Below are 115,343 nucleotides of genomic sequence, written 5' to 3'. Positions count from 1 at the left end.
GCTCGTTCTTCCCCGCGGAGACGCATCGCACGACGGCGTGGTTCGAGGGCGAGGCGACGGCGCAGAAGTCCACGGAGGAGCGGCGGACCTGGCGCTTCGACCACGGCGGCCTCGATACGCTCTTCCTGAGCGCCGACGAGGGCGCCGCGGACGACCTGTTCTATGAGGTCGAGTACGACACGCGGGGCTTCGGCTATTCGAGCTCCGGCGAGCTGTACCTCGCGCAGCCGAGCAGGGTGGTGGCGCGCAGCGGGAGCGCGTCGGGTACCGTGCTGCGCGACCGGCGGGCCACCTATCATCCGACGACGGGCGCGCTCGAGACGTTCAGCCATCACATCACCGGAGGTGGCATTCCGGGCTCCACCGCGACGTACAACGACGCCGCGAGCACGGTCACGATCGAGCGGGACGACTTCGGCAACATCGCGAAGGTGACCGACCCGAACTCGTACGAGCTCACCTACGGCTACGACGGGACGGGGATCTACAGGACGAGCATCACCGACTCGTTCGGCTACGAGTCGGAGAGCCGCCCGAACTACCTGTTCGGTGCCGTCGCCACCACGACCGACCTGAACGGCCACGACACGAGGTACAAGTACGATGCGTTCGGCCGGCTTGTCGCGGTGTGGGGGCCGAGCGACTTCGTGGCGGATCCCGTCGCGCAGGAGGGCGTGGTCCCCACGCTGCGCGCCGTGTACGGGCTGCAGCCGGGGGCTTCTGCCGCGCCGTTCTGGGCGATCATGGGTCACAAGGACGTGTCCCGCAACGCGCCCACGGTCCCGCCTCATCAACACGACTACGTCGAGACGGTCATCTTCATCGACGGCTTCGAACGCGTCATTCAGACGAAGAAGGATCTGGAGAAGGACTTCGGCGATCACACCGAGGTCGGGATGACCGTCAGCGGCCGCCTCGTGTTCGACGAGCGCGGGCGCCGGAAGGCGCAGGGGCATCCCGTCTTCAGCACGGAGGCCGCCACCGTCCTGGTGGATACCCCGGCGATGAGCCCCGAGTGCGACGACGATCTCTTCACGAGGTGGGAATACGACGTCCTCGGGCGCGTGACCAGGCTGACGACGCCCGCCGATCCGGAGGACGTCGAGAGGAGCTGCGTCGAGGTCAACACGAGCTACGGCTTCGGGCCGGATCAGGACGGAGTCCTGCGCTTCCGTACGACGGTCACGGCGCCCGACGACGCGATGACCGTCCAGCACCGGGACGTCATGGACCGCGTCGTCGAGATGATCGAGCGCGCGAATCCAGCGGACGGGACGCCGATCCTCACCCAGTATCGCTACAACGCCGTGAGCGATCTGGTGGAGGTGGAGGACGCCGGGGGCAACGTCACGACCGCGACGTACGACACGCTCGGACGCATGGTGAGCCTGGACAGCCCAGACGCCGGGCTGATCGAGTGGGCGTACGATCGGGTCGGCAACCTGCGGGAGAAGCAGACCGCGAAGCTGCGGGAGCTCTCGCAGCGCATCACCTACGAGTACGACTTCAATCGGCTGCGGCAGGTGACGTATCCGACGAGCACGTCGCGGGTCTACACCTACGGGGGTCCTGAGCTCGCGGGCGACGAGAACGGGAACGTCGCCGGGCGCGTGATGGCGGAGACCAGCGAGGCCGGCGAGCGCACGTTCCTTTACGACCGGCACGGCAACCGGGTGCAGATCGAGGCGACGTTCCACCGGCTGCGTGAGCCGCACCGCGGTCCGTACCGCTACCAGGTGCAGCATCAGTTCGACGCGTTCGGACGGGTGCTGCGCATCCGGTTCCCCGACCTGCGGGTCGGGCCGAATCCCGATCAGGAGCCGCTCGGCGACCCGAGCCGCGAGGTGATCAGTTACAGCTATGACGCTGGAGGCAACCTCAAGAGCATCGTCGGGCTGAACACGCAGATCAACGAGCAGCACCCCGACGAGTCGCCGAACACCATCTACCTGGCGCACCTCGGGTACGACGAGCTCGGGCAGAAGGTCCGGCTCATCGCGGGCAACTTCATCGAGACGACGTACGAGTACAAGCCGCGCTCGCGCAGGCTCGCCCACGTCAACGCGGACCACCGCGATCCGTTCCTGCGCCAGCAGAACAAGCCGGCGAGGCCGTTCCAGCGGCTCAGCTATACGTACGACGAAGATGGGAACGTGACCGAGCTGCGGAACGACGCGCCGTTCGACAACCAGATGAACGGGAGCGTGCTCGTCGGGAATCTGCTTCACAGCTACCAGTACGATGCGCTGGACCGCCTGACGCAGGCGTCCGGCGTGGTGCAGACCCGGAACGACTGGAGGTACCGCTACACGCAGGCGTTCGCGTACGACGACATCCACAACATCCGCCGAAAGACGAACGCGAGCTGGCGGCAGGTGCCGGACTTCTCTCCGGGCGCAGACGACGACTTCCGGGACGATCACGTCATCCCCGAGCAGACGTACGACGCGATCTACACCTATGATGGACCTCGGCCGCACGCGGTGACGCGCACCTCCGAGCAGCCCGCGAACGAGTCGCAGCGCTACGATCGCGATTACCTGTACGACGAGAGCGGCCATCAGAAGAAGTGGACCTTCCGTGGCGCCACCCGCGAGATCACGTGGAACGAAGAGGGGCTCGCGAGCGAGATCAAGCTCAACAACCAGACCCGTTCGAGGAATCTCTACGACGGCGAGGGGCAGCGCGCGATCTCGAAGCATGACGTCGTGGGTCAGGAGGAGACGGCATACATCAGCCAGGACCTCACGATCCGGGACGGCCGCTACCTCACCAAGCACGTGTACGCGGGGGAGACGCAGCTCGCGTCCAAGATGGACAGCGCCTGGCTGAACTACCCTCCGACGCTGTACTTCCACACCGACCACCTCGGCAGCACGCAGTACGCCAGCAACGAAGAGCAGACGCTCATCCAGCACGACGAGTACTTCCCGAGCGGCGAGCTCTGGCAGGATGAGACCGACTCTCGTTACGAGCTGGCGCGCCGGCACACGTTCAGCGGCAAGGAGCTCGATCTCGGAACGGGCCTCTACTACTTCGGAGCGCGGTACTACGACGGGCGGCAGAGCCAGTGGCTGAGCCCGGATCCGATCCTTGATATATATATAAGCAACGCCAATGCGATAGCACGGCGACGCAACCCGAACATCGACCATTCTCAAGCGAGCGACGCCATCGTTAGCAGCCCATGGCTCCAGAGCATGTCGCCTGCGACAGGGCGGCGAGAGTGTAAACCTCGAACGACAGGCTGCGAGCGTTCTGGAACTCAAATGACGGGCGGCCACGGTAAGACATCCCACTCCGTGCTCCACTCGATGAACATTGCCCTGTACACATATACGTGGAACAATCCGCTGCGGTTCGTCGACCCCACCGGGCTACTAGTGGATGCGGTGTATGACACGACGGCAGGAACGCTTACTGTAACAGATAGAGACACAAAGAAGACGATCACTGTTGAGGTTGAGTCAGGCGGGAAGCCATTCGGCGATCCTATTCCAAAGGGGAAGTGGGAGATCCTTGAGCGCGGTGGTAAGAGGCCGGATTGGTTTCGTCTCGACGCTGTGGATACGAAGCCTCGTGATGATGTTCATGAACCAACGGGACGTGGCGAGTTCAGATTGCATGGACCTGGGAACACGCTCGGGTGCATCGCATGCAAGGACCGGAATAAATACAACGATCTCGTCAGGCTTGTGCATGACACAAAAATGGAGGTGGTGACTGATCAGGGGGTTCCTTGGTACAATTTTTGGTCGAATGACAAGATCAAGAAGTTCGGCGATTTGACCGTGAAATAGGATGGGCCATGCTTGCCAGTGATATGGGAGTCGTGCGTCACAGGTGGAACGTGTTGGTGGTTGGTCTGCTCGCTGGCGCGGTGGCTCAACACTGGATAGTCGGTGCCCGCATCGCCCACGCTGCTACGATCTGCTGGAAGACAGGAGTGGAGGCGGGTCTGATAACCGTGCACGGCGTTCCCCAGATTATGTTTGTTGTGTTTAGCGGGATTGGTGTCGCTTTAAGCGTCCTGGCGGCGCAGCGGCTGCTGCTCAAACGGAGCCTCGGTGGATATATGGCGCTGCTCTCGACGGCCGCGTATATCGCGGGAGTTACGGTGTGGGGTGCGCTCCTCGCGACGCCGTTTGTACAAATTGTATATTGAGCTGGCTCGCGACTTCAGCATGTGGGCGCACCTGATGCATCCCCTCATATAGTCCCAAGAATTTCACGGGTCACGGCGTGCTCACGGAGCACCTCGCCATACGCTGTCATGAGTTGAACAAGCCGCTCTTCCCGCATCTTGGGAATGGTGTTACCGAGCACGCTCTTTGATGGGCGTGCGAGCCGGCTCCGTGATGGCGTGCTGAGATTTGGAGAGGCGGCGCTCGGGGTGTATGCGCCGATCGTAAGCGTTCACCGACCGGACTACGTGTGAGCGGGGGATCGTCAGGCGGTGAGCAAGGAGGGCGCCGGCCGACCGTGGAGATTCGCTTCGCAAGCATCGGTCAGGTAGTCGAGGACATTGCGCTTCTGTATCCGCAGCGTCGTCACGACCGTCAGGATGCGCTCGACAAATCGGCTGCCGTTGGGGCTATCGGTTCCAAAGCTGGTCTTTCTCCACATCACCGCGTGGCGAATGCGCTGTTCTCCCTCGTTATTCGTCGGCTCAACACCTTCAACATCGACTGAGCATAACCACGAGAATTGAGGGGCTCTTGCGCACGGAGCTTGAGGGACGCGGAGCGTCAAGCGGGTAGCTTGCGCGTCAGAAGGGGATGCCGTCATCGTCGGGTTGTTCGAGGACGCGGTGGACGGCCGAGCGGTAGGAGCGGATGGCGCCGCGGAGCGAGCGGATCTGGACGAGCAGATGGCGTGCCGCGCACAGCGTAGGCGGCTCCGTCGGCTCGGCGAGCGTGTCGAGGGTCGGGTGCTCGAGCCGGAGCGCGGTGGAGACGGCATCGAGCGCAGCGGAGAGCAGCCGCAGCTCCAGGAGCTCGCGCGCGGCGTAGAGCCTGCGGCGGACCGAGGGGCTCATCGCTTCTTCGTCGATGCTTTCGGCCGCTGGGGCGGAGAGAAGACCTCGAGGTAGAGCTTCTCGTCGAGCCGTGGCAGGCCGCGGTCGGCGCCGGCGGCGAGCAGCTCGTCGCAGAGGTTCATCAGGATGCGGTAGTTGCCAGCGGCGTGATCGACGAGGGTGGCCTTCAGCTCCGGGGTCATCAAGGCGAGGTTGCCGGCGGCCTCGAGGAGATGGTCGAGACAGGCGGTGAGATCGTCGCGGGAGGCGTAATCGAGGTGGAGGCGGCGGCGGATGCGGCTGCCGAGGGGCAAGAGCTCGGGGGTACGCAGCCGCTCGGGCAGGCGGCCGTCGCCGGCGAAGATGACGCAGAGCAGCTGGCGAGCGTCGAAGTCCTTGCTGGCGAGGATGCGCAGCTCGCAGAGCACCTGAGTGAGCGCCTCCTGCGCCTCATCGAGGATGAGCACGGGGCGGCTGCGCGTCGTGCTGATGTGCTCGCTCCAGCGCGTCCGCAGCGCCTTGAAGCCGCCCCAGCGGTTATGGGCGCTCAGGGGCACGCCGAAGAGCTCGCCGAGCTCACGATAGAAGTCGGGCACGCGGCTCTGCGGGTGCTCGATGGTCCCGACCGTCACGTCAGGCAAGGTGCCGAGGTGCTCACGCACGAGCCTGAGCGCGACGCTCTTGCCGGTGCCGGGGTCGCCGGTGACGAGCGCGAAGCCGCCGTCGGTGACGCCGCTCTCGACGCGCCGCAGGAAGGTGTGGACCTGTGGCGTGACGTGGAGCGCCTCGACGGGGAGGTCGGGTCGGAAGGGGTTGAAGATGAGACTGTAGAGGGACAGGATCTTCGAGGTCATGAGAGGGCCTCCTCCGTCGATTCAAGACAAGGATCTTGGTTCGCTGGGTCGAGCGCGGCGCCATCCTCGGGAGCGCCGTCCTGCCCGCCGTCGTCGAGCGCCAGGTACGCAGGCGGCAACCCGGTGGCGGCGTACTCGGCCATCAGCGCCTTGAGGTGCGGCGCGATCCCGGAGCGCCGCGGCGCCGGCGCGGGCTCGGAGAGCGCGCGGCGCGCGCGATCGGCGTTCTTGACCTTGTCGAGCGGCCGGAGCGTGGTGAGGTGAGCGCCGGTGCGCGGGTCGACCAGATCGACATGGCTGAGGTCCCAGCGCGCCACGCGAAGGCGGAGCCGGTTCAGGGTGCGATAGGCAGAGGGGACCTCGTAGCGCACGCCGCACGCCGTCACGGTCCCATCGCTTTTGCGCTGGGTACGCGTGATCTCCATGCGAAAGGCGCGGCGCAGCTCCTCGGAGCCAGGGCTGGGCCGGCCGACGTCGGGACCGCGAAGGTAGCGTTCCAGCGGCGTCTCCTTGAGCTCGCTATGGACAGCGCGGTGGTACTCCTGCTCGATCCATGCCTGGGTGGCCTGGTTGAGCAGGCTGAGGGTCAACCCCTCGACGCCCTCGAGCATGGCGAGCAGGCGCTTTTCGATCGGGCCCCAGAAGGACTCTTGTTTGCCGTTCTGGGCGGGCGTGCGGGGCATCGTGTTGAAGTTGACGATGCCGAGGCGCAAGAGCCCCTCCGTGGTCTCGGCGGCGACCATCTGCGAGCCGTTGTCGTCGAGCAGGGCGCGCGGCAGTCCTCGCTTCTGGATCCCCTGCGAGAGCGCATGCACCAGGGCTTGCGTGTTCTCCTTGTAGTACCACTGCCCGTGGCAGCAGACCCGCGAGGCATCGTCGAGTACGCCGAGCATGACCGGCTTCACCCACGCGCCGGACGGGTGGAGCACCTTGAGCGAGCCCTTGTGGAAGTCGAGGTGCCACAGCCCGTTGACATGCTCGACCTCGAAGGACCTGACCTCGCGGGGCACGTAGCCCTCGCCCCGGGCGATACGGGTCTGCCGCTTCTTCTTCGTCAGGCCCTGGTCCTTCATGAAGCGGCAGATCGTCGCGTAACCGGGGAGCTTCCCGAGCGATGGATCCTGCTTCGCGCTCGCACAGAGGTTGTCATAGTGGAGCTGGTAACTCCAGGTCTCGTGCTCGGCGTGCTGCTTGCCGAGCGCGGCGGCGAGAGCCGGCGTGACGCTCGGATGGGTGCCGGCGTGCTTGGGCACCTTGCGTGCGAGCGCCCGAAACGGGTCGAGCTCGCTGCGCGCGGCGTAGTACCACCGCTCGATCGTCTTGGCGGAGAAACAGACCGTCTCGCCGGTCGTCGGGTGATGCCAGGGGCGGCCGGAGAGCTCGGCGATGGTCTCGCCGAGCCGCCCCCGCACCGCCGGCGAGGCGAGCAGCGGTCCGATGATCGAAAGGCGCAGACGTGCCCATCGCACGCGCGCTGGCGTGTCTTCGTGGCTCATGGGTCCTCTCCGCGGGCAGGGTCATCTGTCCGTGCGCCGCGAGGGAAACCCTACGCCAACCTGCGAATCCCTTCATTTTACATCTTCTGCGTGCCCCTCATCAGGCCCCAGCGCTCCTCAGAAATCGTGCGCCGTCAGCGACAGACCCCGTGCTCAGCGGCGCCAGCAGCTTGAGCAGCGCCGTGACCTGCTCGACGGCGCTGCCGGTCAGCCGCTCGAGCAGCGAGCAGGGCAGTCTCGCCGCGTCCACGGGCGAGGCGAGCAGCCCGCGCAACGCCACGAACAGGCCCGTGACCGGCAACTCCGTCTGCCACCACCTCGACCACCGCCCGAGCGTCCGCGCCGGGACCTGCGTCGCCGGGGTCCGTCTCGGCGAGGCCTGCGCCGGCGCGACCTCTGCCGGCGGCACGTCTGCCGGCGGGACCTGCGCCGGCGGACACGCCGTCGTGCGCCGCAAAAGCGCGCTCGCGCTCGCGACGATGACGACCGCGCCGAGGTAGACGCGCCGGCCCAGAAAGACGACCGACGGCGGCGTGCGCCGCCGCCGGCACCCCTCCCGGCGGCAGCAGTAGCTGATCCTTCGCACCGGCGGCTCCGCGGTCGCCGCGATGAAGCGATCGCCGCGGGGCTTGCGGTCATAGTCGCTACGATCCAGCGGGCCGCCGCACCGCGGGCACCCCGCCCGCGCCACCTGCCGCGCGATCTCCTGGTCGATCTCCTGGAGGCATGAGAAAAATTTGTCCCCGAGGACAAAGGCGAGCCAGCATGCATCCTCTCCGGTCTTCCACACCCGGAGCGGGCCCTCTCGGACGACTTATGGCAAGTTTTCTGAGGGGGCTTCGTCTTTTGTTCCTCGGCAAACCTGATCGGAATCGAGCGAACGCCCCTCCATCTTGAAGGCGCTGCTCAGACGAAGGTCCAGAGCGCCGGCTCGAGTTCCAGTATCTCGCGACATCGACCTGCAACGGCGCGCAGCGAGCAGCCCGCGCCCTCACGCAGGTGCGCAATGACATAGTTGCGCAGGGGCCCCATGCGCTTCTGAAACTCCCTGCGCGTCATCGTGCCGTCGCGCACTCGATGCCAGAGGTGGAACATCGTCTCGGTGAGCAACTCCAACGCGCGGCCAATGGCGCTCGCTTCAGCGCCATGAGTTTGGAACCCGAGGAACTGACGCAGGAGGTGCGCCCAGCAGAGCTGTCGCCGCTGGGTGTCGACCCACGCATAGGCGGTCCAGCGGTCCGAGATCAGAATCCTCGAAAACGCCGAACCGAGCAGCTCCTTGGCCACGTGCGCGCCGCGGCTATGGCGGATGGCGAACAACGCCATCCGGCCGGTCACCGCGATCCACAGCCAGGCCCGCTTACTCTGCTCGAACCACCCCGTCTCGTCCATATGGACGATCGATTCTTTGGGCAGGGCTTGGGCGATCTCTTCGACCGGTGCCGCGAGGGCCTCGCTCGTCGCCTGCTCCAGGTTGGAGACGCTGCCGAGGGCGATCGGCACACCGAACGCGTCTCCCACCAGCTCGTCGATCGCGCGCTTGAACAGGCGGTAGGCGCCGCTCAAGACCGCGACCAGGGCTTGCAGGCGCGGCCCGAACGAGCTCGTCGGGACCCCAGGCGGCAACGTCGCCCGCGTCGAGATCCCGCACCTGTCGCACTTCAGTGCATGCAGCTGAAACTCTTCGACGGTCGCCTTCGCCCTCGGAATCTCGACCACCTGATGACGGTGAGGATCGGGGTCGTTTCCCGCCAGAGCCGTGCCGCAACGCCGGCACGCTTCGGGCTTGCAGGTCTGGAGCTTGTCCACCTGCTCGGGCGGCACGAGTGTGCGACGATGTTTCTCATGCCCCGGCTGCCCACCACGCCGCCGTCCTGTGCGCTTCGGGCGAGACGGCGGCGGCGCGCCGGGAGGATCGGTCGAGGGCGGCCGGGACGAGTTACCGGAGGACTGGGCGAGCTGTGCTTCAAGCTCGGCCACCCGCCGCATCAACCTCGCGACGAGGGCCTCCAGCTCCTCGATCCGGTCGTCTCGCCAATCGCGCTCCACAGGACCCGAACCCTACGCAGCTGGCCTCCTCATGCAAGCGACCGGACATTCTCCGGAAGGTGGCTGCGGGACAAGCGGTCCGGGCAGTGAACGCTTGCCGCCGATCAACCTCAGCCTGTACCGTACACTGGGCTTAACCCGACGAATTACGTCGACCAGAACGGGATGTGGCTGGAGTCGGCATGGGACGCCTTCAGCCTGGCGACGGGCGTGGTGTCGCTGGTCGACAACGTCCAGCAGGGCAACTGGGGGAGCGCCGCGCTCGACGCCGGCGGTGTCGCGGTCGACGCGCTGGCGCTGGTCCTTCCCGTGGTGCCCGGCGGGGCGGGCACGGCGCTGAAGGCCGCCCGCGGCGTCGACAAGCTGAACGACATGCGCAAGGGCGTCGACCAGGGCGCGGACGCGGCCAAGGTCGTCGCCAGACACGGCGATGACGTCGCGGATGGCGGCCGGCTCATGGACGATGTCGCGGGTCTCGGCAAGCAGGCCGATCACTGCACCGGTGCGACGTGCGGTGCTCCGGGTGCATGTTTCGTGGCCGGGACGGAGGTGGCGACCTCGTCGGGGCTCGTGCCGATCGAGACGATCTCGGTCGGCGACCGGGTGCTGACCTCGGACGGCCGGAGCGATACGGTCGTCGACGAGAGCTGGCGGGTGGTCGAGCTCGAGATGCCGAGCCCGGCGGGGGTGCGCGAAGCCATCCAGATCCGGCTGCTCAGGCCGCCCTCGTGGCTCGCGGACAACGGGGTTGCCAGGGGGCGGACGGTCTGGCTCGCGTTCGAGGAGATCTCGCTGGCGGGCGACGCGCTCGTGACGCACATCGGACCGGCCCCGCGGATCGCGGATGTGCCTGGGCGGGTCGTGCTCAGCACGCTCAACCAGACGGCGAACGATGTCGTCCGCCTTCGGCTCGGCGGAGAGGAAGAGGTCGTCGAGGCGACGTCGTCGCACCGGTTCTATTCGGTCGATCGCAGCGACTGGGTGCGGGCGGACAACCTGGAGGCGGGCGAGTATGTCAGGACCGCCTCCGGGACGGTTGCGATCTCATGGGTGGAGGTGCTACCAGGTGCGCAGCGCGTCTTCAACCTGGAGGTCGAGTCTGAGCATGAGTACTTCGTCTCCGAGCTGCGTGTCCTCAGCCACAACACCAAGCCGTGCGGTGAGGAAGGTGTAAATGGTGATGCCGGAGCAAGGCCTGGAAAACCGTTTCGTCCGAGTGATAAACGAAAGATCCTGGAGGCGAACGCCAACAAGAATGGTGGCGTAACGAGATGTGAAAACTGTAGAGTAGAGACTGTGCCCGGGCAAAAGAGCCAGAAAGGCATTTCTCCTCCGAGGAACGAGACGCAAATTGACCATATCCAACCCAGATCAAAGGGGGGGTGGTACGCCAGACAATGGCCAAGTGCTCTGCAGAGGATGTAACCGGGAGAAGTGGGATAAATGAGCAGAGGAAGACTGGTATTCCCTTTGGAGCGAGACGAGGATGGATATCCTCCTGTTGATTATGAAAGGGTATGGGTCATCCTCATCGATGAGAATTCGGCGATTATCGACAATATCCCGTTCTTCTGTCGTGAGGTGGCACTCGGGGACACGGTGAGATATCGGACTGGAGATGGTAATGAGCTCTTTTGCGTCTCGACGCTCAAGCGCTCTGGAAACTCACTTATTCGTGTTCTTTACTACGAGGCCGATCCTTCCGATCTCCGAAGATCTCTTGAGCAGCTCGGTTGCGAGACGGAGCTTGATGTATCTCACAGTCTGATCGCTGTCAGCGTGCCGCCGGGGGACAAGCTTGAGAAGGTACAGAAGGTCTTGGCAGAGAAGGAGTCGCAGGGCGAACTTGGTTATGAGGAGGCACTCCTAATGAGTCTCCCGCCCCCATGACGTTGAGCGCCTGCTTCTTGCTACTTCCGTCTCGTTAGTGGCGATCCAGCCTGGATAAGGCTCCTGCGAAAGAAAAAGTGAGTCGACTGCTTCAAGTTTACTCGCGGAGTGAGCTTCTCGGGTGAGCCTTAGAATAATGTAACTGCTTGAAATCATAGGCGACAATGTCGGCGATACGCTCCGAGCGACGCGAAATCTAGGTTCCCTCTGTGCCAGCGGCGCGGGAATCGACGAATTGGCCGCATAAAATGAGGGGATCTGTCAGCGATTGCGTCGGTCGAATGGACGAGCCCGGGAGAAGGACGGGCGACGCGTTTCGTGCACCTCCTGACGAGGCGCATGCCGATGGAGAGCATTAGGTCGGTATTGGCTACAAGGAAATGGTGGGATTTGGGGCCGGTGTCTTCCGGAGCGCGGATGGATAAATGTCTAGTAATCATGTTTCGTTGGAGTGGTTGTGAGTGGTCTACCCTTCCCGATTGCCACATGGGGGATCGTGTCGAGTGCTGAGGACGGCTCTGTTCATTTCGATAGGATGCGCATTGACCGAGGTGTTCCAAGCGGATTCATTATAATCACAAGGGGGGGCCGCGGGAACGTTCGATGTTTGGGTTGAGACCAAAGCGGAGGTGGTGGAGTTTCTTCGGCCGATGACGATCCGCTGGGAGCAGTGAGCTAATTGTCTTGAGATTTGTGATCGCGGTCGCCGGAAGGCGCAGGGGCATCCCATCTTCAGCACGGATGCCGCCACCGTCCTGGTGGACACGCGGGCGGCGAGCCCCGAGTGCGACGAGGATCTCTTCACGAGGTGGGAGTACGACGTCCTCGGGCGCGTGACCAGGCTGACGACGCCTGCCGATCCGGAGGACGTCGGGAAAAGCTGCGTCGAGATCAACACGAGCTACGGCTTCGGGCCGGATCATGACGGAGTCCTGCGCTTCCGCACGACGGTCACGGCGCCCGACGACGCCATGACCGTCCAGCACCGCGACGTCATGGACCGCGTCGTCGAGGCGATCGAGCGCGCGAATCCAGCGGACGGGACGCCGATCCTCACCCAGTATCGCTACAACGCCGTGAGCGATCTGGTGGAGGTGGAGGACGCCGAGGGCAACGTCACGACGGCGACGTACGACACGCTCGGACGCATGGTGAGCCTGGACAGCCCAGACGCCGGGCTGATCGAGTGGGCGTACGATCGGGTCGGCAATCTGCGGGAGAAGCAGACCGCGAAGCTGCGGGAGCTCTCGCAGCGCATCACCTACGAGTACGACTTCAATCGCCTGCGGCAGGTGACCTGTCCGACGAGCACGGCGCGTGTCTACACCTACGGGGGTCCTGAGCTCGCGGGGACGAGAACGGACGAGGCGCGACGCGACGCTCGAAACGCTGCTCGACGGCATCGAGATCGCGCCCACGTCTCCGCTTCGGAGGCGGGCACCGCGCCGGTGGGCGCCGGGCCGCATGCCGACGGCCCCGGGCCGCATGCCGACGGCCCCGGGCCGCATGCCGACGGGTTCCGGGCCGCATGCCGACGGGTTCCGGGCCGCATGCCGATGGCCCCGGGCCGCATGCCGATGGCCCCGGGCCGCATGCCGATGGCTCCAGGCCGCATGCCGATGGCTCCAGGCCGCATGCCGACGTCTCCGGGCCCCAGCACGACGGCTGCCGCCCCAATGCCGGCAGCTCCGCGCGCCGCACCGTCGTCGCCCGCACACAGCCTCCCGTCGGCGCTCGCCGGCTCCACGGCCGCCCCCTCCGGGAGGCGCCGGTCCGCCTGCCAAGGCCCCCGGCGGGACGGCCCGGCGGGACGGCCCGGCCCGCCCCCTCCGCAGCGTGACCGGGCCGCCACACCAGGACAGCGCTGTCAGATCGCCTGCCGCCCGCCACGGATCCACGCAACGCAGGACCGCCTTCGCACCACGCCGGGAACCCCGAGAACGGCTCTTCTACCCCGGCCCCCGCCGGCCCCCGCCGGCCCCCGCCGGCCCCCGCCGCGCGCCGATCCGCCGGCGAGCTGGCCGTCGAAATCTCGACACGCCCCTGGAGCCGTTCTTGCTGAGCTCGCGCGCCGCAAACGGAGGAACTCATGCGTCAGTCCCAGTCTCGTTCTCCTGTCCTGGTCTCGCTCCTCTCGACGAGCGCTCTCGCAGCAGGCCTCTCAGCGGGCCTCTCGGCGTGCATAGGGAGCGATCCGATCCCGATGCCCGAGCCCGCGAGCGGCGCGGCCTCCGACCCCCGCATCACCGTGACCGCCGTGCCGCCTCCGGCCATCAGCGGCGGCACCCTCCTCATCGCCCGCGACGGACACACCGCGGTGGCGGCGGACCCCGACCGCGATCGCCTCTGGATCGTCGATCTCGACGGGGGCGAGCCGGTGGCCGTCCCGCTCGCGGCCGGGGACGAGCCCGGGCGCCTCGTCGAAGACGCGAGCGGCCGCGTGCACGTGGCGCTCCGGCGCGGCGGCGCGCTCGTCACCGTCGATCTCGCGACGCGGGCGATCGTCGCGCGCAGGGACGTCTGCCGCGCGCCGCGCGGGGTCGCCCACGACGCGGCGAGCGACGCGATCCACGTCGCCTGCGCGGGCGGCGAGCTCGTGACGCTCCCGGCGTCCGGCGGCCCCGCCGTCCGGAAGCTCCGCCCCGCCCCCGACCTGCGCGACGTCGTGGTCGACGGCGACCGGCTCCTCGTCAGCCGCTTCCGGTCCGCCGAGACGCTCGTCCTGGGCCCCGACGGCGCGGTGCTCGCGCGCCGCGCGCTCCCCACCTTCCACGAGCGCAGGGCCGGCTCGGCGACCTTCGCGCCGTCCGTCGCCTGGCGCATGGTGAAGCTCCCGGGCAGCGGCGCCGCCGTGGTGCACCAGCGCGCGATGGCGTCGCAGGTCGCCCTCAGCCCCGCCGGGTATTACACGGGCTCCGGGTGCGACGGGAACATCGTGCACGGCGCCATCAGCACGCTCGACCCGGCGGACGCGCCGGCGGACGCGCCGGCGGACGCGCCGGACGAGCAGGCCGCCTCGGCGATCCCGGCCGCCGCGATCGCCGACGCCTCGCTGCCGGTCGATCTCGCGGTCTCGCCCGACGGCGCGCGCTTCGCCGTGGTGGCCGCCGGCAGCAACGTCGTCGTGAGCACGAGCGCCGACGACCTCGCGCGCGGCGCCGCGGAGCGCAGCTGCGATCTCGAGGCCGACCGGCAGACGCTGAGCGGCCAGCCGATCGCGGCGGCGTTCGACGGCCGCGGCGACCTCGTCGTGCAGCTCCGCGAGCCGGCGGCCCTGGAGGTGGTCGGCCGCGGCGTCATCGCGCTCCCGGGCGAGAGCGTGAGGGACACCGGGCACGACATGTTCCACCTCCCGCCGAACCGCATGAGCGCCGCCGCGTGCGCGTCGTGCCACCCCGAGGGGCACGAGGACGGGCACACGTGGAGCTTCGATGCCGTCGGCCTCCGGCGGACCCAGACCGTGGGCGGCGGCGTCCTGAAGACGGCGCCCCTCCACTGGAGCGGCGACCAGCAGGATCTCGATCACCTGATGGGCGAGGTGTTCGTCTCCCGCATGGGCGGCTCGCGGCCGAGCGCGCGGCGGATCGACCTGATGGAGCGCTTCCTCGACAGCCTGCCCGCCTTCCCGACGTCGCCGCCCGACGACGAGCCCGCCGTGGCGCGCGGCGCGGCGCTCTTCCACGACCCGAAGGTGGGCTGCGCGGACTGCCACGGCGGCCCGATGCTGACCAACAACCGGAACGAGGACGTCGGCACCGGCGAGGCGCTGCAGGTGCCGTCGCTCCTCGGCGTGGCCGGGCGCGCCCCGTTCATGCACGACGGCTGCGCGGCGACGCTGCGCGACCGCTTCGATCCGGCCTGCGGGGGCGACCGGCACGGCGACGTCTCCGGCCTGACCTCCGCCCAGCTCGACGACCTCACCGCCTACCTCGAGTCGCTCTGAGGGCTCGCCCCGCGGCGGGCTCCCCGGCGGCGCTCGCGCCGGATCGGCCGGCGCGCAGCGCCCCACCATCGACCGAGGCGTTCCTCCTCACCCGGGGCGAACCCGGGGCCGATTGCCACGAGCACGCGCCGGCGCCTCGCCGTCGGCGCGGCGGCAGATCCGCAAGAGATGGGAAATCCGGGCTCGCTCGAGGCGACGGCACCGCCTTTGCCCTGCTGGGCACGGCGAGTGCCGCACGGCTGCGGATCGGCGCCGCGGGGCACGCCCTGTCGCTCCCACGACGGGGCGCGTCGTGGCCTCGATCCCGGAGCGAAGACGGACGGCGGAACAGGCTCGCGAGGAGGGCTCCATGCCGAGAGGCGACAAATCCAGCTACACATCCAAGCAGAAGCGGCAGGCCGAGCACATCGAGGAGGGGTACGAGAAGCGCGGGGTGCCGGAAGGCGAGGCGGAGCGGCGGGCCTGGGCGACCGTGAACAAGATGACCGGCGGAGGAAAGAAGTCGGGGTCGGGGCGGGGCAAGGCCGTGGACAAGGAGCCGGCGCGGGAGGGCGGCCGCAAGGGAGGCGCCGCGTCCAGGGGGCGGCCGGCCAGCGCGCGGAGCGCGGCGGCGAAGAAGGCGGCGGCGACCCGCAAGCGGAACGCCGCGGCGAGCGCCGAGCGGCGGCGGGCGGCGGCCAAGCGGGCGCCGAGCGCGTCGCCACGGCGCGCCGCGGCGAAGAAGGCGACGGCGAGCGCCGCGAGGAAGGCGCCGCCGCGGCGCGCCGCGCAGGGCCCCGGCGCCCGCAAGCGCCGCGCGACGGGCGGCCGCCCCCGCGCCAACCAGGGCGCGTCGCGCCGCGGCGGGGCGGGGGCCGCGCGCTCGAAGACCACCAGGCGCAGGGCGACGGGCGCGCGGCGCGCCGGCGGCGGGTCGTGACGCCGGCGCGGGGAGGGGAGAGGGGGACGATCATGCGGGAAACACAGCGGAACGGGGCGGGGCACGGCGACGACGGCCTGGAGAGGGACGAGAGCGCACCCCGTGGAGAGAGCCAGGCGGGACGCGCTTTTCTGGCGAGCCTCGTCCGCGAGCTGTTCCAGACCGAGCGCTCGGCGAAGACCCACCCGCTGGTCGAGGCGGAGCGCCTCGGCGATGTGCCGCCGGCGCACGCGATGCGGGCGATTTCCGCGCACGCGACCGCCGTGCTCGCGGAGCTGCCCTCGCTCATGCGGGTGCGCGGGCTGCCCGTCAGCGCGGGCGGCAGCGCGGTGGGCGAGGCCTTCTCGGCGCTGCGCGATCACCTCGCCGATCACGTGCTGAACAAGGAGAAGTCCTACCGGGGCACGCTGCTCGGGGTGCGCCACGGCGTCGATCTCGTGGAGCTGATCCAGTACGTCGCGACGGTGGAAGGCGACGCGCTGCTCGCGGCGTGGTGCGCGCGCTGGCTCTCGACGCGGAGGCCCCTCGTGGAGGCGGCCGCCGACGAGCTCGCGTGGCTCGCGGCACGGCCGGCGCTCGCCACCCAGCCGGCGGAGGAGGGGCCTCTGGCCCACCTCCTCCAGCGCCTCCTCCACGGCATGGAGCGCGCCGCGGAGGGGCTCCGCCGGCTCGCCTCGCGCGCCGAGGCGCGGACCGCGAAGGGCGACGGCGCGGCGCGTTGAGGAGCGCGCCGGCCGCCGCTCCCGCGTCAGGACCGGATCACCTCGATCGCCTCGGTGCCGAGCCGGAGCTGCCGTGTCGTCGTCCGGCGCTCGATGACCGCGCCGGCGTCGACCACGCCCGCGCGCGCGAGCTGCCGGCGCGCGCGGAACACGTTGACGTTGAGGTGGTGGAGATCGACCCGGAGCCTCGCGAGCAGCTCATCGACGAAGCGCCACCCCTGCTCGGCCGCGGGCAGCCCCAGGTCCCGGTCGCCGAGCCGCGCGCGCGCCAGGAGGAGGAGCAGCTCGTGGTGGGCCCGCTCCGTGAGCTGCGTGACCCTCGCCCCCTGCACCAGCGACAGCGCGATGTGCTCCTCGTCCTGGCTCACCTCGAAGCGCAGGACGGTCACGCCGAGGAACTTCGGGGTCGTCGCGTTCGAGGCCGTCGTCGGCAGGGCGCCGTCGGCCGTGCGCGGCGGCACGCGCAGCACCCAGACGCCGCCGGCCTCGACGCGCTCCTGATCCACCGCCGGGCGCGTGATGCCGTCGATCTCGACCTGCCAGCGCCCGTGCCGGTCCTCGAAGAGCGTCACGCGCGGATCGGCCGCGTCCGGGAGCGCGAGCAGGCCCTGCTCGGCCTCGCGCACCTCGCCGCTCTGCTCGGCGCGCGCGCTCGCGACCGGCGGGCCCGCCTCCTCCAGGACCCAGCGCTCCGCGTCGCCGCCGAACACGAGCTCGGTCCCCGCGTCCACCGGGACCCGCTCGGCGAACGCGAGCCGCCGCCCCCTGACGTGCGTGCCGTTCGTGCTGCCGAGATCGCGAACGCACCAGCGCGCCCCGTCCCAGGACAGCACGGCGTGCTCGCCCGAGGCGCAGCGATCCCGGAGGCGCACGGCGCAGTCGCTCACGCGCCCGACGCGAGCGCGCGCCGGCAAGGTCACGCGAAGGCCGTGGGCCTCATGCTTCAAGACCGCCATGGGGGGAGCGTAAGATGGTGCTCGCGACCACATCAACGGCGTCGAGGGGCCCCCCGGGATCACCGCGCCGCGCCGGGGGTATGATCGCGCATGCGCACCCTCGTGCACCTGTCGGATCTGCACTTCGGCCGCGTCAACCAGGCCATCGTCCGGCCGTTGCTCGAGAGGAGCTGGGCGATCGGGCCCCACCTGGTCGTGATTTCGGGCGACCTGACCCAGCGGGCGCGCGCCGCCGAGTTCCGCGAGGCCCGCGCCTTCCTCGACGCCTTGCCGGCGCCCAGGATCGTGGTGCCCGGTAATCACGATGTCCCGCTGTACAACGTGCTGGATCGGTTCTTCCGTCCGCTGGACCGGTACCGGGAGCACATCACGGAAGATCTCTCACCGTTCCATGTCGACGGGGAGATCGCGGTCCTCGGCATCAACACCGCGCGGTCGCTCACGATCAAGGGCGGGCGCATCAACCGGCGCCAGATCGAGGGGATCCAGGAGCGGATGTGCGGCCTCGGGCCCGAGATCACGAAGATCGTCGTGACCCATCACCCGTTCGACCTGCCCGAGGGGTCGCCGCACGCGGTCGTCGGGCGCGCGCGGCAGGCGATGGCGGCGATCGCGGCCTGCGGCGTGGACATCATCCTGTCGGGCCACCTGCACCTCAGCCACACCGGGCACTCCGCCGAGCGCTTCGAGGTCGGCGGCCGCTCCTCGCTGAGGAAGAGGGGCTGCTCCGGCGCACGCCGATCATCGGGGAGCTGATCATCGAGGCCGAGCGACGAGGAGAGCAGCGGGGGGAGCGACGAGGAGAGGAGCGGGGGAAGCAAGAGGCGATCGCGGAGCTGCTCGGTCGCCTCTTCGCGCGGCGGATCGGGCGACGACCTACGGCCGAAGAAGAGCGCTCGATCGTCGAGCGAGCCCGCGTGATGGGTCCGGGCGAGGTCGAGGATGCCTTGCTCGATCTCGAGGGCGAGGCGCTGGCTCGCTGGCTCGCGGAGCCGATTCGCTCATCGTGAGCTCCCGCAGGAGGATGGACACCGTGGCCACCACGCAGCTCGGGATCCGCGCCATGACGCCGACGCGCTTGATCCTCGGCCCGGGCCCGACGCCCCGGTAGCCCGCGACCTTCCGACGCGTCGAGCCGTCCGGATCATGTCGGGATCACGAGGACCTCGATGGAAGGCTCGGCCTGGATCCCTTCGACGTTACGCCACCTGCTGCATCGGCCGCTGCGCCGCCTGGAGATCCCGGGTCGCTGCTGCGCGGCGGAGATCGAGCAGATTCCTCCCGGACCCGCGCGACGCGTGGTCACGCGCAGCAGGAAAACGACGCGGTCGGGCGCGGTTCGCGTGAAGGGCGACCGAGGTTGCCTGCATTCACCCAGGTAACGCCCGGTCCCCCACGGGAGCCAGGCTCTCGTGGCGGTTCGTATCGCGCACGCAGGGAGAGTGAATCGATGAGACCGTCGTATCTTGCTTTGACGAAATGGTTCTGTGTCGCGGCAATGGCCCTCGCCCCCTCGGCCTGCGGCGGCGACGGCGGCCCCGGCGCCGCGCCGGAGCTCGACCTCGAGCGCTCGGACGTGACGGCGCCGCTCCTGGGAGGCGACGGGAGCGGGAGCTGCCCGCTGCTCGACGGTCCGCACTCGTACAACGAGCTCAAGGGCTCGCTCGAGGACCTGCCGGTCGACTGCGTGCCGAGCTGGACCGCGGCGCAGCTGAGCGACGGGTTCGAGGCGATCCGCGACACGCGGTTCGAGGAGCTCACCTTGCCGGCTCAACCCGACTTCCCGCGGCGGATCCCGTGGCTCGATCCCGAGAACGGCTGCGAGGAGCGCGCCCCGGCGGCCACCTACTTCCTTCACCAGTGGGGCTACCCGACGCCCTGGTACGCCAGGGTGAAGGGGGATTTGACCCTGGAGACCGAGAACGAGCCGTACGGCTCGGTGTCGTGGAGCCACCACGTCGCGCCCGTGGTCCGGGTCGACGGGCAGCTCATGATCCTCGACCCCGCCATCGAGCCGGGTGGGCCCCTCCCGATCGCGGCGTGGCTCTCCCGGTTCGTCGCCGGCGAGGTCGACATGACGGTGTGCCGCGACCACGCGCTCGGAGACGGGTGCTTCGAGGCCGCGCCCGTGGCGCCGTCGCTTCCCAGCATGGCGTCCGATTATCAAGGGATACGCATGAGGCTGGTCTCCGAGTGGCGACTCCAGGAGCTGCTCGGGCGCGATCCGTACCGCTCCCTCGGCGACTGCCCGCCCTGGGTCACCACCTGCCCCCCCGAGCCCGCGCCCGATCCGAGCCTCCCGCCGACCGTCCGGCGGTTCGCGTCGGACCGGACCGACATGCCCGTCTGGTTTCCCATCTACGTCATCGGCGACAACTTCGTCCCAGGCTTGACGACCGTGCGCATCGCCGGGAACGGCGTCGACGAGCTGGCCCCCATCTCCAAGATCGAAAAACGCGTCATCCTGATCGAGGAGTTCTATCCGCCCGGCGTCTACCAGGTGACGGTGTCGAACGGAGCGCACGCCAGCCCGCCCGTGTCCCTGACGATCGAGTGAAGCCGGAGCCGCGGCGCCGCGCGGGCCGGACCGTGGAGCGGACGGGCCAGGGCGTGGCGCCCGGATGGAGGAGGGGGCTGAGCAGGAGTCACCGAGCTCGGCGAGCGGCCGTCACGCCAGCTTGCCGAGCTCCCGGAACCGCGACCGCAGGTCGCTGTAGAGCCCCTGGTACACCGCGTGGATGTCCCGGTACCGCGCGGCGCGCGCCGGATCGGGCGCGATGCGCGAGACCACGTGGACGAACGCGTCCGCCGCCTCCTCGACCGACGAGAACAGCCCCGCGCCCGCCGCGCCGAGGAGCGCCGCGCCGTACGCCGGCCCCTCGGTCGAGGTCGTGATCGCCACCTGCGCCTCGAAGACGTCGGCCATCAGCTGCCGCCAGAACGGGCTCCGCGCCCCGCCGCCGGTCAGGCGGATCTCGTCGATCACCACCGGGGCGGCGCCGTTCGGCTGACCCACGCCGCGCATCAGCGAGAGCGAGTCCGCGAGCCCGAACGTGATGCCCTCGAGCACCGCGCGCGAGACGTCGGCCTTCGTCGTCCGGGCGCTCAGGCCCACGAACGCGCCGCGCGCGGCCGCGTCGTTGTGCGGCGTGCGCTCGCCCATGAGGTACGGCAGGAACACGACGCCGCCGGCGCCCGGCTTCGCCGTCGACGCCGTGTCCGTGATGATCTCGTAAGGATCCACCTTGCGCAGCTCCGCGCCCACGCGCTCGCCGTCACAGAGCACGTCGCGGTACCAGCGGAGCGCGCCGCCGGCCGCGAGCATCACCCCCATCAGGTAAAAGCGGCCCGGCACCGCGTGGCAGAAGCTGTGCAGCCGCATCTCCGGCTCGACGATCCAGCGGTCCGTGTGCGCGAGGATCACGCCGCTCGTGCCGACCGACGCCATCGCCCGGCCGCCCCGGACCACGCCGAGCCCCACCGCGCCCGCCGCGTTGTCCGCGGCGCCCCGCACCACGAGCGTGCCCTCGGGCAGGCCCGTCGCCGCCGCGACCTCGGCCGTGAGCCGGCCGAGCGGCGCGTTCGAGGCCGCGGACCCCGGGAAGATCGCGCGCGGGACGCCCACCGCGTCGAGCAGCTCGGCGCTGAAGGCGCGATCGCCCGGCGAGAACGCGAGCGTGCCGCTCGCGTCGCTGTCGTCGGTGCCGAGCTCGCCCGTCAGCCGCATGCCGACGAAATCCTTCGGCATCAGCACCGTCCGGACGCGCGCGAACGTCTCGGGCTCGTGCGCCCGGAGCCAGAGCAGCTTCGGGAGCGTGAACCCCTCGAGGGCGCGGTTGCCGACCAGCCGCGCGAGGCCGGCGTCGCCGACCTTCGCGTTCGCGCGGATCGCCTCGCACTCCGCCGTGGTCCGCGTGTCGCACCACAGGATCGCGGGCCGGATCACGGCGCGCGCCTCGTCCAGGAGGACCGCCGAGTGCATCTGCCCGGTCAGCCCGATCGCCTTCACGTCCCCCCGGCGCGGGCCGAGGGCGTGGGCGAGCTCGCCGAGCGCGCTCAGCGCCGCCGCGGCGAAATCCTCCGGGTCCTGCTCGGCCCACCCGGGGTGCGGGGTGGAGAGCGGGTACTCGCGGTGCGCGGACGCGACCGCCGCGCCCCGCTCCGCCTCAACTGCGATGGCCTTGAGGCCACTGGTTCCGACGTCGATTCCGATCACGATGGCCATGGCCATCGTCCATATTCCGAAACGACGGCGGCTAGAAGACCACCTGGAGCTTCATCGGCGCCGTCCCCTTCTTCATCATCTCCAGCCCGCGCGGCAGCTCCTCGACCGGTATGGCCTCGGAGAGGAGCTTCTTCACGTCGACCGCGCCGCGCTCCATCAGCCGGAAGGCGCGGTCGTACGTCCTCCGGATCGCGAAGCTGCCGATGATCTCGAGATCCCGCCGGTAGATCTCGAACGGCGAGACCTCCACCTTGTCGTGCGGCCCGCAGACGCCGAAGACGAGGTACCGGCCGCCGTTCTTCACGTACTGGATCGCGTCGCCGAAGACCCGGGCGACGCCCGTCGCGTCGATCACGACGTCGAAGCCGTAAGGCGCGATCTTCCTGAGCTTCTCGGGGAGCGCGTTGTCGGCGACCACCGTGAAGGCCGCGCCGTGCTCGCGGGCGAGATCGAGCTTCGCCTCGACCAGGTCGACCACGGTGACGGCGGCGGCGCCGTTGGCGCGGCTCGCCTGGAGGTGGAGCTGGCCGATCGGGCCGGCGCCGAGGACGAGCACCTCCGAGCCGATGTCGATGCGCGCGCGATCCTGGCCGAACACGACGCACGCGAGCGGCTCGCAGAACGCCGCCTCGCCGAACGAGACGCGCTCGAAGCGATAGCAGTTCTTCGCGGGCACGCGGACGAGCTCGCCGAAGCCGCCGTCGCGCGTCACGCCGACCGCGTTCCACTTCAAGCAGTGGTTCTGCCGGTTGATCCTGCAGAAGTGGCACTCGTCGCAGGTCAGCGTCGGGTCGACCATCACCCGGTCGCCCGGCCGGAGCCCCTCGACCTCGCGGCCCACCAGCGCCACCTCGCCGGCGAGCTCGTGCCCGGGGATGAGCGGGAACGTCGGGAAGAAGTCGCCCTCCCAGATGTGCACGTCCGTCCCGCAGATGCCGCACGCCCTCGCGCGCACGAGGACGTCGCGCGGGCCGATCGCCGGCGGGGGCACGTTGTTGCGGATGACGATCTTCTTCACGGCCTCGAGCACGGCTGCCTTCACGCGACACCTCCCCGATGAGCTCCGCATAAGCGGGCCACGCCCGGGCGTCGAGGCCCAGAGGGCGCCGCCGCGCGCGCGATCGCGCGCGATCGCGCGTGACGGACCGGCGAGGGGCGCGCGGCCCGGGGCCTGCTACGACCCGGGACGGACAGCGCAGGAGATCGCGATTTCGAGGACGTCTTGGGCGGGGAGATCGTGCGCCGGGACAGCGCAGGACGTCACGACTTCGAGGTCGTCTTGGGCGGGGAGATCGTGCGCCAGAGGAAGGTGTACACGTCCATCAGGTCGCGCGGCGCGAGGCCGCGCTCGCGCAGCCGGCGCTCGAGCTCGCGCGCGAGCGACTGCATCCGGGCGTAGCCCTCGGCGCTCGGCGCGCGGTCGTAGGCGAGGTCGAAGCCGAGCACGGCGGCCTGCTTCTCGAAGAACGACGGCTTCACGAAGACGTGCTCCTCCGGATAGACGAGCGCGCTCAGGATCGTCGCGAGCGGCCACGTGACGACCTTGGCCGCGGCGAGCGCGCCGGCCAGCCGGTCGAAGCGGGCGGCGTGGTCGCCCGCGCCGTAGAGGAGATCCACGACCGCCTCGGCGTAGGCGCGGTGGTGCTCGGCCGGCATCTTGTTGAACGGGATGAGATCGCCGAGCGGGTGCAGGAGGCCGGTCGCCGCCTTGTGGACCTTGTGGATGCGCTCCATGAAACCGGCGAGGTTGCCCGCCGCGAGCAGCCCCTCGAGCTCCTCCTTGCCGAGGAGGGCGCGCGCGGTGTCGATGGCCGCCTGCTTGTACGCCTTGCTCTTCTTCTTCGGGCTGTCCGCCGGCTCGGCCGCGGCGGCGCCGCGCTCCTCGGCGATGAACTGCAGGCCCCCGAACCCGCCCTCGAACTGCGCCTCGAAGCTCGCGAGCTGCTCGTCGAAGCTCGTGACGGGCGGCGCGGCCACGCGGGCGCGCTTCTTGGCGGCGGCGGACGGGCGATCGCGCAGGCCGCGGATCCGCGCCTCGAGCGCGGTCGCCTCGTCGTCCGCGAGGTCTACCGGCACCAGCTTCGACCAGAAGGCCTTCGCGATGGAGTGATTGAGGCCGTCCTCGAAATCGTAGAAGCGCTTCTCATCGCGCTCCTCCACGAGGTATCCGAGTCCCCACTGGGGACACCCCGGGTGCTTGACGATGACCGGGGCCGAAGGTTCCGTTGAACGAGTGGTCGCCATAGGCGGCGCAGCCTACCCGATCCTGGCGCGACCGCACCCCGGTCCGGCGCCGCCCGGCGGCGCCGCGTCTGCTCCCGCGTTCAGGTGGACCGCGCGGACAGGCCCTTCCGCGGTCGGCGGACGTCAGTTCACGTCGCGGTGCTGCGCGGACGCGAGCGAGAGCTGCTGGAGCGCGAGCGCCTCGGTCACGCGGCGCACCCGCGCGCCGACGTCGAGCGTCTCCAGCACGGCCTGCCGCTCCCGCGCGTCGAGGATCAGGTGGTGGGCGCAGAGGTCCGCGACGAGCGAGGCGGCGGCGTCGCGCGGCAGGCGGAGCTCGAAGGCGCTGTCCCGCTCGCGGACGAGCGCCGTGAACGAGGCGGCCGTGGAGACGAGCGCCGCGTGGTCCTGCGCCGAGACCTCGCCGGGCTCGTCCTCGAGCACCGTCGCCGCGGCCGTGCGGTAGGGCGGCACGAACGGGCGCTCGGCCAGGCGGACGCGGGCGCGGCCGCGCAGCAGGATGTTGTAGCGGCCCCCCGGCAGCTCGGCGTGATCGATGATCTCGCCGGCGCCGGCGACCTCGGCGATGGCCGGGTGGCCGTGCGCGTCGACCGCGCGGGGGTCCGTGATGAGGACGACCGAGAGGAGGCGGTGCGTCTCGAGGGCGTCGCGCACGAGGGCCCGGTAGCGCGGCTCGAAGACGTGGAGCGGCAGCAGGGCGCCGGGGAACAGCACCGTCTGCGGCAGCGGGAACAGCGGGAGCTCGGGCAGCGCCGCGGCGAGATCGCCCGGGCGCGGAGGCGTCGTGTCCACGGGCCGAAGGCTAGCACGCAGCGGGCGCGAAGCGCCCCGGCCGCGCCGGGCGCGCGTCGGGCTCGGCCGCGCGCCGTCAGCCGAACATCTCGAGCGCCGCGCCGGTCACGGCGTCGGGGGCGTCGAGCGCGGCGTACACGATGAGCCGCGCCACGTCGTCCGCGCTCATCTGCGGGGGGAAGCCGCTGCCGACGAGCATGTCGGTGTCGACCGAGCCGGGGAGGACGGCGATCGACTGGAGCCCGGTCCCGCGCAGCTCCTCGGCGAGGCTCTTGGAGAGGCCGACGAGGCCCCATTTCGAGGCGGCGTAGGAGGCGTTGCCGGGCGACGCGATGGTCGAGGAGATGCTGCCCACGTGGACGAGCCTGCCGCGCTTCTCGGCCAGCATGGTCGGGAGGAAGGCGCGCGAGACGAGGAACGGGCCGCGGAGGTTCACGGCGATCACCTCGTCCCAGGCCGCGGGCGAGGTCTCGTGGACCCGCGTGCCGCGGCGGACGATGCCGGCGTTGTTGACGACGACGCGGGGCGCGCCGAGCCACGCGACGACCTCGGCGGCGGCGCGCGCGACCTGCTCCTCGGAGGCGACGTCGCAGGGGACGGGCAGCGCGGACACGTCGAGGCGGCGGACCTCGTCGGCGGCCTCGTCGAGGCGCGGCCCCGGGCGGCCGAGCAGCGCGACGGACAGGCCGCGGCGCGCGAGCGCGAGCGCGGTCGCGCGGCCGATCCCGCGGCTCGGTCCGGTGACGACCGCGACGCCCGTCACGGCCTGCCCCCGGAGAGCGCCGCGAGGGCGAGGTCGCGCTCGGGGCCCGGCTCGGCGAACACCCCGGCGACCGCGACCGTCTCGATGAGCGCGCCCGCCTTGCGCTCGCCGCGCGCGATGAGGCACGTGTGGGTCAGGGCGAGCTTGCACAGCGCGCCGCGGGCGCCGAGCTCGCTCACGAGCAGCTCGACGAGCTGCCCGCCGATGCGCTCCTGCAGCGTGAGCCGCCGGGCGAGCGCGTCGAGGACGTGGGCGAGCGTGCCGATGCCGGCGACGCGCTCGCCCGGCAGGTAGGCGATGATCCCGGTGCCGTGGCCGGGCAGGAGGTGGTGGGGGCACATCGTGGTCACGGCGAGGTCGCGGGCGACGACGAGCCCGCGATCGAAGGGGCCCGCGGCCATGGCGCCCTCGCGGAGCACCGCGGCCGCGTCGATCGCCTCGCCCTCGATGAGGTCGTCGGCCCACGCGTCGGCGACCCGCTCGCCGGTCCCCGCGAGGTCCCCGTCGATGTCGCGCCCGAGGGCGCGGAGGAAGTCTTCGATGGCCTGGGCCGCTCTTCGCCGATCGATCACGGGGCCTCGTCAGTTGAGCAGCTGCCGGCGCTTGGCCGCGGTGAGGGGCTTGCGGGCCGCGTAGCCGGCCTCGAGCGCGTGGTAGTGCTCGACGGCCGGCTCGCCGTAGCGCCAGCAGAGCCAGACGAGCGCGCCGTCGACGCGGCCGTAGAAGTCGCAGAGCCCGAGCCGCTGGTCCTTCACGACCACGCCGAGCTCCTCGACGTCCCGCCACCCGGACTCGTACGCGACGATCTTCTCCGAGAGCTCGCGCTCGCACGCCCGGGCCTCCGCGCCGCCGCTGCGCGCCAGCGCGATGAGCTCATCCGGGGTCACCGCGGGGCGCCCCACGATCTTGACGAGCCGCTGCCAGCAGCGCTCGATATCGCCCGCCAGGGCGAGCTGGCGGCCGACGAGGGTGGAGAGGCTCGGCACGAGCGCGTTCGCCTCTTCGATCGTCCAGATGCGGGGAGTGCTCACGGGACCTCCCCTGAGGAGCGGCGCGACGGCCCGGTCATGCAGGGCCGGTAAGCGGAGGAGAGAGCGGTGTCAAGGGCTTCTCCGGAATGGGCGGCCGCGCGCGCGCCCGCTGGCCCGGCGGGCGCGTCGACCGCCAGCGTGCCCAGCGTGGAGGACAGCGAGCGTCGTCACCTTCACCTCCGTGATGTCCGCCTCCGGCGCCTCGCCACACAACCCCTCCATGTGTTGCAACCGCCGTTCCGCCAGCGATAAGCTCGCGCGGCGACCTCGAGGGTCGCGAGGCCGCCGCATGCGACTCCGGACGTTGTCGGGCATCAAGCTGTCGAATCTGCTCCTTGGCGGCTGGAGCGGGCTCGTGCTCCTGTACCTCTATCTGCCGATCCTGCTCCTCGTCGCCTACTCGTTCAACGACTCCAGGATGAGCGTGGTGTGGGAGGGCTTCACCTTCCAGTGGTACCGGCAGCTCTACGCCGAGCTCGCCGCGCACCTCGGCGACGAGCGCCGGTCGCCGCTCATCGAGTCGCTGAGCAACAGCGTGATCATCGCCTCGATCACCACGGCGCTCTCGGTGGCCCTCGGCACGGCGGGCGCCTGGCTGCTCCACCGCTACAGGTTCCCGGCGCTCCGGTCGCTCACGACGTTGATCTTCATTCCCATGATCATCCCCGAGATCATCATGGGGATCAGCCTGCTCATCTTCTTCAAGACCGTCGAGGTGGAGCTCGGCTTCACGACGGTCATCATCTCGCATGTCACGTTCTGCTTCCCGTTCGTGCTCATCGCCGTCCAGGCGCGCCTCGCCGGGCTCGACCCCGCGCTCGAGGAGGCCGCGATGGACCTCGGGGCGACGCCGCTCAAGGCGTTCTTCCTCGTCATGGTGCCTTATCTTCTGCCCGCCATCGTCGCCGGTGCGCTGATGTCGTTCACGCTGTCGATGGACGAGCTCATCGTCACCTATTTCACGACCGGGCCCAGATCCCAGACGCTGCCGATCAAGGTGTTCGGCATGGCGAAGCTCGGCCTGAACCCGACGCTGAACACGATCTCGACGGTGTTCATCGTCACGACCGCGATGCTCGTCGTGGTCGCCGAGTCGCTGAAGGGGACGGCGCGGCGGCTCCCCGGCGGCGGGTGAGGGCGCGCGCCGAGCGCGATCGACCGGGCCCGCGCCGCCCTCGGCGCGGGCGAGATCACGACAAGGAGAGGCCAATGAAACGCATCTCAGCGCTCCTGATCCTGCTGTGCATTCCCGTCATGGTCCTCCTCGGCTGCGGGAAGAAGGAGAGCCCGGCGCCCGCGGGGGCCGCCCGGGGCGACGGCGCCGCGGCGCCCGGCCCGAAGGCCGGCGGCGAGCTCGACCTCTTCGCGTGGTCCGAGTACGTCCCGCAGGAGGTCCTCGACGCCTTCACGAAGGAGACCGGGATCAAGGTCAATTACGAGACCTACGCCTCGAACGAGGAGATGATGTCGAAGCTCCTGGCGGGGGGCGCCCGGTACGATCTCATCCAGCCCTCGGAGTACGCGGTCGAGGCGCTCATCAAGAAGAACAAGCTCCTCCCGCTCGACCACGCGCGCCTCCCGAACCTCAAGAACATCGCGCCCGAGTTCAGGGGCCAGGCGCACGACCCGGAGCTCAAGTACACGGTCCCCTACATGGGCACGACGGTCGGCATCGTGGTCAACACCGAGCGGGTGAAGGAGCCGGTGAGGGGCTACAAGGACGTGTTTCAGCCGAAGCACAAGGGGCGCATCGTGGTCCTGAACGACGCCCGCGAGCTCGTCGCCTGGGCGCTGGCCACGCAGGGCCTGAAGCCCGACGACGTGACGCCGGAGAACCTCGCGAAGATCAAGCCGATCCTGGCGGGGTGGATCAAGCTCGTGAAGGTGTTCGACTCCGACAGCCCGAAGACGGCGCTCCTCAACGGCGACGTCGATCTCGGCATCGTCTGGAGCGGCGAGGCGGCCCTGCTCCATCAGGCGGACAAGGAGAAGTTCAAGTTCGTCCTGCCGGCCGAGGGGACGCACAGGTCGATCGACAGCCTCGCGATCCCGGCGGGGGCGGAGAACAAGGTCGGCGCGGAGATGTTCATGAACTACATTCTCCGTCCGGAGGTGAGCAAGCTGATCTCGGACAAGTTCCCGTACACGAACCCGAACGCGGAGGCGCGGAAGCTGCTCACGCCGGAGCAGCTCGCGAACCCGGCGAGCTACCCGCCGCTCGAGGGGATGACGACGTTCCACGACATCGGGAAGGCGGCGGCGGACGTGGACGAGCTGGTGACGGATCTCAAGGCGTCGCAGTGAGCGGCGCGGCGTCATGAACACGGCCACCGGGCAGATCGTCGAGCTACGGGGAGCGCGGCGGAGGCCGGGCCTGTTCGGGTGGCTGCTCCTCGCGCCGCTGCTCGTCTGGCTCCTCGCCTTCGTCGTGGCGCCCACGGGGATCATGCTCGTCTACAGCTTCTGCCAGCGGGACGAGCTCGGGCAGGTGGTCTTCGAGCCGTCGCTCGAGAGCTACGCGCGGGTCTTCGACGCGACCTACCTCCGGATCCTGCTCAACTCGATGCGGTACGCGGCCGTCACCACGGCGATCTGCCTCGTCGTGGGCTATCCGGTGGCGTACTTCATCGGGCGAGCGCGGGAGGGGGTCCGGAACAAGCTGCTCATGCTGGTGATGGTGCCGTTCTGGACCAGCTTCCTCATCCGGACTTACGCGTGGATCTCCATCCTGAAGTCGGAGGGGCTGCTCAACGCGCTGCTCCAGCTCCTCGGGGTGATCTCGGCGCCGCTCGACATCCTGTACACGCCGACGGCGGTGATCATCGGCCTGGTCTACTCCTATCTCCCCTTCATGATCCTGCCCATCTACGGCAGCGTCGAGAAGCTCGACAATGCCCTCGTCGAGGCGGCCTTCGGTCTCGGCGCGGGGCCCGTGGCGGCGTTCTCCCACGTCATCGTCCCGCTCACCTGGCCGGGGATCCTCGCGGGCGTGCTCCTCGTGTTCATCCCCGCGATCGGGATGTTCGCGATCCCGGACCTCCTCGGCGGGGCGAGCACCCCGATGGTCGGCAACGTCATCCAGAACCAGTTCCTCGGGGCGAGGAACTGGCCGTTCGGCTCGGCGCTCGGGACGACGCTCCTCTTGATGTTCGCGGCGATCTTCCTCCTGGGGATGCGCAGGGAGCCGGAGCGATGACGATGGCCCCTCCCGCCCCGGCCGCCCGCTGCCATCCCCTCTCCCGATGGACGCCATGATCGAGCTCCGCTCCGTCACCAAGCGATTCGACGACTTCCTCGCCGTGAACGAGATCGACCTCTCGATCAGGGCGGGCGAGTTCATCACCCTCCTCGGCCCCTCCGGCTGCGGCAAGACGACCCTCCTCCGGATGATCTCGGGCTTCGAGACGCCGACGAGCGGCGCCGTCCTGCTCGACGGAAAAGACGTCACGCGCTCCCCTCCCTACCGCCGGGACGTGAACCAGGTCTTCCAGAGCTACGCGCTCTTCCCCCACATGACGGTGAGGGAGAACATCAACTTCGGCCTGCGGATGAAGAAGGTGCCCAGGGCGGAGGCGGCCGAGCGGGTCCGCGCCGCGGTCGCGATGGTCTCGCTCGAGGGCCTGGAGGACCGCAAGCCGGCGCAGCTCTCCGGCGGGCAGCGGCAGCGGGTGGCGCTCGCGCGGGCGATCGTCTGCCGCCCGAAGGTGCTGCTCCTCGATGAGCCCCTCTCGGCGCTCGACGCGAAGCTCCGGCACGCCATGCAGGTCGAGCTCAAGGCGCTCCAGAAGAAGCTCGGGATCACGTTCGTGTTCGTGACCCACGACCAGGAAGAGGCGCTCACCATGAGCGACCGGATCGCGGTGATCCACGAGGGCCGGATCGAGCAGCTCGGCGACGCGACGCAGATCTATCACCGCCCGAGGACGACGTTCGTCGCGAACTTCATCGGTCAGGCCAACATCCTGCGGGCGGCCGTCGTCTCCCGGAGCGGCGAGCGCGCGCAGGTCCGGCTCGACGGGGGAATCGAGCTCCTCGTCAACGCCGAGCACCTCGCGCCCGGCGCCGAGAGCGCCCTGGTCTCCATCCGGCCCGAGAAGATCTCGCTCCGCAAGGAGCGGCAAAGCGCGTTCGAGAACTGCTTCGAGGCGCACGTCGAGGACGAGCTGTTCCGGGGCGCGACCGACCAGCTCCGGCTCCGGACCGACTCCGGGCTCGCGCTCACCGCCATCGTCGCCAACGAGAGCTCCGGCCACGCCGCGCTCCACGCCGGAGATAGGGTCTTCTGCCACCTCCACCCGGACGACATCGCGATCCTGCACGAGGATTGATCCATCGCTCCCCGGCGCCCGCTGTGGCGCCGGTGCGTCGTGAACTGCAGTTCTCATCCGGCCGCGGGAGCGTGGAAGTCGGCCGCCTGCGCGGCGTACGATGGAAGGCATGCCGCTTGCCGATTGGCCTCGCATGCCCAGACGGTCGCTTGCGCTTGCGTTTCCTGCGGTCCTCCTCGGCCTCTCCGGCGACGCCCTCGCCGCGGGGGCGCTGCTGTCCGGCGCGGGACAGGCGCCGGTCGAGCAACGCGTCGCGGTCGCGGCGGGGCCGGCGCGCACGACGCTCTGGACGAGCCTGCGAATCCAGGGGGCGAGCGGGCCCGTGGCGCTCGTCGTGCCCGTGCCGCCGCGCGCCGCGCTCGACGTGAGCTCGGACGCGTGGTTCGAGGCGCTCGAGGCGGCGACCGCCCCGCACGTGCTCCCTCCCGAGGGCGTCGGCCCGTACTGCCCCGGGGAGGAGGGGGCGCCGGGCCTGCCGATCCATGTGGTCGGGCAGCTCGAGCACGAGGCGACCCTCGAGCCGAGCGAGGTGACGGTGCTCGCGGACGCGGACGCGGTGGCGCGCTGGGCGGCGTCGGCCGGGCTGGCGCTCTCCGCCGAGGCGGCCGCGCAGCTCGGCGCGCTGGAGGGGGTGCGGTTCGCCGCGGCCCGCTTCGAGGCGCCCGGCGGGCCGTCCATCACGAGGACGCTGCGCCTCGTGATGGACGGCAGCGAGCCGGCCCTGCCGCTGTCGCTGACCCGCGCGGGCGAGGGCGACGTGCTCGTGACCGCGTGGCTCCTCGGCGACGGCCGGGGCGCGCTCGCGGGCGCGGCGCCCGTGACGCTGTCGTCGGCCTCCGTGACCTGGAATGCGCGCGCGGGCGAGAGCGATTACGAGGCGCAGCGCGCCGACGCCCTGGCCCAGGCGGGGCTCCGTGGGGCGCTGATCGAGGGCGCGAGCCGCGAGGCGCTGAGCCGCAGCATCGCCCTCGGCAGCGACCGCGTGGACAGCGTGGTCGCGGCCTATTTCGCGCGCGCGAGCGCGTACGGCGACGCCGCCGAGGCGCCGGGGGCGTGCGCCGCCGTGGCCGCGTCCGCGCTGGCGTCGAGCCTCGCGGTCGCGGCGAGCTGCCCGCGCGCCGCGCTCGGCGTGATCGACGGCGCGCCGGACTGCGCGGAGTCGCCCGGGCGGGACGAGACCGATCCCGAGCTCTTGCGCTGCGGTCCGGTCGCCGACGATCTGGCGGTCGCGCTCTCCGGGCTCACGCCGTCGTCGACCTGGCTCACCCGCGCGTCCCTCTGGATCGCGGCCGGGCACGCGGGCGCGGACTGGCCCCTGACGTTCGGGCCCGGCGCGTCCGTCGGGCCGGTCATGAGGGCCGGCAGCCTCCGCCTGGACGAGTGCTCGAGCGAGACCGGCGCCGGCGGCGTGGGCGGAGGGGTCGGCGGGGGAGGGGACGGCGCCGGCGGGCTCGATGGGAGCAGCGGGCCGGGCAGCGACTGGCCGCTCACGACCGGCGGCTCATGGGGCGGGGACATGCCGGTCCATCACGACGACGGCGGCGACGCGCCGGACGAGGACATGGGGTGCGGCTGCTCCGGCACCCCCGGCGCGGTGGTCGTGGAGGACACCGAAGAGGACGCCTACGAGGAGGAGTACGCCGAGGACGACGGCTGCAGCGGGGACACGAGCGAGCCGGAGTACGAGGACGAGTACGAAGACGACGGCTGCAGCGGGGACACGAGCGAGCCGGAGTACGAGGACGAGTACGAAGACGACGGCTGCAGCGGGGACACGAGCGAGCCGGAGTACGAGGACGAGTACGAAGACGACGGCTGCAGCGGGGACACGAGCGAGCCGGAGTACGAGGACGAGTACGAGGACGACGGCTGCAGCGGCGACAGCGACGACTCGGCCGAGGCGGAGGACTGCTCGATCGCGGGCCAGCGGCACGCGGGCGCCCGGAAGAAGCGGGGGCCGAAGCTGTCGGTCATGGCGCTCGGGGTGTTCGCGCTGATCGCGCCGATCCGGCGCGCGAGCCGGCCGCGCCGGATCGGCAGGCGGTAGCGCGAGGCGCTCCGGCGCCCGGTGCCCGGCGCCCGGCGTCCGGCGTCCGGCGGCGGGCGCGCGTTGCACCGGAGGCGCGTCAACCGTGGCATACTCCCGCAAGAGGCCATGACGTGAACGCGCCTGCCCGCAAGCTCACCTTCACCTACGCGGATTACCTCGCGCAGGAACGAGCGAGCTCGACCAAGCACGAGTTCCTCCACGGCGAGATCTTCGCCATGGCCGGCGGCACGCCGGAGCACGCGCGGCTCGCGGCGCAGGTCATCGCCGAGCTCGCGGCGCAGCTACGCCGGCGGCCGTGCGCGGTGTTCTCGTCCGACCTCCGCGTGCGCGTGCTCGCGACGGGGCTCGCGACCTATCCCGACGTGGCGGTCGTCTGCGGGCGCCTCTCGCGCGATCCCGAGGACGACGACGCGGTGGTCAACCCGGTCGTGCTGGTCGAGGTGCTGTCGGACTCCACGGAGGCGTACGATCGGGGCGAGAAGTTCGCGCATTACCGGCGTATCCCCTCGTTGAAGGAGTACGTCCTCGTCTCGCAGCAGCACCGGAGGATCGAGGTCTTCCGGCGCAACGAGGACAGCACGTGGACGCTGCACGAGGCCGGGCCGGGCGCGAGCGCGAGGCTCACCTCGGTCGGTTGCGAGCTCGCCGTGAACGACGTCTACGACGGCGCGCTCGAGACCTCGGCGGCGGGCTGAGCGCTCTCTCGGGGATCATGGTCCTGGAGCCCTGATGCACGACGTCCGGATGCGGGGATTTCGCGAGCGCACCGCGGTCGCGCGGGCGCTCGAGCTCCTGGAGCGGCGGATCCAGCGGCTCGGCGACGAGCCGGCGCCGATCGCGCGCGCGGCCGGGCGCGTCGCGGCCGAGCACGTGGCCGCGCGGGTGAGCGTGCCGCACTTCGCCCGCGCGGCGATGGATGGCTACGCGCTGTCCGGCGAGGCCACGCTGGGCGCGACGGCCGGCGCGCCGGTCGAGCTCGCGCTGGTGGGCGCGTCGTTCCCCGGGCGCCCCCACGGCGGCGCGATCCGCCCGGGCGAGGCCGTGAGGATCACGACGGGCGCGCCGGTGCCCGACGGGGCGGACGCGGTGCTCATGGCGGAGCACGCCGAGGAGGTCGCGGGGCGCGACGGGGGCGCCGCCGTGCGGGTGCGGCAGCCCGTGCCGCCGGGCAAGCACGTCGCGGCGATCGGCGAGGACGTGATGGCGGGCGCGGTGGTGGTGCCGGCCGGGCGCCGCCTGCGGCCGCAGGACGTCGGCGTGCTCGCCTCGACCGGCGTCGCCGAGGTGCGCGTGGTGCGGCGGCCGTCGGTGCGGATCCTCATCACGGGGGACGAGCTCCTGCCGCCGGGGAGCATGCCGAGCGGGGCCTCCATCGTCGACTCGAACAGCCTGGTGCTCTCGGCGCTCGCGCGCCGCGACGGCGCCGGGGACGCCTCGGTCGAGTACGTCCCCGACCGCCGGGAAGCGGTGAGGGGCGCGCTCGCGGCGGCCGGCGGGGACGTGGTGCTGGTCTCGGGCGGGTCGTCGGTGGGGCCGGAGGACCACGCGCCGCTCGTCCTTGCGGAGCTCGGCGAGGTGGCGGTCCACGGGGTCGCGATGCGCCCCGCGAAGCCCGCCGGGTTCGGCTTCCTGGCCGACGGGCGGCCGGTGTTCCTGCTGCCGGGAAACCCGGTGTCGTGCCTCTGCGCCTACGAGTTCTTCGCCGGCCCCTCCATCCGCGCGCTGGGCGGCCTGCCGCGCGCGTGGCCGCACCGGCGGAGGCGGTGCGTGGTGGCGAGCAAGATCGTCTCCGAGCGCGGGCGCGTGGACTACGTGCGGGTGCGCGTCGACGGAGATCGGGTGTTTCCGATCGCGACGGGCGGCGCATCCATCCTGTCGTCGACGACGCGCGCCGACGGCGCGGTGATCGTGCAGGGCGACGAGGAGGCGGTCGTGGAGGGGGACGAGGTCGAGGTGCTGCTCTACGACGCGTGAGGCGAGCGCCCAGCCTGGCAGGCGCCCGCCGCGGCGCGCGCGGCCCGGCGACCTCGACGCCTGCGCCTCAGGACCTCGGACGTGCTTCCAGGAGCTCGGCGAGGGCGCGCATGCCGTCGGTCGTGGTGAAGACGCCGACCACCTTGCCGTGCTCGATCACGATGGCTGAGCCGTACTTGTGCTCTGCCATCTCCCGCGAGACCTCGTCGAGCCGGGCGTCGGGCGAGATCGTGTAGACGACCGGGGTCATCGCCTCCTCCACGGCCACCTTCTCGGGATCGACGTCGCGGAGCGTCTCGATGAGGTGCAGATCGCGCTCGGAGATCACCCCGACCAGCGCGCCCCCGTCGAGCACCGGCAGATGGCGAATCCGGTGCTCGCGCATGACCTTGTGGGCGTGCGCGAGGCTCTGGGCGAGCCCGATCGTGTGCGGGCTCGCGGTCATGTAGCGCTTGACGGTGGGAATCGCCTTGGTCATCGGATGGGCCTCCTCCGCGGGAGCTAGCAAGACCGTGGCCAGGGCGATCTCCCGGCGCGGATCGCGGCCCGGCGAGCTCACGCGGGCGCGGATCGCGGCCCGGAGCGCTCACGCGGGCGCGGATCGCGGCCTCCGCAGGCGCGGACCGCGATCTCCCGGGGCGCGCAGCCCGTGCGCGGCAGCGCAATCGCCGCGGTCGTGGTCGTCGCTCCCCGTCCCGCCGGCGCCGACACCGGCGGCGGCGGGACGCGAAGCGGGGCCGACGTGGCCGATCCGGGGGACGGAGCGGCTCACGCCTGCGCGATCGGCCGGGGCGACCGTGCGGGACACCGGCCGCTGTCCGGGCCGGACGACGTCGTGGCGCGCCGCGATCGGACCTCCGCGGGCACGCTCGGTGCTCACCCAGCGCGGCGGCCCTGCCGGTGGCGAGGGCGTGCACTGCCGCGCTCCTCGCGGTCGCGAGAGATCCTCGCGCAGCGAGGCCCGGCGCGCTCCTGTCTGGAGGTGCGTTATCCATGAAGCTCGACGCGTTCATCAAGCGCGCATTCGTGATCATCCCGGGGAGCATGATCGCGGTCTCCGCGTATTTTCACGCCTCCGGGGTGTCTCCTCGGGTCGCCCACGAGGTGGCGCAGGACAGCGTGTCATCCGCCCACGAGGCGACAGCGCCCGTCGAGCCGCCGTCCTCCGACGATCGCGCGCCGAGCGCGGCGCCGAGCCTCGCGCGCGACCCGTTCGACCCGACGACCGGGCCGCTCGACGCAGGGCCGGATCGGGCTGCGGCCGGGCAGGCGGACCGCTCCTCCCTCGACCCGCGCCGTGCGCCTCCCTGCGACTCGGGCCGCGTCGTGCTGATCGCGGTGTCCGACGACCCGGACTGGTCGTTCGCGGCCATCGAGGCGGCCGATGGAACCACCACCCTCTGGCGGCGTGGCGGGAGGATCGACGGCCGGACGCTCGAGCAGATCGCCTGGGATCGGGTCGTTCTGACCTCGGGGGGCGCGCGCTGCCAGATGCTGCTCGGCGAGAGGGGCAGAGGCGGCGGCAAGGCCGCGCCGGAGCCGCAGCCCACGCCGGATCCGCCCCGCGCGACCCCGAGCCGCAGGCCCGGCAAGAGCCATGTCCCGCCGGAGATCGCCTCGAGCATCCAGCGGGTGAGCGATACCGAGATCGACATCGACCGGTCGGCCGCCGAGAAGATCTTCGCGAATCCCGAGCTCGTGACCCACACCTCGGCGGCGATCCCGGAGATGCGGGACGACCAGGTGGTGGGGCTGAAGATGCACATCAAGCCGGGCTCGGTGCTCGAGTCGTTCGGCCTGCAGACCGGAGATCTGGTGCGGTCGGTCAACGGCATCGATCTGACCAACCCGCAGAACGCCATGATGGCTTATTCGCGCATGCAATCCGACAGCAGCGTGTCCGTCGTCGTCGAGCGCGGCGGCCGCCCGATGCGGCTCAAGGTCAACCTCCGCTGAGGTGCGCCTCTCGGCCCTGGCCGCGGCGGCGCTCGGGGCCGGCGGAAGATCCGGAGAGGCGCGGCGAGGGGGCCGCGCCCCCGCGGGCGAGCACCTGTTTCACACGGCGAAAGGCGCCCGGGAGGCGGGGTGAGGTGACGCTGTGGCGCCCGGCGCAGGGCTGCTCTATGGGGTGGCGGGAGATCCTTGATGCCCACGCCATCCTGGAGACCACGGCGCGCGGCGCCGTTTTCCTGCCTCGCGGCGGCGCTGCTCCTCCCCGGCTGCGGGGCAGAGCACGAGGACAGCGCGGCCGCTGCGCTGCGGCTCCGCTTCCCGGATCATGCGGAGTCGGTGCTCGCGGCGCGCGAGGCGTTCGCCCCCGCGGCGGACGGGTTCCGGCTGCCCGCCTCGGCGCAGGGCGGGGCCTGGGTGGGCGCCGCGCGGCCCGAGGTGGCGCTGCCCCGCGAGGGCGGCGGGCCGATCCGGTTCCGCCGCCCGGACGGCGGCGAGATCCGGGTGCGGGAGCTCGGGGCCGAGGGCGAGGGGCGGATGGCCGAGCGCGCCGTGAGCTACCGGCGGGCGGGCGGGACGTCGTTCTGGACCGCGACCGACCACGGCGTGGAGGAGTGGCTGCTGCTCGGGGAAGGCGTCGCGCGCGGCGGCGAGGCGGCGGCGGCGTGGGAGGTGGAGGGCGCGACGCCGCGGCCGCGGGGCGCGGCGGTGGAGCTGCTCGACGAGGAGAGCGGGGCGCCGGTGCTGCGCGTGACGGCGCCGCGCGCGCACGCGGCCTCGGGGCGGCCCGTCGCCCCGGCGCTCCGCGTGCGCGGCGCGCGCATCGAGCTCGTGGTGGACGCGGGCGGCGAGGCGGTGCTCGTCGATCCCGCGTGGGAGCTGGCGGGCGCGATGGGCTCGGAGCGCCGCGATCACACCGCGACGCTGTTGCCGAGCGGCAAGGTCCTCGTGGCGGGCGGCGCGAACACGGTCCCCCTCGACACCGCGGAGCTGTACGACCCGGAGACCGATACGTGGACCCCGACCCAGGGGACGATGCATCTCGCGCGCCGCCAGCACACCGCGACGCGGCTGCCGGGGGGGCAGGTCCTGGTGCTGGGCGGTTACGGTGGAACCAGCGGAAGAAGCGATCTCTGGAGCGCTGAGCTGTACGACCCGGAGACCGACACGTGGACCCTGCTGGAGACCCGCCTGAAGCAGGCGCGTCACCAGCACACCGCGACGTTGCTGGAAAGCGGGCTGGTCCTCGTGGCGGGCGGCCGGGCGCAGGGCACCCCTCTCAAGAGCGCGGAGCTGTACAATCCGACAGGGGAGAGCACGCCCCCCACGCCCGACGTGCCCGCGATGGAGAATGACCGTTACCTGCACACGGCGACGCTGCTGGACAGCGGCAAGGTCCTCCTCGTGGGCGGCCTCGGGACGACCCGCGCCACCGGCGCGGCGCTGTACGATCCGGAGAGCAACACCTGGGCGCGCACGCCGCCGGGCGACACCGCGCGTGTCGATCACACGGCGACGCGGCTCGAGGACGGCAGGGTCCTGGTGGCGGGCGGATCGAGCGAGGAGGACAAGAGCAAGCTGCTCCGCGCGGCGCTGTACGATCCGGGAGCCAACGCCTGGACCGACGCGCCGTCGATGCGCGTCCGGCGCGTCGATCACGCCGCGGCACGGCTGCACGACGGCGCCGTCCTGGTGACGGGCGGCGACGATGAGATCGCGGCGTTCGAGGCGGAGCTGTACGACCCGGAGGCCAACACCTGGACCCCCGCGCCGCGGATGAGGTCCGGGCACCTGCAGCACACCGCGACCGTGCTCCTGGATCGTCGGGTGCTCGTGGCTGGCCCCGAGGTGCACTCCGAGGTGTATACGGGGGTCGGCGTCGCCTGCGCCTCGGATGCGGAGTGCGCGCTCGGCCTCTGCGTGGAGGGGGTCTGCTGCGAGTCGCGGTGCGCCGAGCCCTGCCGCACGTGCGCCCGGAGCGACGCTCCCGGCCGCTGCGTGCCCCAGCCGAAGGGCTCGGATCTGCGCGGGGATTGCGCGCGCGCGGGCTGTGACGGCGCGTGCGACGGGTTCGGGGCCTGCACCGCCGTGCGCCCGGGCGACGCGTGCAGCCCGGCCCGGTGCAGCGACGATGGGACGCAGCGCCTGGGGAGCCTCGTGTGCCCGGCCGCCGGGGCCGCCTGCCCCGATCCGGCCCGCGAGCCCAGGGCGCGTGTGGACTGCGCGCCCTACCGCTGCGACAGGGCCACCAGCGACTGCAAGGAGCGCTGCAGCTCGCTGCAGGACTGCGCGCCGGGGTTCGCTTGCGACCTGTCCGGCCGGTGCGTGTCGCCACCGCCCCGCGGGAAGGGCGGCTGCAGCCTCGCCGGTGCGGGCGCCGCGGGCCCGCTGGAGAGCGGCCTCGGCGCCGCGCTGCTCGCGCTGCTCGCGCTCGGGAAACGAAGGTCGCTGGCCCTTCGGTCGAGATGATCCGAGCGCCGGAGAACCCCTGATGTCCCTGCGTTGCTCGCACCCGCGCGCCCCGCTGCGCTCCAGAAGCCCGCTGCTCGCCCTCGCGCTCCTCGCCGGCTGCGGCGCGGAGCCGGCGCCCGGGTCGCCGGCCGCCCTGCGCGGCCTGTTCCCGGAGCAGGCCGCCGCGGTGCTCGCGGCGCGTGACGCGTTCGTCCGCGGGGCGGAGGGGTTTCACCTGGGTCCGGCGGTGGTGAGCGGGAGCGCCGGAGGGCTCCACGTGGTGCTCCCCCGCGAGGGCGGCGCGCCGATCCGCTTCCGCACGCCGGCGGGGGTCGAGGTGCGGGTGCGGGAGCTCGGCGCCGTGGGCGAGGGCGTGATGGCGGAGCGGGCGGTGAGCTACCGGCGCGCGGGCGGGACGTCGTTCTGGGCCGCGACCGACCGGGGCGTGGAGGAGTGGCTCCTGCTCGAGGAAGGGATCGCGCGCGGGGGCGAGGCGGTGGCGGCGTGGCACGTGGAGGGCGCGACGCTGCGGATGCGGGGGGAGGCGGTGGAGCTCGCGGACGCGCGGAGCGGGGCGCCGATGCTGCGCGTGACGGCGCCCCGCGCCCACGCGGCCTCGGGGCGGCCCGTGGCCATGACGCTCCGGGCGCGCGGCGCGCGGATCGAGCTCGTGGTCGATGCGGGCGGCGAGGCGGCGCTGGTCGATCCGGTGTGGGAGCCGGCGCGCGGGATGAATCTCCCGCGGACCTTGCACACCGCCACGCTCCTTCGCCCGAGCGGTCAGGTCCTCGTGGCGGGCGGTAGCTACAAAGTGCTCGGCTTCGGCTCCCTGGTCCAGCCCGTCAAGCGAGCGGAGCTGTACGACCCGGTCATGGACGCGTGGACCGACACGGGCGCGATGATTCACGATCGCCGTGGTCACACCGCGACGCTGCTCCCGAACGGGAAGGTGCTCGTGGCCGGGGGAGAGAGCCTGACACAGGCAGAGAGGTACTCGCCCAGCGCGGAGCTGTACGATCCGGTCCTGGGCACGTGGACCCTCACGGACTGCGAGATGGGGACCGGGCGCTATCTCCACACCGCGACGCTGCTGGACAGCGGCAAGGTCCTGGTGACGGGCGGATACGGGAAGGACGGCTATCTCGTCAGCGCGGAGCTGTACGACCCGGAGGAGGACACGTGGACGCGCGTGCGGTCCATGCATCAGGGGCGCGACAACCATACCGCGACGCTGTTGCTGAACGGCCGGGTCCTCGTGGCGGGCGGCGAGAAGTCGGATTCGGCCACCCACGACACCGCGGAGCTGTACGACCCGGAGGAGGACACGTGGACGCGCGTGCGGCCCATGAACGTCCCCCGCCAGTATCACACCGCGACGCTCCTCTTGAGCGGCAAGGTCCTCGTGGCGGGCGGAACCGATCTCGACTACGGCGATCTCGGCAGCGCGGAGCTGTACGATCCGGAAGAGGACTTGTGGACCCGCTTCGAGCACGAGCGCTACCTGCTGGAGCCGCGCACCGTGCACGCCGCGGCGCGGTTGCCGGACGGTCAGGTCCTCCTGATGGGTGGAAAGAACGAGGGCGATGTGCTCGCCAGCGCGGCGCGGTACGACCCGGAGAGCGGCACGTGGACCGGCGCGGCGCCGCTGGCGCGCCCGCGGGCTTTCCACACGGCGACGCTCCTCCCGAGCGGCGAGATCCTGGTGGCGGGAGGCCTGGAGGACGAGTCGGAGACGGGGCTCTTGCTCGCCACGCACAGCGAACGGTACGGGCTCGTCCTGGGCGACGCGTGCGCCGTCGCGCCCGACGTCGGCTCCGGCTGCCGCGCCGGCGCCTCCTGCGTCGACGGCATCTGCTGCGACTCGCCCTGTCCCTGCGGGGCGTGCAGCCCCGAGGGGCATTGCAGCGTCGAAGGCAGCCCGGCGAAGATCGACGAGGTGTGCGAGCCGCCGGTGTGCGACGGCGAGACGCACAGCCTCGGGCCGGCGCGGTGCTCCGCGGCGTCCGCCGCGTGCCCGGTGCCGGAGCGCGTCGACTGCATCACGTACCGCTGCGACCAGGACAGCGGCGCCTGCAAGACGAGCTGCGCCTCGATCGACGACTGCGCGCCGGGCTTCGTCTGCAACCTGCAGGGCCACTGCGTCTTGCCCCCGCCCGCGCCGGGCGCGTCGGGCGGCTGCAGCGCCGCGCCGGCGCGGCCAGCCCCCGGCCGGGCGTGGGCTCCCCTCGCGCTGCTGCTCGCGCTCGGCGGCGCGCGCAGGCGGCGCGCGCAGGCGGCGCGCGGGCGGCGCGCGTCCATCGCTGCGCTCTGCGCGCTCGCCGTCGCGGTCGCCGGCGAGGCCGTCGCGGCCGCCCAGCCGGCCGCCCCCGAGCCATCGCCCGCGTCGTCCGCCGCCGCGCCGCCGCCGTCGTCGTCCGCCGCGCCGTCGTCCGCTGCCGCGGCGCCGCCGTCGTCCGCCGCGCCGTCGTCCGCCGCGCCGCCTCCGGACGCCGCCGAGCGTCCGCCGGCCGAGGATCCCATCGCCGGGGCGCGCGCTCACTTCGAGCGCGGCGTCGCGCTGTACCGCCAGGGCGCGTGGGAGGCGGCGCTCGCCGAGTTCCTCGCGTCGCGGCAGCTCTACCCGACCTGGAGCGCCACATCGAGCGCGGCGCTCTGCCTCCAGCAGCTCCGGCGTTACGACGAGGCGCTCGCGCTCTTCGAGACGCTGCTCAACGACTTCTCCGAGCGGCTGCCCCAGGACACCAGGACCGCCGCGCAGGAGGCGATCGTGAGGCTGCGCGGGCTCATCGGGACCATCGATATCACGGGCGCCGAGATCGGCGCCTCGATCACGATCGACGGCCGGCGCCGCGGCGATTACCCCATGCCCGCCCCGCTGCGCGTCGGCGCCGGCAGCCACGTGGTCCGCGTCTACAAGGAGGGGTTCGAGCCGTTCGAGATGCGCGTCGACGTCGCCGGAGGCCAGGTCGTCCGCATCCTGTCGCGCCTCCACAAGCTGGTGGAGTCGGGGCGCCTGCGCGTCGCCGAGCAGAACGGCAAGGTGCTCGACGTGCTCGTCGACGGGTACACCGTCGGCAAGACGCCCTGGGAAGGGCCGATCTCCCCGGGCCAGCACACGGTCGCGCTGCGCGGTCCGGGCGAGCTCGGCACCATGCCGGCCTCCGTGCTGATCCGGCGCAAGCAGACGACGCCGCTCACCCTCCGCGCCGAGGAGCTCACGGCGTCGCTCCGGATCGTGCCTACGCCGGTGTGCGCGAGCGTCACCATCGACGGCGTGACGCTCGGGAGCGGGATCTGGGAGGGGGACCTCAGCCCCGGACGCCACCGGATCGAGGTCGCCGCCGGCGGCTTCGTCACCGCCCGGCGCGAGGTGATCCTCGCCCGCGACCGGCGCGCGGTCCTCCCCGTCGCGCTGGAGCGCGTGGTGCTCGGCGCCCCGCCCGGGCGCTTCCTCGTCGAGCTCACCGCCGCCCCGGCGTTCGTGCCGAGCCTCGGCGGCGGCGCGGCGGGCCAGTGCGGCGGCGCCTGCTCGCTGGACGTCGGCGTCGGCGGCCTCGGCGTGGTCCACGCGGGCTACGAGCTCTGGTCCGGCCTCGGCTTCGGCGTCACGACCGGCTACCTCCAGGTGCAGCAGGCCGTGGCCGCGCGGAGCACGTCGCTGCAGATCCGGGATCCCCTGCCGGAGAGCACCGGCACCGCCGACGACGCGCTCGCGCTCCGCGGCTTCCTGGCGGGCGGCTGGTCCGGCCTGTCGTTCGGCGAACGCGTCCGGCTCTCGATGCGGCTCGGCGCCGGCGCCCTGTTCGCCGCGGTGAGCGACGAGCGCAGCGGCACCTTCACGTCGGGCAGCGGCGTGGAGTTCCGGGTCGACCGGACGTCGGCGCAGGGCTCCGCCAGCTTCTTCGTCATGACGCCCGAGGTGCGCGCGGGGCTGCGCTTCGGCGACCACCTCGACGTGACCGCCGGCCTCGCGGCGGCGGTCCTGATCCGGCTCACCACGCCGGTGTGGTCCAACGCGCCCGGAGGGGTCTACGGCCGGATCGACGCCGAGCGGGGCTACTTCGGCGCGTTCGACCCCGATCCCCTCGTCGGCGAGGTGACGGTCGCGCTCGCACCCGGTGTCGGAGCCCGCTACACATTCTGACCTGCGCGACCGCGGTGATCTCGCCGCGGTCCAAGGCGCACCGGAGCGCAGGAATCCAACCGACGAGAACGGTTGCCAAGGGCATCGGGCCCAGCCAGCATCCGATTGAGACCACGCCTACGACTTCATAGAGTAAACCCCTCTCGTGGACGGCAAGACCTTGAGCGGCAGGTACACGCTGGGCCGACTGCTCGGCAAGGGAGGCATGGGCGCCGTCCATGAAGCCGACGACATGGAGCTGAGGCGCCGTGTCGCCGTGAAGATCATGAACCCCGAGGTCTCGCACAGCAGGTCCGCGATGGCGCGGTTCGAGCGCGAGGCGCGGGCCGCGAGCGCCATTCACACCGAGCACATCGTGCGCGTGCTCGACACCGGCGTGGACGACGAGACGAGATCGCCGTTCATGGTCATGGAGTACCTGCGCGGCGAGGATCTCGCGCAGCTCCAGCGCCGCCTCGGCGTGCTGCCCCCGGGGCTCGCGCTCCGGATCGTGGCCCAGGCCTGCGTCGGCCTGCAGAAGGCGCACGACGCCGGCGTCCTGCACCGGGATATCAAGCCCGCCAACCTGTTCCTCGCCCGGCGCGAGGACGGCGGCGGGCTCGTGCTCAAGCTGCTCGACTTCGGCATCGCCAAGATCAAGCCGTCCCACGATCCCCGGCGAGACACGACGGGTCTGACCCGGTCCGGGAGCATGCTGGGGACGCCCCGCTACATGTCGCCGGAGCAGGCGCGGGCCATCAAGGAGATCGATCATCGGACCGACATCTGGTCGCTCGGGGTCGTGCTCTATCACGCGCTCGCCGGGCGCACCCCGACCGAGCACGTCGAGGCGTTCGGCGACCTCATCGCCACCCTGGTCGCCGACCTGCCCGCGCCCGTCCAGGAGTTCGCGCCGTGGGTCGCGCCCGAGGTCGCCGCGATCGTCGACGGCGCGCTCCAGTACCAGCCGGCCGACCGGTACCCGAGCGCCTCGGCGATGCTCGACGCGATCAGGCCGCTGCTCGGCGACGACCCGCTGCTCCTGGAGGAGCGCATGCTCGTCCCGCTGGACGCGTCGGAGCGCCTCCTCGTCGCGCCGCGGCTCGAGCCCCGGGCGGCGCAGCGATTGCGCCGGCGGCCCTCCTTCTATTCCGGCAGCGCGGATCGGTGGAAGGACCAGCCGACCGAGGGCGCGACGACGTCCTCGCTCGAGGCGACGCTCAGCCAGGACTACGGCGTCCAGGAGCGGCCGGCGAGCCAGGCGCCGCCCTCGCCGCGCCGGATCTCGAGGAAGGTGCCGCTGGCGATCGGCGTGTTGCTCGCCGCGAGCGTGGGCGGGCTCGTGATGATCCGGCCGGCCGCCAGGCCCCGCGAGGCGCTGACCGGCATGCACCTCGCGCTCCGTGAGCTCCCGCGGATCCCGCCCGCCCCGAGCCCGGCGCCCGCGCCGGAGCCTCCCCCGGCGCCCGTGCGTCGGGTCGAGCTCGCGATCGCTCCCCGGGACGCCTCGGTGGAGATCGACGGGGCGCCCGCGGCGCTGAAGGACGGGGTGGTCGAGCTCGTCGGTCCCCTCGGGACATCCCAGGAGGTGCGTGTCGTCAGGGGCAGCGCGTCGATCGCGCGGCGGGTCTACATCACCGAGGAGGGCGCGCTCCCGGCGAAGCTGGAGCTGCCATCGCTCCGGGCCGCGGGGTTCACCAGGAAGCCTCGGCCCGCGACGACGGCGAGCGCAGCCCCGCTCGCCGAGCCCACGGGCACGAGCAATCCGCTCATGCCGCCCAGCTTTCAGTAAGCCGGGCGGGGCGCGCAGCAGCCGGGCGGGGCGCGGCCGACGTCGTCTCGGGACACGAAGCGGTAGAACGGACGCGGCGCTGGCCCGTCTGACCGGGCGCCCGCCGGACCGCGGGCAGGGAGCAGGCAATGGGCGAACTCGGAACGGTGTGGTCGAAGCGAGCGCTCCTCGGCGGCGCGCTCGCGCTGGGTCTCTCGGTGGCGGGTCTCGCATGCGACAGGGCGCTGGAGGGCGCCGCTGCCCCGGCGCCCCCGCTTGTCTCGATGCCGGCGCAGGCCAGCGCCGCGAGCGAGGCGAGGCGCGAGGGCCCTCGGCCGCTGGACGCCGAGGCGCAGGCGCTCCCGGCGCCGCGCGCGGGCGCAGCGCCCGCCGCGCGCGCCGGGGGCGTCACGGCCTCGAAGGGCCTCTCCGACCTCGGCCGCGGCAGAGCGCCGGGGCAGGTGGCCGCCCCCCCCGCCGCGACGGCGTCGCGCGAGGGCGCGATGTGGGGCGGACCCGCGGCCGCGGCCCCCGTCGAGGCGGCGATCGACCCGAACGGCCGCTTCGCCACCACCTACCGCCCGGGCGGCGGCCACCTCGCGGCGTTCGAGTCCGCCGTCGCGCGCGGCATCATCCCGCCGGCCGAGCGAGAGCTCGTCAGCGACGTCGGCGCCCGCTACGCGCCCGCGCTCGACGCGCCGAAGGGCGCGACGCTCGCCCTGCGCACCGACCTCGAGCGCGCGAGGGTCCCGCCCGGCGGCGGCCCGGTGCACGTGCGCGTCGCGCTCCGCTCCACGGCGCAGGCGCCCGCGGCGCGGCCGCACCTGTCGGTGCACCTCGTGCTGGACGTGAGCGGCTCGATGCAGGGCGAGCCGATCGCCCGGGCGCGCGAGGCGGCGCGGGCCCTCGTCGACCGGCTCGACGCGGGCGACGACTTCTCGCTGATCACCTTCTCGAGCGACGCCCAGGTCTTGATCCCCGACGGGCCCGTCGGCGCGCGGCGCGCGATGATCAAGGCGGCCATCGACGGCATCGCCGCGGCCGGCGGCACCAACATCGGCCGCGGCCTCGAGCTCGGCTACGCGGAGGCGAGCCGGCCGGGCATCCCGGAGGGGGCCGTGAAGGTCGTGCTGCTGCTCTCCGACGGGCGCGCGAACGCCGGGATCACGCGCTCGGAGCGGCTCTCGCGGCTCGCGCTCGACGCCTTCCAGGGCGGCGTCCAGACGAGCACCTTCGGGCTGGGCGCCGACTACGACGGCGCGCTGATGAGCGCCGTCGCGGGCGACGGGGCCGGCGGATACTACTACCTGCGCGACCCCGACCAGATCGCCCCGGCCCTCGCGACGGAGCTCGACAGGCGGCTCGATCCGGTCGCGACCGCGGTCGAGCTCCGGGTGCGGCTCCGGCCCGACGTGGAGCTGCTCCACGTCTACGGGTCGCGCCGGCTGAGCGAGGCGGAGGCGGCGCGCGCGCGGGCGATCGAGGTCGCGGCGGACGCCCAGGCCGAGGCGCGCGACCGCATCGCGAGGGACCGGCGGGACGACGCCGAGGGCGGGATGCGGTTCCTCATCCCGGCGTTCGCGCGCGACGACAGCCACGCGCTGCTCCTCGAGCTCGGCCTGCCCGCGGGCGTGGAGGCGCGGACCGTCGCGTCGATCGAGCTCAAGTACAAGGACCGCGTCGCCCGGAAGAACGTCGTCGAGGAGACGCCGCTCCGGGTCGCGTACGCGGCCGGCGACGCCGACAGCGCCGCGAGCGCCGACCCGTCCGTGGCCCGCACGATCCAGGGCTTCGCCGCGGGCGAGACGCTGGCCGAGGCCGCGCGGCAGATCGCGATCGGCGATCGCGCCCGCGCCGCCGCGCTGCTCTCCGAGCGCGAGGGCATCCTGCGGGCCGCGGCCGGCGCGCTCGACGAGCCGCTCTTCCTCACGGACGCCGATCGCCTCGCGCGCCTCCGCGGCCACACGGGCGCCGCGGGCGGCCTCGGCGACCCGCTCGTGCTCGCGATGCTGCTCGAGACCGCCTCGCGCGCGCACCTCCGCTGAGGCCCGGGGCGCGAGGCCACGACAGCGGGCGAGCTACCGGCGGACCGAGCGAGGCGCGACCATGACCCGATCCTTCCCTCTCCGGCGCGACCAGGCGGCGCAGCACGTCGATGTCCCGCCCGGCGGCGAGATCGTCCTCCGGGGCAAGCTCGTCTGCTCGACCGACGGCTCGATCGTCGACGCGGCGACGACGACCTGGCCCGCCGGGGCGCCCGGCGGCGCCTCGGTCGACAGCGGCGGGCTGGTCGACTTCGCGCAGGGCGGCTTCCATGTGACGCGCCGCGATCCGGAGGCCCACGAGGTCCACGCCGTCGCGACCGGCGGCCCGGCGCCCGCGTGCGCGCTCGCCGGCGTCGAGGCCCCCTGCCTGCCGCTGCGGCTGCTCCCGCTCGCGCGGACGCGGCTCCAGACGGCGCAGGAGCTGAGCGGCTGCCTGAAGGGGGGCATCACCGTCGAGGTGCCGAGCGCCGTCGTCCCGCCCGTCCCGCCCGGCGCCGCGCCTTACGCGCAGGGCGCCGCGGTCCTGCTCGGCGTCGGCGCGCTCGCCGCGATCGGGTGGGCGGCGCAGCGGCGGCGCGCGCGCTCGCCGTCCGGCCAGCTCATCGCGCTCGCGCGCCGCGCGCGGGCCAAGCTGGAGCGCGCCGACCCCGTCGTGGCCGCGCCGCTCGCGCCGGCCGTGGAGGCCGCGCTGGGCGCCTTGAAGCAGCGGCGCGTGGACGCCGCCTCGGCCGAGGGCCGGCGGGTCGCGGAGGTGCTCCGGCGCGTCGAGGTGCGCCTCGACGCCTCGGTCGCGGAGGCGCGCGCCGACCGCGAGCAGCAGATCGCGGACGAGCTCGTCCGCGAGGTCGAGAGCGCGCTCGAGGCGGTCGACGAGGTGGCCGCGGCCCGCCGCGATCGCCGCTGAGCGGCCGCCGGCGGCCGCTCAGCGGCTCGCGCGGGCGAGCTCCGGCGGCGGGGCGGGGGAGGGCTTCGCGGGGCTCTCGAGCGGCGCGCACCCGTCGGCGGCGAAGGGGCCGATCGCCGGCTCGGCCGTGACGAACGCCGAGACGTGGCGCATCCGCTCGAGGAAGGCCGCCTCGGTCTCGGCGCGCCGCGGGTCGGCCGCGAGCGGCACGGCGCCGAGCCCCTCGCGGCGCACGGGGCAGATCTCCGCGACGGGCGGCGCGCCCCGCGAGAGGCGCAGGCGCGCCAGCATCCCGAGCTCGGCGGCCGGCCCCGTCCTCTTCACCTTCATGATGAAGTTGCCGAGGCTGTAGAAGATGGGCCGGCCGCGCCGCATCTCGATGCCCTGGAGCACGTGCGGGTGATGGCCGAGGAAGGCGTCGGCGCCGGCGTCGATGGCGGCGAGGGCGACCCGGCGGGCCTGCGGCAGCGGGGCGTCCAGGTACTCGGTGCCGCCGTGGTAGCTCACGACGACCGCGTCGATGCCCGGCTGCTTGCGCGCGGCGCGCACGGCGGCCGCGACCCCGTACGCGTCCGCGGCCGCGACGAACTCGCGCGCCGGGTGCTGCCAGAGCGAGCCCTGGTTCCAGATGGCGGTCACGGCCAGCACCGCGAGCCGGAAGCCGCGGTGCTCGACGACGGCCGGCGCGTACGCCTCCCGCCGCGTCCGGCCGGCGCCCGCGTAGGCGACGCCGACGCGCTCCAGGTGGCCGAACGTCTCGAAGAGCGCGGGCTTGCCGTAGTCCCACATGTGGTTGTTCGCGAGCGACACCACGCTGATGCCGGCGCGCGCGAGCGCGTCCGCGCCGACCGGCGGGCCCGTGAACACGAGCGGCTGGCGCGGGTGCAGGGTCTCGCCGCCCTGGTCGCTGAGCTGGTTCTCGAGGTTGACGAAGCGCACGTCCGCGGAGGCGAGCAGCGCCGCGACGGGGGCGAACGGGTCGTGCGTCGGGTCGCGGAGCAGCTCCTGGCCGAGCGCCTTGCCGAGGCACACGTCGCCGCCCGCGAGGAGCGTGATCGCGCCGGCGGGGGCGCTGTCGGCGGGGGCGCCGCCGGTAGCGGCGGGGATGCTGTCTGCGGCGGCGGGGGCACGCTCGGCGGTCGCCGGGGCGTTCCGCGGCGAGGGGGCGCGTGCGGCCGGCGCGACGGCGGGAGGTGGGGCGAGCCCTGCGCCCGCGTCCGCGGGGCGCTCGCAGCCGGTCGGCGCGGCCGCGGCGCACAGCGCGAAGAGGAGGAAGGAAGGGCGCATCGAGCGGCTTCTCGACGCGCATTATCCACGGCGACCTGGTCGCGCCCAAGCGTCCCGAGCGTGCCGGCCGCTCGGAGGGCAGGGCGGCGCGCGCCTCCCCGCACGAAAGAGGGCGCCAGGAGACGTTCGTCCCCTGGCGCCGTGGTGTCCGATCTGCGCGACCCGCGCCGGCCGCGGACCGGGCGTTACGCGTGCTTCGTCGGGCGGCTCACGTTCGGCGTCGTGTCGAGCAGGAGCGGGCTCGGGCGCTCCGTGCGCTTCGGGCGCCCGATGCGCGCGCCCGCGTCGGTCCCGATGCCGAACTTGTTCGACGTGGCGACCTCGAGGGACAGCGTGAGCTGCTCGTCGAGCGCCTGGAAGATGGTCTCGATCATGCCGATGGCGATGTCCCGCTCCTCGACGGTGATGCGCTCGCTCGTGATGATCGCCCTCGACTCGGCGCGGTGCTCCCGGACCGGGTGCGCGACCTCGTGGCGGTCGCCGAGGTAATCGAGCCGGATCCCCTTCTGCCGCTCCACCACGTGGGCGAGGTCCTTCACGTTCTCGAAGAACGCGTGCCCGCTCGCCTCCATGGCCTCGAGGAACCAGTAGCGCAGCGCCGGCTTGGGGTTGCCCATCGCGAGCTTGACGAACGTGCACATGTTCCGCCGGTGGACGTCCACGTCGCGATCGAGGAAGCAGAACTTCAGCGTCTCCCTGGCCTGCCAGCCGAGCGCCTCGTCCATCCCGAGGGCGATCCAGTCGTTCAAGAACAGCCCGTTGTGCGTCTCCAGATCATCGCACCACCGGTTGATCAGCGCCTCCTGCGGCGTGGTGACGGTCCTGTAGCGGACCGCGTACCGGTTGAGCTCCCGGTAGCCCATGACGTCCCCGATCCACATCGGGATGAACCGCTGCAGCTTGTGCTCCGGGCTGATGTCCGACACCTCGCGCAGCCACGTGTAGAAGGGGTGCCGCGCCGCCTGCGCCTTCTTCTCGAGGAGGATGCTGTGGACGTCCTTGTGATAGAGCGCCACCGGCTCCTCCCGCTCGATCTCGAGGGCCGGCGCGCCCTCCGCCGCCTGCTGGGGCCGGCGCGACGGCGGCGCGACGTCCGGGCGGCGCGGCGACACGCCTCGGTTGACGTACGACTCCGAGTACCGCAGAAAGCAGGTGAACATCTCGGTGAAGATGTCGAACATCCGGTTGGCGAGCTCCACGGCCAGCGGCCTCTGCCGGGCGTCGAGCTCCTGATGATCGAAGACGCCGGGCGACTCGAGGACGTGACCGGGCTCCCGATCCAGGTGGTGGCTGCCGAAGTAGCGGTGCCGGATCCCCGTCTTCTGCTCGAGCGCGCTCGCGACCTCCGAGATCTTCAAGAAGAAGGCGTTGCCGCACGCCTCCGCGGACTCGGAGTGCGCGAAGCGGATCAAGGGGTCTCCCCCGTCCTCGACGGTCATCCTGGCGAAGTCCATGACGAAGCGCCGGAACGGCTCGGTCTCGTCGGCGAGGAACACCCACCACAGCGTGTCGCTGGCGCGCCAGCCGAGGTGCTCGTCGAGGCCGAGCGTCTTCCAGTTCTCCAGGAAGAGCGCGGAGTGGGTCTCGTCCTCCAGCGTGTTCCCGTTGATGACCGCCTCGAGCTCGTTGAGGGGCCTCGGATACCGGATGAACCACTTGTTCGCGTCGCGGAAGTTCATCACGAAGACCGACATGATGGGCGCCATGAGGAGCCGCTCCTCGAGCGGCACCGCGTCGGAGTGCGCCCAGTCGAAGAACGGGTGCGAGAGGAGCCGCTCTTTCCGCTGCGCCTTGAGGTCCAGTACCTCTCTCATCACTTGCCTCCCCGGATGCGCCGCTCGGGCGCGATCGAACCACGGATCTCGAATGCGATGGTCTTGTTCACGTGTCTCCTGTCGAGAGACGGGGCCGCGGATCGGGGGATCGCTCTGGTCGTGCAGGAGCGGGCCCTCTCCGCGGCTCGTCTCACGGATGCGCTGCTTTGTTCCTCGGGTGCTGCTCCAAGCCGCAGTTGCGCTGCTTGAACGACGGGTGGCGGCTCTCCGGCTTCTGCTGCCGCGCCTCAGCCCCTCGCGAGGGCTGCGGCGTCGCCGCCACGCCAGGGCCCATTGCACCCCCCGTACCAGGCCGCGGGACCCCGGAGACCGCCGCGGTGGCGCGGGTAGAGCGCGGGGCGCGCGCCGCGGCGCCTGCTGGCCCTCCTGGATGGCTTGCCCGATCACGCAATCCGTTGCCCTGTCGTGCAAGGCCTCCCCGCCGGGGCCACGCCTGCTCGCCCGGTGACGGCGGGCGGCGGCCTCACCCCGGCGCGAGGCGGCCGCGCGGCGCGCCCGAGGACGGGCCCCGAAACGAGGGGCCATATCGTCATCGTCATGCGCACGATCACGATCACGCGCGCGCTGGGCGAGCGCGCTCGTGGCACGTGCCTTGATTGCCTGCATCCCGCAGGGCGCACGCGCGGACGGCGTGCCGCCTGTCTGGTACCGGGGCCCGGGCGGTGAGGAGCGAGCGCTCCGCCGTGCTCATCGCGGCCCCGGCGATGCACGGGAGACATTCATTCATGGATCGATTGCCGCCGGGACCGAAGCGACTGGGTCCCATCGAATCGCTGCAGGTAGGAGCCATCACCTCCGTATCCAAGTTGAGGCAGCTCGCCGCGCGCTACGGAGACACCTTCCGGCTCCCGTTCCGGCGACAGGCCGTCACGTTCACGGGAGACCCGGAGGCGCTCCGGGCGATCTACACCGCGCCGCCCGATTGCTTCGACGTGTGGGGCGTGAGCACCTCGGCGCCGGTGTTCGGCTCGCGGTCGCTCGTCGTCGTCACGGGGGAGCACCACCGGCGCGCCCGGAAGCTGCTCTCTCCGCACTTCTCCGCGGCGTCGCTGCGCGCCTTCGCGGGCGTCATCGCCGAGACGGCGGAGGCCGCCGCGCGGCGCTGGGTCCCGGGACAGCCGTTCTCGATGGTGGAGACGACGCGGGCGATCTCGCTGGACATCATGCTGCACGTCGTCTTCGGCGTGCGCGGGGACGAGCGCGTCCAGAGGGCCCGGGCCGCGGTGATCGAGCTCGTCGCGTCGGTCCGGCCCATCTTCATTCTCCTGCCGTGGCTGCGCCGCGAGCTGGGCGGCCTCGGGCCCTGGGCGCGGAGCCAGCGGGCGGAGCGCGCGCTGAACGCGATCCTCCTGGAGGAGATCCACGCGCGGCGCGAAGGGGGCGTCCAGGGCAAGGACCTCCTCACCGCGATGCTGTCCGCGCGGTACGACGACGGCGGCGGCATGGAGGACGCGGAGATCCTCGAGCAACTCCGGGGGCTCCTCTTCGCCGGCCACGACTCGACGGCGCTGGTGCTCGCGTGGGCGTTCGTCTGGCTGCAGCGCGAGCCGCGCGTCCTCGAGCGCGTCCTCGACGAGATCGAGGGCCTCGGTCCGGCGCCGAGCCCGGAAGCGTTCGACACGCTCCCTTACCTCGGGGCGGTCTGCCAGGAGGTGCTCCGGCTCTACCCGCCCGTGGTCGACGTGGCGCGTGTCGCGCGCCGGCCGTTCGACCTCGGGGAGTATACGATCCCCGTGGGGGAGGCCGTCCGCCCGACGATGACGATCCTCCACGCGCGGCCGGATCTCTACCCCGAGCCCGATCGGTTCCTCCCCGAGCGCTTCTTCGGGCGCCAGTTCTCTCCGTTCGAGTACATCCCGTTCGGCGGCGGCGCCCGGCGGTGCCTCGGGGCGGCGTTCGCGTTGCTGGAGATGAAGGTCGTGCTCGGCACGCTGCTCCGGGGCCATCGCCTGCGCCTCCTGCGGCCGGAGCGCGTCCAGCCGGTGCGGGTAGGGTTCACGATGGGGCCGAGCGGGGACGTGCGGACGATCCTCGAGGCCAGGCGCGTCGTGGACGACCACGGCCGCGTCTTCACCTGGGCGTGAGGGTGACCCCGAGGGTGGCCGGCGGCCGGGCGCGCGGCCATGCTCCGGGCCGAGGCGTCCATGGAGCAGGAGCGATCGCCGACGATGCCCGCGGGAGGCGGCGGGACGGGCCGCGTGGCCGGGCTCGCGGGCGTGGTGCTGTGCGGCGGGCAGAGCCGCCGCATGGGGCGCCCCAAGGCGTCGCTGCCGTTCGAGGGCGAGGCGCTGCTCCAGCGGGTGGTGCGGCGCCTCGGCGAGGCGGCGTGGCCGATCGTGGTGGTCGCGGCGCCCGGGCAGGCGCTGCCGCCATTGCCGGGGGGGGTGCTGGTCGCGCGCGATCCGGAGGAGGGCCGCGGGCCGCTGCTGGGCATCGCGGTGGGGCTCGAGGCGGTCGCGCCGCGCGCGGGGCGGGCGTACGTGTCCTCGACCGACGCGCCGTTCCTGCACCCCGCCTTCGTGCGGCGCGTCGCGGCGCTGCAGGCGGAGGGGCACGCCATCGCCGTGCCGCGCGCGGACGGGCACCTCCACCCGCTCGCCGCGGTCTACGACGGCTCGGCGCGCGGCGCGGCGGCGGCGCTGCTCGCGGAGGGCAGGCTGCGGCTGTCCTCCCTGTTCGAGCGGGTGCCCACGCGGATCGTGGAGCCGGCGCTCCTGCTCTCGGATCCGCGGCTCCGCGAGGCGGATCCGGCGCTGCGATCGCTGCGCAACGTCAACACGCCCGAGGAGTACGCGGCGGCGCTGCGCGAGCCGTGACTACGTCGCCGCGCCGTAAACCAGGCCGAGCTGCTTGTACAGGAACCGCGCCGCGTGCGCTCCGAAAGGCGTCCTCGCGACGTACACGTCGGGCTCGGTGATCGGCGCGTTCGCCGCCAGCGCGAGGGGCCGGGCGAGCCGGCCGAGATCCTCGCCGAGCGCCTCCATCGACGGATACCGGTTCTCGGGGCGCTTGCGCAGGCATCTCATGATCACGGCCTCGAGCGCCCTCTCCACCGGCGTCGCGCCCAGGCTGGGCGGCGGGGGCGGCGTGATGAGCTGGCTCGACAGCACCATGGCCTCGTCGGCGCCGGGCGACAGCGCCGGAGACGAGCCCCTCGCGACGCTGAAAGGCAGCTTGCCGGAGAACATCCGGTACATCAGCACGCCGAATCCGTAGATGTCCGTGCGCGCGTCGGGCGGGTCGCTGACGGCCTGCTCGGGCGCCATGTACTCCAGGGTGCCGACCGTCACGCCGGCCTGGGTGAGCCCCGAGTGCTCGTACAGCTTGGCGAACCCGAAGTCGACGACCTTGGCGGCCCACGCGTCGCCCTTCTCGCCGACCAGGAACACGTTGGCCGGCTTCACGTCCCGGTGGACGATGCCGGCGCGATGCGCCGCGCCGAGCCCCGCGGCCGCCTGGAGGAGGATGGGGATCCCGGTCTCCGGGGACAGCCGCTTCTCGCGCAGGAGGAGCGAGCTCAGCGACTCGCCGAACAGGAACTCCAGGACGAGGTAGGGCGACCCCTCATGAAGGCCGATGTCGAGCACCTCGACGAGGTTCGGGTGCGCGACCGTGGCCGCGGCCTTGGCCTCGAGGAGGAAGCGCGCCTTCACCTTGGGCTCGCGGCGGAACCTCGGCGCGAGCAGCTTCAGCGCGACCGGCGCGCCGCCCCGCGTGTCCTCTGCCAGGAACACCTGCGCCATGGCGCCTTGCCCTATCAGCCCGCGGACCCGGTACCGCTCGGCGACGACCGTGCCCACGTGCTCGGTGGGCTGGGACCGGATCCGCCGGATGTCGAGGGCCCCGACCAGCTTCTCTCCGTCGTGCGGGCAGAAGCGGTGGTCGTCCGCGTACCGCCGGTGGCAGCGAGGGCACAGCATCGAGGTCCCGTTCCGGGCATAGCCCTTCCGCCGCCCTCTTTGCAAGGCCCGACCCGCTCGCGGGCGCCGCCGGGGGGTGGTCGCGTCTGGGGTGCTCCCCTCCGGGGCTTGCGTTCCGGCGTGCCTCTTTCGTGGTCCGCCTGCACTCCAGCCCCTCCGGGGAGCACCCCAGACGCGACCACCCCCCGGCGGCGCGGTCACGACGCGCGCGGCGCGCCCGACGGGAACTTCGCCGCGGGCTCGTGGATCCGGACCGTCTCGGCGCGGGCGAACTCCTCGGCGTCGTGCACGTCGCCCGACAGGCGCCAGCCCCGGCATCGCGTGGGCAGGTGATCGAGGATGTCGACGAACGAGCTCACCCACGCCTCGACGTTGTGCGGCCGCTCGTCGGGCGACAGCGCGAGCGCCTGCGCGAAGGCGCGGTCGACGTCGGGCGGCGTCCCCGGGAGCAGCGCCGAGACGGGCGGCGGGGGCGTGCGCGAGAGGCTCGACAGGATGGCGGTGATGTCGTCGCCGGCCGCGACGCGCCGCCCGGTGAGCGCCTGGTAGGCGACGGCCGCGAAGGCGTAGAGATCGCTGCGGGCGTCGACCGGTTTGCCGCTGGCCTGCTCCGGCGCCATGTAGAGCGGCGTCCCCATGAAGATGCCCGTGGAGGTCAGGCTCACGTCGCCGGAGATCTCCTTGGCGATGCCGAAATCCAGGATCTTGACGCGGAAGCCCTCCGGCGACGGAGACGGGACCAGGAAGATGTTCTCCGGCTTGACGTCGCGGTGCACGAGCCCCGCCGCGTGCGCGGCGGAGAGCGCCGAGCCTCCCTCGCGCAGCAGCGCCGCCACCTGGGCGGGCGTCCCCGGGCCGTTGTACCGCATGGCGTGCGCCAGGGTGAAGCCGTCCAGCCACTCCATCACGATGTACAGCGAGCCGTCCTCGAGCTCCCCCGAGTCGTACACCTCGACGACCGACGCATGATGGATCCGCGCGACGACGCGCGCCTCTCTCTCGAAGCGCGCGCGCACATCCTCGTTGTTGAAGTGCTCTGTCCTGATGGTCTTGATCGCGACCTCGCGCCCGAGCCGCTCGTCGTGGGCCTGGAAGACCCTGCCCATGCCGCCCTCCGCGACGACCCGGGTCAGGCGGTATCGCCCCGCGATGCGGTAAGGGAACGGCCGCGGCCGCTTCAGCGCGGCGCCGTCCTCGGCGCATCGCTGCGCATTCTGGTCGTAACAACGATGGCAGATCGGGCAGGTCTGCAGGATGTCGATCCCGCGGCTCACCATGTCGGCGATCGTCGCTTCCCGGCGCTCCACCGCGCTGGCGAGCTCCTTGCGCATGCGCGAGAGCTCGAGCGCGCTGCCGAGGTGGCGCGCGAACGAGTCGACGAGCCGCCGCGTCGTATCGCTCCACACGAGGCTCTTGCCGACGACGACCAGGGCGCCGTGGACATCGCCCGACATGCCGACCACGGGGACCACGACATCGGATGATCGCGCGAGCGACCGCTTCGCGAGCGCGGCGTGGCGCAGCGCGTCGGTCGACGGCGGCTCGGTGGTGGTGGTGGTGAGGCTGACCAGCGCCTCTTCCTCGGCCTTCCACACGGCGACCTCGCGGGCCCCGATGGCCTCCGCGACCTGGGTGGCCGCGGCGGACGACCACCGCGCGATGTCGTCGAGCGCCTCCGCCGACGAGATGACGAGCTCCGCGAGCTTCTCCTGCTCCTCGGCGAGCTGACGCGCGAAGTACTGCACGGCGGCGTACGCGATGGCCGACACCGTGAGGATGTTCATCGCGAAGAAGCCGGCGACGAGGCCCGGCGGCGCCTCCTGTGCGCGCGCCGCGAGGGCCGGATCGACGGCGCCGGCGGTGAGGACGAGCAGCGCGTAGGCGATGAACCAGGGGACGGACGCCCGCGACCCGTGGAACAGCAGGAGGGTCAGCGGCGCGAGGAGCGCCCACAGGACGACGCCGCTCGACGCCGCGAACCCGCCCCGGCTCGCGTGCATGAGGAACGGCAGCGCGAAGATGAGCAGCGCCTGGCGGAAGCGGAACCCGGCAAACTCCTTCGTCCTGGCGAAGTGAACGAGGCTCAGCGCGGTGCACGCGACGTACCCGAGCGGGATCGCCGCCGAGCGGAGGTCCCCGCTCGCCCCGTAGGCGACCGCCCAGACGGGACACGCGCACGCCTTGAGCGCGGCTGTGAGCGTGAGGAGCGTCTTGTGTCGGCGCATCCTCGGATCGTCGCCCGACTTCAGCCCGATCCGAGCGATGGCCTGGAAAAACTTCATCCTGGTAGATTGTACGACGCTGGCCAGAGCGCCTCAAGCATCGGGCCGGCGCCCCGGAGGGAGCGTGCTCGTCGGGTACTGCGTCACCCGAGTTCGTCATTCGCTGTCGAATACGCCAGTCTCGTCGGAGCAAAAATTTTTAGCGACCTGGAATCTCCTCCCGGAAGACCCGTGTCCCTCGGGCCCGCTTCGTGAAGCTGTGGGCCTGGGATGACGTAGGATGGCCGCTCCGCGGTCGCTTCGGCACGACCCCGGGGGCCGTGCGTGCTAGGCGTGGTCCCGGCGATGATCAACACATCACGTCGCGGGAAGTAATGCGGGATTTTTTACCTCGGAGCATAAGAGCATGAGATCAGCACCCCTTACCCTTCTACTCTCGGCATTCCTCTGTGCTATCGGCTGCTCGGACGGTGGCGACGGGGGAGGGGAGACCGGCGGCGGCGGCGGCGTGGACGCGACGAGCGGCACGGGCGGCGCGCCGGGCGTCACGACCGGCACGACGGGCGCCACGACCGGCACGGGTGGCGCGCCGGGCGTCACGACCGGCACGACGGGCGTCACGACCGGCACGGGCGGCGCGCCGGGCGTCACGACCGGCACCGGCGGCACGGACGGCACGGGCGGCGGCACGGGCGGCAGCGACGGCAACACGGGCGGCGGCGGCTCGACCGGGGGCCCTGCCGAAAGGACCCCTGCTGCGAGCGCCAGCACGCTGAGGGAGGCCGGCGAGAAGGCGAACCCCCCGCTCCTGATCGGCGCGGCCATCTCGGCCTCTGGTCTCAATGATGGGAACTACTCGAGGGTCGCTGCTGCCGAGCACAACTACGTGACGGCAGAGAACGAGATGAAGTGGGATGCGCTGGAGCCCAATCCGGGGCAGTTCAGCTGGGGCTCCGCGGACAGGATCGTGAGCTGGGCTCAACAGAACAACATGAAGGTCAAGGGTCACACCCTGGTGTGGCACAGCCAGTTGCCCGGATGGATGAACAACCTGCGAGGCGCGCAGCAGGTAGAGCAAGCCATGCGCAGGCACATCGAGAACGTGATGGGGCACTTCAAGGGCAAGGTCGAGCACTGGGACGTGGTCAACGAGGCGGTCCTGACCGACAGCGACACCGGCGTCGGCAATCCCCGCATGAGGCCCACGGTGTTCTACAACGAGCTGGGGGAGCAGTACCTCGATCTCGCCTTCAAGATCGCGAGAGAGCAAGACCCGAGCGTCAAGCTCTATTACAACGACTACAGCATCGACGCGCGCAACGACAAGGCCGACTTCGTCTACGAGATGATCAAGGGGATGGTCGAGCGAGGGGTCCCCATCGACGGCGTCGGGTTTCAGATGCACATCGGGCCGCCCAACAACGAGGCCGGCGGGGAGGACGTGGCGTACAACCTGAAGCGCTTCGCCGATCTGGGCCTGGAGGTGTTGATCTCCGAGATGGACATCAACCGCTGCGGCAATCAGGTCACCGCAGAGGAGCAGCTCACGTACTATCACGACATCGTCGAGGCCTGCTTCTTGATGCCCAAGTGCGTCGCCGTCACCTTCTGGGGGATCAACGACGGCAGGTCGTGGCTCAATAGCTGGAGCACGGCGATGTGCAACGGGGGGAACTCTCAGTCTCTGCTCTTCAATGACCAGTATCAGAAGAAGGAGACCTACAACAGGGTGATGGACGCCCTCCTGGGCCGCTAGCACCACTGCGGGGAGTTGCCCCGGATCGGCGGAAGAACCGCCATGGCGCCAACGACGCCAAGAAGAGCGGGGGACGGTTGTCCCTCCATTCTCCCCTTCTACTTCCCTGGTTTCTTGGCGCCCTTGGCGTCATGGCGGTTCGCCTCTCGGCCCGACTTCCCGCGGCAGCGCTGGGCTCCGGGGCGCCTCCGGCGCCCGCCCGAGGGGCCGGAGGCGGGCAGGCGCTGCCGGAGGCGGTCGAGGTAAGGACTCTCGTGCTGCTGGTCCTTGAGCTGGTCGACGAGCTTCTTCCACGTGGGCTCGGCCATGTCGCCCAGCGTAGCAGCGCCGCGAGGACGCACGGCCGTCGCGTGAGCGCGGCGGGCGGGCCCGACCTCCCGCAGGAGATCCCCTGACGAGGCGCCCCCTCGGGCCCTTGCGCATGCGGTATCCTCGGCGCGCGCCATGCCCGAGGGCGAGCTCGTCTTCGCATCCATGCCCGCCGCGGTCGTCGCCTTCGCCGCCTCGCGCGGCGTCCCGCGCGACGAGCTCCTCCGCCACCTCGTGCTCGAGCACGAGCCGCGCGTCGTCGCCATGGCCGAGCCGGTCGAGATGATGATCGCGGCGCTCGCGCGCTACATCGGGCTCTACGTCGGCGACGCCGCGCGGCCGCGCGAGGCGACGTTCCGCCACCCGCGCCGGCACCCGCCGGCGCTCTACGAGGAGGCGCTCGGCGCCCCGGCCCGCTTCGAGGCGGCCGCGACCGGCCTCGTCTACGACGCGCGCGTGCTCGACGCGCCCATGATCGGCGCGGACCCGTCGGTCCGCGACTACCTCGTGCGCCACGCCGAGCAGCTCCTCGCCGCGCGCGAGGCGCCGGCCGGCGGGGCGCCGCTCGACGCCCGCGTGCGCGCCCGCATCGCCGAGCGGCTCGACCGCGGCGAGGTGGACCAGGAGGGGATCGCGCGCTCCCTGGGCATGAGCACCCGGTCGCTCCAGCGCGCCCTCAAGGAGCTCGGCACGTCGTTCACGGCGCAGCTCGACGAGGCCCGGCGGGGGAGGGCGCTCGACCTCATCCGCCGGCGCGACGTCGCGATCCAGGAGATCGCCTTCCTGCTCGGCTACGGCGAGCCGCGCCACTTCTACCGCAGCTTCCGCCGCTGGACAGGGACCACCCCGGGCGAGTACCGGCGGACCCGCGGCCCGGGCTGAGCCGCCGGCGCCTGGCGCGATCCGTCGCGACGTTGGCGCCCGGCGCCGCTGCCGCGGCGCGCCGGCAGGCCCATCTTTGCGCTGAGCCCGGCGCGGCGCCGCGCCCCGCCGGGAGGGATCTCCTGCCGAGGTGCGCCATGAGCCATATGCCCCGAGGCCCGCAGGGCCGGATCCGGACGACCTACCAGATCCTCGCGCGACCGTTCGAGTTCTTGCCCCGCTGCGCCGCCGAGTACGGCGACGTCTTCAACGTCCCGATGTACAACGGCGACGTCGTGATCGCCGGCAGCCCCGCGTCGGTGCAGGCCGTGATGACCGCGCCGCCGGAGACGTTCGTTCCTTATGCGATCAAGTCGATCGCCCCCCTCGTCGGGGCGCATTCGCTCCTCCTGCTCTCGGGCGAGCGGCACCGGCGCGAGCGGAAGCTCTTGACGCCGCCGTTCCACGGCGACCGCATGCGCGCCTATGGGGCGGTGATGGCCGACGTCGCCGCCCGCCGCTTCGCCGAGGCGGCGCGGGCGCCGCGCGCCGTGGCGCAGGAGATCACGCAGGCGATCTCGCTCGACGTCATCCTCCGCGCCGTGTTCGGGGTGGAGGAGCCGCCCCGGACCGGCGCGTTCGCGCGCGCGGTCGTCGGCATGAGCGAGGCGTTCGTCCCGGCGCTGGCCTTCCTGCCGTTCCTGCAGAGGGAGCTCGGCGGCCTCGGCCCTTACGCGCGCTTCCGCCGGCGGGTCGACGCGCTGGACGCGCTGCTCCGCGGGCAGATCGAGCGGGCGCGGGCGGCGCCGGGGGACGACATCCTGAGCCTCCTGGTCTCGGCCCGCTACGACGACGGGTCGAGCATGAGCGAGCAGGCCATCCTCGACGAGCTCAGGACGCTGCTCTTCGCCGGCCACGAGACCACGGCGCTCGCGCTCGCGTGGGCGCTGGATCATGTCCACCGCCACCCCGCGGTCCTCGGCCGGCTGCGCGACGAGATCGACGCGCTCGGCCCGGAGCCCGACCCCGAGCGCCTCGCCGCGCTTCCCTACCTGGACGCGGTGTGCAAGGAGGCGCTGCGCCTGGTTCCCGTCGTCACCGAGGTCCCGCGCCTCGTGGCCCAGCCGTTCCGCCTGGGCGAGCACGAGCTCCAGCCGGGGACGGGGGTGGCGCCGTGCATCCTGCTCGTGCACCACCGCCCCGACCTCTACCCGGAGCCGTCCCGGTTCAGGCCCGAGCGCTTCCTGGAGCGCAGATTCTCGCCGTTCGAGTACCTGCCGTTCGGGGGGGGAGACCGCCGGTGCATCGGCGCGGCCTTCGCGCTGTTCGAGATGAAGATCGTGCTCGGCGTGGCGCTGTCGGCGTGGCAGCTCCGGCTGCTCGACGAGCGCCCGCCGCGGCCCGTGCGGCGCAACGTCACCCTGGGGCCCTCGGGCGGCGTGCCGGTCGCCCTGCGCGCCGCGCGCCGCGGGGCCGCGCGCGGCGGCGTGAGGGGATGGGCGCAGGCCACGGGCGCCTGAGCGGCCCACACCCGGCACATCGCCGGGTGGTCCCGGTCGGAGGGAGGCCGAAAGGACGGTCGATTCGAGTTGACATCCGAAATGTGAGCGTTCACATTGATCTCCGAGGGGCGGCCTCTCGCTTCGCCCTGGAACGGTCGTCATGCGCATCAGACGAGCAATGCGAGCATACCGAACGGTACGCCGGTACTCGCCCTGAGTGACGAGAGGTTCGCCCCTCAACAATTCCTTGGGTGTCTCGCACCCGTATCTAAACGTACCGTGTCCGCCTCGCGAGGTGAAGCGCCGCGCTGGACACGTTCGGCGGCGCGCTCGCGGGGTGAAGCGCCGCACTGGACACGTCCAGCGGCGCGGCCTCGGGCCATGAGCGGGAATGGAACCACAACCCGGACGAGACGAAGTGGTCCTTGGATACTGGGTTGAGGCTGCGAACCGCGATCGTGACGACGGATCTCTGCGCCGCTCGAAGCACGCTCTCCCGCCGCATCTTGGGACCGTCGTCGACCGTGACCATCGAGCTCGACCACAGCGCGATGAGAGACGGCGGCGCGGAGGCTGGTCGTAAATTGCGGCGGGCTCGAGCCGTCCGAGCGCAGCGCCGGCGAGTTTTTCTCTGGTCAAGGAGAACCGATGCTTAAGAGACGAGTGTTCGAACCATCGCTCCTGCTTGCGGCCGCCCTCTCCGCGCTGAGCTGCAGCGACCCCGACCCGAAGGCCCCGGCTTCCTCGATGGGGGAGGGGGGCATGGGCGGCGCCTCCGGAACGGCGACAGGCGGCGCCGGCGACCCCACGCCGGTCGGCGCCGGCGGCGCCACGGCGGGCGGCGCCGGCGACTCCACGCCGGTCGGCGCCGGCGGCGCCACGGCGGGCGGCGCCGGCGGCGCCACGACGAGCGGGACCGCTGCGACCAGCGGCGCCGGCGCCGGGGGAGCGCCTCCCGGGGAGGCGAATGGCTACGCGAGGAACCCGATCGTCAGCCACATCTTCACGGCGGACCCCTCCGCGCATGTCTTCGACGGGAGAGTCTATGTCTACGCGTCGCACGACACGGACGACCAGATGGGCTACGACATGCGGGATTATCATGTCTTCTCCTCGGATGACCTCGTCAACTGGCAGGACCACGGGGTCGCGCTGGACGCCGCCGACATCTCCTGGGCGGATAGGCTGTACGCGCCGGACTGCGCCTACAGCGAGGCTACCGGGAAGTACTACCTGTACTTCCCGAACTCCGGCAGCGCCATCGGCGTCGCCGTGTCCGACAGCCCGGCGGGGCCCTTCGTGGACGCTCTCGGAAAACCATTGATCGACAAGAGCACGCCAGGCGTCGGGGACGTGGACTGGATCTTCGATCCCTCGGTCTTCGTGGACGACGACGGTCAGGCATATCTGTATTTCGGAGGCGGCCCGCCCGACACCGGGGACAATGCCCGTGTCATTCGGCTCAACGAAGACATGATCAGCCTGAAGGACGCCGCCGCGACGACCATCGCCGTCCCCGACTTCTTCGAGGCGTCGTTCCTGCACAAGCGCGACGGGAAGTACTACTTCTCGTACTCCACGACCTTCGCCGATCACGCCGCCGAGATCGATTACCTGGTGAGCGACAACCCGATGACGGGTTTCCGGCACGCCGGGACGATCCTGCCGAACCCCGCCGGGAACAACGGCAACAACAACCACCACTCCATCGTCGAGTACGCCGGGAGCTGGTACATCTTCTACCACACCCGCGTCCTCTCCAACCGCGATGGGTTCTCCGACTACCAGCGCAGCATCACGCTGGACTACCTGACGTACGATCCGCAGGGGAACATCGTGAAGGTCCCGGCGGCCGGGGGGAGGGTCGCTCAGCTGAAGAGCGTGAACGCCTTCTCGCGCATGGAAGCGGAGACCATGGCCGATCAGCGCGGGATCGAGGTGGAGTTCGCGCAGGACGCCGGGGCCAGAGCGGGGGTCAACGTGACGGACATCCACGACCAGGACTGGATCGGGATCTCCCAGGTGGACTTCGGCGCCGGCGCGACGACCTTCCATGCGCGCGTGGCCTCCGGCTCCCCCACGGGGGGCGCCATCGCGGTGTACGTGGACGGCTGCGACACCTTCACCGACACGCCGGGGGAGCTCGTCGGGACGTGCCCCGTCAGCGCCACGGGAGGATGGCAGTCCTGGACGGACATCGAATGCTCCATCACGCCGACCGCTGGCGTGCACGACCTTTGCCTGCGGTTCACGGGAGATCGGCCCGAGCGGCTGTTCAACCTGGACCACTTTCATTTCGAGTGAGAGAAGGCGGCGTGCCACGTCGGGGCCAGTGAGACCGAGCTCCGTGCGGCTCGTGACCCCAGGGGGCGCCGAGCCTGGCACCGTGGCCGAGGGCATCGCCCAGCGCGCGACCGCGACGCTGGAGGCGCTCGCGGAGCGCGTCCCGTGCGCGCGCGGCGACGGGCGGATCCGCTCGGCAACCCTCGTGTACGGCGCACGGCTCCACGGCGCCGGCGAGCCGGCCGGCCGGGTTTGACCCGGGGCAATCTGGACGCTCACGTTGCCTCGGGGGGGATCCCCCTGCGCCCCGCGGCTCGCCGGCAGCGGCTCGCTCACCTCGGGCGTTTACAGGCGCGCCATGGGCGGCTAGCTTCGCCGGCAGCGAGGCGCCTATGTCCATATCTGACCTAGATTCAAAGTCCAGTGAAGAGCTCACCCCCGTGCGCTGGGGCGTCCTCGGGGCGAGCAGCTTCGCGTTGAACGTCAGCCTGCCCGGGATGAAGCGGGGGCCCCTCACCCAGCTCGCCGCGCTCGCGTCGCGCGACGTCGGCAAGGCGCGCGACGCCGCGCGGTCGCTCGGGATCCCGAGGGCGTACGGCAGCTATGAAGAGCTGCTCGATGATCCGGAGATCGACGCCATCTACAACCCGCTGCCCAACCACCTGCACGTGGAATGGACGGCGCGCGCGGCCCGCGCCGGCAAGCACGTCCTGTGCGAGAAGCCAGTCGCGCTCAGCGCCAGGGACGCCGAGACGCTGGTCGCCGTCCAGCGCCAGACGGGCAAGCTGATCGCCGAGGCGTTCATGATCCGCAACCACCCGCAGTGGCATCAGGCCAGGGACTGGGTGCGAAGCGGCCGGATCGGCGACCTGGTCAGCGTCCAGGCGGCGTTCTCGTTCTTCAACCGAGACGCCACCAACATTCGGAACAGGAAGGACGTCGGAGGCGGCGCGCTCTACGACATCGGCTGCTACGCGGTGAACACGTCGCGCTTCCTGTTCGGGCGCGAGCCCGCGCGGGCGATAGCGCTCCTCGAGCGCGATCCCGACTTCGGCACCGATCGCTTGACCTCGGGCCTGCTCGACTACGGCGGCGCGCACCTGACGTTCACGTGCAGCACGCAGGCGGTGGCCTACCAGCGCGTGAACGCGTTCGGGACCAAGGGCCGCATCGAGCTCGAGATTCCGTTCAACGCCCCCGCCGACCAGCCGTGCAAGATCTTCCTCGATGACGGCTCGACGCTGAACGGCAGCTCGGCCAGGGCCACCGTGCTCCCCGCCGTCGACCAGTACCACCTGCAGAGCGAGGCGTTCTCGCGCGCCATCCGCACGGGGGGCCCCATCGAGAATCCGATCGAGGTCGCGGTCGGCAACATGCGGGTCATCGACGCGCTCGTCCGCTCCGCCGAGAGCGGGCGCTGGGAGAAGATCTAGAGCACCGATCACGTTGAAGTTCCGCAGCGATCAGCCGATGGGAGAGAAAACCGCGAGGGCGCATCTCTCAAACTGACGGTGGCTCCCTGGTGATGATTGCGACCCCCCTGAGCATTGGTGTTAACCGCTAACCAAGCTCGTCCAGTCGCGCTCGGGGCCCGAAGCCCGAACCGCTGCCCCCTCATCGGTCACCAACGTGAACGTGGACGTCTCATCATCCGTCACATCTCGCTCAAGTACTCGAAATAATTGGACTTTGTCCTCTGGGCGAATGCGAGGGATTTCGCGAAGTTAGGCGGGATGTGATGGACGCTCAGACGTGGACGTTCACGTTCACGATTGAGCCGTTGACGACCACGACCACGACCACGTTCACGTCCAGGTCCACGTCCAGGTCCACGTCCAGGTCCACGTCCACGCTCCGCGACGGATCCGTCGGGGGCCACAACCTTTTGAATTTGTACGAGGTTCAATCCGTTTGTCGCCCTAGCGGCGCCCCGCGGGGGAACGGGGGCGTCACCGGGCCACGGCCAGCCGTCGCTCCGCATGCGCTGCGGCGCGACCCCCGCTCTTCTCGACGCGGCGCTCCGGAGCAGATCCGCCAGCATTGTTATTCATCGGGCTCGGTGGATCGTAGTTGGCCGGCCGATTTTTGTTTGACGACGCGTATGTGAACGTTCACAATTTGCCTGAGGTTTCCTTCCGCTTCGCCCTGGATGGGTCGTTCACGCCACCCAGGCAACCGGGGGGCGGCGACCGCCAAATCGTCCCATCGTCCCGGCTGAGATCGGTTTATAAAGGTGGTGAGCCGAGGCGGGGCTGGGCCCACCGGTCGGAACACTCTCAAACCAGGGGAGAAACCTACAGCACCGGTTCACCTGCCGCAGCCCAGAGGGTGCTGGAATCCTTCGCGCAGCAGCGCGGACTCGCCAGGAGGTATCGTGTGAATCGATCTGCGTCATTGGCCTCCGCTCAGGGAGGTATTCGCGCCGCCGTGGAGCGCGCACTCGGGAGAGGCCCGAGGCGCCGTGAGGGCCCAGGTCGCGCAGCCGCAATCGTGAATGTTTCTGTTCACGATCGAGGCCCGAGCGTCGCGTGCAATCGACCGCGAGCGGAAACATCCACGCGCGGCGAGGTGGGCGCCCGGCTGCGAGGTGTCGTCGCGGCTGCGTCGCTCCTCGTTGCAGGGTGCGTGGGCAATATCGGCGGGGGAGCCACCCCCTCGGACGACGGCGCGAACCCCTCGAGTGGAGGCGCGGACCCCTCGGGCGGCGGCGCGAGCCCCTCGGGCGGCGGCGCGTGCAACCCGCGGCTGGAGCGGCGGGTCGTGCTGCTCGCCGACCTGCAGTTCACGAACGCCATCCGGGACCTCCTGGGAGACGCGGCCATCGAGCCGGACCATGCGCCGGACGCGCGCACGAAGCCGTTTGCCAAGAAGGGCGTGGTGGCCGGGACCTCCCTCGTGCACGCGCGGCTCGCGAGGGCCGCCTATGCGGCCGAGAGCATCGAGGGGCGCTTCGAGCAGGTGACGGGTTGCGCTCCTGACGGGGACGACGCCTGCGCCAAGGCGTTCCTGACGCGGTTCGCGCAGCGGGCGTTCCGCCGACCGATGGACGCGGCGGAGCTCGACAACCTGTGGTCCGTGTACGGCCTCGGGAGAGAGATGAGCTACGAGCGCGGCGTCGCGCTCGCCGTCGAGGCGGTCCTCGCGTCCCCCTCGTTCTCGTACCGCACCGAGCTCGGCGACGCCGCGGCCGGCGACGTCGTGCGGCTGACGGCGCACGAGACCGCGAGCGAGCTCGCGTTCTTCCTGACGGACAGCCTGCCGGACGCGGAGCTCGCCGCCGCCGCCGACTCCGGCGCCCTGAACGACCCGGACGAGCTGACGCGCCAGGTCGAGCGCCTGCTGGAGAAGCCCGAGACGCGCCGCAGCCTGAGCACCACGCTGATCGCGGCGTGGGGGCTCAGCAACCTGTTCGGCACGGTCAAGGATCCAGGGCTGTTCCCCGAGTACACCCCCGCTCTCCAGGCGAGCATGTTCCACGAGACCGAGCTGCTCCTGGACGAGCTCCTGTGGAACCGCGGCGCGGACGTGTCGGCCTTGCTCACCTCGAGGGAGACGTTCGTGAACGGCCCGCTCGCGGAGGTCTATGGCGTGGAGCACGCGGGCGCAGCGCCCGAGGAGTTCGCGAAGGTGACGCTGCCGGCCGACGAGCGCGCCGGGGTCCTCACGCAGCCCGGCCTGCTCGCGGCGCTGTCCCGGACCGACAACACGAGCGTCGTCGCGCGAGGGCTCTTCGTGCGCGGCGCGCTGCTCTGCCTGGACAAGATCCCTTCGCCCCCGGAGGCGCTCGCCGACGCGATCCAGGACCTGCTCGCGGCCGACATGACCGAGCGCGAGCGCGCCGACGCGCGCGCCGGGAACGCCTCCTGCGCGGGGTGTCACCGCCAGTTCGACCCGTTCGGCCTGCTGCTCGAGCACTACGATCCGGTCGGTCGATACCGGGTCACCCTCGACGGGGAGCCCATCGACGCGCGCGTCGATCTGACCGGCCTGGGCGACCTCGAGGGGATCTACTCGAGCGCCGTCGATCTCGCCGACGCCGTCGCCGAGACCGACGGGTTCGCCGCCTGCGTCGCGCGGCACCTCTTGACCTATGGCACGGACGACGAGGCGCTCTCGCCCCGCGACTGTCAGGTCGGGCGCGTGATCGCGGCGCTGCCAGAGGGGCAGCGCACCCTTCCCAACCTCGTGAAAGCCATCGCGGTATCACCGGCGCTGACCGAGCGCGCCAAGGAGGAATGACTGTGCGCTACAACCTGTCTTATGCATGGTCTCGCCGCCGCTTCCTGCAGGGCATCGGCGCCGCCGCGGGGCTCGTCACGGTGCTCAAGGGCCTCGAGTCCGCCGCGGAGGGCGCGACGGCCCCGAAGCGCCTCCTGATCGTGCAGCGCCCGGTCGGCACCGTGTACCAGAACTTCTGGCCGAAGGGGGGCGGGACCGACTTCACCCTCTCGCGCATCCTCGATCCGTTCGCGTCCATGAAAGATCGCATGATCGTGATGCGCGACCTGAAGCTGCCCTTCGAGGGGTCCGTCGGCGGCGGCCACGAGCGCGGAACGGTGCTGATGACCACGGGGCAGCGCACCAAGAAGCTGTATCCGGGCAACGGCGGCGACGACCCGGTGGCCGAGGGGCCGAGCATCGACCAGCTGCTCGTGCGGCAGTCGTCCGAGCTCCAGGGCACCCCGATCGCGTCGCTCCAGGTCTCTTGCGACAAGCGCGCCGACACGCCGGAGGTGTCCACCCGCCACATGTCCTACTCGGGCCCGAGCGCGCCGATGACGCCCTACTACCAGCCGCTCGACGCGTACCGGCGGGTGTTCGGCACGCTGATGCCGGGCGGCCCGACGGACGACAACCTGGACGCCTTGACCCGGGCGCGCCTGGAGAAGAAGAGCGTGCTCGACTTCGCGATGAAGGACCTGAAGCGCCTCGAGGGCCTCGCGCCGAGCTCGCAGCGGGAGTCGCTGGAGGCGCACGCCGCCGCCATCCGCGAGGTGGAGAAGGAGTTCGACGCGGACCCGAGGGACCCCGCGTCCTGCGGCGTCGCGGAGGCGCCCGAGACGGTCGACGTGAGCGAGCACATCGATCCCTACGAGAGCTCGCACGTCGTCAAGGAGCGCGACGACGTGAAGCACGCGCGCATCGGCACCCTGCACTTCGCGGTGATCAAGGCGGCCCTCCGCTGCGACCTGACACGCGTGGTCACGTTCCAGTGGGCGCCTGGCACGAACCACGTGAGCTTCGGCGAGCTGTGGCCCCCGGACGCCTCCATCTTCAAGGTGCATCACACCACGAGCCACGACCCCGACACGCGCGACACGCTCGAGTTCCTCACGCGCGTGGAAGAGTTCTACGCCCGCCACGTCGCCGATTTCCTGCAGCAGCTCGCGGACACCGACGACGTGGCCGGCGGGAAGCTGCTCGACAGCACGCTGGTCCCGTACATCACCGAGGTCGGCACCCGGACCCACAACTGGGACAACATGCCGTGGGTGCTGTTCGGCGGCGAAGGCACCGGGTTGCGCGGCGGCCAGGTGTGGACCAACGGCAATCGCGGCCTCCGCTCCACCAACGACGTCTGGATGGCGATCGCGCGCGCCTTCGGTGCCCCGGATCTCGTGCTCGGGGACAACGACCTGCATACCACGCCGGTCGAGGGGCTGTTCGGGTGAGCGCGGGCGTCAGGGGTGGGAGATCGTAGCGCTCTCGCCGGCGCCCCGCCGCTCGTGGGACGCGCCGGACGGGCCAGCGGGCGCCCCCATCCCCGGCGTCGGCCCCGCGGCCGCGTATCCAGGCTGCATTCTCATGGTTGACATCACGAGCTTGCTGGCACCTCCTATCAGGGCGAGCAGGCGCCTGCCACGCAGGCTCGAGGCTCTCGTCTGACGTCGACTCCATGGGCGAAAAATCGTGAGGTGAGGGCGATGAGGTCGAGGTGCGTGCTGCGCGTTTTGAGTCTGGCGGCGCTCTGTGCGTGCGGTGAGTCCCCGGGCAGCCGCACGGCGGGGAGCGGCGGCAGCAACGCAGAGGGCGGCATGTCCGCGGCCGGCGGGTCGGATGTCGGCGGCTCGGATGTCGGCGGAGCAGCAGGCAGCGGCGGTCCAGGCTCGGGCGGCGCGGCCAGCGCGGCCCAGGGCGGCGCGGGCGGCGCCGCCCAGGGCAGCGCAGCGCAGGGCAGCTCGGCCGGCACGGGCGCCGGGGGTGCTTTCGTCGGCGGCGACGGTGGAGGGACCGGCGCCCCCTACGTCCTCGATTGCGGCGCGAACGGCGTGGCCATCGAGAGCGCGGGTCCACCTGCCAACCGCGTCAATTACGTCATCCTGGGCGACGGCTACGATGCGACGACGGTGAACACCACGTTCATCGAGCACGTCGAGGCGGCGATGGATCTGCGCTTCAGCAGCCCGATCGGCGAGCCGTACGGAAGGTATCGCAAGTTCGTCAACATCTGCGCCATCAAGGTGGTCAGCCGCTCGAACCGTGTCCCAGGAGCGCTGGGTTGCACGGGCGACGATGATAGCCGCCTCGCAGACTGCGACACCCGTGCGGCGGATGACGCGCTCGAGGCGAACCTCCCCGACGACTTCGAGGTCGACTGGCACGCCATCGTGCTGAACAACGATCGCTGGTGGAACACGGGCTCGGCCTGGATGCTCTGGTCCGGCGGACACGCGGAGGCCCCCGGAGCGGCCCTGCACGAAGGGGGGCACGGCTTCCATCAGCTCGCCGACGAGTATTGCGCCAAGGCGACGGGCTCGGCCTGCGGCGCGAATACGTGCAGCGGCAGCGGCACCGAGTACGTCGAGGTCAACTCCACGGCCAATTGCACGACGACGGCGGGCAAATGGGACAAGTGGCTGGGTCATGACGCCGCGGACTCCACGGGCATCCAGGGCACCTTCGTCGGCAGTCGCTACGTGGACAATGGACAGTACCGTCCGTCTTCGAATTCGATGATGAACAGCCTGTTCGGACGCAACAAGAATACGAGCTTCAACGCGGTCTCGCGCGAGAAGATCGTCATGGACATCTGGATGCGCGTCAGGCCGATCGACTCGACCGATCCGCCCGCTGGGGCCGTCACGGACCCGGCGACGCTCACGGTCAACGTGATCGATCCCGAGGTCATCAGCGTCGATTGGACGCTCGACGGCGAGGTGATCGCGACGAACGGCGGCCCCGTCTACAACGTCGCTGCGGCGGGCCTCGCGTCGGGCACTCACACCATCGTCGCCAGGGCCTACGACAACGCCGGCGAGGAGCTGGTGCGCTACCGCAGCGGTGAGTGCCTCGACCCTCCGCCCTCGAGGAACCCCGGTTACATCGATCCCTGCTGGGGTCGCGACAACTGGCCCCGCTCGCAAGAGACAGTGACGTGGACGGTGACGATTCCATGAGGTCGACGCGCTGGCGCTGGTCCGTGGCCGCGCTGATGCTCCTCGGCGCGGCGCTTTACCTCGTCGATCGCTCGCGTGAGCCCGATGGACGACGGCCGCCTTCATCTCGGCAGGAGGCGTCGCGGGGGGAGACGCCGCGGGAGGCGGCGTCGCACCGCGCGTCGAACGCGCCGCCCGCGTCGGCCGGCAGCACCGCGCTCGCCGCGACGGTCGACGACCTGCCCCTCATCGGACCGAGCCCCGGTGACCGACACGACGGCCCCGCCCACCCCCACCCCATCACGCCGCGTCACCTCGAGATACAGCATGAGAACGGCCTGATCGCGCTCCTGAACGACGCGATGAGCGCGCGGGACGGCGCGCGCATGCGTGAGCTCACGCGCGAATATCGTCGCACACACCCCGAGGACCCGAGCCGGCTCCAGGGCGGCTACGAGGTCATCGCGGACTGCCTCGAGGCGCCCGGCGAGGAGTCGAGAGCGGCGGCGGAGCGCTACTACGCCGAGCGCCGCGCCTCGACCGTGAGGCGCTTCGTGCGCACGATTTGCCTCGAGGGGAGTTGAGCTTGGTCGCCTCCGATGTGGCCGTCACGAGCATCCTGGGCAAGGCGGCCCCTTCGATGCGGGGAGTACGCTGCTGCGGGGAGTCGGGCCGAGAGGCGGACCGCCATGACGCCGAGGGCGCCAGGAAACCCGCGCTCATGGTTCCACGGTTCGTGGATCGCTCGACGAAGCGCCGCAGGACTCTGGAGGACTCGCCCATGTCGCGCACTTGCTCCCGTCTCGCACTCCCTTCCCTGCTCGCACTCCTTTGCCCGTTCGCCTGTACGGCCGAGGAGGGCGCCGATGGCTCGGCCTCGCCGGCCGGAGGCGGCTCGCGCGCCGCTTCCGGCGCGCAATCGACCGGCACGACAGGGAGCGGCGGCGCCGTGTCGCCCGGCGCCCCGGGGAGCGGCGGCGCCGGCGCTCCCGCGGGTGCCGGCGCCTCGGGCGCCGCAGGCGGGGGCGGAGGCGCCGGCGTGCCCGTCGACTGCTCTCCGATCGAGGCGGCCGGCTTCGACCTTTGCACCTCGGGCCATGATTTCTGCGGCGCAGTCTTCCAGGACGGGAGCGGCTGCACGGCGGTGTGCAGCGCCGCCGGCCTCGCCTGCGAGGCCGCCCACGAGAACCTCGACGGAAGCTGCGGCGCCGACGAGGCGCGCCCGCCCGTGCCGTGCGACTCGGGGCACCAGTCCGACTACTGCCTGTGCCGCGGGCTCGCGCGCGGTACGGCCGGCGGCCCCACGAGCGGCGCTGCGGGCACCGGCGGCGAAGGCAGCGGCGCCGGAGGCAGCGGCGGCTCGGGCGGCAGCGGCGGTTCAGGCGCAGGGGGCTCGGGCGGCGACGGCACGACGTCCGACTGCAACCGCCTGACGGGAGGGGCGCTCATCGAGGTGAACAAGAATGGATCGGGGGATTTCACCTCGGTCCAGGCCGCGATCAACAGCGTCCCCAGGTCGAACACGACGCCCACCCTCCTGCGCATCGCCCCCGGGACCTACTCCGAGAAGCTCGTCATCGACCGCCCCCACGTGACGCTCTGCGGCCAGACGGGTCGGGCGGAGACGACCGTGCTCACCTACGGCGACAGCGCGAACACCCCGAACGGCCAGGGGGGCACGCTGGGCACCTCCGGGAGCTACAGCGTCAACATCTCCGCGAGCGACGTCTCGGTCGAGAACATCACCTTCGCCAACAGCACGGGTCCAGGGGTGCAGGCCGTGGCGCTCCTCGTCTCCGGCCATCGCGTGCAGTTTCGCCACTGCCGGGCCCTCGGTCACCAGGACACGCTGTATGTGAAGGGCGGGACGCAGTACTTCAGGGATTGCTACATCGAGGGCACGGTCGACTTCATTTTCGGAGCCGCCACGGCCGTCTTCGAGGGCTGCACGATCCACAACGTCGCCAGCGGGACGGCGATCACGGCGCCGAGCACGGACCAGGGGACCCCTTTCGGGATCGTGTTCCTCGGAGGGCGGGCCACGGCGGCCGGATCGATCAGGCCCGGCTCGATCGCCCTCGGTCGCAACTGGAGACCCTACGGCGCGACCACCTACCTCGGAACCGAGCTCGGCGCGCACATCGCGCCCGGAGGGTGGGTCCCCATGGGCAGCAACACGCTCGCGACGGCGCGCTTCGCCGAGTACCAGACCACGGGGCCCGGCGCGAAGCCGAGCGAGCGCGCCCCGGAGTCCAGCCAGCTCGGCGCGGCCGAGGCGGCTCAGTACACGGTCGAGAACATCCTCGCTCCATGGACGCCCACGTTCGCGGAGTGAGCGCGCCTCTCGTGGGGCGCGCCGGCCTCGCCGCGTCCGTGTGAGCGATCACACCGTCGCTGGATGCCGGGCTCACCGGCGCCTGGGGACCGCGGTGCTCTTGCGCAGGATCAGCTCGGACTCGACCACGATGCGCGACCAGGAGCGCTCGCCGCTCTCGATCCGCTCGAGCAGGAGATGGAGGCACCGGCGCCCGAGCTCGGAGAAATCCTGCCGGACGGTGGTGAGGGGAGGCGTGAAATACGCCGACTCCGGGATGTCGTCGAAGCCGACGATGCTGATGTCCCGCGGCACCTCGCGCCCGCTCTCGTGGAGGAAGCGGAGCAGGCCGAGCGCCATCTGGTCGTTGGCCACGAACACGGCGGTGACGCCCGGCGAGCGCAGGAGCCGCGGGGCGAGCTCGTAGCCGGAGCGCGCGCTCCAGTCGCCGCGCAGGAGCGGCGGCACCTCGGCGCCGGCGGCCTCCAGCGCCCCGCGCCAGCCGTCGATGCGCTGATCGGCCTCGAGCCAGTCGGGCGGGCCGGCGATGTGCCACACCGTCCGGTGGCCCAGGTCGAGGAGGTGGCGCGTCGCCGCGGCGGCGCCGCCGAGCTGGTCGACGGCGACCACCGGGACCGAATCGTCCGGCCCCCCCTCGACGGCGACGACCGGAACGTCGGACGTGACGTGGCGGAGCGCGTCGACCGTCGACCGCTGCGGGGCGATGACGACGATGCCGTCCACCCGCTGGTCGCACAGCCGCTGCACCGCCGCCACCACCGGCGCGCGGCTGAGCGCCTTCAGGCTGGCGATGCTGACGCCATAGCCGGCGTCGTGCGCCGCCTCCTCGACCCCGAGGAGCGTCGACGCGGGGCCGTAATGCGTCGTGTCGAAGCTGACCACGCCCAGCGACCTCGAGCGCCCGGTGACGAGCGCCTGCGCCACCGAGCTCGGCCGGTAGTCGAGCTGGCGAATCGCGTCCAGCACCCGCTCCCTCGTGTCGCGGCGCACGTGCGGGCTGTCGTGCAGGACCCGCGAGACCGTCTGATACGAAACGCCTGCGAGCTTGGCCACGTCGACCATCACCGCGGCCCGGCGCCCGCCTCGCTTGACGCGGGGCTCCGGAGGAGACCCGCCAGCCTTGTCATCCATCGGGCGGGAGGATAGTCGCCGGCGGACGATTTGGAATTGACATTGGAATTGTGAACGTTCACATTATGTCCCCGGGTTGCCGCTCCGGCTTCGCCCTGGATCGGGTCGTCATGCGCGCTGGGACCTTCGTCATCGGGATTGACTTCGGCACCGACTCCGTTCGCTCGGTCGTCGCGGACGCGCGCGACGGCGAGATCGCAGGGGTCTCGGTCGCGCCTTACGCGCGCTGGGCGCAAGGCCTCTACTGCGACCCGCGCGCGAACCGGTTCCGCCAGCACCCGCTCGACTACCTGGAGGCCCTGGAGGCGTCGGTCCGCGCGGCGCTGCGCCAGGCGGGCGGCGACGTCGCCTCGCGCGTGCGCGGCATCGCGGTCGACACCACCGGCTCCACGCCGGTCCTGGCGGACGCGAAGGGCACGCCCCTCGCGCTCTGCGCCGGCTTCGAAGAGGACCCGGACGCGATGTTCATCCTCTGGAAGGACCACACCGCCGTGGCCGAGGCGGCCCGCATCAACCACGTCGCCCGGACCTGGGGCGGCGTCGACTACACCAAGTTCTCGGGCGGCGTCTATTCTGCCGAGTGGTTCTGGGCCAAGGCGCTCCACGTCATCGAGGCCAATCCGACGGTCGCGCGCGCGGCGGTCACCGTGCTGGAGCACTGCGACTGGATCCCCGCCGTCCTGACCGGCACCACCGACCTCGCGCGGATCAAGCGGAGCCGCTGCGCCGCGGGCCACAAGGCGATGTGGCACCCGGAGTTCGACGGCTACCCGTCGAACGAGTTCCTGGCGAGGCTCAACCCGCGGCTGCCCGCGCTCAGGGCCACGCTCGGCGCGCAGACCTTCACGGCGGACACGCCCTTCGGGACGATCTCGCCCGAGTGGGCGGCGAGGCTCGGCCTCCCCGACGACGTCGTGGTCGCCGTCGGCGCGTTCGACGCGCACATGGGCGCGGTCGGCGGCGACATCCGGCCGCACCAGCTGCTCAAGGTCATGGGCACGAGCACGTGCGACATGCTCGTCGTGCCGAAGACGGGCGCGCCGGAGATCCTGGTCGCCGGGATCTGCGGCCAGGTCGACGGCTCGATCCTGCCGGGCGCGATCGGCTACGAGGCGGGGCAATCCGCGTTCGGGGATGTGTTCGCGTGGTTCAAGCAGCTCCTCGGCTGGCCGCTCCGCGCGGTCCTGCCGACCCTCCCGTGCGCCGGCGAGTCGTCCCGGGAGGCCCTCGCCGACGCCGTCCGCCGCGCGGCGCTCGCCGACGCGCTCCTGGAGGAGATCATCCCCGCGCTGGAGAGGGAGGCCGCGGCGATCCCGCCGTCGCGGCGCCCCGTCCTCGCGCTCGACTGGCTGAACGGGCGGAGGACGCCGGACGCGGACCAGCGGCTCAGGGGCGCGATCGCGGGCCTCGACCTGGCCACCGACGCGCCGCGGATCTACCGCGCGCTCGTCGAGGCGGTCGCCTTCGGATCCCGCGCGATCGTCGAGCGCTTCCGGTCCCAGGGGATCCGCATCGACGGCGCCATCGGCATCGGCGGCGTCGCGCGCAAGAGCCCGTTGACCATGCAGGTCCTCGCCGACGTGCTCGACATGACGGTCGAGGTCCGCGCCGGGGAGCAGCCGGTCGCCCTGGGCGCGGCGATGTTCGCCGCGACGGCCGCCGGCCTGCACGCCACGGCCCTGGACGCGCAGCGCGCGATGGCTCCCGAGACCGAGGCTCGTTATCGGCCGGATCCGGCGCGCGCCCGGCTCTATGACGCGCTGTACCGGGATTACATCCAGCTCGGGTCCTTCGTGGAGAGGGAGCTGACGCAGCAGGGGTATCATGAAGAATCTACTTGAAGGCTTCGAGGTGTGGTTCCTGACGGGCAGTCAGGACCTCTACGGCGAGGAGGCGCTGCGGCAGGTCGCCGAGCATTCGCGGGAGATCGCCGCGTTCCTCGACGCGTCCGGCGAGCTCCCGGTCAAGGTGGTCTGGAAGCCGACGCTCAAGAGCCCCGACGCGATCCTCCGCGTCTGCCGCGAGGCGAACGAGGCGCCGCAGTGCGCCGGCGTCATCACGTGGATGCACACGTTCTCGCCCGCGAAGATGTGGATCGCGGGGCTCACGCGCCTGGAGAAGCCGATCGCTCACCTGCACACGCAGTACAACCGCGAGCTCCCCTGGGGCACCATCGACATGGATTTCATGAACCTGAACCAGTCGGCCCACGGGGACCGCGAGTTCGGGTACATCGGCGCTCGCCTGCGCATCGACCGGAAGGTCATCGTCGGCCACTGGAAGGACCGCGACGTCCTCGCCAGGCTCGACGTCTGGGCGCGCGCCGCCTGCGCGGCCGCCGACGCGCAGCGGCTCAAGATCGCCCGCTTCGGCGGCATGAACATGAGAGAGGTGGCCGTCACCGGCGGCGACCGCGTCGAGGCGCAGATCCGGCTCGGGTGGTCGGTGAACGGCTATGGCGTGGGCGATCTCGTCGGGCGCATCGCCGACGTCAGCGAGCGCGAGGTCGATCGCCTGGTGGCGGAGTACGGCGACGCGTACACCGTCGCTCCCGCCCTGAGGAAGGGCGGGGAGCGCCACGCCGACCTGCGCTATGCGGCGCGGCAAGAGGCGGCGCTGCGCGCCTTCCTCGAGGAGGGCGGCTTCGGCGGGTTCACCACGACGTTCGAGGATCTGCACGGGCTCAAGCAGCTCCCCGGCCTCGCGGTGCAGCGGCTCATGGCCGACGGCTACGGCTTCGGGGCCGAGGGCGACTGGAAGACGTGCGGCCTCGTCCGCGCGTTCAAGGTCATGGCGACCGGCCTGCGCGGGGGCGTCTCCTTCATCGAGGACTACACGTACCACCTCGTCGAGGGGAGGGAGCGGGTCCTCGGCGCCCACATGCTCGAGATCTGCCCGTCGATCGCCGCGGGGAGGCCGTCGCTGGAGGCTCACCCGCTCCCCATCGGCGGCAAGGCGGATCCGTGCCGGCTGGTCTTCGACGCCGGGACGGGGCCCGCCGTGAACGTGGCCATGATCGACCTGCGCGGCCGCATGCGGATGATCGCCAACGAGCTCGAGGTGGTGCCGCCCGACGAGGAGATGCCGAAGCTCCCGGTCGCGCGCGCGGTGTGGATCCCGAGGCCCGATTTCAAGCGCGCGTGCGAGGCCTGGATCCTGGCCGGCGGCGCCCATCACTGCGCCCACAGCCGCGCCGTGACCCTGGAGCACGTGGAGGACTTCGCCGAGATCGTCGGCGTGGAGCTGGTCCGCATCGGGGCAGGGACCGAGATCCGCGCGCTCAAGGACGAGCTCCGCTGGAACGACCTCGCCTACAGGCTGTCGCGCTGAGGGCCGGACATGAGCGCTGCGTATCGAGAGCTGCGAGAGCGCGCCCTCGTGGCGAACCTGGAGATCCCTCGCCGAGGGCTCGCCATCTACACGTTCGGGAACGTCTCCGCGTTCGATCGTGACAGGGGCGTCCTGGCCATCAAGCCGAGCGGCATCGCCTACGATCTGCTCTCGGTCGAGGACATGGTGGTGGTCGATCTGGAGGGGAACCTGGTGGAGGGCGACCTCCGCCCCTCCTCGGACACATGGACGCATATCGTCCTCTACAGGAGCTTTGGCGAGGTGGGCGGCATCGTCCACACGCACTCGACCTACGCGACCGGCTGGGCGCAGACGGGCGAGCCGATCCCGATCTACGGGACGACCCACGCCGATCACCTGGCCGAGGACGTGCCGTGCACCGAGGTGATGCGCCCGGACGCCGTGCAAGGCCACTACGAGATGGAGACCGGGAAGCAGATCCTCGAGTGCTTCAGGGACCGGAGCCCGCTCCACACGCCGATGGTGCTGGTGGCGGGCCACGGCGCGTTCGCGTGGGGAGAGGACGCCGAGAAGGCCGTGTACAACGCGGTGGTGCTCGAGGAGATCGCGAAGATGGCGTTCATCACGCGCGCGATCCACCCGGGCGCCGCGCGCCTGCCGGACGCGCTCGTGCGCAAGCACTTCGACCGGAAGCACGGGAAGGGCGCCTACTACGGCCAGCGGTGAGGCCGGCGCCGCGGAGCGAGGGCCGACATGGCGCCTCGGGTTGACGTCTTGATTTCGATCCGCGAACCTTGGTGGGCAAGGGGACGGGTTGACGAACATGAAAGGAGCTGCCCTCATGAAGAGGAGCCGTGGTAGCGCCGCAGCGATGGTGGTCCTGGTCGGCCTCGTGATGATCCTGGCCGCGCTTGGCTGCCAGTCGGACAAGAAGAAGGGGATCACGCTCGGCTTCTCTCAGATCGGCGCGGAGAGCGAGTGGCGGACCGCGAACACCAAATCGATCGAGGAGGCCGCGAAGGCCGCCGGCATCGAGCTCAAGTTCTCGGACGCGCAGCAGAAGCAGGAGAATCAGATCAAGGCGATCCGGTCGTTCATCGCCCAGAAGGTCGACGTCATCGCCTTCTCGCCCGTGGTCGAGACGGGCTGGGAGCCCGTGCTGCGCGAGGCCAAGGCGGCCAAGATCCCCGTCATCCTGACCGACCGGGCCGTGGACACCCAGGACGACAGCCTCTGGGTCACCCTCATCGGATCGGACTTCGTCGAGGAGGGGCGCCGCGCGGGGCGCTGGCTCGTCGAGAAGATGAAGGGCCACGAGGGCCCCGTCAACATCGTCGAGCTGCAGGGCACCGTCGGCTCGGCCCCGGCGATCGACCGCAAGAAGGGCTTCGAGGAGATCATCAAGGACAAGCCCAATTTCAAGATCATCCGGTCGCAGACGGGCGACTTCACGCGCGCCAAGGGCAAGGAGGTGATGGAGGCGTTCCTCAAGGCGGAGGGCAAGAACATCAACGTCCTTTATGCGCACAACGACGACATGGCGATCGGCGCGATCCAGGCCATCGAGGAGGCCGGCCTCCAGCCTGCCAAGGACATCGTCATCGTCTCGATCGACGCGGTGAAGGGCGCGTTCGAGGCGATGATGGCGGGCAAGCTCAACGTGACGGTCGAGTGCAGCCCGCTCCTCGGGCCGCAGCTCATGACCGCGGTCAAGGACCTGATGGCGGGCAAGGCGCTGCCCAAGCGCATCGTGACCGAGGAGGGCGTCTTCCCGATGGAGACCGCCGCCCAGGAGCTGCCGAAGCGCAAGTACTGATCGCGCGCGGCGGGGAGATCCGCGCGGAGGGCGCGGGGAGGACACGACCGATGGAGAGCTTTGCCGTGCCCGTGCTCGAGATGAAGCAGGTCTCCAAGCAGTTCCCCGGCGTGCGGGCGCTCTCGTCGGTCGACTTCCGCCTGCTGCCGGGCGAGGTGCACGCGCTCATGGGGCAGAACGGCGCGGGCAAGTCGACGCTGGTGAAGGTCCTCGCCGGCGCCCACCCCCCGGACGGCGGGCGCATCCTGCTCGACGGCCGGGAGATCCGGCCGGCGAGCCCGCTGGAGGCGCAGCGGCTGGGCATCAGCGCCGTCTTCCAGGAGGTGAACCTCTGCACCAACCTGTCGGTCGCGGAGAACCTCTTCCTCGGACACGGAGGCTCGAGCGCCGTCGCCCTCCGGTGGCGGGAGATGCGCCGGAGGGCCGCTGCCCTGCTCTCGGACCTCAACATCCATATCGACGTCACCGCGCCGCTCTCGACCTTCTCGCTGGCCGTCCAGCAGATGGTCGCGATCGCCCGCTCGCTGAGCGCCAGGGCCAGGATCCTCATCCTGGACGAGCCGACGTCGAGCCTGGCCGAGGACGAGGTCAAGATGCTCTTCTCGGTCATCCGGCGCCTCCGGGGGCAGGGGATGGCGATCCTGTTCATCACGCACTTCCTCGACCAGCTCTTCGAGATCTGCGATCGGGTCACGGTGCTGAGGAACGGCCAGCGGGTCGGCGAGCACCTGGTCGCCGAGCTGTCGCGCATGCAGCTCGTCACGGAGATGGTCGGGCGCGAGGTCGCGGAGGACGGCCCGACCCGGGCCGAGCGCGGCCAAACGGCGAGCCCGGCGGGCGGGGACGCGCCGCTGCTGCGGGCCCGCGGCCTCGGAAAGAAGGGCTCGGTCCAGGGCGTCGATCTCGACGTGAGGCCGGGTGAAGCGCTCGGCCTCGCGGGCCTCCTGGGCGCGGGGAAGACGGAGACGGCGCGGCTCCTGTTCGGGATCGACGGGGCGGATCACGGCGTGATCGAGATCGACGGCGAGCCGGCGCACCTCGGCTCTCCGCTCGAGGCGATCGCGCGCGGCCTCGGCTTCTGCTCCGAGGACCGGAAAACCGAGGGCATCCTCGGCGACCTCTCGCTGCGCGAGAACATCGTCCTCGCCCTCCAGGCCAAGCGCGGCGTGTTCCGCAACCTGCCCCGGGCGCGGCAGGACGAGATCGCCCGCGGGTACATCCAGCGGCTCGGCATCGTGGCGGCCGACGCGGAGGTGCCCATCTCCAAGCTGAGCGGCGGGAACCAGCAGAAGGCGCTCCTGGCCCGCTGGCTGGCGACCGACCCGCGCATGCTCATCCTCGACGAGCCGACGCGCGGCATCGACGTTGCGGCCAAGGCCGAGATCATGGGCCAGGTCATGGAGCTCTGCGACCGGGGCATGGCGGTGGTGCTCGTCTCGTCCGAGATGGCCGAGGCGCTGCGCTACTCGGATCGGATCGTCGTGATGCGCGACCGGCGCAAGGCGGCGGAGCTCGCCGCGTCCGAGGCCGACGAGCGGGCGGTGTACCAGGTCATCGCGGGAGGCCAGGCGTGAGCGACGCGGCCGCCTCCCTGCGCCGGCTCGCCGGGAAGAGCCTGTTCTGGCCGGTGGCGATGCTCGGCCTCCTCCTCCTGGTCAACCTCGTCACCAATCCGGGCTTCTTCGCGATCACGATCCGGGACGGCCACCTGTACGGCAGCGTCATCGATATCCTGAACCGCGCGTCGCCGCTCATGATCGTCGCCATGGGGCTCACCCTGGTGATCGCCACCCACGGCATCGACATCTCCGTCGGCGCGGTCGTGGCCATCTCGGGCGCGGTCGCGGCGGCGTTGATCGGCGGCGCGCTCTCGACGGGCGGCGGGGCCGGGATGGAGGACGCGACCCGGTTCCCGCTGCCGGTGGTCCTCTGCGGCGCGCTGGGCGTGGCGCTCGTGTTCGGCATGTGGAACGGGGCGCTGGTGGCGCTCGTCGGCATGCAGCCGATCATCGCGACCCTGATCCTGCTCGTCATGGGCCGGGGGGTCGCCCAGCTCATCACGGATGGGCAGATCATCACGATCTATTACCGCCCGTATCATGTCATCGGGAACGGCTTCCTCCTGGGCATCCCGGTCTCGCTGTTCATCGTGGCGGGGGTGGGCGCGGCCCTGTGGTGGCTGACCCGCAGGACCGCGCTCGGCATGTTCGTGGAGGCGATCGGCATCAACCCGGTCGCCTCGCGGCTGGCCGGGATCCGCGCGCGTTCGATCACGTTCGCCTGCTATGCCGCGTGCGGGCTGTGCGCCGGCATCGCCGGGCTCATCGTGAGCTCGAACGTCAAGAGCGCCGACGGCAACAACGCGGGCTTGCTCCTCGAGCTGGACGCCATCCTGGCCGTGGTCCTGGGCGGGACGTCGCTGTCCGGGGGCAAGTTCACGCTGGCGGGGAGCGTCCTCGGCGCCCTCATCATCCAGACGCTCACCACCACGATCTACGCCGTCGGCGTGCCGCCCGAGGTCAACCTGGTGTTGAAGGCCATCGTCGTCTTCCTGGTCAGCATCCTGCAATCGAAGAAGATCAGGGATCTCATCGAGAGACAGCGCGCGCGGAGGGTGGCCGTATCATGAGCGACACCGCCGCCGCCACGACCGGGGCCGCCGCCACCGGCGCTGCCGCCACAACCGGGGCCGCCGCCACGACCGGCGCCGCCGCCACCGGCGCTGCCGTCAGGACCGGACGAGCCCTCCGGCTCGACCCGAGGCACCTGCCGCTCGCCGTCACCGTCGGCCTGTTCGTCCTCATGTTCGGGGCCGGGTCGCTCCTGTTCGACGGGTTCTTCTCGCTGCAGGTGTTCCTCAACTTCTTCATCGACAACGCGTTCCTGGCGATCACCGCCATCGGGATGACGTTCGTCATCCTCTCCGGCGGGATCGACCTCTCGGTCGGCTCGGTCATCGCGCTGACCACGATGGTCTCGGCGTCGCTCGTCGAGCGGCACGGCGTCAGCCCGGCCGCGGTCATCCCGCTCGTCCTGGCCATGGGCGCGGGCTTCGGCCTCGTGATGGGCGTGATCATCCAGTACTTCGAGGTGCAGCCGTTCATCGTCACGCTGGCGGGCATGTTCCTGGCCCGCGGGCTCTGCTACCTCATCAGCATCGACTCCATCACCATCAAGAACGACTTCTACGTCGATGTCTCGTCGCACCGGATCCCGTTTCTGCTGGACACCTCCATCACCTGGAACGTGATCATCGCGCTCTCGCTGTTCGCGGCGGCCCTTTACCTGGAGCGCTACACGCTCTTTGGCCGCACGGTCTATGCGATCGGCGGCAGCGAGCACTCCGCCCTGCTCATGGGCCTTCCGGTGCCGAGGACCAAGGTGCTCGTCTACACGCTGAGCGGGTTCTGCTCGGCGCTGGCAGGGGTCGCCTTCACGTTCTACATGGTGTCCGGCTACGCGCTGCACGCCGGCGGCATGGAGATGGACGCCATCGCCGCGGTCGTCGTCGGCGGCACGCTGCTGACCGGCGGCTTCGGCACGGTCGTGGGCACCCTGTTCGGCGTGCTCATCTACGGCACCATCCAGACCCTCATCATGTTCGAGGGCACCCTCAGCTCGTGGTGGACGAAGATCGTCATCGGGCTGCTCCTCCTGGTCTCCTGCCTGCTCCAGCGGCTCTTCGCGCGGCGCGCCCGGCCGGCGTGACCGGGGCGTGGGAGCGGCGCTCGCGCTGGTCCGCCTGGATCTGACCACCGCGGGCGGGTGGGTGTACGAGCGCGAGGTGCTCTGGGCTGAAGCGGAGGGAGGTGACCCGCTGCGCTGAGCTGAGCTGCGGCGCCGGGGGCGGCGGGTCTATTTGCAACAGCGCTCGGGCCGCGTTCCTCCTCGCCCGCAGCGCTGGCACCACCATACCGTCACGCTCCGTGGCGCGGATGCCTTGGGGGCTCTCGACCGCACCGAGGCTCCCGCGGCTCTCTCCGCCTCTCGCGGCGGCGCCTTCTCCTCGACGGGCTTGCGGGCCGCCGAGAGCTCTGTCCGCAGCGCCCGCACCTCCAGCGCGAACGAATCCCGCTCGGCGCGCGCCAGCCGAGCCGCTTCCAGCGCCTCCTGCCGCTCCTCGTCCGCGGCATCCCGCGCACGCTGCAGCGCGGCGCGCTCCGCGTCCCGCGCCAGCCGGGTCGCCTCGACCTCGCGCTGCGCCGTGTCCCGCGCCAGCCGAGCTGCTTCGGCCTCGCGCTGCGCTTCCCCGACTCCGCGCTGCGCGGCGTCCCGCGCGAGCCGAGCCGACTCGGCCTCGCGCCGAGCTGCTTCGGCCTCGCGCTGCGCCGCGTCCCGCGCGAGCCGAGCCGCCTCGGCCTCGCGCCGAGCTGCTTCGGCCTCGCGCTGCGCCGCGTCCTGCGCGAGCCGAGCCGCCTCGGCCTCGCGCTGCGCTTCCCCTGCTTCGCGCTGCGCCGCGTCCCGCGCGAGCCGAGCCGCCTCGGCCTCGCGCTGCGCCGCGCCCTCCGCCTGCCGCGCTTCCCCTGCCTCGCGCTGCGCCGCGTCCTGCGCCTGCCGGGCGGCCTCCGCGCCGCGGCGCATCGCCTCGGCCTCGCGCTCCCGCGCCGCCTCGGCACGGGCCGCATCTCCCGCGGCGAGCGCGCGCCGCGCGCCCTCGAGCTCCCTCCGTAGCTGCCGTCGCCCCCGCTCGGCGACGAGCGCCACCGCCGCCAGCGCCGCCGCAAGCAGCGCCATCAGCGCGAGGAGCGCCGGTCCCGTCACCATCCGTCCACCAGAGAGCGCCCACGCTCGATGGCCTCAGCGGCCTCCGGGGGGGTCGTGGGGAAGGGGACAGCGTCGTGGGGGAGCTCGTCGGAAGGGATCACCGCGCACCCGCGAGAGCGAACAGGAGCAGCGCCGCCTCTCGACGGCGGCGATGCCCTTGTCGCACACCGCTCGCTGCACGCCAACCGGCCGCCGCCGACGCCGCCGCATTGCGGGGCCGCCGAACCCCTGTGGTAGTCTCGACGCGGCCGCCGGCCCTGAACGAAAGAGGATGCGCGATGCCCTACGCCCAGGCGAAGACGATCCTCGCCCTCCACAGCCCCCTCGGCCCCGACGCGCTCGCCCTCGTCAGGATCCACGGCGAGGAGCGGCTGTCCGGCCTGTTCCGGTTCGAGCTCGACCTCCTGTCCGAGGAGCGGGCCATCGACTTCTCTTCCATCGTCGGTCAGGGCGTCACCGCGGTCATCCGCCTGTCCAGCGGCGGCGCGCGCATGATCCACGGCGTCGTCACGCGCTTCCGCCAGGCCGGCCGGGTCCACGTGGACGGCGCCAAGCCGAGGACCGCCTATCGTGCCGAGATCCACCCCTGGCTCTGGTTTCTGACCAGGACGACCGACTCTCGCATCTTCCAGGACCGCTCGGTGCCCGACATCGTGAAGCAGATCTTCGACGATCTCGGCTTCTCCGACTACCGGGACGAGCTGACCGGCACGTACGCTCCGCGCGAGGTGTGCGTGCAATACCAGGAGACCGCGTTCCAGTTCGTCTCGCGGCTGCTGGAAGAGGAAGGCATCTATTACTACTTCCAGCACGAGGACGGAAAGCACACGCTGGTCCTCGGCGACGACAGCGCGGGGAACCCGCGCTGCCCCGAGCTCGGCGACGTGCGTCACGTGGGCGCGGCCGAGAGCTCGACCCGCGACGAGGACGCGATGACCGACTGCGAGCTCATCGAGGAGGTCGTGGCGGGGTCGTACGCGGCGACGGACTACAATTACAGGTCGCCCAGCACGTCGCTGCTCAGCCAGGCCAGCGGCGACAGGTCGAAGCTCGCGCTGTTCGAGTATCCCGGCGGCTACGCCGACAAGGGCGCCGGCGACGCGATCGCCACGCGCCGCATCGAGGCGGAGGAGGCCGTGGCGCGGCGGCTCGTGGGCAGCTCGTTTTGCCGCGCGTTCACCGCCGGCCACGCGTTCCAGCTCGTCCAGCACGAGCGCGGCGACGTGAACGGCGCGTACCTGCTGCTCGCCGTCACGCACTCGGCCGACAACGACGAGTACCGGAACTCCTTCGAGGCGATGCCCAGGGAGATCCCGTTTCGCCCCGCGCGCGTGACGCCGAGGCCGGTCATCGCGGGCGCCCAGACGGCCGTCGTCGTCGGCAAGAGCGGCGAGGAGATCTGGACCGACGAGCTCGGCCGCATCAAGGTGCAGTTTCACTGGGATCGATACGGCAAGCGCGACGAGAACAGCTCCTGCTGGATCCGCGTGGCCCAGTCCTGGGCCGGGAAGGGGTGGGGGAGCTGGTTCTTGCCGCGCATCGGCCAGGAGGTCGTGGTCAGCTTCCTCGGCGGCGATCCCGACCGGCCGCTCTGCACCGGGTCGGTGTACAACGCGGAGCAGACGGTCCCCTACGCGCTGCCCGGCGAGCAGACGAAGAGCACCCTCCTGTCGCGCTCGTCGAAGGACGGCAGCGCGGGCAACGAGCTCCGCTTCGAGGACCGGAAGGGCAGCGAGGAGCTCTACATGCACGCCCAGAAGGACATGGTCGTCGAGGTGGAGAACGACGCCACGATCGGTATCAAGCACGACCAGTCGATCACGATCGATCACGATCAGACGCTCTCCGTGGGCGGAGATCAGACGATCAGCGTCGCCAAGAGCCGCGTGGTGACGGTCGAGAAAGGGGACGAGCTGCTCACGGTGTCCAAGGGCAACCGCGCGATCGACGTGTCCAAGGGCAACGAGGCGCACGCGGTGAAGGGGACGCGCGAGCTCTCGGTCGAGGGGGACGAGACCCACGCGAACAAGGGCAATTTCACCCAGGAGGTCAAGGGCAATTACGTGCTCCGGGTGAAGGGGAACCTGGTCATCGAGGCCAAGACGGTGACCCTCAAGAGCGAGCAGGCGATGAACCTCAAGGCGGGGAAGGCGCTGAAGGGCGAGTCCGGCGCGGATCTCATGCTGAAGGCCGGGGGGAAGGCCGCGATCAAGGGCAGCGAGGTGAAGAACAACTGACGTCCGCCCGGGCGTGGGCGAGCGCGTCGCGAAAGGAGCGCCCGTGTCGATCACCGAGGACGAGGTCTTCGCGCAGGCCGTGGACAACGCCGGCTTCCTCTGGTGCCAGCGGGACAGCGCGGTGCGTGATCCGCGGTATGATCTGAAGGATCTGGCCGAGCTGGACGGCCGGCTCGCGGCGCAGCTCGATCTGCTCGGGCGGGGCGGCGAGGCGGCGTGGGGCGGGTGCGCGGCCGCGGCGGAGGAAGGGGGGGCGGGCGAGGTGTTCGCGGCGCTGTCGCTCGCGCTCGCGCGGCGGGATCAGGGGGCGATCGCGGCGCTGATCGCGCGAGGGATCGAGGCGCCGGGGATCGCGCGCGGCGTGGTGTCCGCGCTCGGGTGGGCGGCGCCGGGGCTCGTGAAGGATGTGCTGCCGGCGCTGCTCGGCGCGAGCGTGGAGGAGCAGCCGGCGCTCCGGGCGATCGGCATCGCCGCGAGCGCGGTGATGCGGCGGGATCCGGGGCCGGCGCTCCGGGAGGCGCTGTCCGCGGAGGACGCGCGGCTGCGGGCGCGGGCGCTCAAGGCGCTCGGGGAGCTCGGGTTCGTGGAGGGGCTCGACGATGCGCGGCGGGCGCTCGGCGCGGAGGACGCGGCGGTGCGGTTCTGGGCGGCGTGGTCGGCGGCGCTGCTCGAGGACGGGCGGGGCGTGGATGTGCTGCTCGAGATCGCGGCCGGCGGGGGCGCGTTCGCGGAGCGGGCCGCGGGCGTGGCGCTGCGGCGGCTCGCCCCGCCCGCGGGGGCGCGATGGCTCCGGGGGCTCGGGGGGGCGCCGGGGATGGAGAGAGTGCGGGTGGCGATCGCGGGGGTGGGGGCGCTCGGGGATCCGGCGCACGTGCCGTGGCTCATCGAGCGGATGAGCGCGCCCAGGCTGGCCCGGCGGGCGGGCGGGGCGCTGACGTTGATCACCGGGGTGGATCTCGTGCGGGAGGAGCTCGAGGGGCCCGCGCTGGAGGAGACCGGGCCGAGCGACGATCCGGAGGACGAGGACGTGGGGCCCGACCCGGACGACGGGCTGCCGTGGCCCGACGCGGCGGCCGTGGGGCGGTGGTGGGCGCGGCGGCGGGGGGATTTCGTGGCGGGCAGGAGGCACCTCGGGGGGAGGGCGATCGAGGTGGCGTGGCTGCATGAGGTGCTGCGGCGCGGGCGCCAGCCGGCGCGGGAGGCGGCGGCGATCGAGCGGTGCTTCCTGCGGCCGCGGCTGGGGGTGTTCGAGGTGCGCGCGCGGGGGGATGCGCAGCGGGCGGAGCTCGGGGGGTAGAGCTTGGCGCGCGGAGATAGAGCTCGGCGAGCAGGGGAGGAGAGCGCCAGGCCGGCCGCGCGCGGCGCGCTCGTGGCTCGCGTGCGGCCGGGCCTTGCGGCCGGGCGTGGGCGGGACGCAAGCTCAGGGCATGGCGCGCCGCTTCAACACGGCCGGGCCCTGCCGCCCGGACTGGCACTACATGATCCCGGCGGAACGGCGTTTGCCCGAGGCGCCCGGGCTCGTGGAGCAGATGGGGTACTTCGTGGTGCACGCGCCGCGACAGACGGGCAAGACCACGGCGCTGCGGGCGCTGGCGCGGCGGCTGACGGCGTCGGGGCGCTTCGCGGCGCTGCTCTTCTCGTGTGAGGAAGGAGAGGCGGCCGGAGATGATTACGGCTCGGCGCAGCGGGCGATCGTGCGGCAGATCGACTGGCGGGCAGAGATCGAGCTGCCGTCGGAGCTGAGGCCGCCGTCCGTCCCCGAGGAGGGAGACGAAGGGCTCCTGGGTCTCAAGCTGGCCGCGTGGGCGCGCGCGTGCCCGCGGCCGCTGGCGCTGTTCTTCGACGAGATCGACGCGCTCCGAGGCCAGAGCCTGATCAGCGTGCTGCGCCAGCTCCGGGCCGGGTTCGCCGAGCGACCTGCCGATTTCCCCGCCTCGGTGGCGCTGTGCGGCCTGCGCGACGTGCGCGAGTACAAGGCCGCGAGCGGGGGGGATCCGGGCCGGCTCGGCACGGCGAGCCCGTTCAACATCAAGATCGAGTCGCTCCGGATCGGCGATTTCGATCGCGACGAGGTGCGCGACCTGTACGGCCAGCACACCGCCGAGACCGGCCAGGTGTTCACCGAGGAGGCCATCGAGCGCGCCTTCGCGCTGACGGCCGGCCAGCCGTGGCTGGTCAACGCGCTCGCCCGGGAGATCGTGGAGAAGCTCGCCGTCCCGCCGGACGAGCCGATCACCGTGGCTCACGTCGAGGAGGCGAAGGAGCGGCTCATCCTCGCGCGCGCGACGCACCTCGACTCGCTCGTCGCGCGCCTGCACGAGCCGCGCATCCGGCGCGTGCTCGAGCCGCTCCTCGCGGGCGCGCTCCCGGCCGGCGGAGACGCGTACCAGGACGAGCTGCGGTACGCGCGGGATCTCGGGTTGCTCGCGCCGGACAACCCTGCGCGCGTCGCGAACCCCATCTACCGCGAGGTGATCGCGCGGGTGCTCGCCGGCGACGTCGAGCCGGTGGTGCTGGCGGAGCCGAAGCGCTTCGTGCTGCCGGACGGCCGACTCGACGTGGCGCGGCTGCTCCAGGAGTTCGCCGCGTTTTGGCGGGAGCACGGCGAGGCGCTCGCGGGGAGCCTGGGATACCACGAGGTCGCGCCGCAGATCGTGCTGATGGCCTTCCTGCAGCGGGTGGTGAACGGGGGCGGGATGATCGACCGCGAATACGGCCTTGGCCGGGGGCGGATCGACCTGCTCGTGCGCTGGCCGTACCGCGACGCCGAGGGGCGGCGGACGGTGCAGCGGGCTGCGCTGGAGCTGAAGGTGTGGCGCGAGGGGGAGAAGAGCCCGCTGCCGAAGGGGCTGGCGCAGCTCGACGGGTACCTCGCGCAGCTCGGGCTCGACGAGGGGGTGCTCGTGCTCTTCGATCGGCGCAAGGAGGCGGGGGATGCGGAGGCGCGCACGCGGTTCGAGGAGGCGAGGACGGTGGCGGGGAGGCGGGTGACGCTGCTCTGGGCGTGAGGGGCCAATAGCCGAGCCGCGCGGAGGATTGCCATCGCGGTCGTCAGGGCAGTCGCGGTAGGGAGGGCCCTGTGTCGACATACTGGCGACTCGGGCCGTCCCTGCGCAGATCCCAGCGAGCGCTGCTACTGGATGGGTGTCAGAGAAGTCACGCGGCCCGCCTCGAGCAGTTGGTCCAGTCGCCGCCGGTACGCTGCACAGACCTTCTGATGGCTTCTACGAGCGCGATGACCATGGAGCACGCCCAAACCTCGCTGAGCGCTGTGTTTCGTGCAGGAGCGCTGTGTCCGGCTGAGCCGGGCCCTGAGGTGTTCGTGATGCGGCCGTGATCATGCACGAGACCGACCGACCCGAAAACCTGAGGTTGCAGGACGGGGCCGGTTGCCTCGCCGAAGTGCGACTGTAGTACTTGAAATGGCTCTGAGCAGCCGATGCCCGGCCACCCCGCCTTGATCTTTCTACAGAAATATCACAGAATCCTGGATTCTGTCCGCAGGTGTGAGATGATGTGTTTCCGAACCATGCCTCGTCAAAAGCCGCGCATGCCGCGGTGAACCGGAGCGAGTGTCGCTTCACTGGAGATGGTCTCGATGACGCAGCGGTTGCTCAAGCAGATCTTGCAGAAAGGCAGTAACAAAATCACGAGCATCAAGGACGGCGCCTTGTACTGCAAGGTGCTCGACGCCTTCCGCGACATCTCGAAGAAGCAGGGGGTACCGGTCAAGTTTCTGCCGCCCAAGACGCCGATCGTCCGGTGGACGGAGCCTCATTTCGCCCTCACGCGGAGCCAGATCGTCCAGCTCTCGAAGCACAATAAGTTTTCCGACAGCAATCGATGGAGTGGTGTTTTTCCTCACGACGACACGGACGGCGTCGCGGGGTCGTACTGGGGCGAGACCCAGGCGGTGAGCGCCGAAAGAATCCATTACGCCATTTGGAAGAAAGCTGCGGAGATCAAGGGGTATGGTACGCTCCCGGTGCTCACGAAGAACGGTCACATCGTACTCGAGCCCGTCGCATTCCAGCAGGGGATCGTCTTGCTCTGCGAGATCAACCGTCCGGTCAAGATGGTCGATACCAAATCCTTGATCGAGCGCCTTAGCGACTATCCGACGCTAAAGAGCCTCGGCGTCAAGGGGCTTGAAAGCGCCGTGCTCCACCGGGATGACCACTCCGGTGCGCGCGCCATCTCCGTCGGGATCATGCTCGCAAACCGGGACCTGTGGAGCAAACAGGACCGCATCGAGGAACTGTACCAAGGGCTCGTCGTCAGAAGCGCCCGGATCCAGCCCGGTGAGCAGGGTAACAATGTCGTTTTCCTCGAACTTCCGGGGATCGAGACGATGCTACCACTCGAACCGAAAGCCCTGATCTCGGTCCGCAACACCGACACGGATGGGAAGGTACATTCCCGTTACGTGCCGCTCGATGCCACGGGGGATAATCAGCAGGAGATCGTGGAGCGAGTTGTCAAGGATCAGGAGGCATTTTGGACAGGGTAAGGAGGCCTGACGAGGCGTTTTCGAGGTGTTAGTGACCACCGCGCTTACGAGCTCCTGTAGGGGGTCGAAGTTGCGCTCGCTTGAAGCAGCGGTGCCGCGCTAGGTCATCCATTCGCTCGGCTCTAGGAAGCGGAGCGTAGGGAAGCCCGAGGAGAGCAGATGATCCCGCACCTTCGCGTGGATCAGGATCGTGCTCGTGTTCTCCGCGAGACGGAACATCAGCGCGCCGAGCGTCTTGCCTTCGTCCACCACGAGCTCGTCGAAGCTGGTGTCGATCCGCGCGTCACCATCGTGGCTCTCCCAGACGGAGCTCGCGAGATCGGCCGCCGCGACCAGCCCCACGATGTTCACGGCCCGGTAGTCGTAGGTCTGCCCGGTCTCCGTGTTCTTGAGCACGGCGCGGTAATGGTCGATGTTGTCGACGCCGCACGCGAGCAGGGCAGACACCAGCCGTCCGGACATCAGGCACATGTTGCCGTCGTACATCTCCGACGGCTCGCCTCGATAGCCGCCCACGGGGACGAGATCCACCTCGATCGGGTCGGGCAGCGCCGCCTGGAAGCGCTGCCCCAAGGACCAGCTGTCGACCCCATCGAAATCGAGCCCGTCCTGGAGGTCGAGGTACCCCTCGTCCTCGTCCTGCGGCACCTCGTAGCTAAGGACATAGTACATCGTGAGCCCTCATCGCGATTTCATGAGCTTCGACTTCTCGGAGGTATAGATCCCGGACGCCGTCGGCCAGCGCCCGGGCGGGCCCTTCAGAAAGCCCCGATACCGCCTGGAGAGCGCGTTGAGCCGTCCCACCAGGCCGAAAGGAGGCCGCTTCGCGTTCTTCATTTCCTTGCGGCAGACGGGGCATCGAGCGTCCTTCTTGACGAGCTTGTCCGCGATCGCGCTCAGGCTCTGGCTGGCCTTCTGGTTGTACTGCGCGTGCGCGTTGTGAAACTGGGCGCCTGCGACCTTCATGGCCTGGATGGCGTACGCGTCTCGGTCCAGCGTCCCCCATCCGTTCGCCGGGTACGTGGGCAGCCATACGCCGTTCTTCCGGTCGTTCACGTCGTACCCGACGTCCCCGTCCACCGTGTCTCCCTTCTTCATGAACTTGAGCAATTTCGTCGCCTTCTTGAGGGAGGCGTTGCCGGGGATGAGGTGGTGCGCCGCCGGCGTGATCTCGATTTCGTCTCCCGAGACCCGCGCCGTCCACGAGGGGCGATGCCCCAGCGCCTGCCCGAGCTTGCTCGAGCTGTTCGCCATGGAATTCTCCGCGCTATCTACGGAATTGGGATCTTCGTCGAGCTTGTTTTCGACGGTTTGCTCCGGCTGCTCGGTGCAGTACCAGCAGTTGTCCTTCTCGGGGCTCACGAGGTCCATCGCGATGGATTCGCCGACCTGAGTCATCGCAGCGGTCTCCTGTCATCCCATGATGTTCTTCTTGTTGTGAAACAGCGGATCCCCCATCCGGCACACGTTCTTGCCCTCGAACTTCACGTCGAACGAATACAGCATGAACTCGCACTCCCCCCGGTTGCACGAGCTCACCACGCCGCCGGCCGTCCCCGCCTCGTCGCCGCTCGACTTCGTGTACTTGGCCCCCTTCACCATCGGCATCTTCCCGTCGCACGTGACCTTCTTCGGGCCGCCCGACGTGTCCGACGCCTGCCCGATGTTCGGGTAGGGGATCGGCACCGGCCCACTGGGGGTCGGCGTCTTGCAGACGTCGGGGAAGACCATGCTCATGCCGCCGCTCTGCTTGTGCACCACCCCGCGCATGTTGGCGAACACCGTCGTTCCCATCGCCTTGCTCCTCCGTCTGTCGAATCAGGCCTTGTCCAGGATCGCCGCGCCGCGCGCCGCCAGATCCGACGGCGCCCACGCGAGGCAGCGGGAGGGGCGGTGGCCCTCCGAGAGCGACAGCGCCGCCAGTCCCACGAGCATCGCCCCGAGCGCAGCGCCCGCGTCGCCCACGCAGTCCGCCGGGTGCTCGATCACGAAGTCCTCGGTGATCCTCCTCTTGTGCCGCGCCAGCGCCACACCCCACTCCTTGGCAAAGAAGCTCTCGCCGTTGAAGCCGGCATACACCGTCCGCACCGGCTCTCCCGGCGCGGCCGCGAACGCCGCCTTCATCGCCGCGTCCAGCCCCTCGCCGCGGTACGCCGCCCCCTTGTTGTAGCGGTGTCCTTCCTCTTCCGCCGTCCCCACCGAGACGATCCGCGACAGCGCCGTCCCTCCCTGCGCCGCTCCCGGCCGCGCGAGCAGCAGGAACGCCGCCCCCTCGCCCGGGATGAAGCCGTCGAAGATCCCGTGCGCGCGCAGCCGCTCCTCCAGGTCCAGCGTCCCGAGCAAGTACAGGTCGAGGAGCGTATCCACGCCGCCCACCACGACGCGATCATACCGGCGCGCGGACAGCCCCTCCAGCGCCGCGGCGAGCGCCAGGAAGACCCCCGCCCGGCCCGCCGGGAACACCCGGCTGCGCGCCAGATCGATCGTAATGTCCGCCTGCGCCGCGAGCTGCTCCAGGAAGACCGGCCCGACAGGCGCGGGACGGCCCTCCGGGAACGCCTCCGGCCCCGCCAGCAGCACCGCGGCCGGCCCCGGCGGCGCGCCCTTGAGGCACGCGCGCAGCGCTGGACCCGCGAGGCGCAGCATCCGGATCTGCCGCGCGGTCAGCCCGGCCGTCTTCTCAATTCCCGGCGCGAGCGGCGGCAGATCCGGCGTCGCCACGAGCGCCATCCCCAGCGGATTGAAGCGCCTGTCCAGGACCGAGGTCTCCTGGAACCGCGATATCCCCGCCCGGACCGCCGCGCTCGTCACCTCGGCGCTCAGCCCGACGGAGCTCACCATGCCGACCCGCAGGATGTCCGCGCCCGGCGCCGCCATCACGACCGCCGCCCGCTCAGCTCGAGCCGCTTCACGTCGATCTCCACCAGCTTCGCCTTGAGCGCGCGCTTGTCGCACCCCACCGCGCCCAGCCACACCACCCCGAGCCGCCCCTCGCCGGGCTCGATCACCACCGTCTGCAACCGCATCGGCGGCCGCTCGACATCGCGATCGATCGTGACCTTCACGTCGAGAATGCACGCCGGCAGCCGCACCTCCCACGGATCCAGCGCAGCGTTCTGCACCTTGACCGGCTCGCCGCCGCACAGGTAGCCCGGACACACGAGCCCCGGCGAGGCTGCATTGAAGAAGCGCGCGTCGAAGTCCTTCGGCAAATACGGCGCCCGCGTCTCCTGCCACGCCTCGTCGTAGGTCCCCGCATACCGCCGGCGCGGCTCCCACGAGGGCGCGATGAAGCCGAACCCCGCGGGCGGCGGGCGGTCGCGCGTGCCGGAGATGAGGTGCGCCGGGTCCTCCAGGTTGGGCAGCCGCCGCACCGCCTTGTCGGGCGGGGCGCTCCGCAGGCCGAAGCCGACGCCCACCGGGTTGCGCTGATCGATCTCCAGCGGGCCCTTCTCCGGATCGTGCTTGAGCACGCCGCCGAAGGCGCGCTCGTAGACGAGCGGCATGCGCTCGAACGGGATCGGCGGAGAGATGCGGAGATCCAGCGGTCCGCGCCATTCCCGATCGCCGAAGACGCGGACCACCTTGGCGACCGGACCGACCACGAGCGACACATCGACCGATGGCGCCGGGCGCCCGCGCGGCGCCCACGCCTCGCCGATCAGCACCACGTCGGTCGCCGGCTTGCCGAGGTGGAGATCGGCGGCGTGCTTCAAGCTGGTCTGCCCCGGTTCCCCCCGGTACTCGTCCGCGAGCTTCATCGGCTCCTGCTCCTCGGCGACACGCAGCGCGCCGCCGCGCAGCGCGAAGGTCGCGCGGACCGCGACGTACAGCGTGTCCACCCCGCGCGCGTCCGGGAAGAGCGCGATGTTCGCCTTGAACGCGGTGTTGTTCCGGAGCTGGAGCATGGATGTTCAGCCTGCGAGCGATCGACGTGGAGAGCGAAGGACCAGGGCCCCAGCCGTCAGGCCTCCTCGACCGGACGGCGGCGCGGCCCCTGCTCCCCATCCTGACCGCCGCCGCCCCGCAGCGCCGCCTCCCGCAGCGCCGCCCCCCGCAGCCTCTTCTCGACCGCCTCCCGCCGCCGCGCGCCCCCGCCGAGGCACGCCGTCGACCCGAGCCGCGCCCCGTGCCGCCGCCCGAGCCGCGCAGCCGGCGCCTCCTCGGCGCGCAGCCGCAACAGCACCGTGAAGCTCAGCACCTCGCCCGCGTAGAACCGCGTCAGCGCGCACAGCGGCCCGAGCAAGTCCCCTCCGGGCAAACAGCGCAGGTAATCGCGGAGCGACAGCGGCCCCACGACGAGCTCGAACCCCGCCTCCTGGTCCCACGCCCGCCGCCCCAGAATAGCCCCCTGCCCGAGCCCCCGGTTGCGCCCCGACGGCCCGATCGCCGTCCGGTCGCTCTCCTCGATCGGGTGGTACGCCCCCGTCAGCGGCGCCCCCTCGACCGGCACCCCGAGGTGATGCCGCAACAGCGCCGTGAGCCCCGCCATCGGCCGCACCTCCCTCGCCAGGAGCGCCGCCGGCTCCAGCAGCGCGCGGTCGCTCACCGCGAGCCTCCCGCGCAGCGACGGCAGCCCGAGGCCGACCAGCGCGTGCAGGTACCGCGCCGCGTCGTCCTGCTCCGGAGACGCAACGCCGAGCCCGATCCGGTGCCGCTTGCGGATCCGGTACACCAGCGACAGCAGCCGGTGGTTGAAGAGGTCCAAGAAGTCGCGCAGCGCGAAATCGCGCCGCGCCGCCCGCTGGTACACGAGCTCCGCGAACGGCGGCGGCAGCGGCCCGAGCGCGCCCGCGAGGCTCAGGAAGCTCGCCGTCAGCTCCGCCTTCTCCCCCTCGCGCGCCGGGCGCTCGATCCCCGCCACCTCCGTCTCGGGGAACGCGAGGTCGATCGCGCCGCGCAGCCGCACCGCCTCGGCCGCGGGCTCGGCGCCCTCGCCCACGCTCCGGCAGCCCTCCGCCCGCGCCTCGAGCAGCGCCACCGCCTGGAAGAAATCGAACCGGCGGCCCTCGGTGAACAGCCGGTCCTCCAGCGCAGCGCCTAGAGAAGCGCCTTTGCCCCCGCCCTCGGTCGCCATCGCTTCCATACCTCCGCGCGCCCCGTGCTCCTCAGCACGAGCTCCGTGAACGAGTTGATGTGCGCATGCAGCGAGAGATACCGGCTCAGCACCTCCGCGAACAACAGCGGGCTCGACCCGACGAACTGCTCCTCGTCGAGCGTCAGCGTCACCTCGGTCCCGCGGCAGAACCCGCGCCACGCGTCCGCGCCGATCCGCCGCGTCACCGTCCGCGCCGACACGTCCGCGATGCCCTGGATCTGCCGCTCCGCCTCGGGGATCGACGCGAAGAGATAGACGCGCAAGATCTCCCTTAGCGCGTCCGCCCCGCCCGGCCCCGACAGCGAGAGGTGGTTGAGCGACAGGTTCGAGACGAGCCGCCAGAGCGCCTGTCCGCCGAGCGGAGGCTCGCGCTGCGGCGTCGGCTTCGTGAGGCACGTGATGCGGCCCATCGCGGCGCCGCGCTCCAGCGAGAGCGGCACGCCGGCCGACATCTCCTCGGGGAGATCGCGGTTGGTGCACAGCACCGAGGCGTACACCACCCGGGAAGGGGGCCGCCGCGGCGAGAGGTCGAGATCGACGAACGACAGCAGCACGTCCGTGCCAGGCACGTCCTCGCGCGCCGTCGCCACCCGGCGAGCATGCCAGAACGCCCGCGGGCCCGCGCCCTCGGCGTGGTGCGTGAACGAGAAGAACGGCCCGTACTCCACCTGCACCGCCTCGCCCGGCGCCGTCGCCGTGACCCTGTGCACCGAGTGGATCTCCGTCGTCCGCTCCCGGCGCGCGTCCGCGACAAGGCGGTACTCCGGAAAGCGGTGATCCACCCGGATCGGCTCGGTCGTGCGCGGAAACAGGTTGATGATCGGCGTGCAGCCGAGCCGGAAGGTGTCAGTCCGCACCACCACGCTCGCGGGCGGGCGCTGGTCGAGCAGGAACAGGAGCTCGCACGCCGTGCCCTCGGGCAGGCGCGTGAGCTCGACGTCGAAGAAGAGGAACTTCTCGGGAAAGGCGAAGTACTCCTGGACCAGCCGGTGCCCGGGAGACGCGTGCACGGGGTAGGGGAGCGCCTCCTCGTCGGGCCCGAAGCCGACCGGGTGCAGGCGGGCCTCCGCGAGGTCGCGGCCGCCGCCCTCGCCGGCGCACAGGACGCGCAGCGTGTGGCCGAAGAGCAGCTCGTACAGGCGATGGCCGTTCAGGCCGCCGCCGCTCAGGAAGAAGCGCAGCCGCCGCACCCCGAGCGCGCGCAGCGGCGGGCCGCCGCTCCGCAGGCGGACGCGGAGCGCCGCCATCACCCCGCCCGAGCCCGGCGGCAGATCCAGCGCCTCCGGCGCGCCGAAGCCGGCGGCCTCGACCTCGATCGGCCAGAGCGCGACCGGCGCGCACGTCCGGAACCGGCAGGTCGGGCCCCCGCGCGCCTCCGCGAAGAGCGGCGTGTTCCGCTCGATCACGTGGCCCGAGGTCAGCTTGCTGTCCCTCGGGCTCACCTCGAACGCCGCGATCGCCATCGACGGGATGGGCGAGAGCAGCGGCGGATACAGGACGCCGAGCAGCGACGTCGTGAGCTCGGGGAGATCGCTGTCGAGGCGGTGCTGGAGGCGCGCCGTCAGGAACGCGAACGACTCGATGAGCCGCTCGACGTGCGGATCCGCCGCGTGGCGCTCCTCCAGGCCGAGGCGCGCGGCGATCTTCGGGTACGCCGAGGCGAACTCGGCGCCGCGCTCTCGCAGGTAGGCGAGCTCGCGGGCGTAAAGATCGAGCAGCTCCGCGTCGCGGTCGCCCGTCGTCACCCGGCCTCCGGCAGCGGCAGGGTGAAGCTGAGCGGCTCGCGGACCCGCTCGGTGACGAGCAGCGCGCGGACGGCGGCGCGGTACCGCGCCTCGCCGTCCGCGGGGGGGAGCAGCTCGACCTCGACCCGCGCGAGGCGCGGCTCGTACGCCTCGACCGTCTGCTGGATGAGCCGCGCGACGCGGAACCGCTCCTCCTTGATGACGCCGCGGCCGCCGAGCTCCAGGTCGGGCAGGCCGTAGTCGATCACCGTGCGCCGGCGCGCGAGGGCCACGTCCCCGGGCACGGGGCAGCGCGTGCCGAGCAGCCGCTCGAGCTCGCGGCGCACCGAGGCGCGCAGCGCGTCGAGGTCGTGGCTGCGCCTCGGCCTCGCCTCGCTGCGCTGCGATGGATTGTCGTCGACCAGGCGGTCGAAGAGCGGCACGCGCCCCGCGTCCGCGGCTCCCCAGCTATCGTCCATCCCGCGCCCCTGTCCACGAGGCCGGCGACGCGGCGCGCCGCCGGCCCCGTGCGATCACTTGCCCTTGTTCTCTTCGAGGCTGAAGCTCGCCGAGCTCTTCCCCTTGGCCCCGCCCGGCGCCTCCTGCTTCTGCTGCGCGTACTCCCAGGTGATCTTCTTGTAGCTGAACGTGACATTCTCGATCGGCTGGTCCGAGCCGCCGGTCACCGAGACGGACGTGATGATGCAGCTCTCGAACGTGTACGTCATGTACTTGTGCGGCGCCCCGGCGGCGTCCGCCTTCCAGAGGTGCACCTTCATCGTCTTGATGTCCTCGCCGCCGCAGCACTTGAGGTTCAGCGTCGGCGAGGCGATGTCGAGGTACTTGGTGACCGTGAAGTCGTTGTGCACGGAGCGGCCGCTCGCGCGGCTCGTGTTCGACGGGCCCGCCGTGAGCGGCATGGACACGCCATGATTGAAGGACAGGAGCTCGATCGTGTCCTTGCCCTGCGCCGACGTGCTCTCGCCCTTGATGCCATCAATTTCCCAGTAGACGTTCTGCATGGCTCATCCCTCCTCTATCGAAGATCCTCGTGCGGCCCGCGCGCGGCCGGGCCCCACCTGTGGGGCGCCGCCGCGCGCGGCCTGCTCTCATGTTCCGCGGCGCGCGCCGCGCCTCTTCACGCCGCCGGCGGCGGCAGCTCCGCGACGAGCCGCATCGAGACCGTGAGCTCGTTGAGCTGGAAATGCGGCTTCAGGAACGCCACCGCGCGGTACGCGCCGGGCTTGCCGGGGACCTCGGTGACGTCGATCCGGGCCTCGCGCAGCGGCAGCCGCGCCTTCGTCTCCTGGCCGGCGCCGTCGTTGAGGAGCACGTACTCGGCGATCCAGTTGTTGAGGTAGTTGGCGACGCCCTCCTGCGAGGTGAAGCTCCCGATCTTGTCGCGCATGAGCACCTTGATGTAGTGCGCGAACCGGGACGCCGCGAGGACATACGGGAGCTGCGCGCTCAGCCGCGCGTTCGCGTTCGCCTGCGGCAGGTTGTACGTCTTCGGCTTGTTCGTGGTGCTGCCGCCGAAGAAGGCCGCCTGCGCGCTCCCCTTCTTGTAGCAGAGCCCGATGAAGCCGAGCTCCGACAGCTCGTTCTCGCGCCGGTCGGTGATCGCGACCTCGGTCGGGATCTTGGCGACGATGTCTCCCTCGCTCGTCTTGAACGTGTGCAGCGGGAGGTTCTCGACGAGGCCGCCGCCCTCGACGCCGCGGATCGCGGCGCACCAGCCGTAGAGCGCGAAGGCGTTCGTGATCCGCTGCGCGAGCGCGTAGGCCGCGTTCCCCCAGAGGAAGTTGCCGTCGCCCTCGCCCACCTGCTCCTCGTAATTGAACCCCTCGACCGGGGCGCTCTTCGGCCCGTACGGGAGGCGCATCAGGACGTGCGGGAGCACCAGCCCGACGTAGCGGGAGTCCTCCGTCTCGCGGAACTCGCGCCACTTGATGAGCTGCGTGCTCTCGAACACCTTGGCGAGGTCGCCGGGCACGCCGATCTGGGTGAAGCTCGGCATGTCGAAGAGCTCGGGCGACGCCGCCGCGATGAACGGCGCGTGCGCCGCGGCCGCCACCTTGGAGAGCTCGGTGAGCAGGTAGACGTCGGGGTTCGTGCCGTCGAACTCGTAATCGCCGACGAGTAGCCCGTACGGCGCGCCGCCGAAGGTCCCGTACTCCTCCTCGTACACCTTCTTGAAGGTGGCGCTCCGGTCGAACTCCGCCGCGCCCTCGAAGTCCTTGCGCAGCTCGTCCTTCCTCACGTTGAGCACGCGCAGCTTCAGCCGCGTCGACGTCTCGGTGTTCATGACGAGGTAGCTCAGCCCCCGCCAGCGCGCCTCGACCCGCTGGAACTCCTTGTGGTGCAGGATGGCGTCGAGCTGCGCGCTGATGCGCGCGTCGATCTCGGCGATGCGCGCCTCGATGGCCGCCACCGTGTCCTTGCCGAGCTTCATGTTCTCGTCGAGGACCTGGTTCACGAACTCGTCGATGAGGTCGCGCGCGTGCCTCCGCTGCGGCTCCGCGTCGCCGCGGACCATCCCCTGCGCGAGGATCTGGTCGATCAGGCTCATCTCCTCGGCCGGGGCCGCCTCCGCCGAGCCGACCGCCTGCGTGCTCTCATCCGCCATGGCTCTCCCCCTCTCCGTTCAGCGCTCCCGGCTCACCGCCCCGGCCCTTCTCGAGCTCTTGCTTGAGCGCCTGGAGCTTGCTCGTGTCCTCGACGACCTGCTTGAGCAGCCCGCTCAGATCGTCGTTGCCCTCCAGCTTCGCGAGCAGGTCGTTCAGCCGCTCCCGCGCGCGGAGCAGCGCGCGGAGCGGCTCGACCTGCTCCACGATCTGCTCGGGCCGGAAGTCATCCATGCTCTTGAAGGAGAGGCTGACCTTCAGCTTGCCGCCCTCGTCCGTGAGCTTGTTGTCGACGAGGCACGTGACCTCGGGCTTCATCGCCCCGAGGACCTCGTTGAAGTTGTCGCGATCGATCTCCACGAACTTGCGGTCCTTGAGCTTCGGCCGCGGCGCCTCGGAGGTGCCCGACAGGTCCGTCATGATCCCGACGACGAACGGGATCTCCTTCTTCTCGATCGCGCCGCCGGTCTCGACATCATAGGTGATCTGGACCCGCGGCGGGCGGTTCCTGCTCAGCCATTGTTGCTTGCTCTCTGCCATGGTCGTTCCTTTCTCCCGCGGCCTCGGCCGGGCGTGCAGCTCGCGCGGACGCTCTGCCCGAGGCCCATCCACCCTCGCGCGGCCGGGCCGACCCGATCGATGGATCGGGCCGGCGCCGGCGGTTCATCGGATCATCCGGCGTCGTCCTCCCCCCGGCCTCGCATGCCGAGCAGTCGATAGATCGCGACCAGGTCGTCCGCGCTCGACACGAACTCGCCGAGCAGCTCCGCGAGCGACATGTTGCCCCAGGAGATCGCGCGCTTCACGAGGTAGGGGACGGGGCTGTGCGGCTCGGTGCGAAGCAGGTAGTCGGCCGCCTCGTTGAGCTGGCGATACGCCTCCACCCGGCTCTGGATCGCGGCGCCCGGAGCCCGCGCGGGCGCCGGGGCGGCCGCGCCCTGCTGCGCCGGGGCCTCGCCGGCGGCGGGCGCCGGCGCGTCGCCGTCCCCCGTCGGCTCGCCGAGGGCGGAGGCCGTCGCGGCGCCGAGCAGGCGCAGCGCGCCGCGGGTGCGGTGCAGGGCCGGCGGGCGCTCCATCCTCGCCGCGAGGCTCCGCTCCAGCAGCTCGGCCGCGGCCAGGGCGGCGCGCGCGTCGCGCTGGAGCGCCGTCCACCGCGCGCGATCGACGAGGGAGAGGCGCGCCGCGAGCGCCTCGGGCGAGCGCGCGTCGTCGCCCGGGCCGCCGCCCTCCATCCGGCCGCTCTCCCAGTCGGCGAGCGTGCACGGGGGCCGCTCCTCGGTGCCGTCGATGAGGGGCAGCCGCCGGAGCCTCCGCGCGAGCGCCTCGTCGAGCCAGCCGACGAGGTCGCCGCGCGCCTCGAGCCCGTCGTCGTCGAGCGCCGGGAACATCGTGTCCCAGTAGCGATCGCACAGCCCCGCGAGCAGCCGGAGCCCCGGCGCCGCCGCGCCGACCCCCCCGAGCTGCGCCCACGCGTCCGCGAGCCAGACGGCGAGCTGCAGGTCCTTGGAGCGGCGCTCGAGCGCCTCGGCGCAGAGCTCCACCACCAGCTTCCAGTCCGCCGTCTTGAGGCGCGTCACCCACACGCCCTGCGGGAGCGTCGGGTCGTCCTCGCGCCGGGCCTCGCGGACGCGATCGTAGGTGCCCTCGTAGCGCAGCGGCGCCCCGGCGGGCGCGTCCTGCGCGATGGGCGCGAGGAGGCGCTCGATGTCGATCGCGATCGTGCCTTCAGCCATGCGTGCCTCTCCGTCGCAGCCGCCGCGCTACTCGGTGTCGAGCACCGGCGCGGCCGTGGGGAAATCGGGGTACTTGAGCGGCTTGTCCTTCTCCTTGCCGACGAGGCCGAGGCGCACGAACACGCGGGCGACGCCGCCGCCCGTGCCCACCCGCTCCAGCCAGCCGCCGGCGGGGTCGGGGACCGTGAGCACGACGAGCTGGAGGATGTTGGCGGCGGCGTCCTCCTTCCTCAGCTCCGCCTCCTCCATGGAGTGCGCGTGCATGGCCATGAGCCGGAGGAGCGCCCAGGGGCCGCTCGCCTCGAAGAACGCCGTCCGCTCGCGCGTGACCGCGCCGGCGCTCTGCTCGAGCGAGGGGACGTCGGGGCTGTTCTTCGCCCACCGGAGCGCGAGCTCCACCGGGTCGCCGAGCCGCCAGGTGGCGGTCGGCTTGGGCCCGCCCAGAAACAGCCGCTCGTCGGCGATCCGCAGGGTCCACTCGGCGATCTGGTTGCCCGCCACCTCGCGCGCCTGGTTGACGCGGAAGGCGACCGTGACGTCGAACGAGCCGTCCATCGTCGCGTCCCCCTGCGCCCACATCGGCGCGAGGAACTCGCGCACCTTCTCGATGCGGTCGAGGAAGCGCACGGCGGCCCGGGAGGCGGCGCCGCCGCGCAGCGCCAGCACGGGCCGGAAGCGCTTGCGGAAGTCGCTCGCGTTCTGGAGGAAGACGCGGACGTCCTCCGGGTTGGCGTCCTCCCGGTCGACGCCCGGCTCGATCCGCGCGAAGGGGAAGCGGTCGGCGAGCGCGCGGTGGAAGAAGCGGCGCAGGCCCGGGTACTTCGCGCGGATCTCCTCCTCGGCGAGCGTGGCGCACCGGTCGCGGAGCAGGACGAGGATGCGCCGGCGCCGCCTGGCGAAGAAGTCGTCGGAGCGCACGTCGACCGGCACGCGCTCGATCTGCGCGATGCAGTTCTCGAACGTGATCGCGGGCAGGTCGTTGAGGAGGAAGCGCTCGAGGGCGGCGACGCTGTTGCCCGCCTTCTTCGCCTCGTAGTCGCGGAGCGCCCCGGCGATGCGCTGCCACGGCGCCATGCCGCCGACGAACTGGGCCTCGGCCCCGACCTCGGCGCTCTCCAGGAGGCCGAGGACCGGCTCGGCGAGCGCGCGGGTCAGGGCGTCGGCGCGGCCGCGCTGGGCGACCGCGTACTCGGCGAGCTGCGCCCCGTCGCCCTCGGCGAGGCCGAACGCCTCGAACGCGGGGCTGCGCTCGCCGTTCCACCAGAGGAACGTGCCGTTCTTGACCTCGTAGAGCCCGTCGGAATCGAGCGTCCGGCTGGCGAGGGTGAGCAGGCGCGCGCCCTGGCCGCGCACGAGGGCGCGGACGCGATCGCGCACGTCCTCCAGCCCGAGGCGCCCCGCGGCGGCGAGGAGCTCCCGGAGCGGCTCGCCCGCCTGCGCGAGGCCGGCGACGTCGGCGCGCACCGTCTCGACGCGGCGCGACTCGCTCGGCGGCGGGGCCATCTCCCGGCGCGCGGCCTTGCCGACCGCGGCGAGGACGTTGTCGCGCAGGTTGCGCCGGGTGAGCTCCTCGATCGTGCCCCGCACCCGCTCCGGGAACCGCTTGAGCCCCTCCTCCTGCGCGAACGCCTCGTACTCCTTGAGGAGCTTCGCGCCCTCCTTGAGCTCCTCGACGTTCCAGCTCAGGCGCGCGTCGTCGAGGGTCAGGGGCAGCGAGTCCGCGCTGTCGACGGGCGTCATGAAGCGCCGGCGGAGGAGCGCGGCCGAGGGCTCCCTGAGGCCCGCGACGAGGGGCGAGAGCTGGAGCTGCACCACGCCCTCCTTGCGGACGAGCAGCGGCCCGGAGAGCGGGGTCTCCGCGCTCCCGAGGTAGCTCTTCAGGAGCAAGAGGCGCCCCTCGCCGTCGTCCTTCACGATGCCGTAGGTCGAGTCGCCGAGCAGCCTCGAGGTGCGGACGGCCGCGAGCAGGCGATCGAGCGCGGGGTTCGGCGGGAGCTGGTCGGCCGCGACCCACGAGAGGGTGGGCGCGGCGAGGCGCGCCTCGGTGCGCGCGATGGCGTCGTGGAGGGCGGCGAGGCTCTCGGTCCGGTACTCGGTGCCGCCGCGCTCGAGCGCGGCGAGCCCCCGGACGAGCGCGTCGACGTCCGCGCGCAGCGCGGCCTCGTCGAGCGTCCTCGAGATGCGCTGGTAGAGCTCGGTGAAGAGGCGATCGGACCTGGCGCGCGCCGGATCGCGGTACGCGTCGAGGCCGAAGGTCGCGAGGGGCGGGACGGCGAGGAGCGCGCGCCGCTGGTAGGCCGTCGTGCGCGCCGGCGGGAGCCTGTGCTGGAGGACGGACTCGGTCAGATCGGCGACGCTGAGGACGCGCGCCTCGCCGGCCTCGTCCGACGGCTCCGGCGGCGGTCCGGCCACGAGCGCGTCGAAGCGGGCCACCTGCCCCTCGAACGCGGCGATCTCGCGCAGCCAGGCCTCCAGCGCGACGTACTCCGGCGTGCGCTCGAGCGTGCTCGCGGCGATCTCCGCGCCCGCGGGGGGCGGCGCGGGGGACTCCGCGAAGAGCGGGCTCGTCTTCGCCTGGAGGCCCAGGCGGAAGGCGTCGAGGATCACCCGCTCGTGGGCGGCGGTGATCGCCCGCTCGACGCGCGCGTCGATGCGGCTCACCCAGGAGCCGGGCACGAGCGCGGAGCGGAGCCGCGTGGCCTCGATCGCGCTGAGCCCCTGGAGCAGGCGGACGGCGCGCTCCCTGCGCACCGCGCCCGAGGGGTCGGCGCTCGGGTCCTCGAGCTTCATCTGGCGCAGGCTCGACGACAGGTCGTGGAGGAAGGGGAGCAGCGAGGCGGTGTCGCGCTCCAGCCGGTTGCTCGCGAGCGCGAGGAAGACGCCGTAGAGGAGCGCGAGCGCGACGGTGGCGGCGCTCAGCGCCCGCAGGACGCGCTGCCGGCGCTGGAGCGCGAGGCGGGTCGGGCGCGCCAGGCAGGCCTCGGCGATGACCTTGCTCTCGAGGAGATCCCGCGCGAAGAGCACGCGGGGCGGGGGCGATGTCCCCGATTGCGCGGGGGGCGACCCGGGTTGGGCGAGGGGCGACCCGGGTTGGGCGAGGGGCGACCCGGGTTGCGCAGGCGCCGGCGGCGCCGGCGGCTCCTGGCCGACCCAGGACAGGCTCCGGACGACGACGGGCTCGCCGCCGTCGTGCGGGTGGAGGAGGTCGCCCACGAACTGCTTCAGGGGCCCATGCAGCGTGCGCAGCGCGTCGGGGAAGAGGAAGTACGTCTCGACGCCCGCCGCGAACGGCCGATCCGCCGCGAGGCGGCGCGCCTGCACCGCGGAGAGCGACGCGCTCACGCTGCCGAGCGCCTCGTCCACGAGGTCGGCGGTGCTCTCGACCGAGGCGGTGCCCGGCTGTGCCCAGCCGAGGGTCGCCTGGCGGAGCTCGGCGTCGAGCTCCTGCGCGAAGCGGGCGAAGCCGGGCAGCCCATCGCTCCTCGTGATCACGAGGTGGACAGGGACCTGCATCCCGAGGTGCCGCTGGGCCTCGTCGAGCCGCTCGCGTAGCTGCGCGGCCTCGCGTCGCCGGGCAGGCGACTCGGCGTCGCCGTGGAGCAGGTCGGGGGCGGGGAGCGCGAGGAGGATCCCGTCGAGCGGCCGCTCGGCGCGCGCGCGCCGGAGGGCATCGAGGACGGCGCGGAAGCCGGACGCGTGGGGCGCGCCGCTCCCCTGCGGCTCGCCCGCGAGCAGCCGCCCGGCCGGCTCGACGAACATCGCCTGCTTGAAGAGCCACACCTGGCAGGTCGACCCGTCGCCGAGCGAGCGCGCGGTCGTCCCGGGGCGCGCCGCGAGCCCGGCGCCGGCGAGCAGCGTGGATTTGCCGGCGTCGGAGGGGCCGAGCACGAGGAAGCACGGGACCTCGTCGGGCGACGCCCCGAGCGCGGCGTGCGCCGCGGCGAAGAGCCGCGCCATCGCGGGGCGGAGATCGTCGACCGGCGCGGCGCTCGCGGCGCGGCGCTTGCGGCGCGCGCGGGCGAGGAGCGCCAGCCCGACGACGAGCGCGACGACGAGCAGCGCGACGGCGACGGCGAGGGACCAGCTCACGACGCGCCCTCGATCCGGTCGAGCGCCTCGACCACGTCGGCGACGCGGAACGCCCAGACGACCTGCGCGGCGAGCACCAGGCAGATCACGACGGCGGCGAGCGGCAGCACGCCCGCGCGCAGCGACGGCAGCCGGCTCCGCGGCGACCCGCCCGCGGTGTGCGCGTGGGCCTGGGGGCAGAGCTGGGTGAGCGCCCTGCTCAGGGCGGGATCGACGCGCTGGAGGTGGAGCGCCAGGCGCTGCCGGTATTCCTCGGGCGCGTCGTGCTGGCCGAGCGCGCGGAACTTGCCCTGGAAGCCGAGCGCGAGCGCGGCGAGGTAGACGAGCAGGAGCGCGGAGGGGGCCGGATCGCGCTCGTCGAGCACGTCCTCGAGCTTGTGGAAGATGCTCTCGCCGGAGTTGCAGGTGTGGAAGACGTGGGCCTCGAGGGGGCGCTCGGCCCACGCGTGCCGCCCGTCCCACTCGGCCTGGAGGAGGACCTCATCGGCCATCGCGGTCATCACGTACTGGGCTTCTTCGTAAAGCTGGCGCTCGTGATTCGCGAGCTTGCGTCCGAGCTTGCGGTCGAGCCCTTCGTGTTGCGCGCTCAGGAAATCGGCGAGGCGCTGCCGCACCCTCTCGACGCTCGGCGCGCGCCCTCCGTGCGGGCGGGTGACTTCCTCCCGCTGGCTCACGACCTGGGCATAGAAGTCGTGGAAGGCGTCGAGCAGCAGCGTGCTCCCCGCGAGGCCCTGCGCGGGGCTCCCGTCGAGGGGGGAGGGGGCCTCCCATCGCGGCGCATCCACGACCGTCGCGGCGCGCTCGGTCATGGCTTCTTGTCTCCCGACTTCACGTAGAGGATCAGCTCTGTCGGCCCGGCGCTCGCGCTGGGATCTCTCGTGTTGAAGAGGACGAGATCCTTGTCCAGCTCGACGAAGGGGCCCAGCTCTCCGAGCTGGAAGAACACGACCCCCGCGGTCCGCGGGAGCTCACCCTGACCGCCGTCAGCCCGCTTGCGCCCGGCGCCGAGCACGCGGCTCTCCTGCATGTCGCGCGTGCGGCCCTCCGAGCCGATGAGCGCGCCCTCGATCCACCGCGCGACGTCCTCCTCCGACGCTCCTTGCCGACCCCGCGCGGCGATGAAGACCGGTTGCCCGGCGAAGCGCCGGTGGAACGTCACCTTGAAGCGCCCATCGCTGAAGGCGAACGGGTGAGTCGTGAACGACTCCGGGATACCCTCGACCACGCGCAGGATATGGGCGTGCACGCTGGCGAAGGCGGTCCACAGATCCTCGTGCTGATAGGCGTTCAGGACGGGCGGGACAGGGCTCTCGGAGCAGGTCGCGAGCTGACCGACCAGGGCCGCGAGCCCGAGGTAGAGGGCATACGGGTGGGACCGCCCCGTGCCTAGCGCGACCTCGAACGGCGGCAGCGCCGTGACGAGCGCGTCGATCTTCTTGCGTTGCTGCGCCCTCTCGTCGCGCGCGTTGGAGTCCGAGAGCCCGACGTACCTGTCGGCGAGCCGCTGCGCCTTCTCCCGCAGCCGGGCGACGATCTCTCCGCACATCAGGCCGAGGCCGGAGGTGAGGGAGACGGTCATGCAAGGCGGAACGTATCGGGTGCGCACGAACGCCTCGCCGTCGCGCCGCACCTCGGCGATCGGCAGGCACACGAAGCGGGCCGGGGGCTCGGCCGCGACGAGGAGCCGCGCGAGCGGGACGAGGCGTGGGATGGGGAGCGGCTCCTCGCCCGTGTTGGCGTCCGGAACCGGCGCGCTCTCGATCGAGCGATACCGGGCGAACTCGCCGCCGACCGCGGGGCCGCCGAGGTGCTCCTTCGGGATGGCGAGGTACGCCCTGAGCGGCCTGACCGCGAGCTCGGCGGCGTGGGGCTTGAGGTCGACCTGGAGCTCGGGGTCGCGCGCCGTGTGATGGACGACGAGGTGGTCGGGGAGCACGGCCTCGATCTCGAGGACGCGCAGCGTGCCGCTCGCGAGCAGCCCGGCGTCGATCTCGAGGTGGTGGACCCCGTAATGGAAGGGGTGGAGCTGCCCGAGGTGGTAGTCGAGCAGCCGCTCGGAGCGCCGCGCGGACTCCTGGAAGTGCTGCGGCGAGAGCAGCATGCCGTCGTGCCACTGGACGGCGGCGGGCACCTCGGCGGCGCGTCTCATGGCCGAGCTGTCCCGGCGGGGCGCGCCCGCCCGGGGGAGGTGGGGAAGGAGGCGCGGGGGCGCCGGACGCCGCCGGCGATCATCGAGCGCCCTCGGCGGCGCTGAGCGTGGTCACGGTAAAATCTTCCTCTTCTAGATTGACCAGAATTCTCGAGTAGGGGCCGAGGCGGACGCGGTGGGCTCCAGGCGATCGATAGTTCGCGAACATGATGATGCTTGCCTGCCGGAAAATACGCACGACTCGATCACGGGGATTGTACCCTGGGACGAACTCCCACTGCCACTCGGTGAAACCATCTCCGCTGGGGAAGTCGCGGTGTAGCTGCTCTCGCTGCTCGTACCATTGCTTCGCCGACATCGCGGAGATCCGTTCGAAGAGCTTCGGGTCGTAGACGGCCAGGAGGGTCACGGGGACGGGGGAGTTCCGGTTCGCCTGCCTCGCGACGCGCACCTTCATCCCGAGCTGGAACGGACGCGTCCCCGCGCAACCTGCGACCAGGCAGGCTACCAGCAGGGCGCCGAGGGCGCCTCGTCGTGATGTCCGGCGCGTCGCGGCGCCGGTCAGGAGGGGCATGGGGATAATGGTATCTCCGAGCGTGCCGTCGGTTGAAGAAAATTGAGAAGCACCCCAGCCACACCCTGGCAGCGCAGCGAGTTCGCCTGGATCGCATGAGCCAGCGGACCACGCAGGCCTGCTCGACGCCCCGCGCCATCTCACCGCGACGGCAGGACGCTCCGGGGCCTGGAGGCGATCTGGAGCATGGAGATGGGCCTCCGGCGTGGCGCTGGCCGCTGCGAGCCGGGGCTCGCCATGGGGCTGCCGCAGGAGCTTCATGAACGATTTCATGAGGTGAGCCGCGCGAGCCACCGCGACACGCGAGCGGTATTGTGACACGAGGAGGTGCCCCCTGTCTCAGGGGGCGGCCTACCACCAAAGTGGTAGGCGCAGAAAGTTGACTCCTGGTAGAGTACGATCCGTTCGTTGCGACTGGGGGTCGTGGGTTTCTTACCGGCGCGGTTGCGCGTCAGGTATGCTCATCTCGATGCACAACGAGGGCGTCACCTTGAAATCTCCTCATCAGCAGTGCGACCGACGCCGGAAGGCTGGTCCTGGGATGGGCGCGGTCCTGGTCGGGCTCGCGCTGCTCGGGGTGGCGGCGCCCGTCGCGGCGAGCGAGCCTGAAGAGCTCTTCACGAAGGGCATGGCGGAGCTTCAGGCCGGGCGGTACGGCACGGCGTGTCCCGCGCTGCGCAAGAGCTACCGGCTCGACAGGCAGCCGCGGACGCTCTTCTACCTGGCCGAATGCGCGGAGAGGGCGGGGCGCATCGCCACGGCGGCCGTCCACTACGACGAATATCTTGACAAGTTCGACGGGTTGTCGCCTCCGGAGCAGGAGCAAGAGGCGGACCGGAGGAAGCTCGCCCTGGAGCGGCGGCAGAAGCTCGACGCCGACATCCCCCGGGTGAAGTTCCGGTTACCAGACGGCGCGCCGTCCGGAACGAAGGTGACGCGGACGTCGGCATCGAGCCCCGATCCGGTGCCTGTAAAGCTGGGAGTCGAGCTGCCGATCGATCCCGGGGAGCACTGGGTGAGGAGCGAGCCGCCGGGAGGGCCGCGGCGGGACCAGCGGTTCTTTGTGAACAAGAAGGAGCGGCTCACGATCGAGCTGACGGTGGCGAACCCCGGCGAGGCGACGCCGTGGCCGACGCCGATTGACTCGACGCCGACCGTCTCGGCGCCGACCGCGGCGTCGCAGCTTCCGCCGGACATGGGCGAGGGATCGTCGCTACGCAGGCCCGTCGCATACATCTCGGGCGGGGTTGGGCTCGCCGGGCTCGTCACGGGCATCGTGACGGGCGCCATCACGTGGGGTCAGAAGAAGACCATCAGCGAGAACTGCAACGACAACAACTTCTGCAATCGGCGAGGCCAGGAGGCGGCCGATCTGGCGGCGGTAGCCAGCCCGATCAGCACGGTGAGCTTCGGGATAGGGGTGGCAGGCCTCGGAATCTCGGCGTTCCTGTTCCTGACCGAGCCGGAGACCGTGCGAGTGCAGCAGGGAGCCCCGCGAAGCCAGGTGGCATCGCGACCGGATGTCAAGTTGATTTTGGACCAGCGTGAGGCGGCGGTGCAGGCGAGGTGGGTATGGTGATGCCGGAGACGGGATGGGGGGCATTATCACGGCGCGCGGCGCCCCGGGGACGGGCGTGCTGGAGCTGGGGCGGATTCGTGCGGCACGTGCTGGCGCTCCTCATGCTGTCAGCAGTTGTTGGCCTGTCGAGCTGTGCGGACATCCTCGGCGTTGACACGGAGTACAACGACAACCCGTGCATTGCCGCGAGCGCGAGTCGGTCGGGGCCGCCGCGGCCGCTGGAATGCCACAAGAACAGGGGTGATTGCTGGACGCTCATCGATGCCTGCGATGAGCTCGGGCTGCCCGCGACCTGCCCCGCGCTCGCCGGAGCGGAGCGCGACCAGTGCGGGGATGGCATCGACAACGACTGCGACGGCGCCATCGACGAGGAGGAATGCTCCTGCCAGCGCGACGAGCAGAAGACGTGCTACCCCGCCTCGCAGATGACGCTGGGGCAGGGCAGAGGTCTCTGTCGTGAGGGAATTCAAGAATGTCAGAACGGCGTCTGGGGAGCATGTGTGGATGCCATCGTCCCTGCTCCGGAGATCTGCGATGGCCTGGACAACGATTGCGATGGCGAGGTGGACGAGGGGTGTCCATGTAATGAGGGGGATGAGCAGTCTTGTTATGGTGGTCCGGAGGGGGCTATTGGTAAGGGCCTGTGCTCCGATGGTAGGCAGCAGTGCATCAACGGTCGGTGGGGTGATTGCACGAATGACGTTCTGCCAAGCATAGAGAGTTGCGACGGGGTGGATAACGACTGTGATGGTACAGTGGACAACGTCCCCGGTGTCGGAGTGCTGTGTAACACGGGGCTATCTTCCAAATGTGCACAGGGTACCACCTATTGTGATAGTGAGAAGCGTAGGATTATATGCGTTCCGGACGCGACGGATGAGGTTGAGCGGTGTAACGGGCAGGATGATGACTGTAATGGAAAGATCGATGACGGTACCTTCTGCTGCAAGGATAGCCTTCAGAGCGGCAACGAGACCGATGTCGATTGTGGTGGCTCCTGCACGGACAAGTGTGGCGTAGGCCAGAAATGTGTCAACGCTAGCGACTGCGAGACCGCGGTCTGTGAGGCGGGCATTTGCCTGCCCAAGAGAGCGCTCGGAGATCCATGCGACAAAGCCGTCCAGTGCGAGAGCAACTTCTGTGTTGATGGTGTCTGCTGTGACGGGGCATGTGGGGGACTCTGCCAGGCGTGCACGCAAGCGTTGCGGGGCACGGGGCAGGACGGCCGGTGCGGGCCGATCAATGCGAACGAAGATCCGCAGGACGAGTGCAACCAGGCCGTCGGCGGCCCGAGCTCGTGTCGCAACACAGGGGCCTGCGACGGTGAAGGCGCCTGTCAGCTCTATCCACAGGGGACGCCGTGCTCGCCGGCCGTCTGCGCCACTGACGGAGTGACCCTCGAGCGCGCGCATACCTGCGATGGTCATGGAGAATGCGTCGAGCGGGGCAGGGAAAGTTGCGAGCCGTACACGTGTGAGGGCAGCGCGTGCACCACGCAGCTCATCAATGGGAAGGCGTGCACGTCGAATGCCGAGTGCGCGAGCAATTACTGCGTGGACGGCGTCTGCTGCGATACGGAATGCGGCGGTGGAAATCTCGGTGACTGCCAGGCGTGCAATGTGGCAAATCGGCTGGGGACCTGCTCTCCCGTCCCGCTCGGGACGCAGTGTCGTGCGGCCACAGGCAGGTGCGACGTCGCAGAGCAGTGTGATGGAGAGAGCCCGAGTTGCCCAGCCGACCGTATGCAGGAGGCTGGGGTCATATGCAGGGACAGTCTGGGTGCCTGCGACGTGGCGGAAGCCTGCAACGGCTTCGAGAAGGGATGTCCCCCCGACAGGCTCATGCCGGGTGGGACGACCTGTCGGGAGTCAGCTGGCGACTGTGATGTGCCGGAGCTTTGTGACGGAATCAGTGCAGCATGTCCGATTGATACGTACAGGTCGAGTGGCGCCGAATGTAGGCCTGCGCTGGATAGCTGCGACGTAGCCGAGACATGCAACGGGGTCAGCGCAACCTGTCCCACAAATGTCTTCAGGCCGGCTGGGGCTGTGTGCCGTCCTGCCGATGGCGACTGCGATCTGGAGGATACGTGCAGCGGCGAGAGCGCGTTCTGTCCGGACGACCGTGTGAGGCCGAGCAGAGATGTGTGCCGCGAAGCGGTTGAAGGCGCCCTCTGCGACGTGCCGGAGAGATGCGACGGGAGGAACAAGGAGTGCCCCGCGGATGAGTTCAGGCCCGCGGGAACCCCGTGCCGGGTGGCAGTGGGACTGTGTGATATCGGTGAGAGCTGTGATGGCCAAAGCGCCCTGTGTCCCGTTGACATCAAGCGACCTGCGGACTTTGTGTGCCGAGGGGTGGCCGGCCCCTGCGACGTGGAGGAGAGGTGCGACGGCGTGGAGACGGAGTGCCCAGGCGACGCTGTGAAGTCGAGCGGCACGCTGTGTCGTGAGGCAGCGGGCGCTTGCGATGTTGCTGAGGTGTGTGATGGGAGTAATGCTGATTGCCCTGCGGATGAGCTAAGACCAAGCGGGGTAGTGTGCCGTGAGGCACTGGGCGAGTGTGACGTCGCGGAGAGTTGTGACGGTCGTAAAGAGTGTCCGCCCGATGCTGTGAGGCCAAGCGGGACGGTGTGTCGCCGGGCAGAGGGTGTGTGCGATGTCGAGGAGACCTGTCATGGAAATAATAAAGAGTGTCCGGCTGACGTCTTTGCGATCGCCGGGACTACATGCGGTACGTACCAATGCAGCAATGGTGCGTGCCCGGACCACTGCCAAGACGATTCGTCGTGCGCAGAAGGCGCCACCTGCGTGAAGACGGATGACTCAGCGCCCGGCGTCTGCGTGAAACACACGGTGCTCATCCTGGGCGGCAGCGAGAGTTCGATCATGGGCGCGCACTTTCACCCCGGAGGGAGCTGGACCACGGCGACGCTGAGCGGTGCATCGACGTCGGCGCCGCCAGCGCTGACGCTGAATCTTTCGGAAGGGATCGGGCTGGTGCGCGACGGTTCCAATCGGCTGCGCTATACGCGCTGGTCGTACGAGACGGAGATCTGGTCGACGTTCGCGGCACCGCTGGGTACTGGCAATGAGTTGACGGCGACCGTCGCCCCGGCGCTCAGCTCGTTCGGAACCCGGACCAGCGCGGCCTATTTCGACAAGGTGGAGGGCACGCCCGATCCGCTGGACAGGTACTTTTACCTCCACTTCGAGGAGGGGAGCTGGTCGGCCATGCCCGAGCTGGTGGCCAGCCTCGAGTCGCCGAGCAATTCCAGGCCCAGCATCGCGCTGCCCTCTGCGACTGGAAATCCATGGATGGCCTTGCGCATCGAGGGAGCCATGAACCCGGTGCAAGTGCGGAGGCGTACGGACATGGGCTCATGGGAGGAGCACACAGAAACGCCGTACAGGACCGATACGGGCGCGCTCTGGTCGTTCGCAATGGTTGCGACGAGCGACGAGGAACTGTATGTGGTGATGGTTACCTTGGGGGGTGATATCTTGTGGACGAAGCGCAACGGATCGATGAGCTGGTCTGACCCGGAATTACTTGCCACCGAAGGCGGAGACATCGCGCTGGCCGCGTTGCCAGGCGGCAAGGTCGTGCTCGCTTACCGCGCTAAGGTAGACGACGCAGGCGATGTAGACGGACAGTTGTTTACGAGCTTCTATGACGGCGCCACGTGGTCGACGCCCGCTGCGCTGGCGTTCGGCGGCACGCCGGTCCGTATCGCGGGCGCGCCCGCGATCACCCGAGGCGTTGGCGAGCGATCCGGCCACGGAGCCTTCGTGGAGCTCGCCTACGTACGCTACCGCGGCAC

Annotated in this window: 84 protein-coding genes and 5 pseudogenes (2 of these 89 only partly in view); 51 read left to right on the top strand and 38 right to left on the bottom strand. The window is 71.2% G+C overall.

Annotation, left to right across the window (positions count from 1 at the left end; all coding sequences use genetic code 11):
- A protein-coding gene (locus WMF31_RS37215; protein ID WP_436606492.1) for an RHS repeat-associated core domain-containing protein crosses the window boundary here: on the top strand, nt 1-3,800 show its 3' portion. It extends 919 nt beyond the left edge of the window; only the last 3,800 of its 4,719 coding nucleotides appear in the window; its start codon lies beyond the left edge, outside the window; its stop codon occupies nt 3,798-3,800.
- A gap of 8 nt (nt 3,801-3,808) precedes the next feature.
- Nucleotides 3,809-4,165: a hypothetical protein gene (locus WMF31_RS37210; RefSeq protein WP_436606491.1), complete on the top strand. Its 357-nt coding sequence runs from the start codon at nt 3,809-3,811 to the stop codon at nt 4,163-4,165.
- Between the two features lie 293 nt (nt 4,166-4,458).
- Here the strand turns inward: WMF31_RS37210 and WMF31_RS37205 are convergent.
- The 6 genes and pseudogenes from WMF31_RS37205 to tnpC form a co-directional block, all read right to left on the bottom strand.
- Nucleotides 4,459-4,689, bottom strand: a pseudogene (locus WMF31_RS37205) (hypothetical protein); the annotation flags it as partial.
- A gap of 79 nt (nt 4,690-4,768) precedes the next feature.
- Entirely contained in the window at nt 4,769-5,038 is a 270-nt protein-coding gene (locus tag WMF31_RS37200) for a hypothetical protein (protein WP_129348459.1), read from the bottom strand.
- Nucleotides 5,035-5,871, bottom strand: coding sequence for an ExeA family protein (locus WMF31_RS37195; protein ID WP_129348457.1), 837 nt, complete (start codon nt 5,869-5,871; stop codon nt 5,035-5,037). Before WMF31_RS37195 ends, WMF31_RS37200 begins: the two co-directional genes overlap by 4 nt.
- Nucleotides 5,872-5,957: 86 nt before the next feature.
- A pseudogene (locus tag WMF31_RS37190) lies at nt 5,958-7,367 on the bottom strand (IS481 family transposase); the annotation flags it as partial.
- A gap of 100 nt (nt 7,368-7,467) precedes the next feature.
- The gene (locus tag WMF31_RS37185; RefSeq protein ID WP_129348455.1) at nt 7,468-8,157 is read right to left on the bottom strand and encodes a hypothetical protein; all 690 of its coding nucleotides are present in this window, start codon (nt 8,155-8,157) and stop codon (nt 7,468-7,470) included.
- Between the two features lie 116 nt (nt 8,158-8,273).
- Nucleotides 8,274-9,416, bottom strand: a complete 1,143-nt coding sequence (gene tnpC, locus WMF31_RS37180) for an IS66 family transposase (protein WP_436606490.1) — start codon at nt 9,414-9,416, stop codon at nt 8,274-8,276.
- Between the two features lie 147 nt (nt 9,417-9,563).
- Here tnpC and WMF31_RS37175 point away from each other — a divergent pair.
- From WMF31_RS37175 to WMF31_RS37150, 6 genes and pseudogenes are all read left to right on the top strand, one after another.
- A pseudogene (locus WMF31_RS37175) lies at nt 9,564-9,761 on the top strand (polymorphic toxin type 10 domain-containing protein); the annotation flags it as partial.
- Between the two features lie 27 nt (nt 9,762-9,788).
- On the top strand, nt 9,789-10,841 hold the full coding sequence (locus tag WMF31_RS37170; RefSeq protein WP_436606642.1) for a polymorphic toxin-type HINT domain-containing protein: 1,053 nt from the start codon (nt 9,789-9,791) through the stop codon (nt 10,839-10,841).
- Between the two features lie 18 nt (nt 10,842-10,859).
- Complete coding sequence (locus WMF31_RS37165) at nt 10,860-11,306, top strand: DUF4265 domain-containing protein (protein ID WP_436606489.1); 447 nt, start codon at nt 10,860-10,862, stop codon at nt 11,304-11,306.
- 2,203 nt (nt 11,307-13,509) lie between these two features.
- Complete coding sequence (locus WMF31_RS37160) at nt 13,510-15,249, top strand: cytochrome-c peroxidase (RefSeq protein ID WP_436606488.1); 1,740 nt, start codon at nt 13,510-13,512, stop codon at nt 15,247-15,249.
- A gap of 349 nt (nt 15,250-15,598) precedes the next feature.
- A pseudogene (locus WMF31_RS37155) lies at nt 15,599-15,898 on the top strand (hypothetical protein); the annotation flags it as partial.
- A gap of 302 nt (nt 15,899-16,200) precedes the next feature.
- Entirely contained in the window at nt 16,201-16,890 is a 690-nt protein-coding gene (locus WMF31_RS37150; RefSeq protein ID WP_436606487.1) for a hypothetical protein, read from the top strand.
- A 26-nt stretch (nt 16,891-16,916) separates the two neighbouring features.
- Here WMF31_RS37150 and WMF31_RS37145 read toward each other — a convergent pair whose 3' ends face one another.
- The gene (locus tag WMF31_RS37145; RefSeq protein WP_436606486.1) at nt 16,917-17,846 is read right to left on the bottom strand and encodes an FHA domain-containing protein; all 930 of its coding nucleotides are present in this window, start codon (nt 17,844-17,846) and stop codon (nt 16,917-16,919) included.
- Nucleotides 17,847-17,936: 90 nt separating this feature from the next.
- On the opposite strand from WMF31_RS37145, the gene WMF31_RS37140 reads away from it, so the two are divergent.
- Nucleotides 17,937-18,602, top strand: coding sequence for a metallophosphoesterase family protein (locus WMF31_RS37140; protein WP_436606485.1), 666 nt, complete (start codon nt 17,937-17,939; stop codon nt 18,600-18,602).
- Nucleotides 18,603-19,344: 742 nt separating this feature from the next.
- On the top strand, nt 19,345-20,403 hold the full coding sequence (locus tag WMF31_RS37135) for a protein-glutamine glutaminase family protein (protein WP_436606484.1): 1,059 nt from the start codon (nt 19,345-19,347) through the stop codon (nt 20,401-20,403).
- Nucleotides 20,404-20,514: 111 nt separating this feature from the next.
- On the opposite strand, the gene xylB is transcribed toward WMF31_RS37135, so the two are convergent.
- The 7 genes from xylB to WMF31_RS37100 all read right to left on the bottom strand — a co-directional run bounded on the left by xylB (nt 20,515) and on the right by WMF31_RS37100 (nt 26,901).
- Nucleotides 20,515-22,071 (bottom strand): xylulokinase, encoded by a 1,557-nt coding sequence (gene xylB / locus WMF31_RS37130; protein ID WP_436606483.1) that lies wholly within the window; start codon nt 22,069-22,071, stop codon nt 20,515-20,517.
- 31 nt (nt 22,072-22,102) lie between these two features.
- A complete protein-coding gene (locus WMF31_RS37125) occupies nt 22,103-23,113 on the bottom strand; it encodes a zinc-dependent alcohol dehydrogenase family protein (protein ID WP_436606482.1) in 1,011 nt (336 codons plus the stop codon).
- Nucleotides 23,114-23,331: 218 nt separating this feature from the next.
- Nucleotides 23,332-24,231, bottom strand: coding sequence for a hypothetical protein (locus tag WMF31_RS37120; protein WP_436606481.1), 900 nt, complete (start codon nt 24,229-24,231; stop codon nt 23,332-23,334).
- 207 nt (nt 24,232-24,438) lie between these two features.
- On the bottom strand, nt 24,439-25,107 hold the full coding sequence (locus WMF31_RS37115) for an LON peptidase substrate-binding domain-containing protein (RefSeq protein WP_436606480.1): 669 nt from the start codon (nt 25,105-25,107) through the stop codon (nt 24,439-24,441).
- Nucleotides 25,108-25,183: 76 nt separating this feature from the next.
- Complete coding sequence (locus WMF31_RS37110) at nt 25,184-25,870, bottom strand: SDR family NAD(P)-dependent oxidoreductase (protein WP_436606479.1); 687 nt, start codon at nt 25,868-25,870, stop codon at nt 25,184-25,186.
- Entirely contained in the window at nt 25,867-26,442 is a 576-nt protein-coding gene (gene folE / locus WMF31_RS37105; RefSeq protein ID WP_436606478.1) for a GTP cyclohydrolase I, read from the bottom strand. The genes WMF31_RS37110 and folE overlap by 4 nt, the downstream gene beginning before the upstream one ends.
- 9 nt (nt 26,443-26,451) lie before the next feature.
- Nucleotides 26,452-26,901 carry a DUF2203 domain-containing protein gene (locus WMF31_RS37100; protein ID WP_436606477.1) on the bottom strand — a complete coding sequence of 150 codons (450 nt, stop codon included), beginning with the start codon at nt 26,899-26,901 and terminating at the stop codon, nt 26,452-26,454.
- A 289-nt stretch (nt 26,902-27,190) separates the two neighbouring features.
- On the opposite strand from WMF31_RS37100, the gene WMF31_RS37095 reads away from it, so the two are divergent.
- From WMF31_RS37095 to WMF31_RS37065, 7 genes are all read left to right on the top strand, one after another.
- On the top strand, nt 27,191-28,036 hold the full coding sequence (locus tag WMF31_RS37095; RefSeq protein ID WP_436606476.1) for an ABC transporter permease: 846 nt from the start codon (nt 27,191-27,193) through the stop codon (nt 28,034-28,036).
- A 74-nt stretch (nt 28,037-28,110) separates the two neighbouring features.
- Nucleotides 28,111-29,205: a polyamine ABC transporter substrate-binding protein gene (locus WMF31_RS37090; RefSeq protein ID WP_436606475.1), complete on the top strand. Its 1,095-nt coding sequence runs from the start codon at nt 28,111-28,113 to the stop codon at nt 29,203-29,205.
- Nucleotides 29,206-29,218: 13 nt separating this feature from the next.
- Complete coding sequence (locus WMF31_RS37085) at nt 29,219-30,097, top strand: ABC transporter permease (RefSeq protein ID WP_436606474.1); 879 nt, start codon at nt 29,219-29,221, stop codon at nt 30,095-30,097.
- Nucleotides 30,098-30,143: 46 nt separating this feature from the next.
- A complete protein-coding gene (locus WMF31_RS37080) occupies nt 30,144-31,229 on the top strand; it encodes an ABC transporter ATP-binding protein (protein WP_436606473.1) in 1,086 nt (361 codons plus the stop codon).
- Between the two features lie 133 nt (nt 31,230-31,362).
- Nucleotides 31,363-33,276, top strand: coding sequence for a DUF2330 domain-containing protein (locus WMF31_RS37075; protein ID WP_436606472.1), 1,914 nt, complete (start codon nt 31,363-31,365; stop codon nt 33,274-33,276).
- 113 nt (nt 33,277-33,389) lie between these two features.
- Nucleotides 33,390-33,974: a Uma2 family endonuclease gene (locus WMF31_RS37070; protein ID WP_436606471.1), complete on the top strand. Its 585-nt coding sequence runs from the start codon at nt 33,390-33,392 to the stop codon at nt 33,972-33,974.
- A gap of 34 nt (nt 33,975-34,008) precedes the next feature.
- Nucleotides 34,009-35,253 carry a molybdopterin molybdotransferase MoeA gene (locus tag WMF31_RS37065; protein ID WP_436606470.1) on the top strand — a complete coding sequence of 415 codons (1,245 nt, stop codon included), beginning with the start codon at nt 34,009-34,011 and terminating at the stop codon, nt 35,251-35,253.
- A gap of 67 nt (nt 35,254-35,320) precedes the next feature.
- Here the strand turns inward: WMF31_RS37065 and WMF31_RS37060 are convergent, their stop codons facing one another.
- Complete coding sequence (locus WMF31_RS37060) at nt 35,321-35,731, bottom strand: CBS domain-containing protein (protein ID WP_436606469.1); 411 nt, start codon at nt 35,729-35,731, stop codon at nt 35,321-35,323.
- A gap of 515 nt (nt 35,732-36,246) precedes the next feature.
- Between WMF31_RS37060 and gspC the strand changes: the two genes are divergently transcribed.
- The 6 genes from gspC to WMF31_RS37030 all read left to right on the top strand — a co-directional run bounded on the left by gspC (nt 36,247) and on the right by WMF31_RS37030 (nt 48,497).
- On the top strand, nt 36,247-37,209 hold the full coding sequence (gspC, locus tag WMF31_RS37055; protein WP_436606468.1) for a type II secretion system protein GspC: 963 nt from the start codon (nt 36,247-36,249) through the stop codon (nt 37,207-37,209).
- A gap of 189 nt (nt 37,210-37,398) precedes the next feature.
- Nucleotides 37,399-39,672 (top strand): Kelch repeat-containing protein, encoded by a 2,274-nt coding sequence (locus WMF31_RS37050; RefSeq protein ID WP_436606467.1) that lies wholly within the window; start codon nt 37,399-37,401, stop codon nt 39,670-39,672.
- Nucleotides 39,673-39,694: 22 nt separating this feature from the next.
- Nucleotides 39,695-43,798 (top strand): kelch repeat-containing protein, encoded by a 4,104-nt coding sequence (locus WMF31_RS37045; RefSeq protein WP_436606466.1) that lies wholly within the window; start codon nt 39,695-39,697, stop codon nt 43,796-43,798.
- A 145-nt stretch (nt 43,799-43,943) separates the two neighbouring features.
- A complete protein-coding gene (locus WMF31_RS37040; protein WP_436606465.1) occupies nt 43,944-45,569 on the top strand; it encodes a protein kinase domain-containing protein in 1,626 nt (541 codons plus the stop codon).
- A 128-nt stretch (nt 45,570-45,697) separates the two neighbouring features.
- Nucleotides 45,698-47,593, top strand: a complete 1,896-nt coding sequence (locus tag WMF31_RS37035; RefSeq protein WP_436606464.1) for a vWA domain-containing protein — start codon at nt 45,698-45,700, stop codon at nt 47,591-47,593.
- Nucleotides 47,594-47,654: 61 nt separating this feature from the next.
- Nucleotides 47,655-48,497 carry a hypothetical protein gene (locus WMF31_RS37030; protein ID WP_436606463.1) on the top strand — a complete coding sequence of 281 codons (843 nt, stop codon included), beginning with the start codon at nt 47,655-47,657 and terminating at the stop codon, nt 48,495-48,497.
- Between the two features lie 18 nt (nt 48,498-48,515).
- On the opposite strand, the gene WMF31_RS37025 is transcribed toward WMF31_RS37030, so the two are convergent.
- Nucleotides 48,516-49,784 carry a CapA family protein gene (locus tag WMF31_RS37025; RefSeq protein WP_436606462.1) on the bottom strand — a complete coding sequence of 423 codons (1,269 nt, stop codon included), beginning with the start codon at nt 49,782-49,784 and terminating at the stop codon, nt 48,516-48,518.
- A 185-nt stretch (nt 49,785-49,969) separates the two neighbouring features.
- Complete coding sequence (locus tag WMF31_RS37020) at nt 49,970-51,598, bottom strand: hypothetical protein (RefSeq protein ID WP_436606461.1); 1,629 nt, start codon at nt 51,596-51,598, stop codon at nt 49,970-49,972.
- Nucleotides 51,599-52,323: 725 nt separating this feature from the next.
- Here WMF31_RS37020 and WMF31_RS37015 point away from each other — a divergent pair.
- Both WMF31_RS37015 and mobA read left to right on the top strand, forming a co-directional pair.
- Nucleotides 52,324-53,703 (top strand): cytochrome P450, encoded by a 1,380-nt coding sequence (locus tag WMF31_RS37015; protein WP_436606641.1) that lies wholly within the window; start codon nt 52,324-52,326, stop codon nt 53,701-53,703.
- Between the two features lie 60 nt (nt 53,704-53,763).
- Nucleotides 53,764-54,435, top strand: coding sequence for a molybdenum cofactor guanylyltransferase (gene mobA, locus WMF31_RS37010; protein ID WP_436606460.1), 672 nt, complete (start codon nt 53,764-53,766; stop codon nt 54,433-54,435).
- Here mobA and WMF31_RS37005 read toward each other — a convergent pair whose 3' ends face one another.
- Together WMF31_RS37005 and WMF31_RS37000 are read right to left on the bottom strand one after the other, a co-directional pair.
- Nucleotides 54,436-55,539, bottom strand: coding sequence for a serine/threonine-protein kinase (locus WMF31_RS37005; protein WP_436606459.1), 1,104 nt, complete (start codon nt 55,537-55,539; stop codon nt 54,436-54,438). It abuts the gene before it with no gap.
- A 197-nt stretch (nt 55,540-55,736) separates the two neighbouring features.
- Nucleotides 55,737-57,821: a serine/threonine-protein kinase gene (locus tag WMF31_RS37000; RefSeq protein ID WP_436606458.1), complete on the bottom strand. Its 2,085-nt coding sequence runs from the start codon at nt 57,819-57,821 to the stop codon at nt 55,737-55,739.
- 346 nt (nt 57,822-58,167) lie between these two features.
- Here WMF31_RS37000 and WMF31_RS36995 point away from each other — a divergent pair, with 346 nt between their 5' ends.
- Nucleotides 58,168-59,517 (top strand): endo-1,4-beta-xylanase, encoded by a 1,350-nt coding sequence (locus tag WMF31_RS36995; protein ID WP_436606457.1) that lies wholly within the window; start codon nt 58,168-58,170, stop codon nt 59,515-59,517.
- Nucleotides 59,518-59,615: 98 nt separating this feature from the next.
- Here the strand turns inward: WMF31_RS36995 and WMF31_RS36990 are convergent, their stop codons facing one another.
- Nucleotides 59,616-59,825 (bottom strand): hypothetical protein, encoded by a 210-nt coding sequence (locus tag WMF31_RS36990; protein WP_436606456.1) that lies wholly within the window; start codon nt 59,823-59,825, stop codon nt 59,616-59,618.
- Nucleotides 59,826-59,961: 136 nt separating this feature from the next.
- Here WMF31_RS36990 and WMF31_RS36985 point away from each other — a divergent pair, with 136 nt between their 5' ends.
- The 11 genes from WMF31_RS36985 (at nt 59,962) to WMF31_RS36935 (ending at nt 74,183) form a co-directional block, all read left to right on the top strand.
- Nucleotides 59,962-60,708: a helix-turn-helix domain-containing protein gene (locus WMF31_RS36985; RefSeq protein ID WP_436606455.1), complete on the top strand. Its 747-nt coding sequence runs from the start codon at nt 59,962-59,964 to the stop codon at nt 60,706-60,708.
- Nucleotides 60,709-60,845: 137 nt separating this feature from the next.
- Nucleotides 60,846-62,207, top strand: coding sequence for a cytochrome P450 (locus tag WMF31_RS36980; protein ID WP_436606454.1), 1,362 nt, complete (start codon nt 60,846-60,848; stop codon nt 62,205-62,207).
- 332 nt (nt 62,208-62,539) lie between these two features.
- The gene (locus WMF31_RS36975; protein ID WP_436606640.1) at nt 62,540-62,845 is read left to right on the top strand and encodes a hypothetical protein; all 306 of its coding nucleotides are present in this window, start codon (nt 62,540-62,542) and stop codon (nt 62,843-62,845) included.
- Nucleotides 62,838-64,493, top strand: a complete 1,656-nt coding sequence (locus tag WMF31_RS36970) for a glycoside hydrolase family 43 protein (RefSeq protein ID WP_436606453.1) — start codon at nt 62,838-62,840, stop codon at nt 64,491-64,493. The genes WMF31_RS36975 and WMF31_RS36970 overlap by 8 nt, the downstream gene beginning before the upstream one ends.
- A 28-nt stretch (nt 64,494-64,521) precedes the next feature.
- Nucleotides 64,522-64,728, top strand: a complete 207-nt coding sequence (locus tag WMF31_RS36965) for a hypothetical protein (RefSeq protein ID WP_436606452.1) — start codon at nt 64,522-64,524, stop codon at nt 64,726-64,728.
- Nucleotides 64,729-64,864: 136 nt separating this feature from the next.
- Complete coding sequence (locus WMF31_RS36960) at nt 64,865-65,905, top strand: Gfo/Idh/MocA family protein (RefSeq protein ID WP_436606451.1); 1,041 nt, start codon at nt 64,865-64,867, stop codon at nt 65,903-65,905.
- A gap of 1,192 nt (nt 65,906-67,097) precedes the next feature.
- Nucleotides 67,098-68,711, top strand: coding sequence for a DUF1592 domain-containing protein (locus WMF31_RS36955; protein ID WP_436606450.1), 1,614 nt, complete (start codon nt 67,098-67,100; stop codon nt 68,709-68,711).
- Nucleotides 68,708-70,144, top strand: a complete 1,437-nt coding sequence (locus WMF31_RS36950; protein ID WP_436606449.1) for a DUF1552 domain-containing protein — start codon at nt 68,708-68,710, stop codon at nt 70,142-70,144. The genes WMF31_RS36955 and WMF31_RS36950 overlap by 4 nt, the downstream gene beginning before the upstream one ends.
- Nucleotides 70,145-70,396: 252 nt before the next feature.
- Nucleotides 70,397-71,869 (top strand): M64 family metallopeptidase, encoded by a 1,473-nt coding sequence (locus tag WMF31_RS36945; RefSeq protein WP_436606448.1) that lies wholly within the window; start codon nt 70,397-70,399, stop codon nt 71,867-71,869.
- Nucleotides 71,866-72,432, top strand: a complete 567-nt coding sequence (locus WMF31_RS36940; protein ID WP_436606447.1) for a hypothetical protein — start codon at nt 71,866-71,868, stop codon at nt 72,430-72,432. The genes WMF31_RS36945 and WMF31_RS36940 overlap by 4 nt, the downstream gene beginning before the upstream one ends.
- A 455-nt stretch (nt 72,433-72,887) precedes the next feature.
- Nucleotides 72,888-74,183 carry a pectinesterase family protein gene (locus WMF31_RS36935; RefSeq protein WP_436606446.1) on the top strand — a complete coding sequence of 432 codons (1,296 nt, stop codon included), beginning with the start codon at nt 72,888-72,890 and terminating at the stop codon, nt 74,181-74,183.
- Nucleotides 74,184-74,255: 72 nt separating this feature from the next.
- Here WMF31_RS36935 and WMF31_RS36930 read toward each other — a convergent pair whose 3' ends face one another.
- Nucleotides 74,256-75,314, bottom strand: a complete 1,059-nt coding sequence (locus tag WMF31_RS36930; RefSeq protein ID WP_436606445.1) for a LacI family DNA-binding transcriptional regulator — start codon at nt 75,312-75,314, stop codon at nt 74,256-74,258.
- Between the two features lie 110 nt (nt 75,315-75,424).
- Between WMF31_RS36930 and WMF31_RS36925 the strand changes: the two genes are divergently transcribed.
- The 7 genes from WMF31_RS36925 (at nt 75,425) to yjfF (ending at nt 84,150) form a co-directional block, all read left to right on the top strand.
- On the top strand, nt 75,425-77,155 hold the full coding sequence (locus WMF31_RS36925) for a ribulokinase (RefSeq protein ID WP_436606444.1): 1,731 nt from the start codon (nt 75,425-75,427) through the stop codon (nt 77,153-77,155).
- Nucleotides 77,139-78,644: an L-arabinose isomerase gene (araA, locus tag WMF31_RS36920; protein ID WP_436606443.1), complete on the top strand. Its 1,506-nt coding sequence runs from the start codon at nt 77,139-77,141 to the stop codon at nt 78,642-78,644. The genes WMF31_RS36925 and araA overlap by 17 nt, the downstream gene beginning before the upstream one ends.
- Before the next feature lie 9 nt (nt 78,645-78,653).
- Nucleotides 78,654-79,352: an L-ribulose-5-phosphate 4-epimerase gene (locus WMF31_RS36915; protein ID WP_436606442.1), complete on the top strand. Its 699-nt coding sequence runs from the start codon at nt 78,654-78,656 to the stop codon at nt 79,350-79,352.
- 169 nt (nt 79,353-79,521) lie between these two features.
- Nucleotides 79,522-80,442, top strand: a complete 921-nt coding sequence (locus WMF31_RS36910) for an ABC transporter substrate-binding protein (protein ID WP_436606639.1) — start codon at nt 79,522-79,524, stop codon at nt 80,440-80,442.
- A gap of 50 nt (nt 80,443-80,492) precedes the next feature.
- Entirely contained in the window at nt 80,493-82,016 is a 1,524-nt protein-coding gene (locus WMF31_RS36905) for a sugar ABC transporter ATP-binding protein (protein WP_436606441.1), read from the top strand.
- The gene (locus tag WMF31_RS36900) at nt 82,013-83,071 is read left to right on the top strand and encodes an ABC transporter permease (protein ID WP_436606440.1); all 1,059 of its coding nucleotides are present in this window, start codon (nt 82,013-82,015) and stop codon (nt 83,069-83,071) included. The genes WMF31_RS36905 and WMF31_RS36900 overlap by 4 nt, the downstream gene beginning before the upstream one ends.
- Nucleotides 83,068-84,150, top strand: a complete 1,083-nt coding sequence (yjfF, locus tag WMF31_RS36895) for a galactofuranose ABC transporter, permease protein YjfF (RefSeq protein WP_436606439.1) — start codon at nt 83,068-83,070, stop codon at nt 84,148-84,150. Before WMF31_RS36900 ends, yjfF begins: the two co-directional genes overlap by 4 nt.
- Nucleotides 84,151-84,297: 147 nt before the next feature.
- Here the strand turns inward: yjfF and WMF31_RS36890 are convergent, their stop codons facing one another.
- Nucleotides 84,298-85,206 (bottom strand): hypothetical protein, encoded by a 909-nt coding sequence (locus WMF31_RS36890; RefSeq protein ID WP_436606438.1) that lies wholly within the window; start codon nt 85,204-85,206, stop codon nt 84,298-84,300.
- Nucleotides 85,207-85,484: 278 nt separating this feature from the next.
- Here WMF31_RS36890 and WMF31_RS36885 point away from each other — a divergent pair, with 278 nt between their 5' ends.
- The 4 genes from WMF31_RS36885 (at nt 85,485) to WMF31_RS36870 (ending at nt 91,953) form a co-directional block, all read left to right on the top strand.
- Nucleotides 85,485-87,443 carry a type VI secretion system Vgr family protein gene (locus WMF31_RS36885; RefSeq protein WP_436606437.1) on the top strand — a complete coding sequence of 653 codons (1,959 nt, stop codon included), beginning with the start codon at nt 85,485-85,487 and terminating at the stop codon, nt 87,441-87,443.
- A 43-nt stretch (nt 87,444-87,486) separates the two neighbouring features.
- Nucleotides 87,487-88,740, top strand: coding sequence for a TIGR02270 family protein (locus tag WMF31_RS36880; protein ID WP_436606436.1), 1,254 nt, complete (start codon nt 87,487-87,489; stop codon nt 88,738-88,740).
- Between the two features lie 130 nt (nt 88,741-88,870).
- A complete protein-coding gene (locus tag WMF31_RS36875; protein ID WP_436606435.1) occupies nt 88,871-90,451 on the top strand; it encodes an ATP-binding protein in 1,581 nt (526 codons plus the stop codon).
- A gap of 590 nt (nt 90,452-91,041) precedes the next feature.
- Nucleotides 91,042-91,953 (top strand): hypothetical protein, encoded by a 912-nt coding sequence (locus tag WMF31_RS36870; protein WP_436606434.1) that lies wholly within the window; start codon nt 91,042-91,044, stop codon nt 91,951-91,953.
- A 99-nt stretch (nt 91,954-92,052) separates the two neighbouring features.
- Here WMF31_RS36870 and WMF31_RS36865 read toward each other — a convergent pair whose 3' ends face one another.
- The 16 genes from WMF31_RS36865 to WMF31_RS36790 form a co-directional block, all read right to left on the bottom strand.
- The gene (locus WMF31_RS36865; protein ID WP_436606433.1) at nt 92,053-92,625 is read right to left on the bottom strand and encodes an imm11 family protein; all 573 of its coding nucleotides are present in this window, start codon (nt 92,623-92,625) and stop codon (nt 92,053-92,055) included.
- Between the two features lie 9 nt (nt 92,626-92,634).
- On the bottom strand, nt 92,635-93,351 hold the full coding sequence (locus WMF31_RS36860; protein WP_436606432.1) for an AHH domain-containing protein: 717 nt from the start codon (nt 93,349-93,351) through the stop codon (nt 92,635-92,637).
- A gap of 15 nt (nt 93,352-93,366) precedes the next feature.
- Nucleotides 93,367-93,747 (bottom strand): DUF4150 domain-containing protein, encoded by a 381-nt coding sequence (locus tag WMF31_RS36855; RefSeq protein ID WP_436606431.1) that lies wholly within the window; start codon nt 93,745-93,747, stop codon nt 93,367-93,369.
- Between the two features lie 24 nt (nt 93,748-93,771).
- Nucleotides 93,772-94,830, bottom strand: coding sequence for a hypothetical protein (locus WMF31_RS36850; RefSeq protein WP_436606430.1), 1,059 nt, complete (start codon nt 94,828-94,830; stop codon nt 93,772-93,774).
- Complete coding sequence (locus WMF31_RS36845) at nt 94,830-95,861, bottom strand: DUF2169 family type VI secretion system accessory protein (protein WP_436606429.1); 1,032 nt, start codon at nt 95,859-95,861, stop codon at nt 94,830-94,832. The genes WMF31_RS36850 and WMF31_RS36845 overlap by 1 nt, the downstream gene beginning before the upstream one ends.
- Nucleotides 95,862-95,917: 56 nt before the next feature.
- Entirely contained in the window at nt 95,918-97,030 is a 1,113-nt protein-coding gene (tssG, locus tag WMF31_RS36840; RefSeq protein ID WP_436606428.1) for a type VI secretion system baseplate subunit TssG, read from the bottom strand.
- Nucleotides 96,994-98,796: a type VI secretion system baseplate subunit TssF gene (gene tssF / locus WMF31_RS36835; protein WP_436606427.1), complete on the bottom strand. Its 1,803-nt coding sequence runs from the start codon at nt 98,794-98,796 to the stop codon at nt 96,994-96,996. Before tssF ends, tssG begins: the two co-directional genes overlap by 37 nt.
- Nucleotides 98,793-99,254, bottom strand: coding sequence for a type VI secretion system baseplate subunit TssE (gene tssE, locus WMF31_RS36830; protein WP_436606426.1), 462 nt, complete (start codon nt 99,252-99,254; stop codon nt 98,793-98,795). The genes tssF and tssE overlap by 4 nt, the downstream gene beginning before the upstream one ends.
- 54 nt (nt 99,255-99,308) lie before the next feature.
- Nucleotides 99,309-99,797: an Hcp family type VI secretion system effector gene (locus tag WMF31_RS36825; protein ID WP_129356350.1), complete on the bottom strand. Its 489-nt coding sequence runs from the start codon at nt 99,795-99,797 to the stop codon at nt 99,309-99,311.
- Between the two features lie 116 nt (nt 99,798-99,913).
- The gene (gene tssC, locus WMF31_RS36820; RefSeq protein ID WP_436606425.1) at nt 99,914-101,401 is read right to left on the bottom strand and encodes a type VI secretion system contractile sheath large subunit; all 1,488 of its coding nucleotides are present in this window, start codon (nt 101,399-101,401) and stop codon (nt 99,914-99,916) included.
- Complete coding sequence (gene tssB, locus WMF31_RS36815; protein WP_436606424.1) at nt 101,391-101,939, bottom strand: type VI secretion system contractile sheath small subunit; 549 nt, start codon at nt 101,937-101,939, stop codon at nt 101,391-101,393. Before tssB ends, tssC begins: the two co-directional genes overlap by 11 nt.
- A 131-nt stretch (nt 101,940-102,070) precedes the next feature.
- Nucleotides 102,071-103,132, bottom strand: coding sequence for a type VI secretion system protein TssA (gene tssA / locus WMF31_RS36810; protein ID WP_436606423.1), 1,062 nt, complete (start codon nt 103,130-103,132; stop codon nt 102,071-102,073).
- 27 nt (nt 103,133-103,159) lie between these two features.
- On the bottom strand, nt 103,160-107,221 hold the full coding sequence (locus WMF31_RS36805; RefSeq protein ID WP_436606422.1) for a type VI secretion protein IcmF/TssM N-terminal domain-containing protein: 4,062 nt from the start codon (nt 107,219-107,221) through the stop codon (nt 103,160-103,162).
- The gene (locus WMF31_RS36800; RefSeq protein ID WP_436606421.1) at nt 107,218-108,030 is read right to left on the bottom strand and encodes a DotU family type IV/VI secretion system protein; all 813 of its coding nucleotides are present in this window, start codon (nt 108,028-108,030) and stop codon (nt 107,218-107,220) included. The genes WMF31_RS36805 and WMF31_RS36800 overlap by 4 nt, the downstream gene beginning before the upstream one ends.
- Entirely contained in the window at nt 108,027-109,370 is a 1,344-nt protein-coding gene (gene tssK / locus WMF31_RS36795) for a type VI secretion system baseplate subunit TssK (RefSeq protein ID WP_436606420.1), read from the bottom strand. The genes WMF31_RS36800 and tssK overlap by 4 nt, the downstream gene beginning before the upstream one ends.
- Before the next feature lie 79 nt (nt 109,371-109,449).
- Complete coding sequence (locus tag WMF31_RS36790) at nt 109,450-109,944, bottom strand: hypothetical protein (RefSeq protein ID WP_436606419.1); 495 nt, start codon at nt 109,942-109,944, stop codon at nt 109,450-109,452.
- A gap of 541 nt (nt 109,945-110,485) precedes the next feature.
- Between WMF31_RS36790 and WMF31_RS36785 the strand changes: the two genes are divergently transcribed.
- From WMF31_RS36785 to WMF31_RS36775, 3 genes and pseudogenes are all read left to right on the top strand, one after another.
- Nucleotides 110,486-111,523 carry a hypothetical protein gene (locus WMF31_RS36785; protein ID WP_436606418.1) on the top strand — a complete coding sequence of 346 codons (1,038 nt, stop codon included), beginning with the start codon at nt 110,486-110,488 and terminating at the stop codon, nt 111,521-111,523.
- Nucleotides 111,517-112,284 (top strand): annotated as a pseudogene (locus tag WMF31_RS36780) (MopE-related protein); the annotation flags it as partial. The gene WMF31_RS36785 and the pseudogene WMF31_RS36780, both read left to right, overlap by 7 nt.
- Before the next feature lie 2,046 nt (nt 112,285-114,330).
- Nucleotides 114,331-115,343: the 5' portion of a hypothetical protein gene (locus WMF31_RS36775; RefSeq protein ID WP_436606655.1), read on the top strand. 145 nt of this gene lie beyond the right edge of the window; only the first 1,013 of its 1,158 coding nucleotides appear in the window; its start codon is at nt 114,331-114,333; its stop codon lies beyond the right edge, outside the window.

The sequence above is a fragment of the Sorangium sp. So ce1036 genome (assembly GCF_051369805.1).
GTDB lineage: Bacteria > Myxococcota_A > Polyangia > Polyangiales > Polyangiaceae > Sorangium > Sorangium cellulosum_F.
Note: the sequence above shows the minus strand (reverse complement) of the source record. Positions and strands in the feature narration are given on the sequence as shown.

What these genes read in the sequence shown, in the direction of transcription:
- WMF31_RS37210 (WP_436606491.1), top strand. Translation starts at nt 3,809, where the DNA reads ATGCTTGCCAGTGATATGGGAGTCGTGCGTCACAGGTGGAACGTGTTG.
- WMF31_RS37200 (WP_129348459.1), bottom strand. Translation starts at nt 5,038, where the DNA reads ATGAGCCCCTCGGTCCGCCGCAGGCTCTACGCCGCGCGCGAGCTCCTG.
- WMF31_RS37195 (WP_129348457.1), bottom strand. Translation starts at nt 5,871, where the DNA reads ATGACCTCGAAGATCCTGTCCCTCTACAGTCTCATCTTCAACCCCTTC.
- WMF31_RS37170 (WP_436606642.1), top strand. Translation starts at nt 9,789, where the DNA reads ATGCGCAAGGGCGTCGACCAGGGCGCGGACGCGGCCAAGGTCGTCGCC.
- WMF31_RS37165 (WP_436606489.1), top strand. Translation starts at nt 10,860, where the DNA reads ATGAGCAGAGGAAGACTGGTATTCCCTTTGGAGCGAGACGAGGATGGA.
- WMF31_RS37160 (WP_436606488.1), top strand. Translation starts at nt 13,510, where the DNA reads ATGCCCGAGCCCGCGAGCGGCGCGGCCTCCGACCCCCGCATCACCGTG.
- WMF31_RS37150 (WP_436606487.1), top strand. Translation starts at nt 16,201, where the DNA reads ATGCGGGAAACACAGCGGAACGGGGCGGGGCACGGCGACGACGGCCTG.
- WMF31_RS37145 (WP_436606486.1), bottom strand. Translation starts at nt 17,846, where the DNA reads ATGGCGGTCTTGAAGCATGAGGCCCACGGCCTTCGCGTGACCTTGCCG.
- WMF31_RS37140 (WP_436606485.1), top strand. Translation starts at nt 17,937, where the DNA reads ATGCGCACCCTCGTGCACCTGTCGGATCTGCACTTCGGCCGCGTCAAC.
- WMF31_RS37135 (WP_436606484.1), top strand. Translation starts at nt 19,345, where the DNA reads ATGGCCCTCGCCCCCTCGGCCTGCGGCGGCGACGGCGGCCCCGGCGCC.
- xylB (WP_436606483.1), bottom strand. Translation starts at nt 22,071, where the DNA reads ATGGCCATCGTGATCGGAATCGACGTCGGAACCAGTGGCCTCAAGGCC.
- WMF31_RS37095 (WP_436606476.1), top strand. Translation starts at nt 27,191, where the DNA reads ATGCGACTCCGGACGTTGTCGGGCATCAAGCTGTCGAATCTGCTCCTT.
- WMF31_RS37090 (WP_436606475.1), top strand. Translation starts at nt 28,111, where the DNA reads ATGAAACGCATCTCAGCGCTCCTGATCCTGCTGTGCATTCCCGTCATG.
- WMF31_RS37085 (WP_436606474.1), top strand. Translation starts at nt 29,219, where the DNA reads ATGAACACGGCCACCGGGCAGATCGTCGAGCTACGGGGAGCGCGGCGG.
- WMF31_RS37080 (WP_436606473.1), top strand. Translation starts at nt 30,144, where the DNA reads ATGGACGCCATGATCGAGCTCCGCTCCGTCACCAAGCGATTCGACGAC.
- WMF31_RS37075 (WP_436606472.1), top strand. Translation starts at nt 31,363, where the DNA reads ATGCCCAGACGGTCGCTTGCGCTTGCGTTTCCTGCGGTCCTCCTCGGC.
- WMF31_RS37065 (WP_436606470.1), top strand. Translation starts at nt 34,009, where the DNA reads ATGCACGACGTCCGGATGCGGGGATTTCGCGAGCGCACCGCGGTCGCG.
- WMF31_RS37060 (WP_436606469.1), bottom strand. Translation starts at nt 35,731, where the DNA reads ATGACCAAGGCGATTCCCACCGTCAAGCGCTACATGACCGCGAGCCCG.
- gspC (WP_436606468.1), top strand. Translation starts at nt 36,247, where the DNA reads ATGAAGCTCGACGCGTTCATCAAGCGCGCATTCGTGATCATCCCGGGG.
- WMF31_RS37050 (WP_436606467.1), top strand. Translation starts at nt 37,399, where the DNA reads ATGCCCACGCCATCCTGGAGACCACGGCGCGCGGCGCCGTTTTCCTGC.
- WMF31_RS37045 (WP_436606466.1), top strand. Translation starts at nt 39,695, where the DNA reads ATGTCCCTGCGTTGCTCGCACCCGCGCGCCCCGCTGCGCTCCAGAAGC.
- WMF31_RS37035 (WP_436606464.1), top strand. Translation starts at nt 45,698, where the DNA reads ATGGGCGAACTCGGAACGGTGTGGTCGAAGCGAGCGCTCCTCGGCGGC.
- WMF31_RS37030 (WP_436606463.1), top strand. Translation starts at nt 47,655, where the DNA reads ATGACCCGATCCTTCCCTCTCCGGCGCGACCAGGCGGCGCAGCACGTC.
- WMF31_RS37025 (WP_436606462.1), bottom strand. Translation starts at nt 49,784, where the DNA reads ATGCGCCCTTCCTTCCTCCTCTTCGCGCTGTGCGCCGCGGCCGCGCCG.
- WMF31_RS37020 (WP_436606461.1), bottom strand. Translation starts at nt 51,598, where the DNA reads ATGAGAGAGGTACTGGACCTCAAGGCGCAGCGGAAAGAGCGGCTCCTC.
- WMF31_RS37015 (WP_436606641.1), top strand. Translation starts at nt 52,324, where the DNA reads ATGCACGGGAGACATTCATTCATGGATCGATTGCCGCCGGGACCGAAG.
- mobA (WP_436606460.1), top strand. Translation starts at nt 53,764, where the DNA reads ATGGAGCAGGAGCGATCGCCGACGATGCCCGCGGGAGGCGGCGGGACG.
- WMF31_RS37005 (WP_436606459.1), bottom strand. Translation starts at nt 55,539, where the DNA reads ATGCTGTGCCCTCGCTGCCACCGGCGGTACGCGGACGACCACCGCTTC.
- WMF31_RS37000 (WP_436606458.1), bottom strand. Translation starts at nt 57,821, where the DNA reads ATGAAGTTTTTCCAGGCCATCGCTCGGATCGGGCTGAAGTCGGGCGAC.
- WMF31_RS36995 (WP_436606457.1), top strand. Translation starts at nt 58,168, where the DNA reads ATGAGATCAGCACCCCTTACCCTTCTACTCTCGGCATTCCTCTGTGCT.
- WMF31_RS36990 (WP_436606456.1), bottom strand. Translation starts at nt 59,825, where the DNA reads ATGGCCGAGCCCACGTGGAAGAAGCTCGTCGACCAGCTCAAGGACCAG.
- WMF31_RS36985 (WP_436606455.1), top strand. Translation starts at nt 59,962, where the DNA reads ATGCCCGAGGGCGAGCTCGTCTTCGCATCCATGCCCGCCGCGGTCGTC.
- WMF31_RS36980 (WP_436606454.1), top strand. Translation starts at nt 60,846, where the DNA reads ATGAGCCATATGCCCCGAGGCCCGCAGGGCCGGATCCGGACGACCTAC.
- WMF31_RS36970 (WP_436606453.1), top strand. Translation starts at nt 62,838, where the DNA reads ATGCTTAAGAGACGAGTGTTCGAACCATCGCTCCTGCTTGCGGCCGCC.
- WMF31_RS36960 (WP_436606451.1), top strand. Translation starts at nt 64,865, where the DNA reads ATGTCCATATCTGACCTAGATTCAAAGTCCAGTGAAGAGCTCACCCCC.
- WMF31_RS36950 (WP_436606449.1), top strand. Translation starts at nt 68,708, where the DNA reads ATGACTGTGCGCTACAACCTGTCTTATGCATGGTCTCGCCGCCGCTTC.
- WMF31_RS36945 (WP_436606448.1), top strand. Translation starts at nt 70,397, where the DNA reads ATGAGGTCGAGGTGCGTGCTGCGCGTTTTGAGTCTGGCGGCGCTCTGT.
- WMF31_RS36940 (WP_436606447.1), top strand. Translation starts at nt 71,866, where the DNA reads ATGAGGTCGACGCGCTGGCGCTGGTCCGTGGCCGCGCTGATGCTCCTC.
- WMF31_RS36930 (WP_436606445.1), bottom strand. Translation starts at nt 75,314, where the DNA reads ATGGATGACAAGGCTGGCGGGTCTCCTCCGGAGCCCCGCGTCAAGCGA.
- WMF31_RS36925 (WP_436606444.1), top strand. Translation starts at nt 75,425, where the DNA reads ATGCGCGCTGGGACCTTCGTCATCGGGATTGACTTCGGCACCGACTCC.
- araA (WP_436606443.1), top strand. Translation starts at nt 77,139, where the DNA reads ATGAAGAATCTACTTGAAGGCTTCGAGGTGTGGTTCCTGACGGGCAGT.
- WMF31_RS36915 (WP_436606442.1), top strand. Translation starts at nt 78,654, where the DNA reads ATGAGCGCTGCGTATCGAGAGCTGCGAGAGCGCGCCCTCGTGGCGAAC.
- WMF31_RS36910 (WP_436606639.1), top strand. Translation starts at nt 79,522, where the DNA reads ATGATCCTGGCCGCGCTTGGCTGCCAGTCGGACAAGAAGAAGGGGATC.
- WMF31_RS36905 (WP_436606441.1), top strand. Translation starts at nt 80,493, where the DNA reads ATGGAGAGCTTTGCCGTGCCCGTGCTCGAGATGAAGCAGGTCTCCAAG.
- yjfF (WP_436606439.1), top strand. Translation starts at nt 83,068, where the DNA reads ATGAGCGACACCGCCGCCGCCACGACCGGGGCCGCCGCCACCGGCGCT.
- WMF31_RS36890 (WP_436606438.1), bottom strand. Translation starts at nt 85,206, where the DNA reads ATGGTGACGGGACCGGCGCTCCTCGCGCTGATGGCGCTGCTTGCGGCG.
- WMF31_RS36885 (WP_436606437.1), top strand. Translation starts at nt 85,485, where the DNA reads ATGCCCTACGCCCAGGCGAAGACGATCCTCGCCCTCCACAGCCCCCTC.
- WMF31_RS36875 (WP_436606435.1), top strand. Translation starts at nt 88,871, where the DNA reads ATGGCGCGCCGCTTCAACACGGCCGGGCCCTGCCGCCCGGACTGGCAC.
- WMF31_RS36870 (WP_436606434.1), top strand. Translation starts at nt 91,042, where the DNA reads ATGACGCAGCGGTTGCTCAAGCAGATCTTGCAGAAAGGCAGTAACAAA.
- WMF31_RS36865 (WP_436606433.1), bottom strand. Translation starts at nt 92,625, where the DNA reads ATGTACTATGTCCTTAGCTACGAGGTGCCGCAGGACGAGGACGAGGGG.
- WMF31_RS36860 (WP_436606432.1), bottom strand. Translation starts at nt 93,351, where the DNA reads ATGACTCAGGTCGGCGAATCCATCGCGATGGACCTCGTGAGCCCCGAG.
- WMF31_RS36855 (WP_436606431.1), bottom strand. Translation starts at nt 93,747, where the DNA reads ATGGGAACGACGGTGTTCGCCAACATGCGCGGGGTGGTGCACAAGCAG.
- WMF31_RS36850 (WP_436606430.1), bottom strand. Translation starts at nt 94,830, where the DNA reads ATGGCGGCGCCGGGCGCGGACATCCTGCGGGTCGGCATGGTGAGCTCC.
- WMF31_RS36845 (WP_436606429.1), bottom strand. Translation starts at nt 95,861, where the DNA reads ATGCTCCAGCTCCGGAACAACACCGCGTTCAAGGCGAACATCGCGCTC.
- tssG (WP_436606428.1), bottom strand. Translation starts at nt 97,030, where the DNA reads ATGGCGACCGAGGGCGGGGGCAAAGGCGCTTCTCTAGGCGCTGCGCTG.
- tssE (WP_436606426.1), bottom strand. Translation starts at nt 99,254, where the DNA reads ATGGACGATAGCTGGGGAGCCGCGGACGCGGGGCGCGTGCCGCTCTTC.
- WMF31_RS36825 (WP_129356350.1), bottom strand. Translation starts at nt 99,797, where the DNA reads ATGCAGAACGTCTACTGGGAAATTGATGGCATCAAGGGCGAGAGCACG.
- tssC (WP_436606425.1), bottom strand. Translation starts at nt 101,401, where the DNA reads ATGGCGGATGAGAGCACGCAGGCGGTCGGCTCGGCGGAGGCGGCCCCG.
- tssB (WP_436606424.1), bottom strand. Translation starts at nt 101,939, where the DNA reads ATGGCAGAGAGCAAGCAACAATGGCTGAGCAGGAACCGCCCGCCGCGG.
- tssA (WP_436606423.1), bottom strand. Translation starts at nt 103,132, where the DNA reads ATGGCTGAAGGCACGATCGCGATCGACATCGAGCGCCTCCTCGCGCCC.
- WMF31_RS36800 (WP_436606421.1), bottom strand. Translation starts at nt 108,030, where the DNA reads ATGACCGAGCGCGCCGCGACGGTCGTGGATGCGCCGCGATGGGAGGCC.
- tssK (WP_436606420.1), bottom strand. Translation starts at nt 109,370, where the DNA reads ATGAGACGCGCCGCCGAGGTGCCCGCCGCCGTCCAGTGGCACGACGGC.
- WMF31_RS36790 (WP_436606419.1), bottom strand. Translation starts at nt 109,944, where the DNA reads ATGCCCCTCCTGACCGGCGCCGCGACGCGCCGGACATCACGACGAGGC.
- WMF31_RS36785 (WP_436606418.1), top strand. Translation starts at nt 110,486, where the DNA reads ATGGGCGCGGTCCTGGTCGGGCTCGCGCTGCTCGGGGTGGCGGCGCCC.